Here is a 115,099-nt window from a genome sequence, read left to right as displayed (position 1 = left end):
GGTATCGCTCGAACTCGGCCCGTTTGATGGTGGCGTACCACTCCACCACGGTGTCGCCGAACGCAGCCCGGAAGGCGGCGTCGCCGGTCAGGGCGTCGACGGCCGCGCCGAGGTTCGACGGCAGCCGCTGCGCCCCGTCGGCGTAGGGCTGGGTCGTCGGCGCCGGCGGGACGAGCCCGCGGTCCACCCCGTCCATGCCGCTGACCAGCTGCGACGCGATGTACAGGTACGGGTTCGCGGCCGGCTCGCCGGACCGGTTCTCCAGCCGCGTGGCCGGGTCGCCGGGACCGCCGACGGCACGGATCATGGCGCCCTTGTTGTCGATCCCCCACGCGACGCGGTCCGGCGCGAGCGAGAACGGCTGGTAGCGCTTGTAGCCGTTGACGGTCGGCGTCGTGAACGCCGCGGCCGCGAGCGCGTGGTCGAGCAGGCCGGCGAGGTAGGCAGACCCGACGGCGGAGAGGGTGGCGCCGGGCGTGTCGGGGACGAACACGCCGGCGCCGGTCGCGAGGTCGCGCAGCGACTGGTGCAGGTGCCAGCCGGTCGACGCCCCTTCGGCGCCCTGCGGCCGGGACATGAACGTCGCGTGGTAGCCGAGCCCGGCCGCGATGCGGCGCACGGCGGTGCGGCACAGCACGATCGCGTCGGCCACCTCGGCGGCGTCGCCGGCCTCCATGGTGAGCTCGAACTGGCTCGGCCCGAACTCCAGCTCGATCGAGCGCAGCGGCAGGTCCAGCAGCGTCAGCCCGCGGTAGAGCGCGTCGACCAGCGGCTGCATGGCATCCAGGCCCTCGTCGTGCAGCAGTTGCGCGCCGCGTGTGGTAGGCAGGACGGGCGACGCGGCGCCCGGCCGCCCCGGGCCGCCCACCTGGTCCGGGCCGACGCCCACGCCGGCCTCGCGGAGCACGTGGAACTCCAGCTCGGCGCCGACGGTCATGGCGTAGCCGCGCGCGGCCAGCGTCGCCAGCTCGGTGCGCAGGATCGAGCGGGTGCAGAACGGCACCGGCGAGCCGTCGGGGAAGCGCACGTCGCACAGGACCATCGCGGTCCGGTCCGTCCACGGCAGCACGCGGAACGTCGTCGGGTCCGGGACGAGCACGATGTCGCCGGCGCCGCTGAAGCCGCCGACGCCCACGCCGGTGTCGGCGGAGAAGACCGGGAACACCGACTGCCCCGAGGTGTCCTTGAGCAGCAGCGAGCTGGGCGCCGTCACCCCGGAGCGCAGCGCGGCGGGCACGGCCGCCCGGGTCAGCGTCTTGCCGCGCAGCAGGCCGTGCTGGTCGACGAAGGAGAACCGCACCATCTCGATGCCGAGCTCGTCGACGACCCGCCGCAGCTGGCCGGCCGCCGCGTACTGCGCCTCGGACCACAGGTCGTGCCGGTCGACGAAGCCGCCGCGGTCCTCGGCCAGCATCGGCCGCGCCGAGACACCGCCGCCGGCCGCCGCGACCGGGCGCTCGTCGGCGTTGCGCTCACGCATCGGCGTGCGCCTCGGCGCGTGCGGTGCCGGCCGCCCACGGGGAGGCCTTCCGTCGCTCCTGCTCCCGCTCGATCCACCGCGTCTGCCACACGTCGTTGGCGGCGATGGTGTCGACGGCCAGCGGCCCGGTGAGCGCGGCCGCGTCGTCCTCGCCGACCGGGTGCGCCGGCGTCTGGCCGCCCGCCGCGAACGCGTCGATGGCGCGCAGCAGCAGCCGCCGGTTCGCCGTCACCGCGCGGTCGGAGACGCCCAGCCGCTCGACCGTGCGGTCCTGGATCGGGCCCATGCTCTCGACCGCCCACTGGTCGTGGACGTTGATGTCCAGGCCCATCCCGGTGTAGGTGAGCTCCTTCTGCTCCCGCGCGTCGAAGCCCCAGTTGTTGCTCCGGTTGCGCAGCGGCCGGTAGTCCGGCAGGCTCACGCCCTCCAGCCGCTGCTGGAGCAGGGTGTCCTTGTCGGTCCGCTCGGCGAAGTCGTACCAGATCATGTACCAGTAGTGGGTCTCGTCGTCGATCGGCACGTGCCACTGGGTGAAGACCTTCGAGTTGCCGAACGGCACCACGAACGCGTTGGGGAACAGCAGGTTCGTCACCCTGACGTGCTTGATGTCCTCGGTCAGCTGCCGCAGCGCGAAGACGCGCAGGCCATGGTCGGCGCTCTCCACCTCGATGTCGGGACGGTAGTTCTCGCCGACGAGCATCGAGAGCTTCTTGCCGGTGCCCTCGACCTCCTCGCTGAACTGCTGCCCGTAGACCTCGCGCGGGTCCTCCTGGATGAAGCGGTGCAGGAACGAGACGTGGCTGGGGTCGATGCCGCCCTCCAGGCCCTGCAGCCAGTTGCACTCCCACAGGCCCTTGAACGCGAACGTGTACTCCTCGGGCGCGACGAAGCAGTCGTAGTGCGGGAACGGCGGCGGATCGCCGGCGCCGAGGTAGGCGAAGATGATCCCGTTCCTCTCCACGCACGGGTAGTTGGCGATGCGGATCTTGCCGAGGAACTGGCTGTGCTCGGGCTCGGCGGGCTGCTCGACGCAGCGCCCCTCGCCGTCGTAGAGCCACCCGTGGTAGAGGCAGCGCACGCCGTCGTTCTCCAGCCGCCCGTAGGACAGGTCGACCCCGCGATGGGCGCAGAACCGGCTGATCAGCCCCCAGCCGTCGCTCTTCTTGAACAGGACGAGGTCCTCGCCGAGCAGCTTGATCGCCTTGACCGGGCGCTCGCTGGGCATCTCCGACACCAGCGCCGCGGGCTGCCAGTAGGACCTGAGCAACGAGCCCAGCGGCGTGCCGGGGCCGGAGCGGGTGATCTTCTCGTTGTCTTCCTGCTTCAGCATGACGCGCGGCTCCCTCGCCTCAACCTTAGGATCCGATCCTAGCCTGATTGTATCCAATAGTCACGCGTCGAGGACCAGGAGCGGACAGGCCGCCCTGGAGACGCAGACCATCATGCAGTCGTTGGCGGCCCGTTCCTGCGTGGTGAGCACGTAGTCGCGGTGCTCGACCTCGCCCTCCACCACGCGGGTCTCGCAGCTGCCGCAGATGCCCTCCTCGCAGTCGGTGAGCACGTCGACGCCGGCCTCGCGCAGGACCTCCAGGACCGAGCGGTCCGGCGGCACCTCCAGCTCGACGCCCGTCCGGGCCAGGCGGACGGCGAACGTGCCGCCGGGCTCGTACTCCACGGCCGGGGCCGTGAAGTACTCGCAGCGCAACCGCTCCTCCGGGACCAGCGACCGCAGCTGCGCCAGCATGCGTTCGGGCCCGCAGGCGTAGACGAGCGCGTCCGGCCGGTCGGCGACCTCGCGCGCGAGGTCCGCGCGCCGACCCGAGTCCCGCGCGACGACGGCGACGTCGCCGTCCAGCGCCGCGAGCTCGTCGAGGAACGGCATCCGCGACCGCGACGCGCCCAGGTACAGCAGCCGCCACCCGATCCCGTCGGCCGCGGCCCGGCGCACCATCGGCAGCAGCGGGGTGATGCCGATGCCGCCGGCGATGAACAGCACATCCCGCGCGGGCTGCAGGGCGAAGTGGTTGTGCGGGCCGCGCACCCTCAGCACGTCGCCCGGCCGCAGCGCCTCGTGCACGTGACGCGAACCGCCGCGGCTGGTGTCCTCGCGCAGCACGGCGATGCGGTACCGGCTGGCCGCCGGGTCGCCGCACAGGGAGTACTGCCGCACCGGCGCGCCCGGTGCGACGAGGTCGATGTGCGCGCCCGGCTCCCACGCCGGCAGCGCGCCGCCGAGCGCCTCCAGCTCGACCGAGAGCACGTCCTCGGCCTCGATCGTCATCGCCCGCACCCGGACGGGCAGCTCGGGAGCGTCGGCCCGAGTGGCCATGCGGGCCTCCTAGTGGTGGTCGTGGTGTGCGTGCCCGGCCTCGGAGTGACAGTGCGCCGACGGCTGGGACGGCGGCACGTCGAGCGCCGGGTTGCGGTCGAAGAACCCGTCCGGCTCCAGCCGCAGCCCGATGTGCTGCACGGGCATGATCGGCCAGTCCTCCGGGCGCACGTAGTGGTGCGAGGCGATGATCGGCCACAGGACCAGTTCGGCGCCGTCCAGCGGCCGGTCGGCCTGCCGCCACGCGGCGATGCCCTCCTCGCCCAACGGCGCCTGGTTCGGGTACTCCCCCGCGATGAACCGCTCGGCCGGGTCGTACGCCGTCGCCCACAGGTGCTTGGCGATGAACGGCGCCTTGCGCTCGACGACGCTGCCGGGCCGGGCGAACAGCCGGGTGGTGTTCGGCAGCCCGAGCCGGAACGCGGTCGGCTCGCCGTAGCGGTTGGTGCGCTCGGTGCTCTCGACACGCCAGTGCAGCGCCCGGGACGGGTCGTTCGTGCGGCCCGCCTCCAGCTCGGACGCGATGACGGTCGGCACCATGCGGCACGCGTTGCCGTACGGGTTGAGCTCCTCGTCCTCCTCGACCTCCGCGTGCACCTCGACCAGCCGGTTGAGCGGGCCGTCGATCGCGGTGTCCAGCCGGATCGCGAAGTAGTGCTGGTGCGTCGGCGCCTGGACGTTGGGGCCGACCATCCGGCCGTAGCGCGGCGACTCGCCGTCGTCGATGCCGGACACCGACAAGATGCCGGTCAGCTTGATCTCCAGCTCGATCGCGCCGTCCTGGTACAGCGACCAGTAGAAGCCGTAGTCGTAGTTCGCGACCGTCGCGAAGAACGAGATGACCAGCCGGCGCGACCGCCGCACGTCCGCCTCGCCGGTGCGGGTGTTCACGTGCTTCCAGAGGATCGAGTAGTCCTCCTCGTGCATGCAGACGCCGTTCGCGATCGTCTTGACCTCGCCGTGGCCGTCGAGCACGTGCGCGTCGAAGTAGCGGATCTCGCCCAGGCAGTCGCAGCCCAGCTCCAGCGACGCGGTGAGCGGCCCGGCTCCGTATTCGCCCCAGTCGAAGAAGTTCTTGCGGTAGGCGGTCGGGTCGGAGTCGAGGTACGGGACGTACATCTCGTTCACCGCCGCGCGGCGCAGCACCGGCCGCACCGTGTCGCCGTCGCGGTAGACGAGGTCGTGCAGCACCAGGCCCTCGCGGTGGGTGAAGCCGAGGCGGAACGTCCAGTTCTGCCAGCTCACCTCGTGGCCGTCGACAGCGAAGCCCGGACCCTGCGGCTGGGTGATCTCCAGCGGCGCGACCTCGCGGTCCGGGCCCCAGGTGCCGGAGCGGTACACGCCGGTCTCGCTCGCCATCGGGATGACGCCGTGGTCCTCGATGCGGACGATGTCGAGCGTCTCCAGGTCGACGATCGGGACCAGGCCCGCGACCGGGCGGGCGTAGCCGTTGTCGTCGGCGGACTCGCGGTGCCACACGGTCCCCCACGACAGCCGCCGGTCGGCGAGGTCCTCGGGCTCGAAGCCGGTGATCGACTCCGGGTCGACCCAGACCAGGGAGGTGTCGTCGATGCCGCGCTTGGCCAGCGCCTCCTTGAGCAGCGGGTGCTCGCGGGCGGCCTGGGCGACCAGCCGCGCCTCCTCCGACGAGACGCCGGGACGCTTGGCGTCGACGGGCTGCCAGGCCACGACGGACGCCGCCCGGTCCGACCCGGCCGTCCAGCCGGTGACCTCCCACGCCGCGTGCTCGTCGGGGTTCATGACGACGAGCCGCACCGGGCGACCCTGGCCCGGCGCGAGGCCGCGGGCGATCCCCTCCTCGACGGCGATGCCCCAGAAGCGCGGGCGCGTGCCGATGCGGTCGTCCTGCCGCACGAGGACGACGACGCCGGCGATCTCCTCGGGGCCCAGCGGGTCGCTCCACAGGCGTGCCGTGGTCATCTCTCCTCCTGGTGTCTCGATGCGACGACGCCCACGCCGTCGGCTCTGGGGTCGCTCGCGGCCTCCAGTGTGTTCCCGTGCCGACGGCACACCTGGACGTGTCCGGCCGTGTCGGCCGGGCCGGGGAACCGGGCGACGGGCAACCCGGCGGCGGCCGCGGCCGCCGTGACCTCGTCGGCGACGCCCGGCTCGGCGACGAGGGTGAGCTCGGCGTGGCCGAGGTCGACGTCGCCGATCACCCAGCGCGGCCAGGCGAGCACGTCGTCGAGCGGCCGCCGCGGGTCGGTGAGCGCGGGCAGCAGCTGGGCCAGGATCCACGGCTGGGCCCGGCCGCCCTGGCACCCCGCCACCACCGTCGTCCCCGCCGACTCGACGATGACGGGGCACAGGGTGTGCGGCGGCCGCGCGCCGGGCGCCAGCCGGGCCGGCGACGACGGGTCCAGGCTGAACGCCGCGCCGCGGTTGTGCAGCACGATGCCGGTCGCGAGGTCGAGCAGGCCGGCGCCGAAGCTCTGGAAGACGCTCTGCACGATGGTGACGCTCCAGCCGGCGTCGTCGCTCGCCGTCACCGCCACGGTGTCGCCGCCGGCGCGCGGCTCCGGCGCGACCGCGACGGGCTCGCCGTCCAGCCGCAGCAGCGCCTCCAGGCCGTCGTGGGCCGAGCGGGGGTCGCCGAGGTGCGCGGCCCGGGCCCTGACGCCGGCCAGGCAGGCGTCGAGCAGCCGAGTGGGATCCGGTGCGCCGCCGGCCACGGCCCGCGCGACGCCCAGCAGGACCGGTCCCACGGACGGGGGCGGCGCGACCGACCAGGTCACGCCGGCGATGTCACGGGTCACGGCGGGGACGGTCTCCGGCCGGTAGCCGGCGAAGTCGGCGACCGTGTGCGTGCCGCCGTGCGCCCGCAGCGCCGACACGAGGGCGTCGGCCGTCTCGCCCTCGTAGAGGTCCCGCGGATCCTCGGTCAGGCGCCTCAGGGTGGCGGCGAGGGCCGGCTGCCGCAGCGGCTCGCCGACCCGCAGCGGCTCGCCGCCGGGCGCGAACACCGACCGCAGGCCGGGATCGGCGAGCACGGCCTCGCGGCGGACGTCCAGCGCCCGCTCCAGGCCTGCGCTCACCGGCGTGCCGTCCGCCGCGATGTCGGCCGCGGCCAGGAACGACGAGGCCAGCGGCAGCCGGGCGCCGAGGCGGACCAGCTCGGTCCAGCCGGCGACGATGCCCGGCACCGTCACCGTGTGCGCACCCTGCCGCGGCATCGCGGTCCAACCGGCCGACACCCGCCCGATCTCCCGCGGCGCGACGCCGGCCGCGACGACCGCCGTCGTCACCCCTTCGGGCGAGCGCACCAGTGCGACGAGGTCGCCGCCGAGCGCGCACTGGTGCGGGTAGACGACGGTGAGCGCGACCGCGGCGGCCAGGGCGGCGTCGAGCGCGTTGCCGCCCGCGGCGACGGCGCGCTCACCGGCGGCGACGGCGTCGCGGTGCGGTGCGGCCAGGGCGACGGCCATGTCAGAGCCCCCGCCGCGCCGTCGAAACGAAGTCGAGGTCGTCGCGCGGCTTTCCGTCGCACAGATCGGCAACCGCGTCGCCGATGGCCGGCCCGAACTTGAAGCCGTGGCCGGAGCAGGCGGCCGCGACCACGACCTGCGGGGCCGCGGCGAGCGGGCCGATGACGAACCGCCGGTCCAGCGTCATCGTGTAGAGGCAGGCGGTCAGCTCGACCGGGGTGGTGTCCAGTCCCGGCACGTAGCCGGCCAGGAGCTCACGCAGTCCGGCGACCTCCTGCGGGCTCGGCGGGTCGGCCGGGCGTTCCGGGTCCCAGACGAGGCCGGCGTCGACGCCGAGCTTGACGCCGTTGCCGTCGGCGTCGGGGATGCCGAACACGAGGCCTTCGGGGCGGTCGACGGAGAACGTGCCGAGGTTCGGCGGCAGGCCGGCCGGCTGCCCGGTCCGCACCGTGATCGTGAGGATCCGCCAGACCTCCAGCAGCGGCGCCAGTGCCGGCACCAGCGCGCCGGACCAGCTCCCGGCCGCGACGACGAGCCGGCCCGCCGTCAGCTCGCCGTCGTCGGTCGTGACGCGCACGCCCGTCGCCGTCGGCTCCCAGCCGTGCACCCGGACGCCGTGCCGCAGCTGCGCGCCGTGCGACGCGGCGACCCGCTGCAGGGCCGCCAGCGCCCTCGCCGCCTCGACGACACCCGCGGCGGGATCGTGGACGGCACCGTACCCGGCGGGCACCGCGAGGCCGGGCATGCGGCGCGCCAGCTCGCCCGGATCGTCGACGACGACGCAGTCCGGTCCCTGCAGGCGCGGCTCGCCGCGGAACGCGTACAGCCCGCCGGTGCGGTGGACGAGCCGTTCGCCGGTCTCGGCCTCCAGCGCCGCCCAGGCGGTGAACGCGCGGTCGACGAACTCGTTCCAGACCGGGTTGGGATAGGCCCGGCGGATCATCCGGGTCCGGCCGTGCGACGAGCCCCGCTCGTGCCCCGGCGGAAAGCGGTCCAGTGCGATCACCCGCCGGCCGCGGCGGGCCAGGCTCGCGGCGGCCGCGCTGCCGTGCACGCCGAGCCCGGCGACGACGACGTCCGCGTCGGGGTGGCGCGTCATCCGCTCACCCGCCCGGCGACCACGGCCCGCACGCCCTCGACGAGCGCGTCGAGATCGTCGTCGTCGTTGTAGACGTGGACCGACGCGCGCACGACCGACGGCAGCGACCGCGCGCCGAGGTCCCACTGACCGTGCGTCGCGGGCACCGACACCACGCGCACGTTGCGCGCCGCCAGCCGCTCGACCACGGTGCGGCACTCGACGCCGTCGACGACGAACGTCACGATCGCCGACGAGGCCTCGCCCGGGTCGGCGATCGTCACGCCGGGCACGTCGGCGAGGGCGGACCGCAGCTGCCGGCCGCGCGCCCGCAGCCAGCGCTGGGTCGTCTGCGGCGAACGCTCCAGCGCCTCGCGCAGCCCGACGCCGAGGCCGAGCCGCGCGGCGACGGCACTCTCCCACGACTCGAACCGGCGCGCGGTGAGGTTGAGCTCCCAGCCCGACCGCGACACCCACTCCGCGCCGCGCACGTCCGGCGCCGTCGGCGTCAGCCGCTCCAGCAGCGACTGCCGGACGTAGCCGAAGCCGGTGCCGCGCGGGCCGCGCAGGAACTTGCGGCCGGTCGTGACGAGGGCGTCGCAGCCGATCGCGTCGACGTCGACGGTCAGGTGCCCCACGGACTGGGTGGCGTCGAGCACGTAGGTCGCGCCGTGGCGCCGGGCGATCTCGCCGATCCGCTCGGCGGGCTCGACCAGCCCCGACGACGTGGGGATGTGCGAGACGGTGACGATGGTCGGGCGTCCGTCGGCCAGCAGCGCGTCGAGCGCGGCCAGGTCCACCTGCCGCTGAGCGTCGACCGGCGCGACGACCAGCTCGGCCTCGTGCTCGCGGGCCACCGTCATGAGGTGCATCGCGTGGCTGACGTAGGTCGTGCTGGAGGCGACGATCCGCTCCCCCTTGCCCGGCCGGAGCGCGTCGACGATCACCCGCAGCCCCGTCGAGGCGCTGTCGAAGAGGGCGATCTCGTGGGCACGCGCGCCGATCAGCTCCGCGGCCGCCGCGTACACGTCCTCGGTGCGCTCGCGGGCCACCGCCGCCGCCTCGTAGCCGCCGTACCGCTCCTCCAGGCGCAGGTGGTCGACGACGGCGGTCATGACGCCGTGCGACGGCAGCGCCGAGCCGGCCGCGTTGAAGTGGTGGGACAGACCCGCGCCGACGGTACGCGCACGCTCGGCGGCGACGTCGATCTCCGTTCGCGCGCCGAGGGCGGTGGCAGGTGCCGCCTCGATCGAATCCATCTCGCATCGCCCTTCCGCTAGGGATCCAAAACTATCATACGTGGATCCAATCCGGCCATGCAGGTGTTCGCCTGCCGGCCAGGACTCCCGAGGTCGCAGGTCAGGGCTTGTAGACGACGTAGACCTTGCGCAGTCGCTCGTGGACCGTCCACTCGCCGCACCACCCGATCGGGAAGTACGCCGTCGCGCCGGCGGCCACCTCGACCGGCTCCTCGCCGTCGCGCTGGACCGTCATCCGGCCGGCGATGACGTGGATGATCTCGCCGCGAGTGAGGAACTCCCAGCGGGAGCGGCCCGGCTCGCTCTCCCAGACGCCGGAGATGACCGTCCGGTCGTCGGTGGCGAAGTCGACGCGGCTGCGCACCAGGATCTCGCCGTCGAGCGGCTCCGCACTCGGCGGGCCGAGCGGCTTCTCCTCCAGGTCTGCGGCGTCGAGGGGGCGATTGGTCACAGTCATGGCGGGCTCCCGTCCGGTCGGAGGTTCACCTCACCCTAGCTGCTAGCATCCAATCTATGAAGTTTGGGATCCAATCGGTGATGCTCAGCCGCGGAAGACGGTGGAGGAGCGCTTCTCGTACCACTCGGCCAGCTGCTCGCCGGCCTTGATGACGTGCTCGCGCATCTCCGCGGCCGCCGTCTCAGTGTCGCCCGCCGCCAGCGCCGCGACAATGCGCTCGTGCTCGCGGAAGTTCTCGTCCCGGTGACGGGTGTCGTTGACGATAAGCTGGGCCGAGACGTTGCGCGGGAACAGCTCGTTGATGTCGTTGACGACCTTGGCCAGCCGCGCGTTGCCGGAGATCTCGGCGATCAGCGTATGGAAGCGGTCGTTGCCCAGCCGGCTGACGGGCAGGCCGGCCGCGCCGTTCCTGCTTTCGGCCAGCGAGTTGTCGTACATCTCCTGGTTCGCCCGGCGCAGCTGCTCCAGCTGGTCGTCGGTGATGCGGTCGACCGCGCGCGCGGCGGCGAGCGCCTCGAGCTGGGCGCGCACCTCGTACGCCTCGCGCACCTCCCACGGCGCCGGCACGCGCACCACGGCGCCGCGGTTGGGCAGCACCTCGATGAGGCCGCCGCTCTGCAGCTGGCGCAGCGCCTCGCGCACCGGCGTCCGGCTGACGCCGAAGTCCGCGGCCAGCTCCGCCTGGCGCAGCTGCGCGCCGATCGGGATCTCGCCGGACATGACGCGGTTGCGGATGCGGCTGGCCAGGTCGTCGACCAACGCGTGGCCGGTCTTCTCCTCGGTGGTGTCGGACATCCGCGGTCTCGCTTCCTCGCGTCTCGGGCCTCTCGGAAGATCGTAGCGAATCCGAAACTCCACGTCTTGGATCCAGTTGCTGGGAAAGGTGTCGTGCCATGAGAACGATCCCCGCCCCGAGGATGCACCTGTGGCTCATGCTGGCGCTCACGTTCACGACCGGCATCAACGACGCGATCGGCTACCTCGGCCTCGACAAGGTCTTCACCGGCAACATGACCGGCAACGTCGTCATCCTCGGCATGGCCATCGCCGGCGCCGACGACCTCCCGGTGCTGGGCCCGGCGCTCGCCCTGGTGGGCTTCATGGCCGGCGCCGCCATCGCCGGCCGGGTCCTCCGGCGCGCCGGCCGCCCCTGGACCCCCGGCGTCACCTGGGTGTTCGCCGTCGTGGCCGCCCTCATGTTCGCTCTGGCCGCTGTCCTGATCCTGGCCGGCGACGAGCCCGGCCAGGCGACCATGGTCACGGTGACGACGCTCGCCGCGCTCGGCATGGGCCTGCAGGCGGCCGCCGCCCGTCACATCGCGGTGAAGGACGTCACCACCGTCGTCGTCACCAGCACGATCACCGGACTCGCCGCCGACTCCCCGTTCGGCGCGGGACGGGGCGGCAGCGCCACCCGCCGCACGCTCGCGATCGTCCTCATCCTCGCGGGAGCCGCTGCCGGGGCACTGCTGCTACGGATTCACGCGGCGTGGGGGTTGGCGCTGGCCGGCGTCGTCATCGCCGCCGTGACCGTCGTCGGCGCCCTTCACGAGCGGCGTGCGCCGACAAGTCAGCCGCAAGCGGCACGGAGCTGACCGCCGCCCGGTCTCGACGGCGGATGCCCGCGAAACCGGCAGACGCAGACCGACGCCGGCCCGGAACCGTCGGCGTGGCGCGCATCCGCCGGTTTCGCGGGCATCAGCCGGTTCCGCCCAAGGTCGCCCCGGCCACGAGACACCCGCGTCTCCGAGCGGCGCAGCAGCTGGCCGACGCCCTCCAGGGCCGGCGCCCGTCAGCGCCTGGTGGAGTGCTCGCGGCGGCGGGCGAGGGCGTCGATCGCGTAGGCGTACCCGTCGGGGCCCAGGCCGGCGACGACTCCGATGGCGACCGGCGCGAGGTGGGAGTGATCGCGGAACGGCTCGCGCGCGTGCACGTTCGAGAGGTGCACCTCGATCGCGGGCAACCCGGCCCCGCTGACCGCGTCGCGCAGGGCGATCGAGGTGTGCGTGTACGCGCCGAGATTGAGCACCGCACCGAGGGTGACGCCCGCCGCGGCGTCGCGCCCGGCCTCGTGCACCCAGTCGACCAGCTCGCCCTCGTGGTTGGACTGCCGGAAGTCCAAGTCCACCCCGGCAGCAGCCGCGGCCGGCTCGCAGCGGCGGCGGAGGTCGTCGAGCGTGCCGGAGCCGTAGACGCCCGGTTCGCGGGCGCCGAGCAGGTTGAGGTTCGGCCCGTTGAGGACGTGCACCTTCGTCGCCGTCATCGGCGGCTCAGCCGCTGGTCGCGCTGGTGCTGGGCGGCCAGCCGGACGGCGGCGTTGGGCGCGCCGTACCCGTCGTAGCCGCCGCGGCGCTGGGTCACCTCGAAGAACACGCTCCCGGCCGTCTCGGTGTAGAAGTGCAGGAAGTCGCCGTTCTCGTCGCGGTCGTAGAGCACGCCGAGCTCGCGCATCTCCTCGACCAGCGACGCCGGCAGGTCGAACCGCGCGGCGAGGTCGTCGTAGTAGTTGCCGGGGATCGGCAGCCAGCGCAGCCCCCGCGCCCGGGCGGCGCGGGCGGCCAGCATGACGTCGGAGCTGGCGAACGCGACGTGCTGCGGGAAGCCGCGCGGGTCGTCGTAGGCCGGCGGCGCGACGTTCAGGGCCAGCCGGACGGCGCCGTCCGCGCTGCGGATCACCTGGCTGCGCACCAGCCCCGTCGGCGCCGCGACGTCCTGCGATCCGGCCGAGCGCAGGCCGAGCACGCTGCCGTAGAAGAGGACGGCCTCGTCGAAGGCCTGCCACGGCTGCGCCAGGTTGACGTGGTCGATGCCGGTCAGGACCGGGTCCTCGGGAGGGACCTCGGCGCCGTCGCTCTCGAACTCCGCGACCCACTCCGGCTCACCGGCGAGGAACACCTCGGTGCCGTCCGGCGCCCGGAACGCCGGCAACGGCTGCTCGCCGGCGTAGGTGCGGCGGAAGACGGGCGGCGCCTTCAGCTCGCCGGCCCGCTGGGTGGCGGCCTTGGGGTCGGCCACCTCGAACCCGACGGCCGCCAGCGTCGGCGGCCACTCGCGGGCGAGGTTCTCGTTGCACACGACCCGGGCCGGCCCGTGCGCCCACAGCCGGACCGGCTTGCTGCGGTGCCGGCCGCGGAACGTGAAGCCCAGCTGCCGCAGCAGCGTGTCCACCTCGCCGGCGTCCTCGGCCTTCACCTCGACGAAGTCGAAGCCACGGGGAGGGTCGACGTCAGGCAGCCGCTCGGGCCCGCCGGGCAGTGACACCGCGCCGCCGGACCGGGCCACCTGATCCTCCAGCCACCGCAGCGACCGCTTGGCCTGCTGCGCCGTCCGTAGCACGTCGGTCTGCCGGAACGTGTCGTTGAACACCTCCAGCGACAGCGGGCCCCCGTAACCGGCGGCGAGAACGTGCCCGACGAACCGGGCGAGGTCGAAGGCGCCCTCGCCGGGGAAGAGCCGGTGGTGCCGGCTCCAGGAGAGGACGTCCATGGTCAGCGCGGGCGCGTCGGCCAGCTGCAGGAAGAAGATCTTCTCGCCGGGGATGGCCTCGATGGCCGACGGGTCGTGGCCGCGCGACAGGATGTGGAAGCTGTCCAGGCAGACGCCGACGCCGGGGTGGCCGGCCAGCTCCGCGATCCGCCACGCCCGCCGGTAGTCGTCGACGTAGCGGCCCCAGGCCAGCGCCTCGAACGCCAGGCGGACGCCGTACGGCGCGGCCTCCTCGCCGAGCCGGCGCAGCTGCGCCGCGGAGTGCTCGTCGTCGTCGACGGTGGCCGTGGCGACGTTGCTGCACACCAGCATGGTGTCGATGCCCAGGCGCGCCATCAGGCGGAACTTCGCCCGGGCCCGGCGCAGCACCGCGTCGAACGCCTCGACGCTCACGCCCTCGGCGTCGCGGAACGGCTGGTACAGGTCCAGCGACAGGCCGAGGCGGCCGGCCAGGGCGGCGATCTCCTCCGGGCTCTCCGGCGCCGCGACGAGGTCCGGCTCGAAGATCTCGACGCCGTCGAAGCCGGCCTCGGCGCAGGCGTGCAGCTTCTGCGTCAGGGTCCCGCTCAGGCAGACGGTGGCGATGGACGTGCGCATCAGCTCTCCTTCGCCGGAGCGAGCAGCCGCGCGGGGTTGGCGACGAGCAGCTGGTGGAGGTCGGCCTCGGTGGCGCCGCCGGCGACCAGCCGCGGCACGATGCGGCGCGGGATGTTCTCCATGTGCCAGTTCGGCGCGTGGACGGCGCGCCAGGACGGCGGGGTGACCTGGCTGAAGAAGGCCGCGTCGTGCGAGAGCACCATCCGGTCGGCGTACCCGAGACGGAGCAGGTCGAGCACTACGGCGACGCGCCGCTCGTCGGGCAGCACGTGCTCCATCCCGAACCGGTCCATCCCGATGGTGGCGCCGGTGTCCATCAGCGCGCGCAGGTAGTCCAGGTCCTCGCTGTCCCCGCTGTGGCCGACGATGACCCGCTCGGGCGCCACTCCCCTGCCGGTGAGGAACCGCAGCTGGTCCAGCCCGTTCCGCGACGCCGCGTGCGTGTGCGTCGTGATGGGGACGCCGGTGTGCAGGTGCGCCTCCGCGGCCGCCGTCAGCACGCGCTGGACGTCCGCCGTGAGGCCGGGCCGGTCGGTGACGACCTTCAGCATGCCGGCCCGGATCCCGGTGCCCGCGACCCCCTCGGTGAGGTCGCGGACGAAGAACTCGGTCAGCGGGTCCGGACCGTCGACCAGCAGCCCGGGGCCGTGGGTGTGGAAGTAGGCGGGCAGCACGTCGGCCGTGTAGTAGCCGGTCGACACGACGATCCGCACCGCGCTGCGCTCGGCCACGCGGGCGACCCGGGCGACGTCGCGGCCCAGGCCGAGCACGGTGAGGTCGACGACGGTGCGGACGCCGAGGTCCCAGAGACGCCGCAGCCCGTCGACGGCCCGCTCGACCGCCGCCGCCTCGTCCCATTCCGGGTGGGGGAAGTTCAGTTGCAGCTCGGGGTGCTGGACGAACAGGTGCTCGTGGATGAGCGTGGTGCCGAGCTCGCCGGCATCCACTGCGCCCCGGGTCGTCTGGACCTCCCCCGCCCCAGTCACTCCGCCGTGCTCCGGATGCTCTCGTAGATGGCCAGCTGCTCGTCGTTGAAGTTGTCGCGCAGGTAGCCGTCGGCGCGGGTGCGGAACGCCTCGACGTCGACGTCGTCGACGACCTCGATCGCGCCGGCCTGCTCCCACTCGGCGAGCGTGGACTGCTCGTCCTCCTCGACGCAGCCGGGCACCTGCTCGACCGCGGCGTCCACCGCGGCCTGCAGCGCCTCCTGCTGCTCGGCCGACAGCTCGTCCCACGCGCCGCCGATGATCACCAGGTTGGAGTTGGCCTGGTGCGAGGAGAGGCTGAGGTAGTCCTGGACCTCTTGGATGCTGTTCGCCGCGATGTTGACGATCGGGTTCTCCTGGCCGTCGGCGGTGCCCTGCTGCAGGGCGAGGAACAGCTCCTCGTAGGCGACCTCCACCGCCTGGGCGCCCAGCGCCTTGGCGTTCATGAGGAACTGCGGCGACGCCGGGAACCGCATGCGCAGACCGTCGAGGTCGTCCGGGGTGCGGATCGGCTCGTTGGCGGTGAAGTGGCGCATGCCGGCCGACCAGGCGCCGAGCGTGTGCACGCCGGTCTCCTCGGCGAAGCTCTCGATCAGCTCGTCGGAGGCCTCGCTCTCGAAGTAGCGGGCCAGGTGGTCGGCGTCGTCGAACGCGTAGGCGGCGTCGAGGACGCTCACCGGCTCGTAGATGGCGCCGAGCGCCGACGCGCCCTGGATGTCGATGTCGATGTCGCCGGAGACCACCGAGCTGATCCGGTCGGCGTCGCCGCCGAGCTGGCTGGCCGGGAAGATCTCGATCCGCAGGCCGACGCCGGCCGCCTCCACCTCGTCGGCGATCACCTGGGCGCCGCACCGGTGCTGCGGCTGCGTGTCGGTGTAGCTGTGCGCCAGCGTCAGCTCGACGTCGCCACCGTCACCGGACGACGTGGCCTCGGCGTCGCCGTCGTCACCGCAGGCGGCGAGGGCGAGCAGCGGGACGGCGGTGAGGAGCGCGAGCGCGGAGCGGGTGCGGGTGCTGGGAACGGACATCTCTAGGGCTTCCTCTCGTCACTGAGCTCCTGATGTAGGTGCGCGTTCTCGACCTCGGCGGCGATCAGGTCATCGAGGTCGCCGAACATCGCCTCTCGATGCGCCGGCTGTCCGGTGATCAGCTCGAACGCGTCCGCGGCCTGGTGAACGGCCATGCCCGCCCCGGTCAGGGTGCGGCAGCCGATCCGTTGCGCGTGCTGGAGCAGCGCGGTCATGACGGGGCGGTAGACGATGTCGGCCACCCACAGGCCCGGGTGCAGCAGTTCCGGCCGGACCGGGCTGCCCGGGTGGCCGGCCATGCCCACCGGCGAGGCGTTGACGACGCCGGTCGCGGTCGCCAGGACGTCCGGCAGCGCGTCGGCGGTCAGCGGCTCCAGGACGATGCCGGCGCCACCGAGGGAGGCGGTCAGGGCCCCCACGCGCGACGTGTCGGGGTCGGCGATCGCGAGGTTCCGGACGCCGAGACGCACGAGGGCGTGCGCCACCGCGGTGCCGGCGCCGCCGGCGCCGAGCAGGACGACGCGGCCCAGGTCGGCGTCGGGCAGCCCCTGGGCGAACGCGCTGGCGAACCCGGTGACGTCGGTGTTGTGGCCGACGGTCGCGCCGTCGGTGATGAGGATGGTGTTGAGCGCGCCGATCGCGGCCACATCCGGCGTCACGTCGTCGACCAGCGGGACCATCGCCTGCTTGACCGGGTGGGTGACGTTGAGCCCGTCGAAGCCCAGCGCGATGGCGTGCCGGAGCAGCTGCTCCAGGCGGTCAGGGGACAGCTGGGCGTCGGCGAGGTCGATGACCTTGTAGACGTAGCGCAGGCCGTGCCGCTGCGCCTCGCGCTCGTGCAGCTCCGGGGTCAGCGACGGCTTCACGCCCTGCCCGAACAGCCCGGCCAGCACCGACCGCCCGGTCACAGGCCCAGCTCCCGCGGCAGGTACAGGATCGCGTCGGGCCAGAAGATGATCGCCAGGCACAGCAGGACGAACGGGACGAGGAACGGCAACGAGCCCCAGAACACCTCCGACATCCGCGCCTTCGTGATGGCCTGGAGGACGAAGATGACGGTGCCGACCGGTGGTGTCAGAAGGCCGATCATCTGCGACAGGATCATGAGGACGCCCAGCGCGATCGGGTCGACGCCGTAGACCTCGCTGAGCGGCAGCAGGATCGGGACGGTCAGCGTCAGGACGGCGACGGCGTCCAGCGCGGTGCCCAGGACGAACGACAGCAGGAGCACCAGCAGCAGGAACACCGTCGGGTCGGTCGTCAGGCCCAGCACCCACTCGGAGATCTGCTGCGGCACCTGCTCGCGGGCGAAGATGTAGCCGAGCAGGTTCGCCGACGCCACGATGAGCATGACGGCGCCGGTCGTCAGCACCGCCTCGGTGAGCACCTTCGGCAGGTCGCGCAGCCGCAGCGTCCGGTACGCGAAGCCGAGCACGGCCATGTAGGCGGCGCCGACCGCCGCCGCCTCGGTCGGCGTGAAGATCCCGCCGAGGATGCCGCCGATGATGACCACCGGCGCGCCGAGCGGTGCGATGACCCGCACGCCGGTCTCGCGGACCCGCGCCCAGCTGAACTCCAGCCGCTGGATGTTGGGGTCGCGGCGCACCAGCAGGAAGACGACGACGCACAGGCCCAGCGCCATCAGCAGCGCGGGCACGACGGAGGCCGCGAACAGCGCGCCGGTCGACACCGCGGCCAGTCCCGCGTAGATGACGGCCGGGATGCTCGGCGGCATGACGGGGGCGATCAGCGACGCCGACCCGGTGACCCCGAGCGCGAACCGCTTGGAGTACCCGGCCCGGAGCATGGCCGGGATCTGCACCTTGCCCAGCGCCGCCGCGTCGGCGACGGCCGAGCCGCTCATCCAGGAGAACCCCACGGCTGTCCCGACGCTGACGTAGCCCAGGCTCCCCCGCACCCGGCCGAGCAGCGCCAGCGCGAAGTCGAACAGCCGCGTGGCGATGCCGGCGTGGTTGGCCAGACAGCCGAGCAGGATGAACAGCGGCACGGCGAGCAACGGGAAGCTCGCCGTGGACTGGGCCACCAGGCGCAGCGCGTGCCCCGTCGAGTGGTCCGACAGGACCATGTACAGCAGCGACGGGCCGATGAACGCGAACGCGACCGGCACCCGGATGATCAGCAGCAGCGTGATGAGCAGGCAGAGGACGAGGACGCTCATTCGGCCATCACGTCCAGGTCGTCGTACTGCGGTGCCGGTGCGCCGTTGAGCCCGTAGTCGACGGCCGCCACGAGGGCGCGCAGCGTGGTGCTGACGAAGCCGATCAGCGAGATGCCGTAGAGCCACGACATCGGCATCCCCATCGCCGGCGACTTCAGGATGCCCTGGTCCTCCACCAGCGCCAGCGCCTCGGCCGTCAGCCCGACGCCGACCGCGGCGACGATCAGGCACGAGACGACCCGCACGATCCGCCGCACGACCGGGCTGCCGACGCCGTCGATCATCTCGATCGAGATGTGCGAGTCCCTGGTCACCAGCACGCCGGCGACCACGAACGTCAGCCAGACCAGGCAGAACCGGGCCAGCTCGCCGGTCCACGGCCAGCCGTCCAGCGGCAGGTACCGCTGCAGCGTCTGGACCAGGAGCAGGACGAAGATGATCACCAGCGCGAGCGCGCCGATCCCCAGCTCGATGGCGGTGAGCACGCGGATCGGCCGCGCCGTCCAGGCCGGCAGAGCCCTGCGTTTCGGCGTCGAGGTCGTGGGCCCCGTGTCCCGTGTGGCGGCTGTCACAGCACGCAACCTAGGGATCGGCCGCAACAGACGACAAGGGGTTGCCATCAGGTTGCCACAAGGTTACGTTGCCTCATGCCCCGGCCCACGATCTACGACGTGGCCGCCGCCGCCGGCGTCGCCACCTCGACCGTGTCCCGCGCCTTCTCCAGCCCGAACCGGGTCAACGCCCGCACCCGCGAGCACATCTTCTCCATCGCCGCCGACCTGGGCTATCGGCCCAACCCGCACGCCCGTGCCCTGTTGTCGGGCCGGCACCACACCGTGGCGATGGTGGTCTCCGACATCACCAACCCGCACTACTTCGAGCTGATCCGCGGCGCCGAGCTGCGGGCCAGGGCGTCGGAGTACACGCTGGTCCTGGTCAACGCGGAGGAGTCGCCGCGGGTGGAGTACGACCAGATCCAGCGCCTGGTCCCGTCCGTCGACGGCTTCGTCCTGGGCGCCAGCCGGCTGCCGGACGAGAACCTGGTCCAGATCGCCGGGCAGCGTCCGGTCGTGCTGATGAGCCGCGAGCTGTCCCGCCTGCCCAGCGTCGTCCTCGAGCACACCCAGGGCTGCCACCAGATCGTCGAGCACCTGGCCTCGTTCGGCCACCAGCACCTGGTCTACCTGGCCGGACCCCGCAACTCCTGGATGGCCACCACCCGCTGGTCCGCGCTGAAGTCGGCCGGCGAGGAGCTCGGCCTGCGGGTCGACCGGATCGGGCCGTTCACACCCAAGGCGTCACACGGAGCCGCCGCGGCGGACGGCGCGATCCGCACCGGCGCGACCGCGATCGTGGCGCACAACGATCTGCTGGCCATCGGCGTGATGCGCCGCCTGGCGCAGCGCTCGGTCCGGGTCCCGCAGGACGTCAGCGTCGTCGGCTTCGACAACATCTTCGCCGCCGACCTCTGCACGCCGGGCCTGACGACGCTCGGCGGCGCGCACGCCGACGTCGGACGCGTGGCGGTCGACATCCTGCTCCAGGCCACCGGGCCGCTGCAGCCCAGCGGCGCGTCGCCCCAGGTCGCCCTACCCACCGAGCTCGTCGTCAGGGAGTCCACCGGCGCCCGTGCCTGACGAAGAGCTGGTGGGGCCTGCTGGTCGGCCGGTCAGCTGCAATCGTCGTCGACGCTGCCGTCGAGGTGGCCGGCGTCCGCAACGTCGGTCCCGCCGCGGGCACGACCACGAACGTCCTCGGCGTAGGGGAATCGGTCGAAGTGCCTGAGCTGGGCCCGCCTGCGCTGGTGCGTCGCCGGGTCGGGCTTCGACACGTCGAAGACGAGCGGCTTGAGATAGTCGGCCGGGTCGAGGGTCCACCTGATGTCCGGCCACTCAGTCTCGGGGACGCTCATGTTGCGAAGCTGTTCGAGGTAGATGGCGTAGTGCACCAGCGACTTCGTCTCCCCGACGTCCGAACCGCCGGTGGTCTGGTGATTGGGGACGAAGATGCGCGGCCGCAGTGCCTGCTGATAGTCGATGAGGTCGCGCAGGCCGTTGTTGGTGAAGTTCGCCGTCCCGACCGCTGAGGAGTAGAAGTCGACCGGAGCCATCACGGTCAGGATGTCGGTGAGCCGCTTCCCGTCGGCGGGGGTGCCGTCCGCCCATGCCGATCCTTTGCCCTCCCTGAGCGCACCGATGGTGTCCTGCCAAGCGAGCGAGAGGTTCGAGCCGTTGCGCAGCGTGATGGCGTAGAACATGGCGACCGCCCCGCCGGCGCTTCCGATCGTGCGCAGGTTCAGCTGCCCGGGACGCGGCGGATTGGAGGGCCGGAGCGGGACACCGGCCGGGAACAGTGCGGCATCCCGCGGGTCCACCGGCAGGACGCCGGTCTCGGGAATGAGGGAGTTACGGGGATAGGTCGGGTCATAGGGCGTCGCGATGGAGTGCAGGTGCCGGAACGCGACCACCTGGGCGAAGGGCTCGAGGAAGTTGAGCCGCAGGATCTGCGTCCCAGGCGTGGAACCCGTCGTGGTCACCGGCACCAGGTCGAGGGCGGCATCGCGCGGGAAGCGGGCAACCGGATCGTTCTGGATCACCGGGTCGTTGCTCATTCGCTCGAAGTCGCTGCGCATCACGCCGCAGGTCTCCTCGGACGCATAGAGCGTCGCACCGGTCTTGGCCGCGAGGTACGCGGCGTTCTCCGCGTGGTCGGAGTGCCCGTGACCGATCAGGATCGCGGACGGGGCCACGTCGACGAGGTCCTTGATGACGAATGGAGTTCGTCCCGGAGTGACCTCGAGACGCGTGATGAAGGTGTCGAGGAGGACCACTCGTCCGGCCACCGCGACAGCGAAGCTGGAATTGGTGATCCACGAAACGATGACGCGGTCGCGTGGAAGCAGGCCGGTTCCGGCATCGACATTCTCGACACCGAACATCAGTCTCCGGGCGGCGATGGTCTCGGGTCGTCGGGCGCTGGCGCTCTCGGCGGCGGTGAGGTCATCGCCGCCGAGAGCATTCGCCGGAGTGCTGGTGAGGCCGATGGTGGCGGCGGCGCCCGCGGCGGCACCCGAGGTGATGAATGTGCGACGTTTCATGTGACGACTCCTCTGCTCATCTGGGCTCGGCCGTTACTTGAGGATTCGTACGGTCGTCGTGGCGGTGAACGGGTTGACCATGCCGTCACGCTCCACCCGTCCGGTGGCAGATATGGTCACCGCATCGCCGGCGGGCAGCATCGACAGATCGCTCCTTCTGAACGTCGCCACGACCGACCGTCCGTCGGTCGACGACCTGACCGACACTGGTGCTACGCCCTGCAACCGAATGCTGCTGATGTTCCACGACGACAGATCGCCGATGTCGGCGGTGAGCACCACCCTCGCCTCCCCCGACGTCGCGCGGAGGTTCAGCACGCGGGGATCCACCCGCATCGCGACCAGCGGACTCGTCACCGCCTGCACGAGGCTGCCCTCGTAGTGGAGGTTGCCGGCGCCGTCCTTGCTCCACTTCGAGAACCATTCCTCCCACGCCGTCCAGTTGGTATCGACGCCGACGTTGTGGTTTCGCGCCGCCGTGATGCCATACATGTACAGCGGGATGCCCTGGTCGTTGTTCCAGCGCCACAACGTCGTTCTCTCCAACAGGCCCACGCCGGCCTGTTCGGAGTCGGGGTCGTCCACGTGTCCGACGTCGTTCCGGTCGAGCCAGTACGACACGAGGTCCCTGCGGCCCCCGGGATTCGTCAGGTAGGGGTTGCCGTTCTCGTTCTCGGCCATGTTCAGATACATGGGCACGACCGAGGTGGCGGAGGCAGGAACGGGATCGGAGCTCGCGCCGTTGCCCGCGATGGCGGTGAAGTACTCGGGCATCCGGTAGGCCATGCCGTGGTCGAACATCGAGCCGTTGGAGTGGCCGAAGGCGAACCGACGGCCTGGATCGGTGTCGTAGTCTGCGTCGATGACGGCGGTCAGTTGCCTGATGAACTCGAAATCGTCGGCCTTGGCATCCAAGTTGCCGTTCGTGTAGTTCCACCTCAGCTCGAGCGGCGTGTACGGAGGGCCGGAGTACTGCGAGCACGGCACGACGACGATGAAGCCGTACGCGTCGGCTATCTCCCACCAGCGCGTGATGTCGAAGAACAAGGTGCAGGGCTGGCTGCCACCCGGGAACACGTACACCACCGGAGCACCGTCAGGATTGACCGTCCTCGAGTTCTGCGGCTCGTAGACCAGGTACTCGCGGTTCCAGACCTGGCCGTCGGCCTCGGTGACGATCAGGCTCTTGACGTCGACGCCGAGTTCTTCGTAGTCGGGTCTCGTACCCAACGCGTTACCGAAGACGGTCGTGTTGTCGTACCGGGTGTAGAAGGCCAGGAACTGGTGGACCTGCCGGGTGAACTGCTTGTCGTCGTACGCGACGTGCCGTTCGAGCAGAGCCACTTTGGACACCGGCTCGCTGTAGGCCGTGGGCAACCGCGCGGAGTCCTCCCTCTGGTGATACACCTCTCCGTAGGCCTCGTGCGCTGCGGACGGCACGACGTCGTTGGCGTGTTTCCAGTAGGCGAGGAGATCGGCCACGTTCGAGCCGTCGTGGTTCACGAACCAGACCGGAACGGGCACCTCCCGGTACGGCACGGAGGTGAAACGTGGATCCATTCCGGTGTCCGTGAAGCTCGGCGTGAAGGTGAACTCCTGGGCGCCGATCTGTTCGAGATCGCCGAGATCGGTGGTGTCGATGAACACCGCGCTGGTCACGGACAGCGGATTGTTGGCGACATAGTCCTGCAGCGCCGTACCGCCCGATCCGTATCCGGCTATGTAGTGGACGCCATGCGTGGAATAGAACCTCCTCGCCTCCATGATCTCGAGGGCCTCGGTGATGTAGGCCGACTCGGCGGCGACATCGCCCCACTGTCCGGTGGACTGATCGGGCTCGAGGACGAAAAGACCCTCGGCGCGCCCGTCGGCGATGTCGATCCATCCGCTCTCGTCGAGGAAGTCCTCGGTGTTCCAGCCGTCCGGGACGCTCACGATGGTGAAGTAGCCACGGATCGGCATTCCCTCGGGGATGTACACCTTGGTCGTCCGGGCGGCACCGTTCACCGTGACCTGTTCGACGTAATAGCCGGTCACCGGAAGCTCATTTCCCAAGGTGGTGTCAATGGGAGGTGGAGTCGGCCCGGTATATGGCTGCGGAGCGAGCTGGGCGAAAGCCGTACCGGCTCCGGCGAGCGAAAGCGCGGCCACCCACGCCAAGACCGTGGACTTCCGGAAGATTCTCACAGAGCGCCTCCCAGCACTCGATCTTGCGGGGAATCCACTGCGGCGATTCCGCCGGTGATGTGTTCCTGACCGTAAGAGCGTCGACAGGCAGCAGACAACGGGTTGCCAGCATGTTGCCAAACCATTTCGGCTCGGACGCGGTCACGCAGTCCGGGCCTGGTCGCCGGGGGCTCGGCGGCTCGGCGGATGAACCGAGTCGAGGTGACGGCGGGCGGCAGTGATCGCGAGCCGGGCGTGCTCTTTCGCGCCCACCTGGGCGACGAGAGTGGCCCGCGGGATCTCCAGGGCGTAGGGGATCCCGCTCGGCAGGGCCGAGAGGATCCCCCGGGTGTCGATGCCGCCCTCCCCCGGAAACAGTCGCTCGAAGCGCGCGGTGTGAATGAGTCCCTCGGTCGTGGGCGGCACCTCGGCCGGCGCGTCGCACACGTGGGCGAAGTGGAACCACTCCGGTGGCAGCTGTCGCAGCTCGGTGACGTCGGAGTCGGAGCGGGCGAAGTGCAGCAGGTCGATGAGCATCCCCGCATTGGGCTGGCCGGCCGCTCGCAGGACGCGCGTGGCTTCGCCGAGGTCGGGTGTCTCGGTCCAGGACGGGAACTCGAGATCTATGGTCAGGCCGAGTGGCCGCGCCAGCTGGCACAGCTCGGCGAATCGATCGGTCTTGCGCGAGAAGTCCGCGTCCGGCAGCTGCGTGATGACGTGACGGGCTCCGAGCTCGGCGCCGGCTTCCAGGAAGCGCAGGTAGTCGCGCGGGTTGTCGCCGGACGTGATCCGCGCGAGCTCGACGTCCAGGACCTCGACCCCGGTGGCTGCGAGGTGGGTCTTGGTGGCCCGCATGAGCGCGGGGTCGTACGTCAGGGGGTAGTGCGGTTCCTCCATGGTGACCTTCGTCATCCGCAGACCCACGTACCGGTAGCCGGCCGCCGCGGCAGCATCCACCAGCTCCGGCGGCGACAAGCTCAGCGCGGTCAGGTGCGCGAGCGAGTAGTCATGGCGATGGTCGGTTCGGGAGTCGGCCGGTGCGCTGGCCAGCATCCGCAGCCGCTGGCGTCGGTGCGCGGCCATGCGCAGCGGAACGCTGTTCGTGGCACCGTACGCCGAGTATCCGTCGATGCGCTGCACGACCTCGAAGAACACGCGCGAGCCCAGCATCTCGGTGAAGAAGTGAAGATACTCGCCACGCCCGTCGCGGTCGTACAGGATCGAGTGCTCGCGCATCGTGGCCAGCAGGTCGGCCGGCAACGCCACGCGTGCGTCGAGATCGTCGTAGTAGTTGCTGGGGATCTCCAATACCGGCGCGTCGAGCTCGTGCATGAACCTCGCGCACGCGATCACATCGTCGGTGGCGAAGGCGACGTGCTGAGGGCTCGGCACCGCGGGCGCCCAGTCACCGCGGCGCAGCGGGGCCGTGCTGAAGGTGATCCGTACGCGGTCGCCAGGATCCGCGCCCGACCAACTCCGGATCAACCCGAACGGAGCCGTGATCTCGGCAGCTTCTCCCGGCAGCAGCCCCAGCACGGAACGGTAGAAGAGCGCGGCCTGGTCGAAGTCGTCGATCGACGCGGTGAGGGACACGTGGTCGATGTCGGTCAGTAGCTCGGGCGTGCGCGGCGACGTCCCGGTCGGAGCGAAGTCGTCGAGCCAACCGCCCTCCTCCCCGGTCTCGCAGAAGAACAACGCGGTACCGTCAGGGGCGGCCACGCAGGGCAGATCGGTCTCGTCCGGCCGGCGAGCCCGGGGCAGCTTCGGCGCCAGCAGCCGTTCCGCTCGCCGGCCTGACCCCATGGCATCAGAGCTCTCGACAGCCAGAGCACAGATCGAAGCGGTCGTGGGAGCGATCGACCGTTGTGGTGCGAGGTTCAGCAGGATCCGCGCGCGGCCCTGCTGCCACAGCTGGACCGGCTTGGAGCGATGCTGCCCGGTGTGGGTGAATCCGAGCGCGGTGAGCGTGCGCGCCACCAGCGGCGCGGAGACGTCGTCGACGGCGAACTCGGCGAACGCGAACCCGCCGAGAGGCGGCGCCGGCGGCAGACCTGCAGCGGTGAGGTATCCGGGGGTCGCGGCCCCGCCGGGGGTGCCCACAGCCTCCGTCAGCGCGAGCATCGAGCGCATCGCATCGGTCGCCGCGTGCCTGGGATCTTCCTGCTGGTAGACGTCGTTGAACACCTCCAGCGCCATCGGACCCGCATAGCCGGTGGCCAGGATCTGGCTGACGAAGCCTTCGAGATCGAGCGACCCTTGGCCCGGGAACATCCGGTAATGCAGGCTCCACTCGCGGATGTCCATGTTCGGTCGCGGCGCATCGGCGAGTTGGACGTGGAACAGCTTGGAGCCGGCCAGTTGGTCGAGTTGGGCGACGTCGATGCCCGCGGACAGCACGTGGAAACTGTCGAGGCACAGCCCGAGCGCGGGGTGGTCGGCTCGCTGGACGATGCGCCACGCGTGATCGTGCGTGCGTACGCGTCCCCACGGGACGGCTTCGTACGCGAGCCGCAGGCCACGCCGTTCGGCGCGGCCCGCCAGCGCGTGCAGTTGCTCCGCGGCGAGGTCGTCGTCATCGACCCCGGCCGGCGAGGTCGACGAGCAGACGACCATGACGTTCGCGCCGAGGTCCTCGAGCACGTCGAACTTCCGCTCGGCGTGACGCAGGCCGGCCTCGAACACATCGGGCGCGACGGCCTCGACGTGGAACGGCTGATACACCTCGACCGACAGGCCGAGGCCGGCGGCCTCGTCGCGCACACGGCGGGGAGACGACGGTGACATGACGAGGTCGTACTCGAGCAGCTCCACCCCGTGGAAGCCGGCCGCCGCAGCGGCGCGCAGCTTGTCCTCGAGGGTGCCGGACAGACACACGGTCGAGATGGCGAGGCGGGGCATGAGCACACTCCTCTTCGCGCGCGGACGACGGTCAGGACTGCGACGTCACCTCGTCCCCCAGATCGACATGCCACGGAGGAGGAGGGTCTTGGTCACCGTGTAGTCGTCGATCATCCAGCGAGGTGACTCGCGGCCGATCCCGGAGTCCTTGACGCCGCCGAACGGCACGTGATCGAGCCGGAAGTTGGACGTCCCGTTGACGACCAGCCCGCCGACCTCGAGGCGGCGCCACGCGTCGAAGACCCGCGCGATGTTCTGGGTGAACAGCCCTGCCTGCAGGCCGTAGCGACTCTGATTGCAGAGTTCGACGACCTCGTCGAAGCTGTCGTACCGCAGGACGACGACCACCGCTCCGAAGGCCTCCTCGACGACGACGGTCGACGCCGGGTCTGGTTCGGAGACGACGGTGGGCGCCAGGATGGCGCCGTCACGCGTCCCGCCGCAGGTCACCGTCGCCCCGCCTGCCTCGGCCTCCTTGACCCACCGCTCCAGGCGTGACGCGGCTTCGTCGTCGACCATGCTCCCGACATCCGTCGCGTCGTCGAGCGGATCACCCACCCGGAGCCCGCGGACCGCGCTGGTCAACGCGTCGGTGAACCGGTCGATGACCGACGTGTGGACGTAGACGCGCTGCACCGAGATACAACTCTGCCCGGAGTTGCTGAAGCCGGTCGCGGCGGCCATGGCGGCCGCGGCCTCGATGTCGGCGTCTTCGCACACAATGGTCGCCGCATTGCCCCCGAGCTCGAGAACGAGGCGCTTCGGCCCGGCGGCTCTGGCCACAGCGGCACCCGTCGCGGCGCCGCCGGTGAAGCTGACGGCGGACACGACAGAGGACTCGCACAACCGGCTCCCCACCTCGGCGCCGCCGTGGACGAGCTGCACGGCCTCCGGCGGCATGCCTGCGTCGAGCAGAACCTGGACGAGCCGGACGGAGACCGCCGGCGCCTGCGGCGGTGGCTTCACGATCGTCGTGTTGCCGGCGGCGAACGATGCCGCGAGCTTGTGGGCGAGCAGGTTGGCCGGAGCGTTGAACGGTGTGATCGCCACCACGACGCCGACCGGTGCCCGGTACGTCATGGCGGTCGTCCCCACGCCTCGCTGCCAGCCCGCCGTCGGCAGCACCTCTCCCCCGATGCGGCGCGCTTCGGCGGCGGAGACGCGGAAGGTATCGGTGACCCGGACCATCTCGCCGCGGCCATCCTTGACCGGCTTGCCGAGTTCCAGCGCGAGCAGGCGAGCGAACTCGTCACGCTGACGATCGACGAGGTCGGCGGCTCGTTCGAGCACGTCGGCGCGAGCAGCGGGAGACAGTCGTTCCACACTGGCCCGCGCCTGCGCCGCATAGACCAGAGCCTCGTCGACCATGGCCGAATCGGCGACGTGCGCGACGCTGACGAGGCGGCGAGCGTGGGGGCCGATGCGTTCGGCGCGATTCGTGCTCGTGCGCCATTGGCCAGCGATGAGACATCGAGCGTCGACGACTGCCGAGCCGCCTCCCGTGGATGGACCGGTTGCCGCCGTCATGCCGGGCATGTCACCATCTCCAGACCACCTAGTGGATTGCGTAGACCGCAGTACGGACCAAATGCTAGCGTAAGAACACCCTTCCACGGGAGTGGACGGACGTCGCGGAGCTCCCGCTGCATGCTCCGGCCGGCATGGCTCGACCGGGAGCCCGCTCAACGCTGGAGGAGACTGCTCGATGAGAGATGGCCCATTGACCGGGACGCGGGTCCTCGATCTGACCAATGTCCTGGCCGGACCGTACTGCAGCTACCAGCTCGCGCTGCTCGGCGCAGAAGTGATCAAGGTCGAGGCGCCAGGAAGCGGCGATCTGGCCCGCCAGCTCGGGGCGGACGCCGAGCTGAACGCCGTCGGTCTGGGGACGTCCTTCCTGGCCCAGAACGCGGGCAAGAAGTCCGTCGTCGTCGACCTCAAGAGCGACGACGGCAGGGCCGCCTTCACCACGTTGGTGGAGGGTGCGGACGTGCTCGTCGAGAACTTCCGGCCCGGTGTGCTCACCAAGCTGGGCTTCTCGTGGACCGAGCTCCGGGAGATCAATCCGGGCCTGGTCTACTGCGCCATCTCTGGTTTCGGGCAGACCGGCCCGATGAGTCAGCGACCGGCGTACGACCAGATCATCCAGGGTCTGTCGGGCATGATGAGCATCACCGGGACCCGCGACACGGCGCCGCTACGCGTCGGATTCCCGATCTGCGACACCATCGGCGGCCTGACCGCCGCGATGGCGATCAACGCGGCGCTCACCGGCCGCGCGCGGACCGGTGAGGGCAGCTTCATCGACGTGTCCATGCTGGAGGCCTCCCTGTCCGCGATGGGGTGGGCGGTGTCGAACTACCTCATCAGCGGGCTGCTGACCGAACCCATGGGCGATCAGAACGCCACGGCGGCGCCGTCGGGCACCTTCGGGGCCGCCGACGGACCTCTCAACATCGCCGCCAACAAGCAGGAGCAGTTCGTCACCCTCTGCCGGATCATCGATCGTCTCGACCTCATCGATGACGAGCGGTTCCGCGAGCGGGAGGCCCGCAAGGTCAACCGTGAGGCACTCAACCGAGAGATCAACGCTGCTCTGCGTGCTCGGCCGGCTCTGGAGTGGGAGGAGGAGCTGTCGTCCGCGGGCGTCCCTGCCGCTCGCGTCCTCACCGTGGAACAAGCACTCGACCTGGAACAACTTGCCGATCGCGGGTTCATCGCGGAGCTTCCGATGCCCGACGGGATGCATCGCACTCTTCGCGTGGTCGGCAACGGCGCCATGGTCGACGGCCAGCCGAGCGTCCCCGTGCTGCCCCCTCCATTGCTCGGGGAACACAACCAGCAACTCCTGCCAGACGGCGGTGACCGCACCGACCACGCCGATTCGGCGGCAGCCTCATGACCGGCCGTGACGGCGGCAGCGCCGATCACGACTCCGAAGTCGCCGAGTGGTGGGCGACTGCGATCACCAGGATGGAGCCGGGGGTCCTCGAGTTCCGCGGGGAACCGGTCGCAGACGTCATCGCCCACCGCGGGCTGACGGAAGTCATCTGGTTGCTGCTCCGGTCGGGCCGCCCCACACCCGCCCAGGCGCGGCTGCTCGAGGCGGCGATGGTCGCCTCGGTCGACCACGGACCCCAGGCGCCGTCCATCGCGGCGGCGCGGATGGCCGCAACCTGCGGTGTGGGGCTCAACAGCGCTGTCGCCACCGGCATCAACATGCTCGGAGACGTGCACGGTGGAGCCGGCGAGCAGTGCCTGCTCATGCTCACCGAGGTCGTCGAGCGTGAGAGCACAGGGCAGGAGTCTGCCGACGCAGCGCGCAGCACCGTCCAGGCCTGGCGGGAGCGGACCCGGTACCTGCCCGGTTTCGGACACCGCTTCCATCCCGTCGACCCGCGCCGGGAGCCCTTGATCACACTGGTCGCCGAGGCGCGTGACCGGGGCGAGGTGTCCGGGGAGTTCCTGCGAGCCGGGCTGGCCATCGAGGCTGAGCTGGCGAACACCGCCGGCAAGAACGTCCCGATGAACGTCGACGGCCTGACCGCGATCATCTATGGCGAACTCGGGTTCGCCGCCCCGCTCGCCCGCGGCTTGTTCGTGCTCAGCCGGGCCATCGGGATTCTGGCACACGCTTGGGAAGAGCAGCAGTCCGGCCGCCGGAACAAGGGACCGATCCCGCCCTCGATCCTGCCCCTCTATCGGCCCGACGGCGGATCTACGCCAGGCTCTTAGTCCGGCACCCAACCGCCGTCGACGTCGATGATCTCGCCGGTGAGATACGACGCGTCCGGGCTGACCAGAAAGCCCACGACGGCCGCGACCTCGTCGGCGGTGCCGGAGCGGCTCAGCGGCACCTGCCCGAGCAGACGCGTTTCGACCGTGGCGTCGGTGGTGCCGCCCATGCCGGACCCGATGTAGCCGGGCGCGACCCCGTTGCAGCGGACGCCGTGCTGGGCGAGCTCGCGCGCTGCGGACACCGTGAGGTTGGCGAGCGCCGCCTTCGACGCGCAGTAGTGCGCGCCCGACGGATGGGCGGGACCGTACGTCGCCCCGTCAGGCCCCGCGGCCCCGAGCTTGGCGACCGCCGAGACCACGTTGACGATGGACGCGTTCGCGTGCGGCCGCAGCCGCGGCATCGCCTCACGCATCGTCAGAAAGCATGCGGTGACGTTCACCGCGAACACCCGCTCCCACTCCTCCAACGCGATCTCGCCGAGCGGTCGTTTCCGTCCGTTCTTCTTGGGTGACACCCCCAGGCAGTTGACGAGGACGTCCAGGTGGCCGGCGCCGGCGGCGACCTGCACCGCTTCCCGGGCCCCCTGCTCACTCGTCACGTCGGCGGCCACGTACCGGTCCGCCAGGCCGGCGACTTCTGGCGCCGGCTCGGCGAGGTCGGCGATCGCGACCGTGTAGCCGCCGGCGGCCAGCCGAGCCGTGATCGCCGCACCGATGTGCCCGGAGCCGCCCGTGACGAGTGCGCGCATCCGCCCTCTCTCTACTGAGCCAGTTCGCGGATCTGCTGGTACAGAGCGAGCTTGTCGCCTTGCAGGTTCTCGGCGAAGTACGCCTCGGCCTTGGCGCTGAACGCCTCGCGGTCGACGTCGTCGACGACGGTGACCTCGCCGGTCTCGTTCCACCCGTCGAGAATCTCCTGCTCGGTGTCCTCCAGGCACTGCCGAGTGGTGTCCCGGGCGGCGTCGAAGGACGCTTGGAGGGCCTCCTGTTGCTCCGGCGAGAGGGACTGCCAGGCGTCTTCGCTCATGATCGCCACCACGAATCCCGTCTGGTGACCGGACAGGCTGACGTGCGACTGGACCTCGCTGAAGCTCATGTCAACGATGGTCGGAATCGGGTTCTCCTGACCGTCGATCACACCTTGCTGCAGGGCGAGGTACACCTCCTCGAACGCGACCGGCGTGGCGTTGGCGCCGACTGCCTCCGCGTTCTGAAGGAACTGCGGGCTGTCCGGATAGCGCATCCGCAGGCCTTCCAGGTCATCGGGTGTCCGGATCGGCTGGTTGGCAGTGAAATGACGCATGCCGAAGAACCAGACGCCCAGCGCCCGGATGCCGGTCTTCTCGAGCATGTCCGCGGCCATGTCGTCGAAGGCCGGGCTGTCGGCGAACTCGAACAGGTGGTCCGGTCCATCGAAGACGTACGCCGCGTCCAGGGCTCCGATCGGCTCGTACAGCGACGAGATCGCCGAGCTGCCCTGGATGTCGATGTCGATGTCCCCTGCCGCCACCGAGGAGACCCGTTCGGGACCGTCCGGTCCCAGCTGGCTGCTGGGGAAGATCTGCAGATCGATGCCGCTGTCATTCGACGCGAGCTCTTCCTTCATCAGGTCGGCGCCGCACGCGTTGTGCGCATGCTCCGGGGAGTAGCTGTCCGAGAACACGAGCTCGACCGGCTCGTTACCGGACGTCCCGTCCTCCCCCGCCGCCTCAGTGGCGTCGCCGCTGTCGTCACCGCCGCACCCCGCCAGGATGAGTGCGGCCACCGCTGGGACGGCGAGGAACCTCGCCGTGATGCTGAGCCGTGTTGCCGACATACCTACCTCCATTGGTGCGGTTAGTCGAAACCCCCTGCATAGATGTCCGTGATGTTCCAGTAGCCCGGGGTCGGCACGGGTTCGTTCACCATCGGAACGTCGATGACCGCCGGTCGGCGGTTGCCCACCGCAGCGCCCAGCTGCACCCGTAGGTCCTCAGGGGCGCCGACGGTGTATCCGTCCGCCCCGCACGCCCGGCCCAACGCGGCGAAGTCCGGGCTGACGAGCTCACCATCGCGGTCGCGGAACTCGCAGCCGTAGCTGCGGCCGTAGTTCGCTGCCTGGAGGTCGGCGATCGTTCCGTGGGCTCGGTTGTTCATCACCACGAAGATCACCGGAAGATCGCGTTCGGCGGCAGTGGGAATCGCCGAGAGCTGGGCGCTCATGCCGCCATCGCCCACGAGGGCGACGACGGTCCGGTCGGGCCACCCCAGCTGCACGCCGAGGGCTGCCGCCGGCCCGAAGCCCATGGTCGATGAGCCCCCCGGGGTGATGAACCGCCCGGCCGCGGGCAGGTTGTAGCACTGGGCGACTCCGTTCTTGTTCCACCCGACGTCGGTGACGAGCACGGCGTCCTCGGGCAGCACGGCCCGCAGGTCCGCGAGGATGCGCTCGGGCCGCAGCGGCAGTTGCACGTCGTCCGCGAAGGCAGCGATCCGGTCGAACGCCTCCGAACGGCTCTCGGCGATGCGGCTACGAAGTCCGGGCCGCTGCCGGCGGTCCGGGGCCAGCTTCCTGATCGCCTCCGCGATGCCGGACAAGGCCGCACCCGCGTCGGCCACGATGCCGATCTCGACGGGATAGTTGCGGCCGACCTCCGCTGCGTCGATGTCGATCTGGATCAGCCGCGTCGGCGGGATCCGCCACGTGTACCGCGGGTCCCAGCTGCTCGCGTCGGTCTCGGCGAACCGGGTCCCGATGGCGAGCACCACGTCGGCGCCGCGGGCGTACTCGTTGGTGAACTCCAGGCCCCAGAACCCGGGCATGCCGAGCACGAGCGGATGGTCGTCGGGGAGTGTGCCCTTGGCCATCAGCGAGTGAGCGACCGGGATGTCGTAATGCTCGACGAGGTCCGCCAGCGCTGCCCGGTGCCGTCCGTGAAGTCCGCCGCCGACATAGATCAGCGGACGTTCGGCATCGGCCAGCATGCGCGCGACCCGCTCCGCGACGCCGGGCTCGAGACTCGCACCGAGTCCCGGCGCCGGGAGCGGCGGGACCGCTGACCGGTCCACGCGCCGGGAGAAGACGTCCATCGGGACGTTGAGCAGCACAGCACCCGGACGGCCCGACGTCGCCGTCCAGAAGGCCCGCTCCGCGAACCGGGTGAGGTCCTGGACCCGGTTGACGGTCCACGCGCGCTTCACGAACGGCCGGTAGATCGACGCCTGGTCGGCGTCGGCGTGCAGGTTGACCTCCTGATGCGGGTGCCGCCCGCGGTAGTACGACGGCACGTCGCCGGCGATGACGATCAGCGGCACGGAATCCATGGCCGCACTGGCCACGCCCGTGACCGCGTTCATCATGCCGGGCCCGACGTGCACGCACACCACGCCCGGCTTGCCGGTCGCACGTGCATAGCCGTCAGCCGCGTGAGCGGCCGCGGCCTCGTGCCGGAACACGACGAACTCGATGTCGCTGCGGCCAAGCGCATCGAGGAACGCGATGTTCGTGTGGCCACAGAGGCCGAACACGTACTCGACGCCGTATGCCTCGAGCTGTTCGACCAACGCCTCGGCACCAGTCGTGGCCGCGCCGTTCAGGCCTGGCTGCTCCGCGGATGTGACCACTCTCTGACCTCGCCTTCGACCCACTAGACGGTCTTACAGGTCCGTTATACGGACCCAAAGCTAAGGTGGCGGGCGACATCTTGGCAAGAGGTTGTCCGTGGAATGTCCAAACCGTTACGGAGGTTCGGCCGCATCGGACCGTCCTCCGTAGGCTGGGCTGAATGGACGGCCGCCGGCTCCGCCCCTGGACGATCGCTCCGGAGTGTCCACCTCAGCAGGACTTGGCGACCGCCTGACGGTTAAGCTATGCCGCTCAGCGGACCAGAGGGTCCTCTGCACCGCAGGTGCTGAGACGAGGAGACTGAGAGGGTGCCCCACGTGCCCACCAATGAGCAGGGCGACAGCGACTCCGGCGGCGTACGCAGCATCCAGCGTGCCGTCGAGATCATGTCGCTGCTCACCGAGCAGCGTCCGACGGTGACGATCCGCGAGATCGTCGAGACCACCGGGCTCCCGAAGACGACCGTCCTCAGGATCGTTCAAACGCTGGAGCACAGTGGCCTGCTCTCGGCCACGCAGATCGGTTACGTCGCCGGACCCGGCTTGTGGCGATGGGCCCATCTGGCCAAGAGCAGCTGGGAGCCGCCGGAGGAGACCAGGGCACTCATGCGCGACCTGGTCTCGCGTCAGCGCGAGACCGTCAACATCTACGTGGTCCACAACGTTGCGCGTGTCTGCGTCGCTCAGGAGGAGAGTCCGCTGCCGCTCAGGCACGTCGTCCACGTCGGTGACGAGCTGCCGCTGTGGGCCGGGGCATCGTCGAAGGTGCTGCTCCGCGACGCTCCGCAAGGCCTGCTCGAGCGGATCGTCGAGTCTGCTCCCGACGGCGCCGACCGTCTGCCGCCGCTGCGGGACGAGATCGCCGGCGCCGCCCGAGATGGCTACGGGGTCAGTCACGGCGAGCGCGAAGTCGGTCTGTCGGCCGTCGCCGTACCGATCCTGGGGCAGAGCAGCGAGGTCGTCGCGTCGCTCTCCTACAGCGGCCCGACGAGCAGGTTCCCGCAGGATCGGATTCCGGAGCTGATCGCGGACCTGCAAGGGGCCGCGCGGCAGCTCACCGAGCGAGGATTCGACCACCCGCTGCGATCGCCGCTGACGCAGCGTCGAGTGCGCAGTTCCTGACCGCGACAACCCGGTGGCCGGGGCGGCGGTTGCCGCCCCGGCCACGTCCACCTACTTGACGATCTCCGGCGTCGCCGTCGACGTCAGCTGGGCCTGCACGCCGTTGTGCAGGAAGTTCGCCACCAGCGTCAACGGCACCGCGTCGCCCTCGGGCACGTTGTTGTCGATGTCGGCCTTGTCGAACTGCACGATCAACCTGTTGGCGTTCGACCTTGTACTCGCAGCCGGGACCGGCGTCTCCGACAGCGGTGTCCGCAGCACGGCGTCACCGTCGAACACATAGCCGGCCGGGATGTCGAGGATCGCCGTGACCACGCCGTTCACCCCGGTGAAGATCCCCGTCCCCGCCCCGAGATTCAGCCGCGAGGGCACGAACCGCAACGCGCCCGGAACATCCTGCGGCTCCAGGTAGACCTCGATCTTGCCCGCAGGACGCGGATCGGTGCAGTCGTTGAAGAAGTACTCGCCGGCACGGTCGAAGGTGAACTCGAAGCTCTCCCCGGGGTCGAGCCGCGCGTTGAACAACCCCTCGAAGTACTGCGTCGCGCAGTGCGGCAACTCATTGGGGAACGCCGCGAAGGTTTCTCGACCCGGGTTCAGGAACGTCACCGTCGTGCCCACCGGCACGCGCAGGTGCGTCGGCTGCATGGCACGCTGCAGCGTGCTGTCCTGCTGACCGTTCGAGTCGGCGGTACGACTGCCGCGGGCCAGGTAGACCGTGTTGTCCACGTCGTCACCGTCGACCGGGCCACCTTGGACCGGCCGCCGGATCGACAGCGGAGCGGTGTCCGGCCCCTCCTGACTGCCCGACTCCGTCGTGTAGGCGCCGTCGAGCTTGAACGCCCACAGCGAGTCACCCTGCGTGACCGAGCCGCCGTACGGGTTGGTGGCACCGGCGGCGAAGACGGCAACGTACTGCTCACCGTCGACCGTGTAGGTGATCGGTGCGCCGGCGATGCCCGATCCGGTCTGGAACTCCCAGAGCACGTCGCCGGTGACGGCGTCCATCGCAAGGAGGCGGCCGTCGATCTGCCCGACGAACAGCAGGTCGCTGGCCGTGGTCAACGGTCCCTGACCGTGCGACATGTCCGTGCCCAGGTGGTTGGTCCACCGCACCTCACCTGTCGACGCGTCGTAGGCGAGGATGCCGCCGGTCTGGTACTGACCGATCGCCCGCTGGCCGTTGGCGCTGGCGCCGTTCCAGTGCGCGACCGGGTTGGTGCCGTACGGGAAGTAGACGAGGTTCGTGTTGTGGCTGTAGGAGTGGTTCGACCAGTCGCCGCCGCCGTTCTGGCTGGTCGTCGACAGGATCGGCAGATCCCACTGCGGGTCGTACATGCAGCCCTGCCGATGGTCGGTGGGATACCCGTCGGGATAGGTCAGGTAGGGCTCGTCCGCCGCGACATAGCTGTCGGGGTTGAACACCAGGTTGCCGTCCGCGTCGGGTTGATAGCCGTTGTAGTTCGGCACGGCGCGCCACGGGTGGCCGGGGATGTTCTCCGGGTCCAGCTTCTCCCAGACGAGACACTCGGGCAGCATGCGGCGCGCCGGGAACGGCTGGGTCGGAGCGTGGTGCTGTCGCGAGTCCTGAATCATCGGCTGCTCGACGACCGGGAGCACGGGCCGGCCGTTGGTCCTGTCCAGCACGAAGTGATGCCCGGACTTGCTGCCGTAGAACACCACCCGGCGCGTCTCGCCGTCGACGACGATGTCGGCCAGCGTCGGCGGGTGGACGTTGTCCATGTCCCAGACGTCGTGGTGGATCGACTGGTAGTGCCACTTGTACTCGCCGGTCTTGGCGTCGACCGCCACCATCGTGCTGGAGAACAGGTTGTCGCCCGGACGGAGTGAGCCGTTCTGCGAACTGGTGCAGCTGTCCGAGTTGCCGAACGTCATGTAGTACATGCCGAGCTCGGGATCGACCGCGCCGTGCATCCACGGCGTCGACCGGCCTTCGAACGCACAATCGGTGCCGTCCGGCAGCAGCGGGCCCCACGTGGCACCGGCATCGACCGAGTTGCCGTTGACGTCCGTGAAGACGACGCCGCGGTCCGGGCCGCCGAAGAAGTGCCAGATGTAGCTGCCGTCGCTCGCGTTCAGCGCGAAGACCGCACCACGGCTGCCGTCGTTGGTGTGCACGTAGACCACGCCGTCGTGGTAGACGGTCGCGACCTTGTCGATGTTGCCGAGCCGCGCACCGTTCGGGGCCTCCGGTTGCACCACCCAGACTTCCTCGCCGGTGTCCTTGTCGAGTGCGACCACCCGGTCGCCGTCGGCGAGGGTGTAGATCTTCCCGTCACCGATGGAGACTCCTCGGCGGGTGCCGTTCGTGCCGAACTCCTGCGGTGCCCATTTCCACTTCGCCGAACCGGTCTTGCCGTCGACGGCGATCACCTGCCCGTTCGGCGTGTCGAGGTAGATGACCCCTTCGGCCACGATGGGCGTCGTCTGCTGACCCACGTCGTCGGTCGCGGGCTCCACAGCCGAGACGTGCGTGCGCCAGGCCGGGCCGAGCCGATCGAGGTTGTGCTGGGTGATCTGCGTCAGCCCGGAGTAGTGCTGGTTGCCCAGATTGCCACCGACGGTCGGCATGTCCGCCCCGGTCGGCGCGAGGCCCTCGGGCTCGATCTGAGCGAATCCCTCGACGTCGCTGCCGCCCCCGCCGACTTCGGCAAAGGCGGACACCGACGCCAGCGACACGGCGACCCCGAGCAGCATCGACAGGGGAGCTCTTGGTTTCATGGTTCGCCTCCCAGCGAAAGAACGGCGCGTCGACTCGTCCCCGTCAGCGGCGTTTGGCCGGCGTGCAGAACGGCTCGAGACCCATGGCGGACTTGATGCCGTGGACCAGGTGCTCCTGGAACTCGGCAGCCCCCGGGAAGGCCGTGTTCTCCTCGTACGCCTCGGCACCGTGCCCGAGGGTCGTGACCCACGAACGGCCTCCGTCGTAGTACTGGCACCAGGAAACGGGATGGAAATCGCCATGCCCGGGGTGATCGCCGGCGCGTCCCGGACCTTCCGGAAGGGTCCGCTCGTCCACGATCGCGAGGAAGTTCACGTTGGTCGGGAACGGGATGAGGTTGTACCACTCGTCGCGGAACCCCCAGCGTCGCGGCAGGCCCTTGGTCGACACGTCGCGGTCATTGACGACGACGACGTCGCCGTCCTGGTTCGCGCCGTGGCTGTAGTAGTTCGCGTGGCCGAGCAGCCCTTCGTACCAGGGCCAGCCGTACTCGGTGCCGAACGCGTTGTGGATGCCGACGAAACCACCGCCGCCTTGGATGTACTTCCGCAGCGCCTCACGCGCTCCGTCCAGGCGGGTGCCTCCGGCCGCACCGGCGGCGTGGTTCCACAGCGTGTCACGAGTCGTGCTGTTGAAGATCACCGCCTTGTAGCTGCTCGACAGGCCCGCGATCGCCTGCACGTCCTCGGTGACGTGCACCTCGATGCCCTCGGCGGCGAGCATCCTGATCAACCCGTTCTGCGACCGGTTCGAGCTGTCCAGCGGGAGCGGCCACACCGCTGGGTCGTTGTGGTCGTGCGTGATCACGTACGCGCGATCCAGGCCGAGGCTCGCGTTGCTCGGGTGATCCGGATCGATCCTCCGTCCCAGGTGTGCATGCCGCGGACCCGCCGTACGGGAGTACACCAGGACCTTGTCGTCCCGCTCGGTGCCCCAGTCGCTGTAGATCCGTGGATCCACACCGCGGTAGACCCCGTACGTCGGGTCGTAGTTCTTCTCGTACCCGGACCCACCCGATGATGGACCCGGCGCCGCGGCCGGAGCAGCCGAGGCCGCCTCCGCCGCAAGGACACCCGCGGTCGCCACGGACGCGCCCGCCAGGAACCTGCGCCGCCCGATCCTCGATCTGTTCTTCATCCCGGGAACTCCCCTCTGGACGTCGTCGCAGGCAGAGCGCCCCATCCGCCGCAGCAGCCCGGTGAGCGCTGGCAGCCGCCTAGACACGCTGGTCCATCTATCGGACTTATTGAACCGCTAGATAGACCTTAGCGATGGACAAACCACCCCACAAGACTCAGCTGCGAACCGATCCCGCAATCCGTCGTTCACACAGACGACGGCGTGATCGTCATCGGCGCCTGAACGGACGGCACGCATGGCAACCGCGCGGCAACGCATTGACCGTCGTTGCCGCCGGACCGCATGCTCACCGCGACCAGGCAGGTACGTGGGTAGGCAAGGAGGCCGATTCATGACCACCATCGACCGACGTCAGCTCCTTCGCGGCGCCGCAGTGTCCGCCGTCGCCGCCGCCGTGGCGCCGGCCGCGCTGGCCACCTCGGCCGCGGCAGCGGGACGCGGCGGAGCCCTCGGCCCGGCCGGGCCGTTGGACGGCCGGCCGTTCCCCGAGTACGACTACACGCGCGCCAACAAGCTGCCGCGCGAGATGACCGGCTACTGGGAGAAGACGTTCGACGTCGGCGGCGTGACGCGCACGGCGAAGGCCTACATCTCGCCGGAGACGCCGATCCGCTCCTACTACACGGTGATCGCGGTGCCCGACGGCGTCGACACCGGCGACTTCCTGCGCCGGTCCGGCTGGCGCGACGTCGCCGACGAGCGCGAGGAGGGCCTGTTCGTCCTCGAGCCAGGCGCCGGCGGCTGGGGCGACGCCGCCGCGGAGCTCGCCTACGTCGAGGCGGCGATGGGCTTCTACGAGTCCAACCGCTACTTCTCGATCTTCGGCGAGCACTACCTCGCCGGCTACGGCGCGGGCGCGCCGGCGCTGGAGGCGTGGGCCGTCGCGCACCCGCTGCGGGTCATCGGCCAGGTGTACCTGGACTCCCCCGGCCTGCCCGCGGACTACCTCGGCGCTCACGCCGGCATCGAGTTCGACGGCACCACGGCGCCGACCTACACCACCGTCGTCTTCCCCGACGGCTTCGACCTGATCCGCCACGACGAGGTCGTGCTGCCGACGTGGTACGTCAACCCGGGTGCGACGGCGGCGGCCAGCCTCGCCTACTGGAAGGTCGCCAACGACGTCGCCGGCCACGGCGAGCGCGACGGCACGCTCGGCACCGTGTTCCGGCAGCGGCACACGTCCGGACGCTGGATGACGTCACACGCCGGCCCGATCTCCCAGGTCGCGGTGCGGCCCCGGCCGCTGGAGCACGCCGAGCCGCACACCACGGACCGCGTCGTCGCCTTCCTTACCCGGTACACCCGCTACGAGAACTTCTTCGCCTACGGCAACCAGCTCTACGAACGCGCCGACTACAAGCGGCTGGGCGTCGAGGTCCGCACGATGACGGTCGAGGGCCAGCTCCGCGAGTACCTCGTCCACGTGCCCCGCAGCGCCCGCCGGATCTGGCGCGGCAAGGCGCCGGTCGTGTTCGTCTGGCCCGGCAACAGCCAGACCGACAAGGTGTTCATGGACGCCGCGCAGTGGTGGGACGTGGCCGAGCGCGAGGGCTGCGTCGTCGTCATCGTGTGCGAGCAGTACAGCAACACCTCGATCTCGGTGAGCCACCGCGACTCCAACGCCTTCTTCCGGCAGCTGCGCGACCTCATGATCCGCGAGTACCCGGTCGATCCGGCCCGGTTCTACTCCACCGGCCAGTCCGCCGGCAGCGGCGTGACGCAGAACTTCGCCATCGCCTTCCCGGCGTACTTCGCCGCCGTCGCGTCGACGTCGTTCACCGTCGCGCCCGACGCGGCCGGCACTGTGACGCTCGACGGCGTCGCCTACCCCGCCAGCCACCGGCCCATCCCGAACTACCAGATCTACGGCTACGGCGACCTCGGGTTCCTCGAGGGCGGCCTGTGGGACGACATCGACAACCGGCTCGACGGCTGGGCGCGGTACCACCTGGCGGCCAACGGCCTCACGCTGGCCGACGTCGACACCGTCGACGGCGTGCTCGACGGCTGGCACGACCGGTACCAGACGTGGACGTGGCACGCCGCCGGCACGACGGTGCCGGTGCTCAAGCTGACCAAGAACAACTACCGCTCGCACAACACCACCCCGGAGGAGACGCCGCTGCTGTGGGACTTCCTGCGCCACTACAGCCTCGAGCCCGGCGCCGGCGGCGGCGTCCGCTACTACAGCCCGTCAGGCTTCCGGCGGGTCGATGACCGGGTCCGCCTCGAGGGTTGACGCGGCGATCGCGAAGGCGTGGTTGGCGGCCGGCACACCGCAGTAGACGGCGCACTGCAGGATCACCTCGCCGATCTCGTCGGCCGTCAGCCCGTTGCGCCGCGCCGCCGCCACGTGCATCGCCAGCTCGTCCCAGTGGCCGTGCGCGATCAGCGCCGTCAGCGTGATCGCGCTGCGCATGCGCCGGTCCAGGCCCGGCCGGGTCCAGATCTCGCCCCACGCGTAGCGGGTGATCAGCGACTGGAAGTCCGCGGTGAAGGCGGTCGTGGCGGTGACGGCCCGGTCGACATGGGCGTCGCCGAGGACCTCGCGGCGGACCCGCATCCCGGCGGCGTGGCGGTCGTCGGTCATGGTGTCGCCTCCCTGGTGAGCAGCAGTCCGGCGAGCAGGCCAGCCATCGCGTCGGGGACCTCGGCCGGCGGGAGGTGGCCGCAGCCCGGCAGCACCCGGACCGCGGTCGCCGGGATCCGCTCGGCCGCGGCGGGCGGCACGACGGGGTCGTGCTCGCCGGCGACGACGTGCAGCGGGACGGCGCCGGCTCCGTCGCTCCCGCTGCGGTCGAACGCGGCGAGCGCCTCGCAGGCCCAGGCGTAGGACCATCGGTCGGCCTGTGCGAGCGACGTCAGCAGCGCACCGGCCGTCGACGGGTCCCGCTCGGTGAAGTCCGGCGCGAACCAGCGCCGAGCCGACGACTCGACCATGACCGGGGTCCCGGCCCGCCGCACCAGCGCGGCCCGTTCGTGCCAGCTCGCGGGCTCGCCGATCCGCGGCGCCGACGCGACGGCCACCAGCAGGCCGAACGGCTCCGGCCGGGTCGCGAGCTCGAACGCCACCGCGCCGCCGAGCGACACCCCGGCGTAGGCGACGGGGCGGCCGGCGGCCCGCTCGACCGCTGCCGCGCGCACCGCGTCGGCCAGCTCGGCGACCGTGAACGGCCCGGCCGCGGGCCGGCTCGACCCGTGTCCGGGCAGGTCCCACCCGATGACGTCGAACCGGTCCGCGAGCAGGCGGGCGCAGCGGTCCCAGAGCGCCGCCACCGACGTCCCCAGCGATGGGCCGACGACGAGCAGCGGGCGGCCGTTCTCCGCGCCGCCGAGCCGCGTCAGGGCCAGCTCAGGCGTCATCGTCGCGGCCCTCCTCGTAGCGGCGGAGCACCTCGTCGACGAGGCTCCCGCTCACGCCGGTCGATTCCGCCGGGTCGCCGGCGGTCTCCGCGCGCCGCCGCATCGCGTCGTCGTTCACGCGCAGGCCGCCCGCCAGCTCGGCGGCCTGCGCCGCGGCGACGACGGTGAGCTCCAGGAGCCGACGCAGCGCCGGCCATTCGGCGTGCCAGGCGCCGTCGGGCCGCTGGTCGACGGCACGGGTGGCGGCCAGGTGCAGCTGGGCCGCGAGCGGCGGCGCCTGCAGCGCGGCGGCGTTCACCAGCACCCCGAGCACCGGGTTGCGCTTGTGCGGCATGGCCGAGGAGCGGCCGCGCCCGGTGACGGCGCCCTCGGCGACCTCACCGATCTCGGGCCGGCCGAGCGTGAGCACGTCGGCGGCGAACACGCCGAGCGCGTCGCAGGTCTCCGTCAGCGCGTCGCCCAGCCGGGTCACCGGCGCGCGGCGGGTGTGCCACGGCAGCCCCGGCCAGCGCAGGCCGAGCTGCCGGGCGAACGCGGCGGCCGTCGCGACCGGGTCGGCGACGACGGCGCCCGCCCGGGCCAGCGTCCCGGCGGCGCCGCCGCACTGGACCGGCTGCTCGCGGCGGACGGCGTCGAGGCGGCCGGCAGCGTCGAGGATCGCGGCCAGCCACTGCGCCGCCGTCAGCCCGAAGGTGACGGGGACGGCGTGCTGGGTGAGCGTGCGCCCGGCCATCGGCGTCGAGCGGTGCTCCCGGGCCAGCCGGGCCAGCGCCGCGGCCGTCCGCCCGAGGTCGGCACGGATCCGGCCGAGCGCCGCGCGGGCCAGCAACTGCAACGCCGTGTCGAGCACGTCCTGGCTGGTCAGACCCGTGTGCACGACGGTGGCGGCGCCAGGGTCAGCGACCCGGTCACGCAGCGCCGTCACCAGCGGCAGCACCGGGTTGCCGGCGTCCTCCACGTCGGCCGGGTCGAGCACCGGCGTCCACCCGGCGACGGCGCCGGCCACCGCCTCGGCCTGCGCGGCCGTCGCGCCGCCGGTCTCGTGCAGCGCCCGCGTCCACGCCACCTCGACGCTCAGCATCGCCCGCACCAGCGCCGCGTCGTCGAGCAGGCCGTCGGCCCGCAGGGCGCCGGGGACCAGGAGGCCGCCCACGTCAGCCCCCATGGCCGGGGAAGGTGAGGAAGACGGTCTCGGCGTCGCCCTGCAGGTGGATGTCGAAGCGCAGGCCGCCGTCGTCGTCCCGCCGCGCGATCAGGCCGGCCCGCTCGGCCGGGTCCAGCCGGTCCAGCAGCGGGTCGCCGGCCGCGTGCTCGGGCAGGTAGACGCGGGTGAACAGGCGGTTCAGCAGCCCACGCGCGAAGACGGTGACGGCGAAGAACGCCGGTCCGCCCGGGCGGACCGGCGCCGGCTCGACGGTGCTGAACCAGTAGTGGCCGGTGCGGTCGGTGCTGCTGCGGCCCCAGCCGGTGAACGCGGCGCCGGGCCGGTGCAACGAGCCCTCCACCCTGGGGACGACGCCGGCCGGGTCGGCCTGCCGGATCTCCACCAGGGCGTCCGGCGCGCCCAGGCCGGCGCCGTCGTACACGTACCCATGTAGCCGGATCGAGCCCATGCTGCCCGGGGGGACGAGCTCGCGGTCCTGGGCGTAGGGCAGCGCCTCGTGGAAGAACGGGCCGATCGTCTGCCCCGGCGTGGCCGGCTCAGTCATCGTGGTCCTCCGGCTCCAGGTAGGTGGCGTGGCCGCCGGTGAGCACGATGTCCCAGCGGTAGCCCAGCAGCCACTCGGGCTCGGACAGGTCGTGGTCGTAGCCGGCCACCAGCCGCTCGCGCGCCGCGGGGTCGGTGATCGACTGGTAGATCGGGTCCAGCGGGAACAGCGGGTCGCCGGGGAAGTACATCTGCGTGATCAGCCGCTGGGTGAAGTCGGTCCCGAACAGCGAGAAGTGGATGTGCGCCGGCCGCCAGGCGTTGCGGTGGTTGCGCCACGGGTAGGCGCCGGGCTTGATCGTGGTGAACGCGTAGCCGCCGTCGTCGTCGGTGAGGCAGCGGCCGAGACCGGTGAAGTGCGGGTCGACCGGCGCGGGATGACGGTCGCGCTGGTGGACGTACCGGCCGGCCGCGTTGGCCTGCCAGATCTCGACCAGCTGCCGGCGGACCGGCCGCCCATCGCCGTCGAGCACGCGGCCGCGCACCAGGATCCGCTCGCCGATCGGCTCGCCGCCGCTCTGGATGGTGAGGTCGGCCTCCAGCGGGTCGACGTCGGAGTGCCCGAACACCGGCGCGACCAGCTCGGCCCCCTCGGGGTCGACGGGCCGCGGGCGCTTGGTGGGATGGCGCAGCAGCGAGCTGCGGTAGGGCGGGAAGTCCAGCCGCGGCTGCGGCTCCCCCACCTGCGCGGCGTCGTGGATCGCCACGATCTCCGCGCTGATCTCGCGCTGCTCCGTCACGCCAGCGACGCTAAGGAGCGCCGGCTCCGGGGGTCAATCGCCGGCTTCCACTGAGTGGAGGTCTCACGGGGTGAGATCGACCCGACTCCGACCTCGACCTCCTGGTCGAACTCGAGCCGTCCACGACGGTGGCCGACATCATCGACCGGGACGAGGACCTGTCCGACCTCCTCGGCTGCCCGTCATCCGCCTCGCCTCCGATCTCGAGCGCCTCAGTGAGTCCTGACGCACGCGCAGGAACTGCGACAGGCACTCGCCGGCGAGATCGGCGCCGCACGAGCAGCACCCGACGCGGAGCGGGAGCGGTGACCGTCGCCCCAACCCACCACCCGGCTTGACCGATCGCGATTGAAACGATTCGATATGACGTCATGACGGTCGAGTCGGTGCGGTTCGAGCACCATCGGGAGCCCTTCGGAATCGGTGAGTCGCAGCCGCGGCTGTCCTGGCTGGTCGGCACCGACGTGCCCGGCTGGCGGCAGACGGCGTACGAGGTCGAGATGACCGGCGACGACGACGCGGACGGCGCGTGGTCGTCCGGCCGGGTCGAGGGCGACGAGTCGGTGCTGGTCGCGTGGCCGGCCGCGCCGCTGCGGTCGCGGGAGCGGCGCCGGGTCCGGGTCCGGGTGTGGGGCGGCGACGACGCGGAGCCGTCGGCCTGGAGCGAGTGGCACGCCGTCGAGGCGGGGCTGCTCGACGCCGGGGACTGGACGGCGGAGCTGATCGGGCCGGACTGGGACGAGGAGCCGGGCCGGTCGCATCCGCCGGTGCTGTTCCGGCGCGAGTTCGATCTGCCGGCACCCGTCGCGCACGCCCGGCTCTACACCACCGCCCACGGCCTCTACGAGCTCGAGCTCAACGGCGGCGTCGTCGGCGACCACGTGCTCGCGCCCGGCTGGACCAGCTACCACCACCGGCTGCGCTACCACACCTACGACGTCACCGAGCTGCTGCGCGAGGGGCTGAACGCGCTCGGCGCCACCGTCGCCGAGGGCTGGTACCGCGGCCGGCTGACGTGGAACTCCAAGCGCGACGTCTACGGCGACCGCGCCGGGCTGCTGGCCCAGCTCGAGGTCCGGCTGACCGACGGCAGCACCGTCGTCGTCGGCACCGACGAGACCTGGCGGTGCGCCACCGGGCCGATCCTCGAGGCGAGCCTGTACGACGGGGAGAGCTACGACGCGCGGCGGGAGCGGCCCGGCTGGTCCGCGCCCGGGTACGACGACGCCGGCTGGAGCGGCAGCCGCCGCGCGCCGATCGATCGGACCCGCCTGGTCGCGCCGACCGGGCCGCCGGTGCGCCGCACCCAGGAGCTGCGCCCGGCCGCCGTCCTGACCTCGCCGTCGGGACGCACCATCGTCGACTTCGGACAGAACCTGGTGGGCTGGGTCCGGCTGCGGGTCACCGGAGCCGCCGGGCAGACGATCACGCTGCGCCATGCCGAGGTGCTGGAGAACGACGAGCTGGGCGTGCGCCCGCTGCGCACGGCCCGGGCCACCGACAGCTACACGCTGGCCGGGCGGCCGGAGGGCGAGGAGTGGGAGCCGCGGTTCACGTTCCACGGGTTCCGCTACGCCGAGGTCGAGGGCTGGCCGGGCCGGCTGACGGCGGACGACGTGACCGCGATCGTCGTGCACACCGACGTCGAGCGCACCGGCTGGTTCGAGGCGTCCGAGCCGCTGCTGGAGAAACTGCACGAGAACGTGGCCTGGAGCCTGCGCGGCAACCTGGTCGACGTCCCCACGGACTGTCCGCAGCGCGACGAGCGCCTGGGCTGGACCGGCGACATCCAGGTCTTCGCGCCGGCCGCGAGCTTCCTGTTCGACTGCGCCGGTCCGCTCACGTCCTGGCTGCGCGACCTCGCGGCCGAACAGCTCGCCTCGCCCGACGGGCTGCCGCCGGTGGTCGTCCCGAACGTGCTCGACGGCAAGCAGAACGCCGCGGCCTGGGGCGACGCCACCGTCATCGTGCCGTGGGTGCTGCACCAGCGCTTCGGCGACTGGCAGCTGCTGCGCGACCAGTTCCCGAGCATGACGGCCTGGGTCGATGGCATCGCCGAGCGAAGGAGCGAGAACGGCATCTGGGACGTCGACTGGCAGTACGGCGACTGGCTCGACCCCAGCGCGCCGCCGGACGACCCGGCCGCCGCGCGCACCGACCCGGCGCTGGTGGCGACGGCCTACCTGGCCCGGTCGGCGACGCTCCTCGCCGAGATCGCCGCCCTGATCGGCGAGAACGCGGCGGCGGACCGGTACGCCGCGCTGGCCGCGCGGGTGCGCCGGGCGTTCGCCGCCGAGTTCGTCACGCCCAGCGGCCGGCTGGCCGGCGACACCCAGACCGGGTTCGCGCTGGCGCTGCAGTTCGCGCTGCTGGAGACGCCCGAGCAGCGCGAGCGCGCCGGGCGCCGGCTGGCCGAGCTGGTGCACGACGGCCGCTACCGCATCGCCACCGGCTTCGTCGGCACGCCGCTCATCGCCGACGCCCTGTGCACGGCCGGCGCGACGCAGCTGGCGTACCGGCTGCTGCTGGAGACGTCGTGCCCGTCCTTCCTCTACCCCGTGACCATGGGCGCGACGACCATCTGGGAGCGCTGGGACAGCATGCTGCCCGACGGCAGTGTCAACCCCGGCGAGATGACGTCGTTCAACCACTACGCGCTCGGCGCCGTCGCCGACTGGCTGCACCGCACCGTCGCAGGGCTCGCCCCCGGCGCGCCGGGCTACCGTCACCTCGTCGTCGCGCCGCGGCCGGGCGGCGACCTGACCAGCGCCGGCGCCACGCACCGGACGCCGTACGGCCGCGCCTCGGTGCGGTGGCGCCAGGACGACGGCGCCTTCGCGCTCGACGTCGACGTGCCGCCGAACTGCACCGCCACCGTGTCACTGCCCGACGGCGCCGTGCACGAGGTGGGCGCCGGCCGGCACCGGTACGAGGTGCGCCACCAGCCGGCGCCGTATCCGCCGGTGGTGCCACGCCCGGAGCACGTCCAGCTCTGAGCGCCCTCAGCGCCGGGTGAGCTCGGACGGGTTGCGGCCGTCGATCTTCTTGAACAGCCGGCTGAAGTAGTAGATGTCGGCGAACCCGACCCGGGTCGCGGCCTGCGTGACGTTGCACTCGCCGCTGAGCATGAACTCCTTCGCCTTGGCGATCTTGATGCGGTGCTGGTACTCCTTCGCCGTCAGGCCGGTGAACTGCTTGAACAGCGCGCGGAAGTGCGACGGGCTGAGCCCGGCGCGGTGCGCGAGGTCGGTGACGGCGTAGGTCTGCCGGTAGTTGGCCCGCATCAGCTCGATGACGGTGATCAGCTCGCGGGCGTGCGGGCTGTCCAGGTGCGGCAGCGTCTGCTGCCGGATCAGCTCGTGCAGGATCGTCATCGTGATCGCCCGGCAGCGGATGAGGTAGCCGGGCTTGCGCTGCGTCCAGGCGAGGTGCAGCTCGGCGAAGTGGGCCGACAGCCGGCTGGCGAACGAGCCGCGGTTCAGGTGGTCGACGACGGCCAGCTGCTCGTCGAGGTTCCCGGCGCCCGCGACGGCGTCGAACGCGACCGACAGGAAGGACCACGGGCGGTCCTCGTCGGCGTGCCCGGAGTGCGCCATGCCCTTCGGGAAGAACAGCACGTCGCCCTCGCGGACCAGCAGGTCCTCGCGGCCGGCGAACCGGTAGTGCGCCAGCCCGGACGTCGCGTAGGCGAGGATGTACGAGCTGCTGTTCACCATCGACGTCACGCCCCAGTCGGGGTCCGGCTCGCGCTGGATGACGTAGTCGATGTCGGTGACGACGAAGTCGAAGTAGTCCGCGTAGGTGTCAGTGGCCATGGACTGCCTCCTCTCGGCAGATCACGTCGACGGCTCAGCGTTTCGTGCAAACGCCTGGCCCGCAGTGTATGGCGCGAGCCCACCACGTATCCGGCACACGAGCCTGTTCACACCGCTGCGCCTGGTGGACTGATGGCCGAGTCGCCCTGAGTGCCGGCGCCGCGGCGCCGGTACTCCGACGGTGACAGCCCGGCCAGCGCGCGGAACCGCCGGGCGAAGTAGGTGGGGTCGTCCCAGCCGACGCTGGCGCCGACCCGGCCGGCCGGCAGGTCGGTGTGGGCGAGCAGGACGGCGGCGCGCTCGGCCCGGATCCTGGCCAGGTAGCCCAGCGGCGTCACGCCCATGTGCTTGCGGAACAGCCGGCCGAGGTAGGCCGGGTCCACGCTCGCCGCCGCGGCGAGGTCCTCCAGCCGCCAGGCCTGCTCCGGCGCGGCCTCCAGCCTCGACACGGTGGCAGCGACCGCCGCGTGCACGGCCGGCGCGCGCGCCTCGTCCGCGCGATCGTCCGCCCGCCGGCCGTCGGCGAGGATGCCGAGCACCGTGGCGACGTGCCCGAACACCCGTCCCTCGACGGGCCGGCCGCTGGCGAGGTCGCGCTCCAGCGCCTCGATGACGGCGAGCGCGTCGCCGGCCTCGGCGCGGCCCACGGACGTCACCACGAGGCCGTGCGCTCCCGCGGCGACCGGCTCGGTCCACAGCAGCCGGTGGAACATCGGGACGTCGAGCAGCGCGGCCAACTCGTGCCGCAGCGCCTGCGCCGAGATGCAGCAGTTGCCGACGACGAGGTCGCGGCAGCGCCGGAAGCCGTGCCACGCGCCGGGCCGCAGCACGATCACGTCGCCGTACCGCACCGGCCGCTCCCCCTGGCTGGTCACGTGCCGCCCACGCCCGGGGCCGACGACGGCGATCTCGACGAAGTCGTGCACGTGCGGCTCGACGTCCGCGGAGAGCCGGTGGATGCCGCCGAGCACGGCACTGCCGGCGAACAGCGAGTGCTCGTGGAGGGTCGCCAGCATGTCGGTATCGTACTAGCGCTGGTCGTGATCGGGCTAGCCGCTCGAGTGCGTGCCGGGCCACTCTGGATGGGCGAGGTTCACCGCATCCACGGAGGTCAGATATGAGCAGCACCACCATCGACGAACCCAGCTCCGACGTCGACGCCGACGGCCGAGTGCCGGAGCAGCTCGTCGCCGAGTACCGCGAGAACGGGTTCGTCCGAATCCGCGGGGTGCTGGACGCCGCCGAGGTGGCCCGGTTCCGGGCGGCCGCGGAGACGTACCTCGAGGCGCACCGCGCCGAGAGCCTGGAACAGCAGGGCGCGTTCAGCCAGCTGGTCAACGTCTGGCAGCACGACGAGACGCTGCGCGACCTGAGCTTCCACCGGCGGCTGGGCCGGGTCGCCGAACAGCTGGCGGGCTTCCCGCTGCGGCTGTGGCACGACCAGATGCTGGTCAAGGAGCCGCACAACGGCGTCGCCACGGAGTTCCACCAGGACCGCCCGTTCTGGCCGCACGCCAACGACCGGCTCTCGCTGTCGGCCTGGGTCGCGCTGGTCGACGTGCCGCCGGAGCGTGGCTGCATGACGTTCCTGCCGAAGACACAGCACCTCGCCGACCTGCGCCGGCAGGACCTGCACGAGGAGGACGACCTGTTCGAGGCCGACCCGTCGCTGCGGTGGCTGCCCCGGGTCACGATCCCGCTGCGCGCCGGCGACTGCACGTTCCACAGCAGCCGGACCGGGCACATGGCGCTGCCCAACAGCACCGACCAGGCGCGGCTGGCACACGTCAACATCTACATGGACGAGGCCACCACGTACTCCGGCACCGCGCACCCCGTCACCGATCCGCTCGGCCTGACCGAGGGCGACCGCCTCGACGACGACCGGTTCCCTCGTCCCTGGGGCTGAACCGGCCCGGCGATTCGTCCAAACCCGTGGCGCTCGGTGCATGGCCCCGGCGCCCACGCGATCGGCAGATTGAACGACGTGACCGAACCTGAATGGAAGGCCGAGCTGGCCGCGTGGGCGTCGGGGTACTGCGACCGCTTCGCCCGTGAGGACGACGCCCAGGGCGTGATGATGGGCGGCAGCATCGCCCGCGGGCAGCAGTGGGCCCACTCCGATCTGGAGCTGGGCTACTGCTGCCCGCCGGCGGCACGCCGGTGGACTACTTCGCCACCGACACCGGGCGCGGCGTCGAGCGGATCCCGCTCGATCGGGCGGAGCTGGAACGCGACCTCGCCTCGATCGACGGCGGCGACCGCACGCCGATCGCGTCCTGGCCCATCCAGCTCTACCGCGGCCGCGTGCTGCACGACCCGACCGGCCTGCTCGGCCGGTTCGTCGCCCTGTTCGACGAGCACCTGTTCTCGCCGGAGATCGTCGCACTCAAGATCGCCCGCGGGCTGGAGTCCTACCGTGAGCACGCCGCCCGGGTGACGGCGGAGGCGGCGGCCGGGCGGCCGGGCGGCACTGGCGTGGCTGCGCTCGGCGATGAACGACCTCGTCCTCGTCCAGTACTGGACCCGCCGTGAGCTGCCGCGCAGCCAGAACCGGACCGACTCGCGGCTGCGTGACCTCAGCGAACGCCACGGCCTGGGCGACTTCTATCAGCTCTATCGCAACGTCTTCGGACTGGACTCGGCGGCCGCCGCGATCGCGCAGGACTGGCCGCTCGTCCGCGACGAGGTGCTGGCCATCGCGGCCACCTGGCAGGGCGGCGCCGGCGAGTTCTTCGAGCAGGCCGTGGACAGCACGTTCTCGTGGGGCGAGGACGGCGGGATCATCGCCGTGTACCGCATGTACATCCCGATCATCGGCGGCTCCGACGGCCTGCTCGCCCGCCTCGACGACGACGCGTGGGCCGACGCGAACGAGCCCCTGCTGCGCTTCCTCGCCCTCGCCGAGGCGCCGGTCGACGCGCTGTTCGCCCGCGTGGAGCCCGCGGCGGCGGACCTTCGTCTGCCATGAAGTCGATCATGGAGAAGTCGGGCTTCCCAGCCTCGAGATGCCCGACTTCTCCATGATCAACGGCGAGGTCGGCCAACCCCCGGTCAGGACGCCGGGAGCAGGCGCACGGGCTTGAACTCGGCCGGATCCTTCGTGGTGCCGATGCCGCTGCCCCACTCGATGTACCCCGTCCGGCCGGCGCCGTCGTTCTCGTTGAGCAGCAGTGACAGGCTCATCAGCCCGTCACTGGGCCGCACGGTCGGGATCTCCGTCCACGGCAGCGCCAGCTCGTACACCGTCGTCCGGGTGGCCTCGTCCCGGCGGCCCGCCACCTGCGCCGCCGGCACCAGGCCGACCGGCACGCCCGTCCCGCGGCGCCGGTACAGCTGCCCCGACGTGCCGGTGAGCGCAAGGTCGTACTCCTCCCAGGTGCCCGACTCCCCCGGCAGGCCGGGCGCCAGGCTGAACTGGAAGCCGTCGCCCTGCCAGGTGTTCGCCCCGGTGAACGGCTGCACGTGCGTGTCATCGGTGATCCGGGCCGACAGATAGAGGTTCTCGTCGTCCCAGGTCATGGTGACGTCGCCGCTGAGGTCGTCCGGGCCCTCCCAGGTGCCGACGTTCACCCGCGCGTCCTCGACGAGGTCGATGGACGGGAGGCCGGTGAGGTCGTCGGGGACGCCGTCGACGGTGATGGAGTGCTCGGCGAAGTCGGTGACGGAGGCCTGGTCGAGCACGGCGATGCGGCCGTGCAGGACGCGTTCCGTGCCCCCGCGGTACCGGATCCGCAGCTCGTAGTCGTGGTCGCCGGCGCCGAGACCCCGCAGCGGGATCTCGAACTCCCGCGTCTCCCCCGCCGGGATCGTCCCCTCCAGGTCGACGGCGCCGCGCTTCGGCCCGGCCGTCCAGCGGACCAGCACCGGGTGCAGGTCCGCGTCAGTGGGGTTCTGGATCGCCAGGCGCAACGCCTCGCCCCCGTCGGTGGTGAACGCGTGCCGGGCGGTCACCTCGTCCTGGTCGGTGGTGATCAAGGTCGTCGACCGTGACGTCGATTCGCCGCCGAACGAGCCCTGGAACGTCATGGGCGATCGCTTGTTCAGGACGACGTCGGCCGTGGCGCTGATCTGGAACTGCAGCGTCACCTTGCCCTGGGCCGGGATCGTGACGGTGCGGACGGGGTCGGCGACGGCCCAGCCGTCCTGCGGCGTGCCTGTGATCGTCCCCGTGACCTCCGCGTCGTTGAAGTTGTAGACGTCCAGCGACATGGTGGTCGGCGCGTCGATCGGCAGCCCGTAGCCGTTCTCGCGGGCGTTCGCGCTGACGGCGGCCGGGTAGTGCTGGGTCAGCACGACCCGGTCCGCGGTGCCGAACGTGACCTCGTCCGGGACCGGCACCGGCGCCGGCGCCTCGCTGGTGTCCACGGGCACGTCGCCGGTCACCCGCAGGTAGACGGGGTCCGGGCCGACGTCGACGGTGAAGCCGGCGGCCGACGCCGTGACGGCATGGGACTCCCCGACGACGTTCGTCAGCTTCCCGCCGGACTGGTCCAGGTCGAGCGTCAGCGTATGGGCCGAGTCCGCCCACAGCACCAGCACCGAGTCCGCGCCGTCGCCGAAGACGTGGCCGGTCACGCCGGCCGGCAGGCCCGGCACCCGGCCGACATAGCGACCCTCGCCGAGCGCCGCCGTCATGGCCGCCTCCGCTGTGTAGCCGGCGTACGGGGTGAACGTCGTGGGCTCGAACAGGCCCCACTGGCCGGTGCCCTCGTCGTAGGGCGCGCCGAGGAACACGAAGTGCTTGTCGGTGCCCTGCGCGATGGACGTCACCGTCCACGCCACCTGGTAGCGGGCCAGCCCGCGCTGCTCCTCCGCCGTCATCGGCCGGCCGCTGGTGCCGGGGAACTTCAGGCCCGCCTCGGTCAGCCAGCCCGCCGTGTCGCCCGGGTCGTACGGCGCCATGACGTCGAGATAGGGCCGCACCCCGACGGGTAACGGCGTCGGCTGCGTGTCCGCGTCGTACAGCTGGTGCAGGTGGTAGTTGTAGATGTCTGCGTAATCGAGCACGTCGTTGCGCAGCATCAGGTCGACCCACGGGTTGGGCAGCCGCCCGGCCATCCCGGCCACGGACACCAGCGGGTTCGCGCCGGAGTCCTGGTAGCCGATCGCGGCCGCCTTGAGCACGGCGGCGTACTGGTCGGCCGTCTCCGTCGTCGCGGTCCAGCCGCCGGCGTTGACCTCGTTGAGGACCTCCCACGCCTGTATCCGGCCCTCGAAGTGGTCGCCGGAAACCCTGGCGAACTCGTACGCGGCGTCGAGCTGGTTCGGCAGCTGCTTGCCCGGCTGGCGTGTCCATTCCGGCGCCGTGCTGACGTCGCCGAGCACCTTGATGTCGGTGCCGGCCAGCGCCGTCACCCACCCGTCGGTGTTCGTCTTGGTGAAGTCGAAAGCGCCCGGCGCGGTGTTGACGGCGAACCAGCCGAGCCGGTCGCGGATCCAGCTGACGCCGGACAGGTCCAGGGCGCGCGCGTAGGCGCCCCACTTCTCCTTCGGCACGCGCCAGGCCCCGGCGACGTCCATCGCGAACGGCGAGTCGGCCGGCTTGACGCGCTCACCGTCCGGCAGGACGACCGACGCGTTGGTGGTGACGGGCGCGGCGCCGGTCAGTTGCGCGGTGACGGAGTAGTGGCCGATGTCCAGCACGCCCGCGTCGAACGCCACGGACTCCGCGCCCGCCGGCACCGGCACGGTGCCCTGCGCGACGGTGGCCGACCAGTAGTCCTGGACGGTGTAGCTCAGCTCGGTCGCCTCGGGCGCGGCCGCGTTGAGCGCGACGGTGAAGGCGGCCGTGGCGCCCTCCTCGAACACGTTCAGCGGGGCGTGGTCGGCGGTGATCGAGGCGACCTGCAGGTCGATGGGGGTCAGCGCCAGCGAGTCGAGGTACATGACGTACCGGCCGCCGCTGGGCCGGGCCTGGTTCACCCGGAACGTGATCGTGTTGGCGCCGGCCTCGAGGTGGACGGTGCGCACGTGGAACCGCCACACCTCGGTCGTGATCTGGCCGTACTGGACCGCGCCGGCGGCCGGCTCGAACGCACCGTCGTTGATCTTGACGTCGTACGGGGACGCCCAGTTCACACCTGAAGGCGGCGTGCTGGCGACGTCGAGCTGGTACAGCCCGCTCTCCGGCACGGTGACGTCATACCGGGCGGTGTGGTCGGTGGGCGGGGTGGTGACGGCCGCCCACAGGTTGAGCGATTTCCCACCACTCAACGCCGCATTGGCGGTGACACCGGGCGTGAACGTCGTCGCCGCGGCGGCCTCGCCCTCGACGGCGACGACGCCGTCAGCGGCCGTGGCGGGGCCGGGCAGGACGACGAGCGCGAGCAGCATCGCCACCGCGATGGCGAGATGCCGACGAATCATGATCATTCTCCTCACAGGTAGCCGATCGCCGGGGACCAGTTGACGGTGTCGCCGCCGTTCGCGCCGGAGGTGCCGGAGTCGACGACGAACCTGATCACGTCGCCCGCGGCGACCTGCAGGCTGGACACCGCCGTCGGCTTCCCGGCCAGGTCCCCGGCGCCGACGGTGATGGGCCCCAGAACCACGGTGTTGGCGCCATTGCCGGTCGTCCTCAGCACGTGGACCCGGACGCCGTCGCCGACGCTCGAACTCATGGCGACCTGCCCGGTGATCGCGACGGTCCCGGTCGCCGGGGCGGTCCAGGACCGCGCGACCCGGGCCGACGTGCCGCCGGCGGGCGCCAGGTTCCACTGGTTGATCATCGGCAGCCCGTCGGCGGCACGTCGCCACCCCTGCGCCGCCGAGATGTAGGTCAACGGCGACCAGGTGACGCTGGCATCGGTCGAGTACTCGTATCGCCAGCCCTGATAGCCCTGGGCGTTCGTGTAGTCGCGGGCCGCGTACCAGACGCGGTCGCTGGTGACCGGGCCCGGGTTCGCGCCCTGCCCGCCGATGACGAAGCCGGCGAACGTCGTGCCGTCGGCCCGCGTCAGGCTCGTGCCCTGCCACAGGTTGCGGTCGATGGTTCCGGTCGACGTCGACAGCGTGCCGTACTTGTAGATCGAGTCCCCGGTGCCGTTGAGCGCCATCGCGTTCGCGTCGACCACCACGCCGGCGTGGTCGCCGGCCGGCGACTGGTGGATGTTGAGCACCTCGACGCTCCACCGCGGGTGACCGCCGAGGTAGTTCCCCCGGACGGCGACGTTGGACGCGCCGGCCTGGAACACGATGCCGGACTGGTCGGGCGACGCCGTCTGGGCGGTGTTGACGATGATGTTGTTCAGCAGTGTCGAGTCGGCGACGTGGCCTACGTAGACACCGGTCGTGCCCGCCGGTGCGTGGCACCCGCCCGCGTAGCTGATCAGCGAGTTGGTGACGATCAGGTCGGTCGCGCTCTGCAACGCCAGCGAGTCGCGGCAGTCGCGCTCCGGCGCCGGCGCACCGTCGTCGTGGTGCAGGTTCACCTTGCTGATCAGGGCGCCGCGGATGAATGACGCCGGCGTCGTGCCGCTGCCCAGTGCGATGGACGTCTCGTTGTGCGTGCCCTCGACGCCGGTGATCACGACGTCGTCGATCCCCGCCGACGCCGCACCGGTGACCGCGATGCCGAGCCGGTTGTGGTGGACGTACAGATTGCTCAGGGTCAGGCCGAAGCGCCTCTCGGCGGGATACACCACCTGGACGCCCGCGTCGAGCTTGTTCGCCCCGGCGCCGTCGATCTCCAGGTCCTTGATCACCCAGTGCGACCCGTCGGTGACCCGGATGCCGTAGCCGCTGTTGGCGGTGTCGTTGTTGGTGATCTTCGGCTTGGCGCCGGCGCCGAAGGCGCCGAGGGTGATCGGCTCGGCCGCGGTGCCCGACCCCTCCAGGTCGAGCCACTGGTCCCAGATCACGCCACGGGCCAGCAGGATCGAGTCGCCCGGGCCGAAGGCGCCGTGGCTGTTGACGGGGGTGAAGGTGCACCAGGGCGTCGTGGCGTTGCCCGGCCCGGAGTCGCTGCAGGCGGGGTTCGTCCTGTCGACGTAGTACGTGGTGCCGGCGGCGGTGGCCGGCGGCGCGGCGAGCACGGCGCCGGCGACCAGAACCGCGGCCGCCAGCAGACCTCGGGTGATCTTCATCGATCGTCCTCCCCTTCGTGCAGGGCATCGGCACGCAGACATTTCGCCGATGGGTCTGGGGAGTATCGCAAAGGTGACAAAGCTGTGGACATGTCCAAGCTGCCGAGCTTTTGCACGAATCGCTGAGCATCCGGCCGGGCTCTGGAACCTCCCGCGGCGGCCCGCCTACGGTGGGCGGCCATGCCGATCCCCGACCTGTCGCCCACGTTCGAGCGCCTCGACGCACCGGGCGCCGGGCGCGCCGCCTGGCAGCTCACCACCGGCGACGCGTTCTGCTATCCGCTCTACTACTTCGTGCCGTCGACCTTCGACCGCTACCTTGTCCACCACCGGGCCGACGCCACCGGGGTCCAGCTCTGGCGGCTCGACCTCGGCACCGGCGAGTCCGTCCAGCTGACCCACGCGACCGGCGACGACACGCACTGGCGGCCGTGGTGCGTCCCGGCCGGTCCGAGCGTGCTGGACCACCGCAGCGCGATCGACCCGGTGCGCGGCGAGGTGATCTACTTCGACGGGGCGCAGGCCCGCGCCGTGGACATCCGCGCCCGTTCCACCACGTCCATCCGCTCGGCGCCGGCCGCCTCGTGTTCTCCAGCCTGGCGACGGAGCGCAGCATCCTCGTCACCGATCTGCGGGGCGGCGGCTACCGCCATCTGCGCACCCAGGACGATGCGGGCATGACGTGTCACTACTGCGCGACCGACGCCGGCATCGCCTACGAGGTGCGCGGCGACGGCCGCGACCACGGCGGTCTGCTCGACCCGGACACCGGCGCCCGCGTCGAGTTCGCGCTGCCGGCCGACGGCGACACGCACGTCGGGTTCGACCCGGCCGGCGCGCTGTGGCTGTACGAGAGCCTGGGCGCCGATCGCGCGCACCGCCGGTTGCGGGCGCTGCTGCGCTACCGCGGCCCGGCCGACACCGACTGGCTGGACCTGACCGGCGACTGGCCGGTATACGGCGCCGGCCAGAAGGCGCACCACCACGCCCGGGTGCTGCCCGGCCGCCGGCACCTGCTCGTCACCGCCGGCGACCCGCGCACGCGCACGAACCACGTCTTCGCGATCGACGTCGCCGACCTGGCCGAGCACCGCAGCGTCACACGCGCCGACGCCGGGAGCCGGCCGTGACCGCCGACCTCTTCGCCGGCTACGACCGGCGCTTCCGCCGAGCTCTCGACACGGCGCCGGAGCGGCGCCCATGGGTCGACGACGAGCGGATGAGCATCCTCGCGGCGGCCCGGCGCTGCCTGGGCCTCGACCCGCAGCTGGTGCCGTCGCTCGAGGTGCGGACGGGCCAGGTCGGCGAGACGGCCGGCGAGGCCTGGACGACCGAGCACCTCCAGGCGACGTCCTGGCCCGGCGTGTGGTGCGCCGCTGATCTCTACCTCCCCCAAGTGAACGGGCCGGCGCCGGCGGTGATCCTGGCCTGCGGCCATGCCGACGGCGCCAAGCGCGCCCCGGCCTACCGCGCGCTCGCCGGGCTCCTGGCCAGGCAGGGCGTCGCCGTCCTGGTCAGCGACAACCTCGGGCAGGGCGAGCGAGCGGCGATGGGACACCAGGAGGTCCCGGGTGTCTTTGCGTGCGACCTCTCGTTGCAGGGGCTGATCGTCATGGAGACCATGGCATGGCTGCGGTGGCTGCGGGCCGACCCGCGGATCGACCGGGCCCGGATCGGACTCGTCGGCAACTCCGGCGGCGGCCTGCTGTCGCTGCTGGCCGGGGCGCTGTGCCGCGACGATCTGGCGGTCGTGTCGTCGTCGGGCTTCCCGAGCAGGTTCACGTTCGTCGCCCGGAAGGAGAAGCAGCTCTGCCACTGCACGCTGCTGCCCGGCATCGTCGGTGAGCTCGAGATGTGGCAGCTCTACGGCAGCATCGCGCCCACGCCCCTGCTGCTCTTCCAGGGGCGCGACGACCACTTCTTCCCTGAAGACCTGTTCTGGGAGACCGCGCGCCGGACCTTCACCGCCTTCGACCGGGCGGGCGCGGCCGGCCGATTCGCAGCGGAGGTGCTGCCCGGCGGGCACGGATGGGACGCCCGCCGGCGACGCTTGCTGGCCCGCTTCGTCTGCGCACACCTCGGCGTGTTGTGGCAGGAGACGGTGACCGACCCGCCGCAGCCGCCGCTGCCCGCATGCCTCCCGGCCTGGCCGCGAGCCGCCCTCACCACGGAGCAGCTGGCCAGGCGCCTGTCCGGGTGCGACCGCGAGGCCGCGGACCTGGCCGACGTGTTCCCCAGCGACGTGCCGTCGGAGCCCGTGCCGCTGCTGAGGGGCGACCCGCGGCTGATCGCCGCCCAGTACGAGGCGTTCCTGCGGGACGGCTTGGCCGTCAGCCTGCGCTGATCCAGCACAATGACGCATTCGCACCGCCTCGCTCGTGAACCGGCCGCGCGTCCTCCGCACCGCTGGCGACCTGGTAGTTCACCCGTTTACGGAGACGTCGCACACGGCGTGCCGCTGCGGCGCGGCTCGGCGATTCGTGCAAATACTCGGTGCCACGTCCATGGTCGCGCCGCCCGGGCGGCGCACATACTGACGGTCGCGAACCGACACCTGGAGGACATCTGATGGACACCCCCGCGACTCACGGGAGCAGCTGTTGACCACGCCTCTCATCCCCGACGACGAGCTGCTCCAGCGGTACGTGCAGCTGTTCACCGGCGCGGTCAACGACGTGCTCCGCGGCCGCGGGCTGGTCGACCAGACACTGCCGCACGACATCCGCCCGCTGCGCGACGAGATGAAGCTGGCCGGGTTCGCGTTCACCGTCGCGGGCGAGAAGGACCGCGGCGGGGTCAACGACATGCCCGAGCGCGCCGCGATGCTCGAGTCGATCCGGCCCGGCGCGGTCTGCGTCTGGGACACCGGCCGCGACGACGAGTCGGCGCAGTGGGGTGAGGTGATGACCATGGCCGCGCGCCGCCAGGGCTGCCGGGGCGCCGTCATCGACGGCGGCGTCCGCGACACCGACCGCGTGCTCTCCCAGGACTTCCCCGTCTTCAGCCGGTATCGCAGCTCCAGCGGCATGCTCGGCCGATTCCGGATCACCGGCTGGCAGCACTCGATCAGCATCGGCGGCGTCGTGATCGAGCCGGGCGACCTGCTCTTCGGCGACATCGACGGCGTCATCGTCGTGCCGGCCGAGCTGGCGGTGCCGGTGCTGCTCGAGGCCGAGCGGATCAAGCACGACGAGGTCGGCATCAAGCAGCTGATCGAGGACGGTTCCACTCCACGCGACGTCGTCGACCGCGGCGGCTACTTCTGAAGGGCACGGGCATGGCTGACCTCACCGATCGGGTCGTCGTCGTCACCGGCGCAGCCGGCGGCATCGGCTCCGCGCTGGCGCGCCGGCTGCACGTCGCCGGTGCGCGCCTGGTGCTCACCTCCCGCGACGCCGGCCGGCTGGCCGCGCTCACGGACGAGCTGGCCGGCGACGGCGACGGCGACCGCGTCACCGCGGTCCCGGCCGACCTCGCCGACGCGGCGCAGGTGGCCCGGCTCTACGAGGAGGTCGGCCGCCGCACGGGACACGTCGACGCGCTGGTCAACCTCGCCGGGCGGTCGATCCCCGGCGAGGTCGCCGACACCGACGTCGAGGACTACCTCGCCGTCTGGCACTCCAACGTCACCTCGGCGTTCCTCAGCAGCAAGCACGTGCTCCCACTGATGAAGCCGCAGTCGGGCGCGCAGGTGGTCAACGTCAGCTCGCTGGCCGGCCGCCGGCCCAACGCGACCGCGCCGCTGTACTGCACCGCGAAGGCGGCCCTGGACATGTTCACCCGCGCGTTCGGGCTGCAGGTCCGCGAGCGCGGCATCCGGGTCACGACGCTCGCGCCGGGCGGCGTCGACACGCCGTTCTGGGGCGACCGCCCGGTCGACCGGTCCGCGCTCATGACGGCCGACGACGTCGTCGACGCGGTCGAGTTCGTGCTCCGCACGCCGGCCCGGGTGCAGATCAGCAGCATCGAGCTCGAGGCTTTCGGCCGATGACCACCATGCGACCGCTGACCGCCGCCGTCGGCCTCTACGACCACTACGAGAGCATCGCCGAGGTCAAGCACTACTACGGGCTGCTGGCGATCTACGGCCTGGCGCGCGCCGCCGCGGCGGGGGGCGACGAGGAGCTGTGGGCGCGGACGGAGAAGATCCTGCGCCGCTTCCCCGACGAGGTCGAGCACCCGCACTACAACTTCCCCAGCTACCGCATCGGGGGGATCCCGCAGGCGTACCTGCTGGCCCAGGGCCGGATGTCCGACCGCGCCGACCTGGTCCGCGAGTACGCCGAGGAGATGATGACCGCGCCGCGCGACCGCGCCGGCCTGGTCGTCATGCCGGCCGAGCCCGCGGCGGAGCTGATCTGGATCGACGCCGCCATGGCCACCGCGCCGTACCTGCTCCACTCCGGGCTGGCGCTGGAGGACGAGCGCTACCTCGACGAGGCGGTCCGCCAGGCCGTCGGCCTGCACGACGCGCTCATCGACCACAGCTGCGGGCTGCTGCACCAGTGCCGGAACTTCGTCGCGCCGGACCGGTTCTCGCAGGACCACTGGAGCCGCGGCAACGGCTGGGGCTACCTCGCGCTGGCCGAGCTGGTCGACGGCCTGCCGGCCAGCTCGCAGCACCGCGAGGAGGTGGTCCGGCGCTTCGTCGCGCTCTCCTACGCGCTACTGCCGCACCAGTCGCATCGCGGGCTGTGGCGCCAGGAGATCCCGCACCCGCTGGCCTACGAGGAGACCTCGGGCTCGGCGCTCATCCTCTACGGCATCGGCGTCGGGCTGCGCGCCGGTGTCCTCGACGCCGGCGACTTCGGCTCGGCGTTCCGCCGCGGCATCGGCGCGCTGACCTCGATCTGCGTCAACCCGGACTTCTCGACCGAGTTCAGCTGCCCGGGCTGTCTGTGCCCGGGGACGGGCCCCCGGAAGGGCACCGTGCAGTCGTACATGACGCTGCTCCCCCACCGCGACGAGCCGCACAGCTTCGGGCCGCTGCTGCTCGCGCTCACCGAGGCGCACCGGCACGGCGTCACCGCCGTCGAACTGCGTCCCGGCCGCTACGGCTGAGCCGTCCCGGCCCCGGCACCGCCAGCTTCGCTTCATTCGTCATCTCAGGAGGCTCAACGATGAACCGCCCCACCACCTCGCGCCGGCCACCGGTCATCGGCCGCCGCATGTTCCTGGCCGGCGCCGGCGCCGTGGCCGGCTCCGTCGTCCTCGCCGCCTGTTCCGGCGGCGGTTCGGGCAGCGGCTCGGACGACACACCGGCCAGCGCCGCCAAGGGCAAGGAGGCGCCGCAACTCGCCGACCTCGTCGAGCAGGGTCAGCTGCCGCCCGTCGAGGAACGGCTGCCGGCCGAGCCGCTGGTCGTCGAGCCGAACGACCGCATCGGGCAGTACGGCGGCATCTGGCAGTCCGCGTTCAACGGCCCCGGCGACCAGACCGGCATCGCGCTCTCGACGATGTACGAGGGACTGGTCCGCTGGGTGCCGGACTGGACCGGCGCGCCGGGCGACGAGGAGATCATCGCCAACGTCGCCTCGTCCTACGAGGTCGACGCGGACGGGACGGAGTACACGTTCCACCTGCGCGAGGGCATGAAGTGGTCCGACGGGGAGCCGTTCACCGCCGACGACATCGCCTTCGGCTACCAGGACATCGTCCTGAACGCGGAACTGCCGGCGAAGATGGCCATCGACAAGAACGCCTACAGCAGCGGCGGCGTGCCCGCCACGCTGCGCGTCGACGACCCGCTCACGGTCACGTTCGTCTTCGAGCAGCCGAACGGACTGTTCCTGCCGGCCCTGGCCGAGGCGGTCACGCTGATCGTCCCCAAGCACTACCTGCAGCAGTTCCACGCCGCGCACAACCCGGACGTCGCCGCGCTGGTCGCGGCCGAGGGCCAGGACAGCTGGGTCAGCCTGTTCGCACTGAAGGTCGACCCCACGATGAACGCCGACATTCCGGTCATCTTCCCGTGGAAGACCAAGACTCCGGTCGGCGCGGGCACCCGGGTCGAGCTGGAGCGCAACCCGTACTACTGGAAGGTCGACCCCGGCGGCAGCCAGCTGCCCTACCTCGACGGCGTGAGCTTCCAGGTCATCGAGGACAACGAGGTCATGCTCGCCGGCGCGCTGCAGGGCGACTTCGACATGCACTGGCGCAACTTCAACACGCCGACGAACAAGCCGCTGCTGGCCGACGCGCGCGAGGACGCCGGCTTCGACTTCTTCGAGCTCACGCCGTCGCAGGCGAACCGGATGTCGATCATGCTCAACCTCACCCACCAGAACCCGGTGCTGCGGGAGGTGTTCGCCAACAAGGACTTCCGCATCGGCCTCTCGCACGCGATCGACCGGCAGCAGCTGATCGACACCGTCTTCCAGCGCCAGGGCACGCCGTCGCAGGTGGCGCCGCGCGAGGAGTCGCCGTTCTACGACGAGGAGATGACGACGCAGTACACCGAGTACGACGTCGACCTCGCCAACCAGCACCTCGACGCCGCCGGCTTCAGCCAGCGCGACGACGCCGGCCTGCGGCTCGGCCCGGACGGCCAGCCGATCCGGTTCCTCGTCTCGCACGCCGGCGTCACCAACGAGGCCGACGTCCTCGACCTGATCTCCGGGTACTGGGCCGAGGTCGGCATCGACATGCGGCCGGAGGGCATCGAGCGGACGCTGCTGGAGGAGCGCCGCAAGGCCAACCAGCACGACGCGATCGCCTGGCCGGCCGGCGGCGGTGTCGACGTGATCGTCAACCCGCACTGGTACCTGCCGGCCAGCAACCGCTCCGACTACGCGCAGCTGTGGGCGCAGTGGTTCACCTCCGGCGGCGCGGAGGGCGAGGCGCCCCCGGCCGAGGTGCAGCAGCAGTACGAGCTCTACCGTGAGCTGCAGCAGACCCCGGCTGCGGACCAGCAGGAACAGCTCATGAAGGAGATCCTGCGGCTGGCCGCGGAGCAGTTCTTCCACATCGGCACCGTGGCCGCCGGCCCCGGCTACGGCATCGTGAAGAACTCCTTCCACAACGTGCCCGCCGCCGTGACGGACAGCTTCCGGGCGAAGTCGCCCGCGCTGACCAACCCCGAGCAGTACTTCACGCAGGCCTGATCGGGCCGGGACCCAGGGAGGAGGTGAGCGCTCGCCATGCTGGGGTTCGTCGCGCGGCGGCTCGGGCTCATGGTGCCGACGCTGTTCGCGATCTCGCTGGTGTCGTTCGCGATCATCCAGCTGCCGCCGGGCGACTACGCCACCACCCTGGTGTCCCAGCTCGAGGACAACGGCCAGACGGTCGACACCGCACAGCTGGAGGCGATCAGGGAGCGGTACGGGCTGGATCAGCCGATCGTCGTGCAGTACTGGACGTGGATCTCCAACATCGTGCTGCACGGCGACTTCGGCCAGTCGTTCCAGTGGAACCAGCCGGTCGCCGAGCTGCTGTCCAGCCGGCTGCCGCTGACCATCGTGCTGACACTGTCGACCGTCCTGTTCACCTGGATCGTCGCGTTCCCGATCGGGCTGTACTCGGCGGTCCGGCAGTACTCGTGGGGCGACTACGTGGCGACGACAGTGGGCTTCCTCGGCCTGGCCATCCCGAACTTCCTGCTGGCGCTCGGCCTCATGTACATCGCGCTGACGGTGTTCGACGCCGATGTCGGCGGACTGTTCTCGGCGGAGTACGAGGAGGCGCCCTGGAGCCTGGCCCGGTTCGCCGACCTGCTCGGGCACCTGTGGATCCCGGTCATCGTGCTCGGCACCGCGGGGACGGCCGGGCTGATCCGCATCCTGCGGGCGAACCTGCTCGACGAGCTGCACAAGCCGTACGTCGTCGCGGCCCGGTCCCGCGGGCTGAGCGAGACCCGGATCCTGTTCAAGTACCCGCTGCGGGTCGCGGTGAGCCCGTTCCTGTCGACGATCGGCTGGGTGCTGCCGCTGCTGGTGTCCGGCGAGATCGTCGTGTCGCAGGTGCTGTCGCTGCCCACCACCGGGCCGCTGCTGCTGCGGGCGCTGCGCAGCCAGGACATGTATCTGGCCGGGGCGATCATCCTGCTGGTCAGCGTCCTGACCGTCGTCGGGACGCTGCTGTCGGACATCCTGCTCGCGCGCATGGACCCGCGGGTCCGGCTCGGGATGCGGTAGAGGGGAGGACCACGTGACGACGACGTTGCTGCCCGAGGACGCGGCACCCGCGCCGGAACCGGGTCCGGCGCCGGCCGATCGCGACCGCGCGTCGCAGTGGCGGCTGGTGTGGTGGCGCTTCCGCGGCCACAAGCTGGCCATGGCCGGCCTGGTCGTGCTGAGCGGGTTCTACCTCGTGGCGCTGCTGGCCTCGTTCCTCGCGCCGCACTCGACCAGCTGGTTCGACGAGGACTACATCTACGCGCCGCCGCAGCTGCCGAAGCTGGTCGACACGTCCGGCGACGACTGGAACTGGGGTCTCTTCGTCAACGGCTACACGATGGAGCAGGACCCGGAGACGCTGGAGCTCACCCACACCACCGACCCCGACACCCGGATCGAGCTGGGCTTCTTCGTCCGCGGCGAGTCGTACTCGCTGCTCGGGCTGGTCGACACGAACGTCCACCTGTTCGGGCCGAAGGACCCGGACCAGCCGGTGTACCTGCTCGGCGCGGACCACCGCGGCCGCGACCTGCTGTCGCTGATCATCCACGGCACCCGGGTCTCGATGACCATCGGCCTGGTCGGCGTGCTGCTGGCGTTCGTGCTCGGCGTCGTGCTGGGCGGCATCTCCGGGTACGTCGGCGGCAAGACCGACGGCCTGATCCAGCGGGTGGTCGAGTTCTTCATGTCGCTGCCCACGCTGCCGCTGTGGCTGGGGCTGGCCGCCGCGCTCCCCCGCGACTGGGGACCGTTGCAGCGCTACTTCGCCATCACCGTCATCCTCGCCATCATCGCCTGGACCGACCTGGCGCGGGTGGTCCGCGGCCGGTTCCTGTCGCTGCGCACCGAGCAGTTCGTCACCGCGGCCCGGCTGGACGGCTCCACCCGGCGGCGGGTGATCTTCCGGCACATGCTGCCCAGCTTCACCAGCCACCTGGTCGCGTCGCTCACGCTGTCGATCCCGGCGATGATCCTGGCCGAGACCTCCCTGTCCTTCCTCGGCCTGGGCCTGCAGTCGCCGGTCATCAGCTGGGGCGTCCTGCTCGAACAGGCGCAGAACTTCCGGGCGATGGCCGACGCCCCGTGGCTGCTGCTGCCCGGCGCCGCCGTCGTGCTGGCGGTCCTGTCCTTCAACTTCGTCGGTGACGGCCTGCGCGACGCCGCCGACCCGTACCGGTGAGGCGCACGTGACCGACATGGAGTTCACCGGGTCGACGCTCACCGCCGCCGGCCCCGCGGCGCCGCCGCTGCTGGAGCTGTCCGGGCTGCGCACGGAGTTCGCCACCCGCGACGGCCTCGTGCGCGCCGTCGACGGCGTCGACCTGCGCATCCCGCCGGGCTCGACGGTCTGCCTCGTCGGCGAGTCCGGCTGCGGCAAGAGCGTGACCGCGCGCTCGATCCTCGGGCTGGTCGACCCGCCCGGCCGGGTCAGCGGCGGGCACATCTGGTGGCGGCCGCCGGGCGACGGCGAGCGCGTCGACCTCGCCGGCTACGGCCGCACCGACCCGCGGTTCCGGCAGATCCGCGGCCAGCAGATCTCGATGATCTTCCAGGAGCCGCTGGCCGCCCTCTCCCCCATGTACACCGTCGGCGACCAGCTCGGCGAGACGCTCCGCCTGCACCGCGGGCTGAGCAAGGCCGAGGCCCGCGACGAGGCGATCGCGCTGCTCCGGCGGGTGCACATCCCGCGGCCGGAACAGCGCGTCGACGAGTACTCCTTCCAGCTCTCCGGCGGCATGTGCCAGCGGGTCATGATCGCCGTGGCTCTGTCGTGCGAGCCGGCGCTGCTCATCGCCGACGAGCCGACGACGGCGCTCGACGTCACCATCCAGGCCCGCATCCTGGACCTCATCGCCGAGCTGCAGGCCGACACCGGCATGTCGGTGCTGTTCATCACCCACGACCTCGGCGTCGTCGCGGAGATCGCCGACGAGGTCGCCGTCATGTACCTCGGCCGCGTCGTCGAGCACGGCAGCACGGAGCAGATCCTCACCGACCCGCGGCACCCGTACACGCACCGGCTGCTGCGGTCGGTGCCGCGGCTGGGCTCGGGCCGGCAGCGGGTCCTCCCCACCGTCCGCGGGCAGGTGCCGCACGGCGCGCGCCGTCCGGCCGGCTGCTCGTTCCATCCCCGCTGCGACCACGCGATCGCCGGCGTCTGCGGCACCGTCGACCCGGCGGCGCTGGACGGCGGCGACGGGCACGAGGTGGCGTGTCTGCTGTACGACGACGCCCACCGCCCGGCCGGCCGGACGCTCCCGCTGACCGTCGTCGAGCCGGCGCCGACCCCCGAGCCCGCGGCGACCGCCGTCACCGCCGACCGTCCGCCGCTGCTGGACGTGCGCGACCTGCGGATGCTTTTCCCCGTCCGGCACGGCATGTTCGGCCGCACCACCGGCCAGGTGCACGCCGTCGACGGCGTCTCCCTCACCGTCCGGCCGGGCGAGACCCTCGGCCTGGTCGGCGAGTCCGGCTGCGGCAAGACCACGCTCGGCCGGTGCATCGTCCGGGCCGAGACGCCGACCAGCGGCCAGATCCAGTACCGGGACGGCGACGGTGATCCCGTCGACGTGACCCGGCTGTCCGGCGGAGCGCTGCGCCGCTACCAGCGTGACGTGCGCACCGTCTTCCAGGACCCGTTCTCCTCCCTCAACCCACGCATGACGCTGCGCCAGATCATCGGCGACCCGCTCGTCACCCACGGCATCGCCCGCGGGTCCGAGCTCACCGACCGGGTCGCCGACATGCTGCGCAGGGTCGGCCTGTCACCGGACTACCTGGACCGCTACCCGCACGCGTTCTCCGGCGGGCAGCGGCAGCGGGTGAACATCGCCCGCGCGCTCATCCTGGGGCCCAAGCTCGTCGTCGCCGACGAGGCGGTCTCCGCGCTCGACGTCTCGGTCCGCGCGCAGATCCTCAACCTGCTGCGCGAACTGCAGGACGAGTTCCAGCTCACCTACGTGTTCATCTCCCACGACCTGTCGGTGGTCGAGGCGCTGTGCGACCGGGTCGCCGTCATGTACCTCGGCAAGATCGTCGAGCTGGCCGACACCGCGACGCTCTTCACCGCGCCGAAGCACCCCTACACCGAGGCGCTGCTCTCCGCCGTACCCGTCCCCGAGCCCGGCCGGCGGACGCGCCGCACCCGGCTCTCCGACGACCTGCCCGACCCGGTCAACCCACCCGACGGCTGCTGGTTCCACACCCGGTGCCCGCACGCCGTCGCCGGGCGGTGCGACCAGCCCGCCAGCCCGCCCGCACTGGAGACCGTCGCCGCCGGCCACGACGTGGCCTGCCTGCGGCACGCGGAGCTCCATCTCGACGGGGTCCGCGCCGACCGGCCCTGACGTTCTGTGTTGCTCGATCACGACGAAGTGTGAGGAGTCAGCATGAGACACCACCGTGCGTTCGCGCGCGTTCTCGCCGCCCTGACCCTGGCCGCCGCCGCCCTCGCCGGCCCGGCCGCCGTCCTGCCCGCGCAAGCGGACACCCAGGACTTTCCCATCGCGCCCGGCGCCACCGCCGCCACCATCCAGCAGGTCCTCACCAACGCCAAGACCTACACCGCCGCCGATCCGGCCCGGACCGCCACCGTCACGTTCCCCAGCGGGGAGTTCCGGATCGACGCACCACTCAAGCTGTACGACGCGGACCGGATCACCATCCGCGGCGCCGGGCAGAATGACGGCGGCACCCTTCTGCTGACCCTCGGTGACCGGCTGAACGCGTTCGACATCCGCGACTGCGAGGACGTCACCCTGCAGGACCTGCGACTGGACCGGCCGAACGCGTATCTGCCGTGGACCCAGCTCACCGTCGTCGACCAGTCCAACGCCGCGTTGGGATACATCGACGTCGAGGTGGAGGGGCATGACAACCCGGTGGTGGAGGACCGGTACCCGGACCTGGCGTCGACCATGTTCAACCCCTATGTGAACGACGACGGCGCCACCGTCAGCCCGGGTCTGATCGGCTTCCCGCTGGACGACGACGGCCAGCTCACGGTGCGGTTCTTCTACCCGAACACGGGCCGTGCCGCCGGCTGGCGCGAACGGATCTCGGGACCGGGCCGCTACCGGCTGTACTACACGGACATCGCCAGCTCGACGTTCTTCAACGGCCAGCGCATCGCGCTCGCCACCGCTGTCGGTGAGGGCATGACCCTCAGCCTGCGCCGCAACAAGGACATCGTCATCGAGCGGGTGACGAACCTGGCCTCGAACTACATGGGGCTCTGGTCGTCGGGCATGGAGAACCTGACGCTGCGCGACTACGAGACCTATCCGGGGCCGGGCCGGCTGCTCAGCTCGACGCGCGACGCCGTGCACCTGACCACCTACAACCGCGGCAAGCTGATCGTCGACGAGTCCGTGTTCGAGGGCAGCGGCGACGACGCGATCAACTTCACCATGATCTCCCGCGGCGGCGTCGGCGTGATCCCCGGCACCCAGAAGCAGGTCACCGTGATCGCCACCGCCGTCGAGATCGAGGGCCACGACTCCGTCTTCCGCGAGGACGATCCGGTCGAGATCTACGACCTCGAGACGCGGAGGCTCCTCGGCTCGACCACCGTCGACAAGGTGTCCGCGACATCGGACACGTGTCACCTCGACGCTCCCCTCGTCTGCGGCACCGTCACCTTCACCAGCAACATCGCCGGCATGTCCGACGGCGCCCTGATCCTCAACCCGAACGCCACGTTCGCCGATGTGGACATCACGAACAACCGGTTCGGCAACCTGCGCGGCCACGGCATCCGTCCGCACGGCCGCGACGTGCTGGTCAGCGGCAACGACTTCATCGACACTCCCGCGGGGCTGCTGGTGCACACCGTCGCGACGAACGGCGGCGAGGGCCCGATCAACGCCAACCTCACCATCGACAACAACGACTTCATCCGGCAGGACTACCGGGGCGCCATCGTCATCGGCGGCGACGCCATCGCCGGCGCCAGTGACTCGTCGGCGACCGGGTTCACCATCACCAACAACCGGTTCACCGGCATCACCGTCCCGGCGGTCCGCGCCGAGCACGGCCGCGGCATCACCATGACCGGCAACGACGTCACGCCGGCGGCGGGAAGCAGCATCCACCCGATCCAGCTCGGCACGCTCACGAACCAGCCGCACACTGTCACCGTCCGTGATCTCGACGTGGTCGATCCCACCATGGCGGCGGTGCGTGCCGGCGTCATCGTCAACGGCGGCGCCACCGGGGTCACGATCAGCGATGTGACCGGCGACTTCCGCACCCCGGCCTTCATCAACAACTCCGGCCTGCCGATCACGTATGGGACCGTCAGGGCGCCGCGTGCTCTCGGGTTCCCCGGGCTGACGCCGACCGGCTGGGGCTTCGCGGCCGGACCGCAGGGCTGGACGGCCGGCAACTGCGTCACGCTCGCCGCCACCGGCGGGCGGCTGCAGTACACCCCCAGCTGCGCGGACTCCTACATGCACAGTCCCGCCGGCCTGAACGTCGCGGCGTCGACGGTAGCCGCCGTCAAGATCACGCTGCGCAACCCAGGCACCGCGACGCAGGGCCGGCTCTACTTCACCACCGCCGCGGACCCGACCTGGAACGCCACCCAGCGCATCCCCTTCACCGTCCCGGCGGCGATGACCTCGCCGCAGGAGATCGTCATCCCGGTGACGGGCACGGCCGCCTGGGCCGGCACCATCACCCGGCTGCGGCTGGACCTCCCCGACGAGACCGCGGCGGCGGGCATCATCGACGTCGACTCGATCACGCTCAGCCAGTCCGCCCTCCCGACGGTGACCGAGCCGAGCTGGGACTTCGAGGAGGACACCGACGGCGTCACGATCGGCAACGTGTCGTCGTGGAACCGGACGAACGGCGACCTCGTCCTCAAGCGGGAGGCCGACAACGATTCGCCGGCGCCATACGTGCTGACGCAGAACCAGCTCGACATCGACGCCAGCGACCAGCGCTACCTGAAGCTGACCTTCGCCAACGGCTCGCCGACGATGCGGATGAACGTCTTCTTCACCACGATGGCCGAGCCCGCACCCGACCCGAACAAGAAGCTGACGTTCAACCTCGCGCCCAGCAGCGGACCTGCCACGTACTACCTCGAGCTGAGCCATCCGGCGCTGACCGGTGCAGCGAGGCTCAACAATCTGCGGCTGGACTTCCCGTACGTCGAGGAGCTGGCCATGACCTCGTCACTTGAAGAGTTCGCGCTCGTGACCGACCTGTCCGTCGACGCCGTCAACAGCTGAAAGGATTCGCCGGTGGTGAGAACGCTGTCCGTGCCCGGCCGGTGGCTCGTGCACGCCTACTACACCGTCGTGCCGTACGCACCGGACGGCAGCGGCCGCGTTCTCACCGCCGGCGGCGACCCGGCCCGGGGCACGGGCGAGGTGCTCGTCCTGTCCCCCGACGGCGAGGTGGTCGACCGGTTCGGCGACGGGCCGGTCGAGGCGTCGTTCTGGCACACCGGCCGGTGGCAGACCTGGTCGCCGGACGCCCGGTACGTGTACTACACCCGCGGCACCCTGCAGCGGCCGCAGGTGGTGCGGCGCGAGCCGGCCACCGGCGCCGAGGCCGTTCTGGACGGCGACCTCGAGGGCGCGCCGCCCGGCGACGCGCCGCTGCTGTCGGGGCTGCTCGGCATGCTGCACGCGGCCGGGGCGGGCGACGGCGTCTACCGCGCCGACGCGTCGCCCGTCCCGTTCGGGAAGCGCGACCAGCACGGGCTGTTCGCGCACGACTTCGACGCCGGGCGCAGCGAGCTGGTGCTGACCGTCCAGCAGGTCCTCGACGAGCACCCGGAGCGCGACCGGCTGCTGCTCGCCGACCGCGACCAGGATGGCGGGCTCTCATTGATGACGTACTGCGTGCGGTGGAGCCCGGACTGCTCGCGGCTGCTGTTCTACTTCGGCAACCACCTCGCGACGTACAGCCGGGGCGAGCCGAAGGTCGGCTACGTCATGACCGCACGCGCCGACCTGAGCGACGTCCGGCTGGCCGTCGACCTCAGCTTCGGCGCGCCCGGCGTGCACTGGTCGTGGCAGCCGGACGACGAGCGGCTGATCGGCTACGGTCCCGACCCGGACCGGCCGGACCGGATGTGCCTGGCCGAGGTCCGTCACGACGGCACCGGGTACCGCAAGCTGAGCGACCACGACAGCGGCGGCCACCCGTCGGCGAGTCCTGCGGATCCCGATCTGCTGGTCACCGACGAGGCGACGCCCACCGGCGGCGCCGTCGTGTTCGTCTCCCGAGCAACCGGCGCGGAGGTGGCGCGGACCGAGCTGCCCAAGTTCCGCGGCGCGACGCATCCGGGCGGGCGCACGCCGCTGAGCACCGACCACCACCCGGTCTTCCACCCGTCCGGCGACCGGGTGCTGGCCAACGCGCTGCCCGGCGCCGACGCCGTGCTCGTCGAGGTGGCGACGCCGCGATGAGCGTGTGGTCGTGGCTGGACCGGGGCGCGAGCCAGCCGTCTCGTGCCACGGCGGCGAGCCGGCTGGTGGCCCGCGCCGGGCTGGCCAGGGCGCGCCGCCATGACGGCGTCACCGCGCCCGCATCGTGCCTGCTGCACCCGGAGGCGCGGATCCATCCCCGCGACGGCCGGATCGTCTTCGGCGAACGCTGCCTGGTCGCGCCCGGCGCCGTCGTCCAGGGCGACGTGGCCTTCGGCGACGACTGCTCGGCGCAGGCGTACTCCGTCATCGTCGGCTATCCGGGCGGTCGGGTCACGTTCGGCGACGGGGTGCGGGTGGCGCCGCACGCGATGCTGATCGGCGCCAACCACGTCTTCGCCGACCCGGACCGCCCGATCCACGAGCAGGGACTCGAGGCCGCGCCGATCACCATCGGCGACGACGTCTGGATCGCCGGCCGCGTCACGGTCGTCGCCGGCGTGACCGTCGGCGCCGGCAGCGTGCTCGCCGCCGGCGCCGTCGTCACCCGCGACGTGCCGCCGTTCAGCGTGGTGGCGGGCGTGCCGGCCCGCGTCATCAAGGTCAGGAGGTCCTGACCTCGTAGCGCAGGATCGCCAGGCCGTTGTCGAACGCGGTGGCCTCGAGCACCGTCAGGTCGTGCGAGCCGGTGAAGACGCGCGTTCCCCGGCCGCGCGTCACCGGGCAGACCAGCAGCCGGACCTCGTCGACGACGCCGGCGTCGAGCAGGGTGTGCATGAGCGACAGGCTCCCCCACAGCCAGATGTCCTTGCCGTCCTGCTCCTTGAGCTCCCGGAGCGTGGCGACCGGGTCGCGCGTCACGGCCGCGGCGGGAAAGTCGCCCCAGGGCGCCTCGTCCAGCGTCGAGGAGGCGACGACCTTGGTGAGGGCGTTGAGCTTCTCGCCGTACTCGCCCTGCTCGCGGGCGTGCGGCCAGTAGTCCTTGGACATGGCGTAGGTGGCGGCGCCGAGCACCATCGTGTCGACGGAGTCGATGAACCCCATCAGGTTCGCCTTGAACGCGGGGTCGCTGGCGTCGGAGAAGGGTTCCCCCGACACGAAGCTCAGCCCGCCGTCCTCCTCCGCGGCGATGTTGTCGACGGTCACCCACTGCTGCACGACGAGTCGTCGCATCATGTTCTCCCTGGTGCGGTACGGCCCGGGTGGCCGTGTTCGCCCCTGGGACGGAGCCGGTGGCGGGTTCTCGACATGCCTGCTCACCTCTTGACCGTCGCGGCCGGGTGTGCAAGTGTTCACGCACTGAGCAAACGTTCGACGACCGGCAACGCGGCCGTGACTCGAGGACTCCTGCCGTCACCCCGTTCCGGTCGCCACGGGACCCGGTCGCGCCCACTCGGCCGATCAAGGGGAGGAGCAGACGAGATGACTCGACCGCGCGTTGCCGGGGCCGTCCGGCGCGATGACACGATCCAGCGCCTCGGCGGACAGGGCGACAACTGGTACTCGACGTGGGCCGGTGACGGCTCGCTCTACGTCGCGCTGTGCGACGGGTCCGGATTCCCGGGCCTGGTCCGCAAGAACTACAACTCGAGGCTCTACCGCGTCGACGGGCACCCCGGCACGTCGTCGGTGAGCTTCCACGACGTGCCCGGATACCCGGACCTGTCGACGCCGCTGGACGAGCCGTTCGAGGTCGCCACTCCCCCGACCCGGTACTACGGGTTCGGCACGCTCGCCGTCGACGACACGATCTACCAGTACCTCAGCACCTGGAACCTCCCGACGACGGAAGAGCACATGGAGTCCGGCGAGCTGCGGTTCATCGGCGCGAAGCTGATCTACTCCGCCGACGGCGGCACGACGTGGCGGAACCAGGACGGGTCGACGCCGGTGCACTGGGAGGACTGGGACGAGCGCTCGAGCCGGAACATGGTCTTCCTCAATGAGCCGGGCGAGACGTTCTCGCTGTTCAGCATCCTGCAGATGGGCCAGGGCTACCGGCTCAACACCGACGGCTACGTCTACGTCTACGCGCCGAACGGCAACACCGAGGGCACCATGAACCAGCTGGTGATGTTCCGGGTGCCGGTGGACTCCATCCTCGACCGCGGCCGCTACGAGTACTTCGTCGAGGCCAAGCCGGACGGGTCGGCCGCGTGGTCGCCGAACATCGAGGACCGCGGCATCGTGCACACCTTCCCGGCGGGCTGGGTCAACACGAAGGCGCACGCCTACGCCTGGCAGCCGAGCATCACCTACGACCCCGGGCTCGACCTGTACCTCATGGCGAACTGGGCGACGGGGCCGGCGCCGGACGGCGACTGGTTCGGCAAGCCGAGCTACCTGGGCCTCTACCAGTCGGAGACGCCGTGGGGGCCGTGGGAGCAGTTCCACGAGGAGACCTCCTGGACGCCGGGCGGCGACGAGGAGGCCCGCTGCTACCAGCCGCAGATCGTGCCGAACTGGATCGCCGACGACGGCCGCTCGTTCTGGCTGGTCTGGACCGACTTCCAGAGCCCGTACACGCTGGCCGAGAGCATGGCGCGGATGCGGGAGATCCGGGCGTCGGACGCGTCGCCGGACGACAAGGCGGCCGAGAGCGCCGCGCTGCGCCCGTACTACGCCTTCAACGTCCAGCTGGTCGAGCTCGACGTCACCGGCTGACGGCCCGCGACGGAGAGAGGAGTTCGAGGTGAGACGAACCTGGCGCCCCATGATCGCCCTGCTGGCACCGCTCGCGATCTGCGCGGCCTGCTCGTCGTCGGCGCCGTCCAGCGCCGAGGACGGCAGCTCCGAGATCACGATCCCGTCGTGCTTCTTCGGGACCACCTGGGACCCGATGGAGGGCGCGCAGCTGTTCACGACGACCAGCCAGGCCGTCTACGACCCGCTGATCATGGTCACAGCCGAGGGCGTGGACCCGCAGCCGTGGCTCGCGGAGTCGTTCGAGATCTCCGAGGACGGCTACACGATCAGCTTCAAGCTCCGCGAGGACGTCGACTTCGTCGACGGCACCCACTTCGACGCTGCCGGACTGGAGAAGTACCTCGACGCGCTGTTCGCCAGCGAGACGTTCGTCTGGAAGCCGCGCGTGGTCGACCAGTTCGGCGCCGAGGCCACCGCGACCGGTGAGTACACGCTGGACATCGTCATGTCGAAGCAGCCGGTGTCGTACCAGTGGCTGTGGCAGTTCGGCCTGACGCCGATCGCGTCGCCGGCCATCGTCGACGACCCGAGCCTGGTCCACGACGAGCCGGTCGGCTCCGGCCCGTACCTGATCGAGGAGTTCGTCCCGGACGTCTCCGTCACCTACGAGCGCAATCCCGACTACTGGAACGCGGAGAAGTTCCCGTACGACCGGGTCACCATCCAGGCCTGCGCCGACCCCGTCGCCATGCTCAACGCGGTCAAGTCCGGCCAGCTCGACGTCGCCGAGGTGACGATCCCGCTGGCCCAGGAGGCCCAGGGCAGCGGCCTGAAGGTCACCGAGGGTCCCGGCAACGTGGGCACGATGTACATCAGCGACCACAACGGCACGCAGGTCCCGGCGCTCGGCGACCCGCGGGTGCGCGAGGCGATGGCGCTGGCCTTCGACCGCGAGGCGATCCTGCAGGCCACCAACCTCGGGTTCGGCTCGGCCAGCAGCCAGCAGTTCGCCGAGGGCCAGGCCAGCTACATCGAGGGCGCCGACGACCGCTACGCCTACGACCTGGACCGGGCCAAGGAGCTGATGGCCGAGGCCGGGTACGCCGACGGGTTCTCCGTCACCATCCCGACGATGGCCACCGCGGGGACGTTCCTCGACACGACGAACCTGGAGCCGATCGTGCAGACGTCGCTCGCCGAGATCGGCATCGACGTGACCTACGAGCCGTACAGCGGCGAGTCGATCAACTACCTCCAGGAGGTCACGAAGACCAACAGGTACCCGATCTACCTGGTGAACATGCCGCAGACGAACTGGATCGTCATGTTCGACGAGAACTGGGGCCCGTACGAGAACGCCGAGCTCCAGGAGCTGATCCGGCGCTCCCGCGAGGGAGACCCGGACGAGCAGGCCGTCGCGTACCAGGAGATCGGCCAGTTCCTGCTGGACGAGAACTGGTACATCGCGTTCTCGCGGCCGTCGTCGACGCTGGTGTCGGTGCCCGAGGTCGACATCCAGATCGATGGCGCCTACACCAATCCCAAGCTGTTCCAGTACACGCCGGCCGGCTGACCCGGCCGGACCTCCGGAGGCCCCAGGAAGGGGTGAGCGATGCTGACCTACGTCGCCCGGCGGCTGGGCATCGGCGTCCTGGTGTTCGTCGCCGTCACCGGCATCAGCTACGTCCTGTATCACGTGCGAGGCGCTGACTCCATCGCCTACCGCCTGCTCGGCGCGGACGCGAGACCCGAGGAGGTGGAGATCAAGGTGCACGCCCTGGGGCTGGACCGGTCGCTGCCGGAGCAGTACGCCGGCTGGTTCGGCGGCCTGTTCCGGGGCGACCTGGGCGAGTCGTTCGTGTCCAACCAGGACGTCACCGCCATCATGTCGACCCGGGTCCCGGTCACGCTCAGCCTGATCGCGGCCACGCTCGTCCTGACGCTGGTGTTCAGCGTGGTGCTCGGGGTGTGGGCGGCGACCCGCGGCGGCGTCGTCGACCGCGTGATCCAGGTGGTGTCGGTCATCGTCAGTGCCGTACCCGGCTACTGGCTGGCCCTGGTGCTGGTGATCGTGTTCGCCCTCAACCTGGGGCTGTTCCCGGCGACCGGCTTCATCCCGATCACCGAGACGTTCGGCGGCTGGCTGTCGACGATCTTCCTGCCGTCGATCGCGATCGCCCTCGGCGCGATCTTCAGTCTCGCCGTCTGGGTGCGCAGCTCGATCATCGACATGCGCCGGCAGGACTTCGTGCGCACGCTGCGCTCCCGCGGGCTGAGTCCACGGTCGATCATGTACCGGCACGTGCTGCGCAACGCGGCGCCGTCGATCGTGCAGATGCTCGGCCTGCAGATCATCGCGCTGCTCGGCGGGGCGATCATCGTCGAACGCATCTTCGCGCTGCCGGGCATCGGGCAGATGTCGCTGGACGCCGGGCTGGCCGGCGACATCCCCGTCGTGCTCGGCGGCGTCGCGTTCTTCGTCGTCGTGATCGTGATCATCAACATCGCCGTCGATCTGATCAACGGCTTCCTCAACCCGAAGGTGAGGATCTCGTGAGCGCCGACGCCGACATCACCGGACGGGCGATCGCCGCCGAGCCGATCGTCCGGCGCGGGGTGTTCCGCGCCCTGCTGCGCAACCCGCTCACGGCGGCGTCGCTGGTGGTGCTGGCGCTGTTCGCCGTCATCGCGATCATCCAGCCGTGGATCCTGCCGTACCCGCCGAACGAGGTGAACCTGCGGCTGACGAACGCGGCGCCGTTCGGCTCGGACTACCTGCTCGGCGGGGACAACTACGGGCGCGACATCCTCAGCCGGCTGATCGCCTCGACCCGGGGCGCGTTCCAGGCCGCCGCCGTGCTCTCCGTCGTCGCCGTCGTCATCGGCACGACGGCCGGGCTGATCGCCGGCTACTACGGCCGGGTCTTCGACAGCGTCGCCAGCTGGCTGTTCTCGGCGATCATGGCGGTGCCGGCCGTGATCATCCTGATCTCGCTGTACACGCTGCTCGGCGTGTCGACGACGGTGGCCATGGCGGTGTTCGGGTTCCTCGTCTCCCCCAGCATGTTCTGGATGGTGCGGACGCTGACCCGCAACGTGCGCAACGAGCTCTACGTCGACGCCGCCCGGGTCGCGGGTCTCCCCGACCGGCGGATCGTCGGGCGGCACGTGCTGATCGCCATCCGGGCGCCGGTCATCCTGATGATCGCCGGGCTGGCCGGCGCCGGCATCGCCGTCCAGGCCGGGCTGGAGTTCCTCGGCCTCGGCCAGGCCGGCGTGCCGAGCTGGGGCGCCATGCTCACCGACGCGTTCGGCAACATCTACGTCGCGCCGGAGCAGCTCATCTGGCCGGCCGTCGCGCTCGGCCTGGTCACCAGCGCGTTCACGCTGATCTCCATCGGCGTCCGCGACACCCTGGAGGGCACCTACGTCAAACCGAGCACCCGCGCGCGGCGCCGCGAGATCGAGGCGCTGCTCGGCTCGGCCGCCGCGGAGCGCACGCTCGGCGGCACGGCCGACGCGGCGACCGCGACGACTGCGACGACGTCGACGTCCACCTCGCAGCCGCTGCTGGCGATCGACGGGCTGCGCGTCGCCTACGAGTCGGGCGGCTCGCTCACGACGGTGGTCGACGACGTCTCGTTCCGGGTCGAGAAGGGCGAGGTCGTGGGCGTCGTCGGCGAATCAGGCTCGGGCAAGACACAGACGGTGTTCGCCACGCTCGGGCTGCTGCCGGAGGAGGCCATCGTCGCCCGCGGCTCCATCCGCCTCGACGGACGGGAGCTGCTCGGCCTGCCGGAGCGGGACCTGCTGGAGATCCGCGGGCACCGGATGGCCTACGTCCCGCAGGAGCCGCTGTCCAACCTGGACCCGTCCTTCACGGTGGGGTCGCAGCTGGTGCACGGCATCCGGGCGCAGTCGCGGGCGACGAAGAAGGAGGCCCGCGACCTGGCGCTGGCCATGCTCGACCGCGTCGGCATCGCCGATCCGCTGCGGGTCTACCGCCGCTATCCGCACCAGATCTCCGGTGGCATGGCGCAGCGGGTCCTGATCGCCGGCGCGGTCGCCTGCACGCCGTCGCTGCTGCTGGCGGACGAGCCGACCACCGCGCTGGACGTGACGATCCAGGCCGAGGTCCTGGACCTGCTGCGTGACCTGCAGACCGAGACCGGCATGGGCGTGCTGATCGTGACCCACAACTTCGGCGTGGTCGCCGACCTGTGCGACCGCGTCGTCGTCATGCGGTCCGGGCGGATCGTCGAGGAGGGCCGGGTCGGCGACGTGTTCACCCGGCCGCAGCACGAGTACACCCGGATGCTGCTCGGCTCGGTGCTCGACAACGCGGCGCCACGCGAGGCGTCCGCCCGGCGAAAGGCCGCCCATGCCTGACCTGCTCACCGCGCACGACCTGCGCGTCACGTACGGCCGCGGCCGCAACGCCAACGAGGTGCTCAAGGGCGTATCCGTCGAGATCGGGCAGGGCGAGACGCTCGGCCTGGTCGGCGAGTCCGGATCGGGCAAGACGACGCTCGGCCGGGCCGTCCTGGGACTGGTGCCGGTCGCGGGCGGCACGCTCACGTTCGCCGGCGAGGACGTCACCCGGCTCGGCGCACGCGGCCGGCGGCGGCTGGCCCGCGACATCCAGGTGGTGTTCCAGGACCCGTACACGTCGCTCAACCCGTCGATGACGATCCGCGACATCCTCACCGAGCCGCTGGTCGCGCAGGGCGCCAAGAAGAAGGACGCCGCGAGCACGGTACGGGCGCTGCTGGACCAGGTGGCCATGCCCGCCGACGCGCTGGACCGGTACTCCCGCGAGTTCAGCGGCGGGCAGCGCCAGCGCATCGCCATCGCCCGGGCCCTCGCACTGGACCCGAAGCTGATCGTCTGCGACGAACCGGTGTCCGCGCTGGACCTGTCCACCCAGCTCAAGGTGCTCGACCTGTTCATCGAGCTGCAGCAGCGGACCGGGGTCGCCTACCTGTTCATCTCCCACGACCTGTCCGTCGTCCGGCACGTGAGTCACCGGGTCGCCGTCATGTACCGCGGGCACATCGTCGAGACCGGGCCCGCCCTGCAGGTCACCGACGACCCGCAGCACCCCTACACCCAGCGGCTCTGGGCCGCGAACCTGGTCGCCGACCCGGCCGAACAGGCCAATCGGCGCGCCGTCCGGCAGTCGCTGCCGCCGCTGGACGACGACGCCCTGGCCGCCGCCGGTGCCACCTGATGCGGTGTGCACTGGGTCATCGCGCGAGCATATGATCGTGCCAGCGCGTAGGGATCGCCGGCCGACCGCCGGCGGGAGCGGAGACGCATACACATGGCTGCACCCGGCACGACCGCACTCACCTCGACGACCGAGCTGCTCACGCGGGTGTCCTCGATGTACTACCTGGAGGACATGACGCAGGAGGAGATCGCGACCCACCTGAAGCTGTCGCGGCCGAAGGTGGGCCGGCTGCTGCGCCAGGCCCGGCGCGAGGGCATCGTCGAGATCAAGGTCAACATGCACCCGTCGCTGGCCATGCCGGTCGAGACGGAGCTGGTGCAGCGGTTCGGGCTGACTCAGGCCATCGTCGTCGGCGACCAGAGCGACGAGGACGAGCAGCGAGCGCGGGTGGGCGCCGCCGCGGTGGAGCTGCTGGACCGGCTCGTGCGCGACGACACCACGATCACGGTCGGCATGGGCCGCAACGTCCGCGCCGTCAGCCAGCAGGCGTCCGGGCTGCGGCCGCGCGCCTGCACGGTGGTCAGCGGCATCGGCGGCTCGCCGCTCACCGGCGAGGGCCTGAACTCCAACGACATCGCCGGACAGCTGGCCGACGCGCTCGGCGGGAAGTCCGTCGGCATGTTCGCGCCGGCCTACGCCAAGAGCGGCGAGCAGCGCGACACGTTCGCCGGCCACCTCGACGTCGGGCGCACCATCGAGCAAGCCCGCGCCGCCGACATCGCCGTCGTCGGCATCGGCGACGCCAACACCGACTCCCTCGTCGTCCGGCTGGGCTGCATCACGGCGAAGGAGATGAGCCGGCTCCTCGACGCCGGCGCCGTCGGCGACATCCTCGGCAGCTTCTTCACCGTCGACGGCGACCCCAGCGCCAAGTGGATCGAGGAGCGCGTCGTCGGCCTGACCTTGGACGACCTGCGCTCGATCACCCAGGTCATCGCGGTCGCGTCGGAGAACTCGAAGGCGCCGGCGATCCTCGGCGCGCTCCGCTCCGGGCTGGTGCACACGCTCGTCACGTCGGTGAACACCGCCCGGGCCGTCATGGAGCTGGCCGACAAGAACGGCTGAGGTCACACCACGAAGTCGCGGCGCCAGATCTCCCGCAGCCGGAGCGCGGCCGGCTTCGGGGTGTTCTCGACGTCGATGATGCTGCAGTTGGCCGGCGTCGGGTAGCTGTCGTGGCCGCACCAGAGCAGCACGCCGCCGGTGCGCGGGAAGCGGTCCTTGCACGCCGCCACCGCGAGCGCCAGTGACTCCGCCTGCCGGGCCTGGCTCCAGGCGACGTACTCGGGGAGGTCGCGGGGGTCGCGGCCGTGCTCGGCGACGAACGCGTCGATCTCGACCCACCACGGCGACGGCCGGCGCCAGACGGGGCTGTCGGGGCTGACGGGGAGCGGGTCGTGGCCGCCGGCGTAGCGCTCGATCACCTCGGCGTCCGACGCGGCGGGCGCGGCCAGCTCGGCGCGGAACAGCGCGTCCTGCCGCTCCCAGTACTCGGCCGGCTCGGGGCGGTATGGGCCGTGGACGTTCTCGTGCAGCCCCTTCCCCGCGTCCGCGTCGTGGTACGACATCCGCGGCCCGGTGGGGCTGGCCGGGATGAACCGCCGCCCGGGGTCCAGCTCGCCGGCGATGCGGGCCAGCCGCGCCATCATCGGGTGCTCCGTCCCGATCGGCACCGCCGCCCCGGACTCCACCCGGAACTGCTCGTTGCCGCCGGACCACAGGAACAGTGATGCGTGGTGCCCGCGACGGGCGATGAACGACGCGAAGATGTCGCCGAGCGCCTCGATCGACGCCGGGTCGTCCGGCGGGACGTTCTCCAGCAGCGACGACGTGAGCGGCAGGTCCTGCCAGACCAGCAGGCCGAGCTCGTCGCACAGCTCGTAGAAGTCGCGCCTCTCCAGGAACCCGCAGGCGTTGATGCGCAGCGTGTTCACGCCGAGTTCGCGGTAGAGCTCCAGCCGGGCGCGGTACTCGTCGCGGGTCACGTCGGCGTAGAGGCCCGACATCGGCGGGAAGTTCACGCCCTGCAGGAACACCGGCCGGCCGTTGACGAGGCACAGCCAGGTGTCCGAGCCCGCCGCCGCGCCCTCACACTGCCGCCACGCGACGTCGCGGAAGCCGACGCGGAGGGAGCGGCGGTCGTGCTCGACGCCGCCGGCCTCGACAGTCACCTCGACGTCGTACAAGGGCTGGCCGCCCTGCCCGTTCGGCCACCACAGCTCCACGTCGAGGCCGGTCCAGTCGACGCCGGCGGCGAACCGGGACGGCGCGATCCGCTCACTGCGCACGACCCGCTCGCCGGACCGCAGCGTGACGGTGACCGCGTCGGCCTCGCCGGTCACCTCGCCGGAGACGCGCAACCGGCCGGCCTCGGACACGTCCACGCCGGCCCGGCACCGCACCGGGCCGAGCTCGGCGCCGTCGACCACGTCCAGCCGGATGCCGTCCCAGATCCCCAGCTGCACGAGCCGCGGCTGCCAGTCCCAGGTGTAGTTGAAGCGGGTCTTCCACTCGGTGAAGCGCGACGTGTGGCCGAACTGGCCGAGCCAGCGCGGCGGCAGGTCGAACGCGATGACCAGCGTGTTCCCGCTCTCCTTCAGATGGGCGGTCAGGTCGAGGACGTGCGGGACGTGGGTGCCGCGGAACTCGCCCACCTCGACGCCGTTGACCAGCACCCAGCCGCTGTGGTCCAGCCCGAGGCAGCGCAGCCGGACGACGCCGCCGCCGGCCAGCCAGTCGTCCGGGATGGTCGTCTCGTACAGCCAGTGCCGGTTCTCCACCCACTCGCACTCCTGCGCCCGACCGGCCTGGTTCCAGTCCGGCAGCAGGCCCGCGTCGCGCAGCGCGCGCTGCACCGATCCCGGCACCGGCGCGGCACCGACGACGTGGTCGGGGCTGACGGGGAGGCCCAGCTCCATGGTCGTCGCGGCGCGCCACAGGTACGGCGCCCAGCCGGTCAGCGTCCACTCCAGCGCGCCCAGATCGCGACATGTCCGCACGGCAACTCCTCTTGACGAGCAGATGCTCACTACTCGACCATTTGTTAGGCGAAGACCCTACCCCAGCGGAGGACGAGATGGACCAGATCGACCTGAACGGATCCTGGGGCCTCGGCTGGAGCGACGGCACCCGCAAGATCGCGGCCCGGCCGCTCCTCGACGCCACCGACGGGCCCTTCCTCGCGACGGCGACCGTCCCCGGCGAGGTGCACCTGGACCTGATCGCGGCCGGCCTCCTGGACGAGCCGAACCTCGGCCTCACGACCGCGCGGTCGCGCTGGGTCGACGACACCGTGTGGTGGTACCACCGCGACGTCGTCGTCCCGCCGGAGCTGGCCGGCCGGCGGGTCTGGCTCCACTTCGGCCAGCTCGATCTCGTCGCCCGCGTGTTCGTCAACGGGCGGCCGGCCGGCGAGCACGCCAACGCGTTCCGGCCGTTCCGGACCGAGGTCACGGAGCTGATCCACGAGGGTGAGAACCACCTCGCCGTCGAGCTGCAGGCGCGGCACGGCGGCATCGACAAGGCGGCGATCCTCACCGGCAAGGACGACGACTGGAACCGGCACAAGCGCCCGTGGCACCGCAAGCCGTCCTACCAGTGGGGCTGGGACTGGTCCTCGCGGTACCTCAACGTGGGCATCGGCGGCGACGCCCGGCTCGTCGTCGCCCACTCGGACCTCCTGGTGGGCCGCGCCGTCCCGCTGGCCGACGTCGACGCCGACCTCGCCACCGGCATCGTCCGGGCCCGGGTCGAGCTGGAGAACGTCGGCACCGATCCGATCGGCGCGACGATCCGGGCGGGCGTCGCCGGCGTGACCGGCCGGGCCGACGTCGAGGTGGCGCCCGGCGAGGGCGTGTACGAGGTCGTCCTCACCGTCGAGCACCCCGAGTTGTGGTGGCCCAACGGCCAGGGACCGCAGACCCTGCACGACCTGGACGTGGAGGTCGAGTGGGACGGCCGCGTCGAGCGGCGCTGCAGCGTGATCGGGTTCCGCCGGATCGAGATCGACCAGAGCCCGCACCCCGGCGGCGGCCGCTACTTCACCGTCGTCGTGAACAACCGGCCGGTGTTCTGCAAGGGCGCCAACATCGCGCCGCTGGACAGCATCCCGCACCGGATCGACCGGGCCCGCTACGAGCGCCTGATCGAGCTGGCCGTGGAGTCGAACTTCACCTTCTTCCGCGTCAACGGCGTGGGACTCTACGAGTCCGACGACTTCTACGAGCTGTGCGACCGGGCCGGCATCCTCGTCTGGCAGGACTTCACGTTCGCCTGCTCCTGGTACCCGGCCGAGGACCGCGCGTTCCTCGAGGACGTCCGGGCGGAGGCCACGTGGCAGGTCCGCCGGCTCGCGTCGCACCCGAGCCTGGCGATCTGGTGCGGCCAGAACGAGAGCGAGTGGATGCAGCGCACCCCGGACGCCGGCGCCGACCCGCTGCCCGACTACCACGTCTTCCACCTGCTGCTGCCGAGCGTGCTGGAGGCCGAGGACCCGTCGCGGTACTACGCGCCCTGCTCGCCGCACTCCCCCGGCACCACGGCGTACCCGAACGACGACCACGTCGGCACCCAGCACCCGTGGCACATCGGCATGGGCAACTGGGACATCCGCGACTACCGGCAGAGCCCGGCCCGGTTCGCGGCCGAGGGCGGCGTCCTCGGCCCGACCTCGCTGCCGACGCTGCGGGAGATCGTCGAGGACCACGACCACCCGCAGGCCTCGATCGGCTGGCACACGCACGACAACTGGATCGCCCAGCCGGGCGACACGCGCCCGGCGATCCCGGACGAGATGCTGCTGCAGGTCATGGGCGTCTCGTCCGCGGACCTCGACGTCGAGCAGTACGCCTACTGGGGCGGGCTGCTGCAGTCCGAGGGCCTGCGCGAGTACGTCGAGAACTACCGGCGGCGCCGGCCGGACAGCGGCGCGGCGGTCTTCTGGGCCTTCAACGACTCGTGGCCGACGACCCGCAGCTGGACGACCGTCGACTACTACCAGCGCCGCACCCCCGGCTTCTGGGCGGTGCGCCGGGCGATGGCGCCGGTCAGCGTCGTGGTGGCGCGGACCGGCGACGTGGTCGAGGTGTTCGGCGTCAACGACACCCCGGCCGACGTCACGGGCGAGCTGGAGTACGGGTTCTTCCGCACCGACGGGCCGGGCAGCGCCCGGACGGCGACCGTCACGCTGCCGGCGAACAGCTCTGCCGTCGTGGCCACGCTCGGCCCGTGGGAGGGCGACCCGGTCAGCAGCGTCGCGTTCGCGGCGCTGCGCCGCGACGGCGAGCTCGACGCCCGCAGCCGGCTGATCCTGCCGCTGCACCGGGAGTTGGATTGGGCGCCGGCCGGCGAGCCCAAGGTGGTCCTCGGCGACGGCGTGGCCACGTTCCAGAGCGACGTGTTCGTGCTCGGCGTCTGCCTCGACCTGGACGGCGACCGGGCCCTCGCCGACAACATGTTCGACCTCTGGCCGGGCATGCCGTACTCGATCCCGTGGCCGTTCGCGGACGCACCGCGGATCCTGCACACGGGCAACCCGCGGTCTTGACGGCCGATCCACTCGCCGACAGAATGAGCATATGCTCGCGGCGTGGACAATTGATCGAAGGTGGGGCGATGACGGACGGCGCTGAGGCGGTGGGCCCGCTGGTCGTGTGCGCGGGCCAGGTCGTCGCGGACCTGTTCGTGCCCCCGCTGGCCGCGCTCCCGGAGGCCGGCGAGCTGGTCACCACCGGCGACATGCTCAGCGGGGTCGGCGGCTGCTCGGCCAACACCGCCGTGGCGCTGGCCTCGTTCGGCGTGCGGACCCTGCTGTCCGTCGTCGTCGGGGCCGACGCCGCCGGCGACTGGGTCCGCGCGCATCTCGCCGCGAAGGGCCTGGACGTCTCCGGCGTGGTGACGTCGGACCGGCTGGCGACGTCGCAGACGGTGATCCTCCCCGTCACCGGGCAGGACCGCCGCTACCTGCACGCCGTCGGCGCCAACGCCGAGTACAGCGCCGCGCACGCGGCCGCCGTCGCCGCCGGGGCACGCGTGCTGGTGATCGGCGGGTTCCTCAGCCTGCCCGGTCTGACGACGCCGGACGTCGCCGCGCTGCTCGCACAGGCCCGCGCCGCCGGCACCCGGACCGTGCTCGACGTCGTCATCCCGCACGGCACCCGCGACGCCGCCGAGCGGCTGGCGCCGGTGCTGCCGCACGTCGACTGCTTCACCCCGAACGACGACGAGGCCCGGCTGCTCACCGGCGAGACCGACCCGCACCGCCAGGCCGCGACGCTGCTGGACTGGGGCGCCGCGTCGGTGGTGATCACCCGCGGTCCGGACGGCGCCGTCTACGCCGACCGCGAGCAGGTCGTCGCGGTGCGGCCGCTGCCGGTCGCGGTGGTGGACGGCTCCGGCGCCGGCGACGCGTTCACCGCCGGCCTCGTGTTCGGGCTGGTGCACGACTGGCCGGTCGAGCGGCGGCTGCGCTTCGCCGCGGCGGCCGGCGCGTCGGTCACCCGCGCCCTGGGCACGACGACCTCCCTGTTCAGTCGCGACGAGGCGATCGCCGCCCTCGACGACGTGCCACTTCTCGAGATGAAGGACACCTGATGCCCCTGATGCCAGCGCCCCTGCTCCTGAGCGAGGCACGTCGCGGCGGCTACGCCGTCGGCTACTTCGAGAGCTGGGACAGCTACTCCTTCGAGGCCGCGCTCGAGGCCGCGGAGGCGGAGAGCGCGCCGATCATCGTCGGCTTCGGCGCGACCATGCTCGACGACGCCTGGCTGGACCACCGCGGCATCGACCACCTCGGCGCGATGGGCCGCACGCTGATCGACGGCTGCCGGGTGCCGGTGGCGTTCCTGCTCAACGAGACGCACACGCTGGAGCAGGCGCTGGCCGGCGTCGGCGCGGGCTTCAACTTCGTGATGATCGACTCGCAGCGGTGGCCGAAGGACGACGCGATGCGGGCGTCGCGCAAGCTGGTCGAGGCCGCGCATCCGGCCGGCGTCGCGGTCGAGGCCGAGTTCGGCTCGCTGCCCGACTTCGTCGACGGGCGCATCGTCGACGACGGCGCCGCGATGACCGACCCCGCCGAGGCCGCCGAGTTCGTGGCGGAGACCGGTGTCGACGCGCTCGCCGTCTCGGTGGGCAACGTCCACCTGCTGACGGCGTTCACGTCCGAGATCGACCTGGACCGGCTGACGGCGATCCGCGCCGCCGTCGACGTGCCGCTGGTGCTGCACGGCGGCACCGGCTTCCCCGACGACGCCGTCCGCGCGGCGATCGCCGCCGGCGTGGCCAAGTTCAACGTCGGCACCCGGCTGAAGCGGAACTACCTCGACGCCGTCGTGCGGCGGATCGGCGAGTGGACCGGCCGCGAGTCGGTGCACGATCTCGTCGGTTCGCACAAGCCGGCGGACTTCCTCGAAGCCGGCAAGGCGGCGTTCACCGACACCGTCCGCGGCTTCCTCCGGCTCTACGGGTCGGCCGGCCGGGCCGACGACGTCCTGAAGGTGGTCGCGCCGTGATCGAACCCATCGACGTCACCGGCCTCGGCCGCGACGAGGCCCTGGTGCTGTACCGCGAGATGCTGCGCATCCGCCGCTTCGAGGACCGCGTCTACCAGCTGTTCCTCAAGGGCGAGCTGCCCGGCACGCTGCACCAGTACCAGGGCCAGGAGGCCGTCGCCGTCGGCGCGTGCCAGGCGCTGGGCCCGGACGACTGGATCACCTCCACGCACCGCCCGCACGGGCACGCGCTGGCCAAGGGCGTCACCGTCCGCTCGGCGATGGCCGAGCTGTACGGCAAGGCGACCGGCTGCTGCGGCGGCAAGGGCGGCTCGATGCACCTGGGCGACCCGTCGGTCGGGATGCTGCCGGCGATCGCGATCGTGGCCGGCGGGATCAGCGTCGTCAGCGGGCTCGGGCTGGCCTACAAGCTGCAGGCCACCGACCAGGTGGCGCTGTGCTTCTTCGGCGAGGGCGCCAGCAACGAGGGCGCCTTCCACGAGGGCCTGAACTTCGCCGCCGTCCAGCGGCTGCCCATCGTCTACGTCTGCGAGAACAACATCTACGGCGCCTCCACGCCGTTCCACCGCACGTCGCTGGTGCCCGACGTCGCCAACCGGGTGGCCGGCTACGGCATGCCGGCCGTGATCGTCGACGGCATGGACGTCGTCGCCGTCCGGGCCGCCGTCGCCGAGGCGCGGGACCGGGCGCAGCGCGGCGAGGGGCCGACGCTGATCGAGGCCAAGACCTACCGGTTCGCCGGGCACAGCCGCGGCGACGCCCGCGGCTACCGCAGCCGCGACGAGGAGGCGGCCTGGAAGGAGAAGGACGCCATCGAGCGCCTCGGCCTGGCCATCACGTCGGCCGGGCTGGGCAGCGAGGCCGACCTGGCCGACGTCCTCGCCGACGTCAACGCCGAGCTCGAGGACGCCGTCGAGTTCGCCCGGTCCTCCCCCGACCCCGACCCGGCCGACGCGCTGACCGACGCCTACGCCACCGCGATCGCGATCGGAGCCGCCCTGTGAGCACCACCGCGCAAGAGCCCGCGACCGTCGGCACCGAACGGCGGCTGACGATCACCGAGGCCATCCGGGAGGGCATCGCGGAGGAGATGGAGCGCGACCCCCGGGTGTTCCTGATCGGCGAGGACGTCGGCATCCCCGGCGGGTTCGGCGGCGCCTTCGGCGTCTACCTCGGGCTGCCGGAGAGGTTCGGGCACGAGCGCATCATCGACACCCCGATCAGCGAGAAGGCGATCGCCGGCGCCGCCGTCGGCGCCGCGCTGATGGGCCTGCGCCCGATCCCGGACATGCAGTACTCCGACTTCCTGTTCGAGTGCATGGACGAGCTGGTGAACCAGGCCGCCAAGATGCGCTACATGTCCGGCGGCAAGCTCTCGGTGCCGCTGGTCATGCGCGCACCCGTGGGGACGGCGAACCGCGGCGCCCAGCACGGCCAGTGCCCGGAGAGCTACTTCATCCACGTGCCGGGGATCAAGGTCGTCGCCCCGTCGGACGCCTACGTCGCCAAGGGCATCATCAAGGCGGCCATCCGCGACGACGACCCCGTCATCGTCTTCGAGCACAAGCTGCTCTACGGCAGCAAGGGCCGCGAGCAGGCCGGCGGCATGGACCTCACCGCGCACGTGCCCGAGGAGGACTACGTCTGGCCGATCGGCCGGGCCATGGTCAAGCGTGTGGGCACCGACGCGACCGTCGTCGCCACCCATCTCACCCTCTACCGCGCGCTGGCCGCGGCCGAGGAGCTGGCCGCCGAGGGCGTGAGCGTCGAGGTGATCGACCCGATCTCGCTGCAGCCGTTCGACCTGGACACCGTGTTCGCGTCGGTGGAGCGGACCGGGCGGCTGCTCATCGCCCACGAGGACACCCTGACCGGCGGCTGGGGCGCGGAGCTCGCGGCCCGGGTCGCGCAGGAGCGGCTGTACTCGCTCGAGGCGCCGATCCGCCGGGTCGCCGCGCACGACGTGCCGCTGCCGGTCGCGCCGGTGCTGGAGCAGGCCGTCGTACCCACCCAGCAGCGCATCGCCGACGAGCTGCGGCTGCTGCTCGCCTGAGCCGCCCCGCCTGAGAGGAACGAACCGCACCCATGGTCGCTGAGATCCGGCTCCCCCCGCTCGGGCAGACGTCCGACGAGATGACCATCGTCGAGTGGTACAAGAAGGAGGGCGACGCCGTCGAGATCGCCGAGCCGCTGCTGTGCGTCGAGACCGACAAGTCCAACGTCGACGTCGAGTCGGCCGAGGAGGGCGTGCTGCTGAAGATCGTGGCGCGGGAGGGTGACGTCCTGGCCTCCGGCTCGCTGCTCGCGTACGTCGGCTCGGCCGGCGACGTGATCGAGGCGCCGCCCGCGCCGGCCCCTGTTGCCGCGCCGGCGCCTGTGGCCGCGCCGGCCACCCCTGGCGCCGGTCCGGTGCTGGCGTCGCCGCTGGTGCGCAAGCTCGCCAAGGACCTCGGCGTCGACCTCGCGTCGGTGACCGGCACCGGGCCGGGCGGGCGGATCGAGCGGGCGGACGTGCAGGGCGCGGCGGCGGCCGCCGAGCCGGTCGTCGCGGCCGTCGGGGCTCCCGCCGCCGTGGACGGCGCCGCGGTGAGCCCGCTGCGGCGGACGATCGCCCGCCGGCTCACCGCGTCGGTCCGCGACATCCCGGCGTTCAGCCTGCAGGCCGACCTCGACGCGACGGCCGCGAAGGAGGCCCTGGCCGGTTACGGCAAGGGCCTGACGTACACGCACCTGCTGCTGCGCGCCGTCGCCCGATCGCTGCGCGAGCACCCGGTGATGCGCCGGTTGTGGGTCGACGACGGGCCGCGCTACCGGTCGCTCGCCGAGCCCGACGTCGGGCTGGCCGTCGCCGGCGACGACTCGCTCTACGTCGTGACGATCCCGGCGCCGGACGCGCTGACGCTGCCCGCGCTGGTCGAGACCGTCGCCGCGGCGGCCGGCCGGGGCCGTTCCGGCGCGCTGAACGCCGCGGACCAGCGGCCGGCCACCATCACCGTCAGCAACCTCGGCGGGTACGGCGTCCGCTCCTTCCAGGCTGTCATCGACCCGGACCAGAACGCGATCGTCGCCGCCGGCGCCGTCACCGACCAGGTCGTCGCCCACGACGGCATGATCGCCGTCCGGCCGCGGCTGGCCATCACGCTGAGCTGCGACCATCGCGCCGTCGACGGCGCGCAGGCGGCGGCGTTCCTGCGGACGCTGGCGGCCCACTTCGAGACCGACCCGGCCGGCCCGGGCGCCTGAGAGGACACGATGGCACTCAACCGCTGGGACCCGGCCGCGCCCGCGCCCGCCGACGACCTGGACGCCCGCGTGCTCACGTCCCGGCTGCTCGGGCAGGACCCGTCGCTGGTCCTGCACGGCGGCGGCAACACGTCGGTGAAGGTGACGCGGACGAGCATCGTCGGCGCCGAGGAGCGGCTGCTGCTGGTCAAGGGCAGCGGCTGGGACCTCGCGAGCATCGAGGCGGCCGGGTTCACGCCGCTGCGGATCGAGCCGCTGGTCGCGCTGGCCACGCTCGACCGGCTGTCCGACGTCGAGATGGCGCGGCAGCTGGCCAGCTACCGCACCGACCCGGCCGCGCCCTCGCCGTCGGTCGAGGCGATCCTGCACGGCCTGCTGCCGTTCACGTTCGTCGACCATACGCACGCCGACGCCGTCGTCACGCTCACGAACACCGCCGGTGGGGCCGGCCTGGTGCGCGAGGTCTATGGCGCGTCGGTGCTGGTGCTGCCGTACGTCATGCCCGGCTTCGACCTCGCCCGGCTGGTCGCGCGGAGCCTGCCGTCGATCGGGCCGGACACCCGCGGGATCGTGCTGATGAACCACGGCATCGTCACGTTCGGCGACACCGCCCGGGAGTCCTACGACCGGATGATCGACCTGGTCAGCGTCGCCGAGGCGGCGATCGCGCCGCGCGAGCCGCTGCCCGCGCCGGCTCCGCCGCTCCCCCGCGGCCCGAGCCGGCGGGCGGCGATCGCCGGCCTGCGCGCGGACGTCAGCCGGGCCGCCGGCGCGCCGATGATCGTCAGCGTGCACGACGACGACGCCGTGCTGGCGTTCGCGCAGCACCCGAAGGTGGCCGACCTGTCCGGCGGCGGCCCGGCGACCCCCGACCACGTGATCCGCACCAAGCCGGCGCCCATGCTGGGCCGCGACGTGGCCGCGTTCGCCGCCGGCTACACGGCCTACTTCGACCGCTGCGCGGCGGGTGGGCGGGCCGAGGTCACCATGCTGGACCCGGCGCCGCGGGTGATCCTCGACCCCGAGCTCGGCCTGGTCACCGCCGGCCGGTCCGCGGCCGACGCCGCGGCCGCCGAGGACATCTACCGGCACACCATCGAGATCGTGTTGAACGCCGAGGCCCTCGGCGGCTACCGCGCGCTGTCGGAACAGGAGATCTTCGACGTCGAGTACTGGGACCTGGAGCAGGCCAAGCTGCGCCGGGCCGGCCGGCCCGCGCCGCTGGCCGGGCAGGTCGCGCTGGTCACCGGCGCGGCGGGCGGCATCGGGCGGGCGATCGCGGGCCGCTTCCTCGCCGCCGGCGGCGCCGTCGCGGGGCTGGACCTCGATCCCGCCGTGGCCGGCGCCTTCGACGGCGCGTCCTGGCTCGGCCTCGGGTGCGACGTCACCGACGCCGGCCAGGTCGGCGCCGCGCTGGACGCCGTCACCGACACGTTCGGCGGCCTGGACATCCTCGTGCTCAACGCCGGCATCTTCCCCGCCGCCGCGCCCGTCGCGGAGCTGGACTCCGAGCTGTGGCGGCGGGTCATGCGCGTCAACCTCGACGCCGCCGCCGACCTGCTGCGCGAGGCGCATCCCCTGCTGCGGCAGGCGCCCGGCGGCGGCCGCGTCGTCGTGATCGGCTCGAAGAACGTCGCCGCCCCCGGCCCCGGCGCCGCGGCCTACTCCGCGTCGAAGGCGGCGCTGACCCAGCTGGCCCGGGTCACGGCGCTGGAGTGGGCCGCCGACGGCATCCGCGTCAACGTCGTCCACCCCGACGCGGTGTTCGACACCGGCATCTGGGCCGGCGGCGTGCTGGAGGCGCGGGCGGCGCACTACGGCCTCAGCGTCGAGGACTACACCACCCGCAACCTGCTCCACACGCAGATCACCAGCGCCGACGTCGCCGAGCTCGCGCTGGCGCTGACCGGTCCCGCGTTCGCCAAGACCACCGGCGCGCAGATCCCGATCGACGGCGGCAACGACCGGGTGATCTGATCCTCACCCGACCACGGTCAGCCGGGCGATGTCGGGGTCGGTGAAGACGTCGGTCTCGTCGGTGCTGCGGGTGGAGAACTCGCTGACGATCGCGCCCTCGGGCCCGGCCTGGAACCAGTGCAGCGTGTCCGGCGGCACCGTGTGCTGCTCGCCGGCCCTCAGCACGATCTCGTGCCAGGCCGTGTAGTGCTCCCGGCGAGCAGGGCTCGCCAAAGGCGTGGCCGCGGGCGTGCCCTCGGTGTACACGTACACCGTCCCGCGTCGCACCCGGAAGGTCTCCTCCTTGCCCGGCTCGCCGCCGGTCCCGACGTGGCGGTGCTCGGGGCAGGTCTGGCCCGGCTTCAGCACGATCTCCTTCGCGCACACCCGGTCGGTGTTGACGTAGACGATCAGCTGCAGCCCCGTGCGGTCGAGGTCGGACAGGCCGAAGTCGGACACCTCGATCGCGGCACGCTCCGGCTCGGTGATGACGATCCCGGCCTCGGCGAACCGCTGCGCGGCGTACTCCCTGGCCTCCTCGACCTGCGCGGACGACAACATGGCTGGGGTCTCCTCTCGGTCTCGTCATCCCAGTATCGGGACCGAATGAGCACATGTCCACCATCCGATCATCTGTTACATCAGCATTGACACCCGCCGCGCGTGAGCATACGTTCGCCCTGCGACCAAATGACCACGAGGCGGGGGCGAACGGTGGCCGACGTTGCGGAATCCACGCGGAGACCGGCCGCTGTGGGCGTCGTCTGGGTCATCGCCGGCGCTGCCTTCGTGGTGCTGCTGAGCCAGACGATGACGATGGTGGCGCTGCCGTCGATCATGGCCGACCTCGAGATCGGCGCCGCCACCGCCCAGTGGCTGACCAGCGGCTTCATGCTCGGGCTGGCCGTCATGACGCCGATCGCCGGGTTCCTGCTGCGGCGGCTGCGCACCACGGTGGTGTTCGCGGCCGCGATGGCGACGTTCGTGCTCGGCACCGTGCTGGCCGGTCTCGCGCCGGGGTTCGAGCTGCTGCTCGTGGCCCGCGTCGTCCAGGCCTCCGGCGGCGCCGTCCTCTGGCCGATGCTGATGACGGTGATGATCATCGTGGTCCCGGTGATCCAGCGCGGACGGATGCTGGGCACCGTGTCCGCCGTGCTGGCGATCGCGCCCGTCCTCGGCCCGACGGTCGCGGGGCTGATGCTGGACCGACTGACCTGGCGCTGGACGTTCTGGGCGATCCTCCCGATCGCGCTGGTCATCGTCGTCGTCGGGCTGCGCGGCGGCCGGGACGTGCTGCAGCCCCGTCCGGTCCGGCTCGACGCGCTGTCGGTGCTGCTGTCGACGGCGGGCTTCGGCGGGCTGGTCTACGGCCTCACCAGCGCCGGGCCCGACGACGGCGCCGGATCCGGGTCCGGGTACGCCGCGTGGGTCTGCCTCGGGATCGGCGTCGCCGCGCTGGGCGGCTTCGTGGTCCGGCAGCTGCGGCTGCACGGGCGCGACCGTGCGCTGCTGGACCTTCGGACGTTCCGGTACGGCGCCTTCACCGTGTCGATGGCGCTGCTCGTCGTCGGCTCGGCGCTGCTGTTCGGCGTCATCATGATGCTGCAGCTCTATCTCCAGCTGGCGCTGGAGCTCGATCCCGGCGACGCGGGCCTGCTGCAGGTGCCCGGCGCGGTCGCCGGCGGCCTCACCGCGCCGGTCGTCGGCCGGCTGTACGACCGGTTCGGCCCGCGCGTCGTCGCGGTGCCCGGCAGCGTCCTGGTCAGCCTGTCGCTGTGGGGCATGACGCTGCTCACCGAGGCATCGCATCCGGCCGCCGCCGTCGCCGTCCATGTCGTCCTGTACGTCGGCCTGACCACGCTGTTCATGCCGATCATCACGACGGCGCTGCACGCGGTGCACCCGGCGCTGCAGCCGGATGCCAGCGTCGCCGTCAACACGTTCGACAAGGTCGCGGCCGCCGCCGGGACCGCTGTCTTCGTGGCCGTCTACGCGGCGTGGTCCGGGCCCGGGCTCGGCGGCGGCGCCGTCAGCCCCGCCGCCGCGGCGGACGGCGTGCACGCGGCCGCGATGCTGGCCGCAGTCGTGTCCCTGCTGATCGTCGCCGGCTCGTTCTTCGTCCAGCGTCCCGACTAGCGCTTGGGCACGAACCCCGGCGCGGCCTGGTCGGGTGCGAAGCTGCCGCGCTGCGCCGCCACGTACTCCGACGGCGTGACGCCGGTGTGCCGTCTGAAGTCGCGGATGAGGTGGCTCTGGTCGAACCAGCCCAGGTCGGCGGCCAGCTCGGCCCAGTCGACCGCGCCGTACACGTCGAGCCGGGCCAGCAGGACGCGCAGCCGCAGGATGCGGGCCAGCGCCCGCGGGCTGAGGCCGACGACGTCGAGGAACTCCTTGTCCAGGTGGCCGTGCGAGATCCCGAGCTCGGCGGCCAGCGCCCCGATGCCGCGCGCCGGGTCGGCCTCCAGCGCCGCGACCGCCCGCTCGCACCGGTCGACGGCGGCCGTGGCGCGCGGCTCCTGAGCGGCGAGCGTCGCGGTGACGAGGTCCAGCAGCTCGTCGGGCGACGCGTTGCGGGCCAGCAACGACCGCCGCAGCCCGGCCGCGGCCGGCCACACGTCGAGCAGCTCGACCACCCGGCCGCGCAGCGCCGGCGGCGACAGCCCGAACAGCGGGCCGCAGCCGACCGGCGTCGTCACGACCCCGACGCAGTGCGTCTCGCCCAGCGGCTCGTTGACGACCGGGCGGTCGTGCGGGCCGATGAGGAACCCGGTGCTCGTGGTCAGCGGGTCGCCGGCGCCGTCGGCGGGCCACTCGCGGATCGGGTCGCCGAGCACGACGACGGCGACCGTGGAGCCGGTGGGCGCGATCCGCTCGGACGTGTAGTCGATGCGGCCGCGGGCATACCAGACCGACTCGACGAACCGCTCCAGCGCGGCCGGCCGGCGGGAGACGAACTGGAACTCCACGCGACCAGTGTGCCCCGCCCCCGCCGCCCGCCGCCTGCCGACGTCAGCCGGCGCCGTCGTAGGCCGCCCGCAGCCAGCCCGCCACCAGGTCGTCCACGTCGCCGACGTCGGTCAGGTCGGTCGCGTGGGTGCACATGCCGGTCATCGCGCGCAGCCGGTCCGTCGGCGCCACCCCGCGCAGGTTGAACCCGAGCTGGAGCCGCTTCGCCGACGGGGCCTCGACCAGCGCGAACTGCTTCTTCCGGCGCAGGCTCACGCCGGTCTTCTTCACCGCCACCGTCACGTCGTCGCCGAGCCCCGTCGCGACGAGCACGACCTCGTCGTAGATCGGCCGCAGCGCCGCCTTGGCGCCTCGGTACTGGGCGTCGAGCAGCTCCGCGTCCGACGGCGGCCCGTCGCCGCTGCTCTCGCGGATCCGGTGCGCCAGCGTGTTCGCGTTGCCGTGGGTGAGACCGTGCTCGGTCTTCAGGAACGACACGATCTGCCCGTGCTTCTCCAGGCCGGCGGCCGCGACCACCTCGGCCCACTGGCCGACGGTCCGGCCCGTGGACCGCTCGATGGTGCGGACCTGGCTCGCCAGCGCCGCGGCGGGATCGCTCACGTTGCCCTCCTCGCGTGTCGGGCTGCTCCGGACACGCTGCGACCCGAGCCCGCCCGCCGTCTTGGACGGATTTCATCCCGGTGTCAGCGGAACAGGGTGTGCCGGATGGTGCCGGCCAGCCAGGCGGCGATCTCGTCGGCGGTCCAGCCGCGGTCGCTCAGCAGCCAGCGCGGCTCGTTGGAGTTCACCGCCCAGAGGATGTCCGCGGCCCTCTCGACGTCGAGGTCCGCGCGCAGCCAGCCCGCGGCGTGCCAGTGGCCGACCCAGAAGGCGCTGCCCGCCCGTCGCTCCCCGTCGATGGTGCGGGCGAACGCCGCCAGCGCGGCGTCGGTGTCGCGTGAGCCCAGCAGCACCCGCACCAGCGGGTCGACGCGCTCGGAGATCAGCTGGGCCAGCCGGGCGTAGGCGGCGGCCGCCTCGGCCGGTCCGGCGGCGTCGAGGACGGCGAGCGCCTCCGGCCGCCGCGCCAGCGGCACGTCCTCGTCGTCGCCGGCCAGCGACGTGTCGTAGACCGCCTTCAGCAACCCGGCCTTGCCGCCGAAGGACTTGTAGATCGTCTCCTGCGACACCTCGGCCTGCTGCGCGACGTGGCGGATGGTGGTGCCGGCGAACCCCCGCTCGACGAACGACGTGCGCGCCGCGGCGAGCACGCGGGCCCGCGTCGCCCTGGCCGCGGCGGTGCGGAGGCTGTTGTCGTAGGGCACGGGTCTCCGGGGGTTGCGCGAACTTTCGATACAGCCTACTGTACCAATTGATTCCAGCTCACTGTATCGAAAGGCCGATCATGTCCACGACCCTTGCGCGCACCGACCTCGCCGGCATCGCCGAACGGTCCATCCGGGCCGTCCTCGCCGGCTCGGTGGCCGACCTCGCGGCGCTCGTCCACCCCGACGCCGTCAACCGGGAGGCAGCCACCGAGCCGCCGGCCACCCGCGGCGCCGGCCCCGAGGCCTTCCACGCGACCGGCCAGTGGCTGCGCGCGGCGTTCGACGACCTCGTCTGGGTCACCGAGCGCGACGTCGTCGAGGGCGACCTCGTCGTCACCTACGGCACCCTCTCGGGCCGGCACACCGGCGACTTCGTCGTCTGGACCCCCGGCGGCGCCGTCGAGCGGGCGTTCGCCCCGACCGGCCGGACCTTCACCGTCCGGCAGGCGCACTTCCAGCGGATCGAGGACGGGCTCGTCGTCGAGCACTGGGCGGTCCGCGACGACCAGGGCATGGCCATCCAGCTCGGCTGGATCCCGCCCACCCCGGCGTACCTGCTGCGCTGCGTCCGCGCCACGAGGCGGGCCCGCCGAGCCGCGTGAGAGACTGCGCTGCACCGCCCGGCGGACCGGATCGAGGAGAGCGCATGAGCACGTCCGTGACGGACCAGCAGGTCCAGGAGCTGGCGGCGTCGGCGAAGCCGTACAGCCTGGCACTGCTGCGGTGGGGCCCGCAGCGGCACATGGACGGCGCGGAGGAGATCGAGCGCGAGCACCAGCGGCGGATGGTGTCGTTGCGCGCCGACGGGACCATCGCGGTCCTGTGCCCGGTCCCCGCCGGGCCGATGGCCGGCGCGGCCGTCATGACCGTGCCGGTCGAGGAGGCCGAGGAGATCATGGCCGCCGACCCGTGCGTCCGGGCCGGGATGATCCTGTGCGAGGTCCACCCGTGCCTCGGCTTCCCGGGCGACGCGCTCCCCGGCTGAGCGCCGGGGCGCAGGCGTCGTCCGTTCGTCACTCCCGCGCCATCATCGCGGTCGCCTCCTTCTCCAGGTCGACGAACGGCTCGCCGGAGACGTCGACGATCGCGGCCCTGATGGTGCCGCCGGTGAACGCGAACGGGCTGGTTCCCGGATAGTCCTCGGTCACCGGCGAGGCCGGGTCGCTGCCGACGTTGAGGCCCTCGCCGACCAGCGAGAAGTTGCCCGGCTGGGTGGTGACGACACCCTCGCCGACCTGGCGGTCGTCGATGTAGAGGCTGACGGTGCCGGTGGTCGGCATGGTGTCGCCGTCCTTGACGAAGGCCGCGGACAGCACGACGTCGCCCGTCGGCACCGGCGCGTCGCCGACGACCGTCTGCACGTTGCTGCCGACGTAGTTGTAGACGTAGTGCAGCCGGCCGTCCTTGACGTACAGCGCGTGCCCGCCGAACCGGGCGCCGTGCGAGAACAGCACGCCCTGCGCGTCCACGCTGTCGACGTGCACCTCGACGGCGATGGAGTAGTTCCGGTTGCGGATGTTCACCGCCGCCGACTCCGGCACCTCGGCCGTGCCCGGGTAGTAGACGTACTTCCCGCGCGGCGGCGCCACCTGCGGCCGGGTCGGGTCGGCCAGCACCTCGACCGCCATCGCGTCGACCAGCGGCAGGCCGTGGTACATCCCGGCCAGGTGGAACCAGTGGCCGATCATCTCCTGCAGCTTGACGGGGTGCTCGGCGGCGAGGTCGCGGGTCTCCGTCGGGTCGACGTCGGTGTGGTAGAGCTCCCAGCGGTCCTCGTCGAAGTGGCCCCAGCCGGCGATCGTCGGGTGGACGGTGACCGCCTTCCAGCCCTTGTGCCAGACCGCGCGGGACCCGAGCATCGAGAAGAACGCCGACTCCTTCGGCGTCGGGACGTCGTCGCTCTGGAACGTCGAGCGGAAGCTCACGCCCTCCAGGGGGACCTGCGGGTAGCCCTTCACCGTCCCGGGCAGGTCGACGCCGAGGATGTCGTAGATCGTCGGGACGATGTCGGTGGCGTGCAGGAACTGGTGCCGCAGCTCTCCCTGCGCCGCGATCCCGGCCGGCCACGACACCAGCAGCGGGTCGGCCACGCCGCCCTCGAAGTTGTACCGCTTCCACATCTTGAACGGCGTGTTGAACGCCCAGGCCCAGCCCACCGGGTAGTGGTTGTACGTCGACGGCGACCCGAGCTGGTCGAGGTAGCGCAGGTTCTCCTCGATGTCGTCGGGGATGTCGTTGAAGAACTTGTTCTCGTTCACCGACCCGTTCGGCCCGCCCTCGCCGCTGGCGCCGTTGTCGGAGACCAGCACGATGACGGTGTTGTCGAACTCGCCGGTCTCGTCGAGGTGGTCCAGCAGCCGTCCGATCTCGTGGTCGGTGTGCGACAGGAAGCCGGCGTACACCTCGGCCATCCGGCAGAACAGCCGCTTCTCCTCGTCCGGGAGCTCGGCCCAGGGCCGCACGATGTCGAGGGCCGGCCACGGCTTCCCGTCCGGCGAGCGCTCGCCCACGTACGGGTTCAGCGACGACAGCTCCGCGTCCGCGGGGAAGATGCCCAGCTCCTTCTGCCGGGCGAACACCCGCTCCCGGTACGCCTCGTAGCCCTCGTCGAACCGGCCGCGGTACCGGTCGATCCACTCCCGCGGCGCATGGTGCGGCGCGTGCGTCGCGCCCGGGCAGAAGTACATGAAGAACGGCTTGTCCGGCGTGATCATCTTCGCGTCGCGGATGAACTCGATCGCCCGGTCGGTCAGGTCCGTCGTCAGGTGGTAGCCGTCCTCGGGCAGCGCCGGCTGTTCCACCGGGTGGTTGTCGTAGACGAGGTCCGGGTACCACTGGTTGGTCTCGCCGCCGAGGAAGCCGTAGTAGCGCTCGAAGCCGCGGCCGACCGGCCAGTTCCGCTTCGTCGAGGCGAGGTTCATCTCGTCCGACGGGCACAGGTGCCACTTGCCGAGCATGTAGGTGTTCCAGCCGCGCTCCCCCAGCACCTCGGCGATCGTCGCGCACTCGAACGGGATGTGGCCGTTGCCGTTCGGGAAGCCGACGGTCGCCTCGGCGATGCAGGCCATCCCGTTGGTCGTGTGGTTCCGCCCGGTCAGCAGCGAGGACCGGGTCGGCGAGCACAGCGCCGTCGTGTGCCAGTTCGTGTACGTCAGGCCGCGCTCGGCCAGCCGCCGGATGTTCGGCGTCTCGATCAGCCCGCCCCACGGTTCCATCGCCGAGAACCCGACGTCGTCGAGCACGATGTACAGGACGTTGGGCGCGCCGTCCGGCGCCACCGGCTGCAGGTACGGCGCCCAGTCCGGGGTCGAGTCCCGCGCGTCGACGTCGATCGTCCCGTTGAATCTCCTGGTCATGGCCGGCTCTCCTTCGTCAGGGGGCTCCGGCCTCATCCTCCGGGAGATCGGCCGGCCGCGGCCTCACCCGAGCCGGGTGACGCCGCACCAGGACCATGAGCACGGCGGCGCCGGCGACGACGGCGGCAGCGGCGGCCAGCCACCGCGGCCCGAGGTCGGTGACCAGGCCGGCCAGGAAGCCCTGGATCTCCAGCGCGGCGTCGATGACGGGGTCGGCGGGGTCGCCGCCGGCTCGGACGCGCAGCTCGTAGCCGCCGTAGTAGGCGACGTAGCCGCCGGCGAGGATCAGCAGCGCCCCGCTCACGCGCGACACGTACGGCAGCAGCCGGCGGGCCCGCCGCACGACGGTGTCGCTGCCCAGCGCGACCGCGACCGCGAGCAGACCGGCCACCAGCCCCATCCCGACGCCGTACGCGACGAAGGCGGCCAGGCCGGCGGCGATGCCCGACGACCGGAACGTGGCGGTGGCCATCGCGAGGAACGGCGCGACGGTGCACGACAGGCTCGCCACCGCGTAGGCGACGCCGTACCCGGCCATCGACCACGCCGACGACGCCGGCGCCGCGCCGGACAGCCGCGGCGTCCGGACGACCAGCTCCCGGCCCGTGACCAGCCAGCCGCCGAGCCCGATCAGCGCCACGCCGATCACGATGGTCGCCCAGGGCAGGAACCGCTCCACCGACACCGCCGCCGGCACGACGACCAGCCCGAACGCGCCGAACACGGCCACGAATCCGGCCGTCATCGCCGCGGTCGTGACGCCGGCCCGGCGCAGGGCCGGGCCGGTGCCCGGCGGCCCGCCCTGGGCCACGAGCAGGGTGAGGTAGGTCGGCAGCAGGGCGAAGCCACAGGGGTTCAGCGCCGCGACCGACCCGAGCAGCAGGGCGAACTCGATCGGAACGTCACCCATGGTCAGCCCGCGGCCAGCCGCTCGACCGCGGCCACGATCTCGTCCTCCTCCAGCGGACCGCGGACCACCTCGACGGTCCCGTCGGCCGAGACGAGGCCGAAGTCGTACTGCTGTGTCACCTCGAACCGGCTGTAGACGGCGCCGTCGCGGTCGTCGATGTGCGGGATGGCCTCGACGCCCCCGTCGGCGATGAAGCCCTCCATGGCGGCGAGGTCGCCGGACAGCCCGGCCACGCCGACGAACGCGACCTCGCCCTCGTACTGCGCCGCGAGCTCCGCGATGAGCGGCGCCTCGCGCTGGCACACCGGACACCAGGGCGCCCAGAACCACAGGACGGCGGGCCGGCCGGCCAGGCTCGCGCCCTCGAACGTCCCGCCGCCGACGGTCGCGGCGGTGAAGTCCAGCTCCTCCGGCACGACGGCCGGCGGGGTCGGCGTCGGTGTCGGCGTCACGGCCGGCGCGGACGGGGACGGCGTCGGCGACGGTGTGGCCGACGCCGGCGACGACGGCGCCGCTTCCGGCTCGTCGTCCTCCGCCGCACCGCACCCGGCCAGCAGGACGATGACGGCGAGCAGGCCGGCGCGGACGCCCATCACCGCACCGCCAGGTCGGCGACCGCGGCGAACAGCAGAGCACGCACGCGGTCCACGTTGGAACGGAACACCTCGAAGACCTCCTCCTGGCTGACCGGCGCCACGTCCGGGTCGCCGTCCACTCCGGTGTCGTAGTCGGTGACCAGCGCGATGCCACCGAAGTCCAGCCCGGCCTCGCGGGCCAGCGCCGCCTCCGGGTACTGCGTCATGTTGACGACGTGCCAGCCGGCCTGACGATGCCAGGCCGACTCCGCGCGGGTCGAGAACCGCGGCCCGTTGATCACCACGACGGTGCCGCCGTCGTGCACCGTCGCCCCGGTTCGCCGGCCGGCGTCCAGCAGCGCGCGCCGGACCCGCGGCGTGTACGGGTCGGCGAGCGACACGTGCCGCGGGCCGTCGTCGAAGCGGTCGTGGAACGTGTCCGCGCGGCCCCAGGTGCGGTCGACGAGCTGGTCGACGACCACGAGGTCGCCGGGGCGGATCTCCGGGCGCAGCGAGCCGGCCGCGAACGGCGCCACCAGCGTGTGCACACCCAGCCGGCGCATCGCCTCGACGTTGGCGCGGTAGTTGACCCGGTGCGGCGGCAGCTCGTGGCCGAGACCGTGCCGGGGCAGGAACGCCACGCCGACGCCGCCGACCTCGGCCACCGTCACCGGCGCCGACGGCGGACCCCACTCGGTCTCCAGCGTCACCGGCTCGGCGTCGTCCAGGAACGTGTAGAACCCGGAGCCACCGAAGATCCCGATCTCTGGTGTCATGTCTCCTCCGCCCGGATCAGCCGGCGCGTCTCCGCGAGCCGCTGCCGCATGTCCAGCATCGCGCGGACGGTCCCGCCGACAGTGCCGGTGACCTTGCTCTTCCCGGTGCGCGGATGGTACGGCACCGCCCGCTCGGTGACCCGCCAGCCGTCCTGCGCGGCCCGCAGCACCATCTCCAGCGGCCAGCCCGAGCGCCGGTCGGCCAGCCCCAGCCCGAGCAGCGCGGTGCGCCGGGCCGCGCGCATCGGCCCGATGTCGCTCACGCGGACGCCGGTGTAGGCGGCGACCCGCCGGGCCAGGTACCGGTTGGCCAGCCGGGCGTGCGGCGCCATCGCGGCGCCGGGCCGGGCGCCGAGCACGAGGTCGGCCTCGCCGCCGACGACCGGGCCGGCCACCAGCGGCAGGTCGGCCGGGTCGAGGCTGGCGTCGCAGTCCATGAAGCAGACGACGTCCGCGGTCGCCGCCGTCAGCCCGGCGAAGCAGGCCGCGCCGAACCCGCGCCGCGGCTCGGCCACGACGGTGGCGCCACCCGCCGCGGCCACGGCCGCCGAGCCGTCGCCGGACCCGTTGTCGACGACGATCGGCCGGTAGCCGGACGGCATCCGGGCGAGCACCCACGGGATCGCCGCCGCCTCATCCAGCACCGGGAGAACGACGTCGATCATGCGCTCACCCGGCCCAGCCGGACGAACCAGCGGCCCGCGGCGACGTGCCAGCCGGACGGCCGCAGCCCGGCCGCGGCGGCGACGCGGGCGAGGTCGTCGGCGGCCAGCCGGGCCCACGGGAACCAGCCGCTGACCTCGCCGTCGCGCTCGAGCCGGGCCTCGCCGGCCCACGACCCCGCGCCGGGCGGAGCGGTCTCGACGACGGCCCGCCCGTCGCCGGACAGCAGCCGCGCGACCCGGCGCAGCAGCTGCACCGGCGCGCCGCCGATGCCGACGTTGCCGTCCAGCAGCAGCACGCTGCGCCAGCGGCCCTCGCCCGGCAGCGGGTCGAACACGGAGTGCCGCAGCGCGGTCGCGCCGCGCGCCCGGGCCTGGTCGACGGCCTGGCCGGACGCGTCGACGCCGAGCGCCGGCACTCCCCGCTCGGCGAGCGCGACGACCAGCCGGCCCGGCCCGCAGCCCAGGTCCAGCACCGGCCCGCGCAGCGACGCCAGCAGCGTCCGCTCCACCGGCGTCGCTGCCGCCGTCCACTCGGCGACCGCGAGCGGCTGCGTCCACCCGTCCCGGGCCCGCATCAGCACCGTCACCTTCATCCTCTCCGCACCCGTACGACGATCGCCACGCCGACGACGAGCCAGGTCAGCGCCAGGATGACGACGAGGTTGCGGCCGTAGTCCAGCGGCAGCGCGCTGGGCACCGACGGCGAGCGTCCCCAGCCGCGCACGACCGGCCAGAACAGCACCGTCAGCAACGCGCTCAGGGCGAGCCCGAGCCGCACCGGCAGCCGCGCGGCGCCGGGCAGCCACCGGGTCGCCAGCGCGACGGCGACGACGGCCGGCGCCAGCAGCGCGTCGTGCAGTGCCCCGGCGCCGGCCAGCCACGCGGCGAGGTCCGCGGGCCGCGTGTCGGCGCGATCGGCCCACGCTCCGGCCAGGCCATAGCCGACGATGCCGGCGCCGGCGACCAGGCAGGTCCAGAAGAACGGTCCCGACGGCGTCCGCTCCGTCATGCGCGCATCACCACCAGCTCGCGGACCCACTTCGTCTGCAGCACACCGGCCCGGTTCGGCCCGATGAGCCGGCAGGGGTAGCCGTGGTCCAGGTTCAGCGGCTCGCCGTTCACGGCGACCGCGAGCATGGTGTCGGCGTCGCGGACCTGCAGGCGGTTCAGCTCCGACGCGCGGTAGCGGCCGCCGGCCTGCAGCGACTCGACCCGCACGGCGACGTCGTCGTCCGGTCCGACGCCGGCGTCGGCCAGCAGGTCGGCCACCGGCACGCCGCGCCAGCGCGCCGTCGCGCTCCAGCCCTCGACGCAGGCGATCGGCAGCTCCGCCTCGCGGCGAGCCCGCCGGTCCAGGTCGGCCACGGTGAGCTCGACCGGGCGGGCCACGGCGCCGGTGATCCGCAGCCGGTAGCCCGGGTCTGACGCGGCGTCGACGACACCGGCCTGCACGGCGCTGCGGTTCACCGGCAGGCCCTGGGCGCCGATGTCGGGCCGGCGCTGCGCGAACAGCGTCAGCGGCCGCAACGGCGTCAGCGTCTGCCCCGCGGTGGTCACGGTGACGACGCCCATCGCGACGGCCACCGCGCCCAGGAAGCCGCGCCGGCCGAGCGTGCCCGGCGCGGCCGCCGCGACCGGGTGCCCGGGCCGCCGCAGCGCCGCCCGCACGACCGCGCCCTTCGCTCCGATATGGGCGACCAGCGCGCCGACGGTGATCCACGCGACCCAGTAGTGCGCGGCCGGGAAGTAGAACCCCCACGGATACCAGCGCGACACGTTCGCCACCCCGGAGAACAGCTGGAACACCGCGCCGCACACGAGCGGGACCAGCAGCAGCCGCTCGGCGGCGTGCGCGACGCCGCTCACCGGCGGCCAGCGGAACAGCCGCGGGTAGACCGACCACAGCTTGGCCAGCAGCAGCGGCACGGTGGCGTACCCGGTCGCGACGTGCAGGCCCTGCGTGACCCGGTACAGCGACGCCGGCCGCGGCGGGATCGGCAGACACGCGACCGGATGCTGCTGCAGGTGCGAGTAGAGCCCGGTCAGGAAGCAGGTCAGGACGCACACGCCGAGCGCGATGCCCAGGATCGCAGCGGTCCGGGCGTCGTGCACGGGCCGCCGCAACGCGTCGTCGCGGGCCGCCTCCAGTGCGGGCGGCGGTCTCACCGGGCCACCGTCAGCAGCGGCCGCAGGACGGCGGCGGTCCGGGTGGACGGCGCCGCGGCGGCCACGGCGGCCGCGTCGTCGGCGGTGTCGATGTCGCGCAGCACCGGCAGCGGCGTCACCGTCAGGCCCAGCGCCGTCAGCCGGTCGCGCTGCCGCGCCGCCGTCTGCGCCGTGCTCATCGGCACGCCGTCGAACACGCCGCGCCGCCACCGGCGCAGGCCCAGCGCCCACCAACCGCCGTCCGCGGCCGGGCCGAGCGCCGCGGTTCGCGCGTCGCCGCCCGTCACCAGGCTGAGCGCGTGGTCGAGCAGCGTCGGCGTCAGCTGCGGGGTATCCATGCCGATCTGCACACACGGCCCGTCGACGTGGCTCCACGCGGCGGCGAGCCGGTCCCCCAGCGACCCGTGCGCCTGCGGGACCACATCGAAGCCGGCCGGGAGCCACGGACCGGGCCGGCCGTCGAGGGCGAGGATGCGCCGGCCGGCGCCGCAGCGGGCGACCGCGTCGAGCGTGTCGGCGAGGGCCGCCGCGGCGACCCGCGCGGCCTCGGCCGGGGTCAGCGGCGGGCAGAGCCGGGTCTTGACACGGCCGGGGACCGGCTCCTTCGCGACCACGAGCACCTGGGTCCTCATCACCCTGCTGACCGTAGGTTCCATCGGCCGTCATGATTCTTACGAAGCGCGAAACTCTGCCGCCGTACCAGTCCGACCTGGGGCGAAGCGGTCGGCAACGGTGGCATGGTGGTGCCATGGATCCCGGACCGGCCCAGCGCGTGCTGGTGGTCGACGACGACCCGGCGCTGTCCGAGGTGGTCGGGCGGTACCTGCGCCGCGACGGCTTCGTCGTCGACTACGCGGCCGACGGCACCGCCGGGCTGGCGAAGGCGCTGGACACCCTGCCCGACCTCATCGTGCTGGACCTCATGCTCCCCGGCCTCGACGGCCTGGAGGTCTGCCGGCGGCTGCGCCGGGTCGCGCCGATCCCCGTCGTCATGCTGACGGCGCTCGGCGAGGAGAACGACCGCATCGCGGGACTGGAGATCGGCGCCGACGACTACGTCACCAAGCCGTTCTCGCCCCGCGAGCTGTCCGCCCGGGTCAAGGCCGTGCTGCGGCGGGCCGCGGCCGGCTCGGTCACCCCGTCCACGACCGCCCGCCGGCTCACCGGCGCCGGCTGCGAGGTCGACCTGGTCGCGCACCAGGTGCGCCGCGACGGCCGGCTGGTGGCGCTCACGACGAAGGAGTTCGATCTGCTCGTGCACTTCATGACGAACCCCGGACGGGCCTACCGTCGCGAGGAACTGCTGGAGGCCGTGTGGGGCTGGCGCTTCGGCGACACCTCCACGGTGACGGTGCACCTGCGGCGGCTGCGGGAGAAGATCGAGCCCGACCCGTCGGCGCCGCGGCACCTGGTCACCGTCCGCGGCGTCGGCTATCGGTTCGAGCCATGACCCGGCAGCTCGCCACCGCCGGCGTGCTGGCGACCGGCCTCGTCGCGGCCGGTGTCATCGCCGTCTCCGCCGGCATCCCGGCCCGCGACACCGCGATCCTGGTCGCGGTGACGGCGCTGGCCTCCGGCGTGGCCTTCGTCGCCGGCGCCACGGTGCTGCGCCGCTTCCGCGGCCGGCCGGTGCGCGCCCAGGTGCTGGTCGTCGCGGTGTCGTCGCTGCTGACGACGGTGGCCGGCGTGGTCGCGGCGGCGCTGGCGATGTTCATCTCGACGCACGACCTGGTGGCGCTGTTCATCGTCGTCGCGATCGCCACGGCGATGGCCGTCGGCGCGGCGCTGCAGCTCGGCGACGACATCGGCGCCGGGACGCGGCAGGTCGGGCACCTGGCCCGCACGATGGTCGACGGCGGCGACGGCCCGGCGGCGGTCACCGGACCCGGTGAGCTCGCGGCGCTCGCGGCCGAGCTGGCCGACGTCTCCGCCCGGCTGGACGAGTCCCGCCGCCGCGAGCGGGCGCTGGAGGCGTCGCGGCGCGAGCTGATCGCGTGGGTCTCGCACGACCTGCGCAGCCCGCTGGCGACCATCCGCGCGATGGCCGAGGCGCTCGACGACGAGGTGGCCGACGACGCCGCCACCGTCCAGCGCTACCACCGGCAGATCCGCGGCGACGCCGAACGGCTCACCGTGCTGGTGGACGACCTGTTCGAGCTGTCGCGGATCAACAGCGGCTCGGTGCGGCTCGGGCCGGAGCTGGTGTCGATCGGCGACGCCGTCGCGGAGTCGCTGGCCGGCGCCGCCTCGCAGGCCTCGGTCAAGGGCGTGGTCCTCGTGGAGGAGCTCGACGACCTGCCCGCGACAGAGGTGTCGGCGCGCGAGTTCTCCCGCGCGCTGAACAACCTGCTCGACAACGCCATCCGGCACACGCCGGCCGGCGGCCGGGTGGTCGTCCGGTCCGGCCGCGACTCCGATGGCGCGGTGCTGCAGGTCATCGACGAGTGCGGCGGCATACCGGAACCGGACCTGGACCGCGTGTTCGACGTCGCCTTCCGCGGCGACACCGCACGCGGCCGCGACGCCGCCGGCGGCGGGCTGGGCCTGGCCATCGCCCGCGGCCTGGTCGAGGCGCACGCCGGCTCGGTCGAGGTGGCCAACCACGAGCGCGGGTGCCGGTTCACCGTCCGGCTGCCCGGGTGAGGATCCCGGCCGTCCCGGTCGCGCTCGGCGGCTGGTCGCTGCTGCTCGTCGCCGCGTGGGTCTGGGGGCGGACGCTCCCGGCCGGCGACCTGCACCTGGGCGCGATGCCGCTGTACGGACGGTGGGACCTCGTCCCGGTCTGGCGGGTGGGTGGGGCGGTGGCCGTCGGCGCGGCGGCCGCGCTGGCCCTGCCGGTGCTCGCGGCGCGGTGGCCGTGGCGGCGGGTGCTCGGGCTGGTGGCGGTGACGGCCGTGGCGTGGAGCCTGGCGCTGGCCGTCGCCGACGGGTCACACGGGTTCGCCGACATCGGGCAGGCCTACGGTCGCCACATCGGGCTGGTCGACGAACGCGGCGGGCCGGCGGCGTTCCTGCGCACGTACGTCGAGCACCAGGACGCCGTCCCCGTCCATCTGCAGGCGCACCCGCCGGGGCTCGTGCTGACGCTGTGGGCGTCGTCGCGGATCGGGCTGTCCGGGCCGGGCTGGGAGACGGCGCTGGCGATGGCCGGTGTCGCGGCGGCCGCCGTGGCGGTCCTGGCGATCGCCCGCGACGTCGTGTCCGAGCGGTTCGCGCGCGCCGCGGCGCCGTTCGTCGTGCTGGCGCCCGCCGCGGTCTGGCACACGAACGCCGACGTGATCTTCGGCGGGCTGGCGCTCACCGGCGTCGCGCTCGTCGTCCTGGCCGCGGATCGGCGCTGGGCGATGGCCGCCGCGGGCGGTGCCGTGTTCGGGATGTCGCTGCTGTTCAGCTACGGTCTCGCCCTGCTGGCGGTGCCTCTCGCCGCCGTCGCGGTGTGGCGGCGGCGGTGGGCCACGCTCGCCGTCGCGGCCGGTGCCGGCGCCGTCGTCGTCGCGCTGCCGCTGCTTTTGGGCTTCTGGTGGCTCGACGGCCTGGCGGCGACCCGGGTCCAGTACTACGCGGGCGTCGGCGCCGAGCGGCCGTACGCGTACTTCCTGCTGGCCAACCTGGCGGTGTTCGCGCTGGCCACGGGGCCCGCGACCGCCGCCGGCCTGGCCCGCCTGCGCGACCGGCGGGCCTGGCTGGTCGTCGGCGCCGGGCTGGCCGCCGTGATCGTCGCGGACCTGTCCGGGCTGTCGAAGGCGGAGACCGAACGGATCTGGCAGCCGTTCCTGCCGCTCGTCCTGCTGGCCGGCGCCGCGCTGGCGCCGTCGCGGCGGTGGCTCGCGGTGCAGGCCGGCGTCGCCGTCGTCCTGCAGGCCCTGTTGCGCTCGCCCTGGTGAGGAGGCTCTCGTGAAGGTGCTGGTGACCGGCGGCGCCGGGTTCATCGGCGGGCACGTCGCCGAGCAGCTCGTGGCGGCCGGCGCGGACGTCGTCGTGCTGGACTCGCTGGTCGCGCACGACTCGCCACCGCCACTACCGTCCGGTGTCGACCTGCGGGTCGCCGACCTGCGCGACGCCGACGCCGTCGCGCACGCCGTGAGCGACGTCGACGCAGTCTGTCACCAGGCGGCCCGGGTCGGCCTGGGCGTCGACCTCGGCGACGTCGCGGACTACGTGTCCGACAACGACCTCGGCACCGCCGTGCTGCTGCGCGCGCTCTGGCGGCGCCGGTTCGCCGGGCGCCTCGTGGTCGCGTCGTCGATGGTGGTCTACGGCGAGGGCCGGTACCGGTGTGACGTGCACGGCCCGGTCGCGCCCGGTCCGCGCGCCGTCGCCGACCTCGACGCGGGCCGGTTCGAGCCGCCCTGCCCGCGCTGCGGCGCGGCGCTGGCCTGGGACCGCGTCGACGAGGATACGCCGCCGGATCCGCGCAACGTCTACGCCGCGACGAAGCTGCACACCGAGCAGCTGGCGTTCGTCTACGGCCGCGAGACCGGCGCCGCCGTGTGCGCGCTGCGCTACCACAACGTGTACGGGCCGCGGATGCCGCGCGACACTCCGTACGCCGGCGTGGCCAGCATCTTCCGCAGCGCCGTGGCCCGCGGCGACGCGCCCCGCGTCTTCGAGGACGGCGGCCAGCTCCGCGACTTCGTCCACGTCGCCGACGTCGCCGCCGCGAACGTCCTGGCCTTGGGGTCGGCCTGGAGCGGTGCGCTGAACGTCGCCAGCGGCGAGCCGCACACCGTCCTCGACCTGGCCACCGCCCTGTGCGCGGCGTTCGGCCCCGGCGCGCCCCGTCCCGTCGTCACCGGCGACTACCGCCTCGGCGACGTCCGCCACGTCGTCGCCTCGCCCGCCCGCGCCGCCGAGGTCCTCGGCTTCCGCGCCCGGGTTCCCTTCTCAGCCGGCGTCGCCGAGTTCGCTCACGCGCCACTGCGCGGCTGACCGCTCGCCGTCAGCACGACGCAGCAGCGGCCCTCGGCGGGGTCGAGCTGGGCGTGGAGGGTGCCGGGGGCGAGCGCCTCGGACAGCGCGCCGAGCAGCGCGTGGTTCATGCCGCAGACCAGCGCGGTGTGGGTGCGGGCCAGCCGGTGGAACGGGCAGTTGGCCAGCACGACGGTGTGGTCCTGGCGGCGCGGCTCGTACCCGTGCCGCGCCAGTGTCTCGGCCGCGGCGTCCAGCGCGCTGTCCGGGCCGGCCGGGTCGGCCGCGGGCGCCGGCACGGACGCGGCCAGCCGGCGGCCGTGCTCGCGGGCGGCCTGCGCCAGCTCGGCGTCGACGGGGGCGCCGGTGGACGTCGAGCGGCTGATCGCCTGCGCCATCAGCTCGGCGGCCAGCTCGTAGCGCCGGTCCGGCAGCGACACCGCGAGCTGCGTCTCCGCGCGCCGGTAGAGCTTGGCCGGCCGCCCGGCGCCGGGGCCGGTGCGCCCGGTCAGCCGGGCGTACTCGGCCCGCAGCAGCCCCGCCTCCTCGAGCCGGTCCAGGTGGAACTTGACCTGGTGGTGCGGCAGATCGAGCGCGGCCGCGGCCTGGTCGCGGCCGACGGGGCCGGGCTGGGCGCAGACGTACCGGTAGAGCTCGCGCCGGGTCTCGTCGACGAGCGCGCCGATGCCGGCGAGGCTGTCCTCGAACTCGGTCACGGACGATCCTTCGGTCGTATCGGACGGACATCTTGACGATAGACCCTCGGGCTTCTAACGTGAAGAAATCCATCCGTTAGAAGGAGAGCCGACGATGTCTCAGACCAGCGGTACCGCACCCGCCCGGACGTGGAGCACGCCCGCGGGCCGCGCCTTCCTCCTGCTGCGCACGGTCTTCACCGTCGCACCGATCCTGTTCGGCCTGGACAAGTTCACGAACTGGCTGGTCGACTGGCCGATCTACCTCGCGCCCTGGATCAACGACATCGTCCCGGGCAGCGCGGACGACGCAATGATGATCGTCGGGGTGATCGAGATCGCCGCGGGCCTGCTCGTCGCGCTGGCGCCGCGCATCGGCGCGTATGTCGTCGCTCTGTGGCTGGCCGGCATCATCGTGAACCTGCTGACCATCCCGGACTACTACGACATCGCGCTGCGCGACTTCGGCCTGCTCGTCGGCGCGCTCGCGCTGGCCCAGCTGGCCGGGGCGCGGGGCCGCCGGGACGTCAGTTGACGACGGACCCGCTCGCGTTCGAGCTGACGACGTTCCACAACGACGCCGGCTACGACGAGCTTGTCCTGGTCCACCACATCACGTTCCGCTCGCCGATGTTCAGCGGCGTCGCCCACGTCGGCTACCTGCCCGGCGAGCGGATCGTCGGCCTGTCGAAGTTCGCCCGGGTCGTCGAGCACTACGCCGGCCCGGCCCGGCTGCAGGAGCGGCTCACCCGACAGATCGCGGACCTGCTGGAGCTGCGGTTGCTGCCGCGCGGCGTCGGCGTGGTGGTCGACGCCGCGCACCCGGGCCCGGGCGGGCGGCCCGGCATCAGGACGCGGACGACGGCGATGACCGGCTCTCTGCGCACCGACCCGGCCGTCCGCGCCGAGTTCTTCGCCGCCGTCGACGGACGCTACGCCAGCTCGTCGCGGCGGCGGGCCAGATAGGCGGTCTCGGCCGTGTTGCCGGCCAGCTCGATGGCCCGGTCGTAGGCCGCCCGTGCCTCCGACCGGCGATCCAGCCGGCGCAGCAGGTCGGCGCGCGCGGCGTGGTAGGCGTGGTAACCGGCCAGCGCCTCGCCGAGCCGGTCGACGGCGGCCAGGCCGACGTCCGCGCCGTCCAGCTCGGCCAGCGCGATCGCCCGGTTGAGCGCGACGATGGGCGACGGGTCGAGGCGGGCCAGCTGGTCGTAGAGCGCGACGATCTGCGACCAGTCGGTGTCGCGGAACTCGCGGGCCGACGTGTGCACGGCGTTGATCGCGGCCAGCACCTGGTACCGTCCCGGCGCCTCCCCGCTGGCCAGCCGCTCGCGCACCAGCCGGTGCCCCTCGGCGACCAGCTCCGCGTCCCAGCCGGCGCGGTCCTGCTCGTCCAGCCGGACCAGCTCGCCGTTCGCCGCGACGCGGGCCGGCCGGCGGGCCTCGGTCAGCAGCATCAGCGCCAGCAGCCCGGCCACCTCGCCGTCGGCGGGCAGCAGCGTCCGGACCAGCCGGGTGAGCCGGATCGCCTCGCCCGTCAGGCCGGGACGGACCGGGTCGGCGTCCGGGCCGGTGGCCAGGTAGCCCTCGTTGAAGACGAGGTACAGCACGGCCAGCACGCCGGACACCCGCTCCGGCAGGTCCGCGGCCGACGGCACCCGGTACGGGATGCGCGCCGCGGCGATCTTGGCCTTCGCCCGGGAGATCCGCTGACCCACCGCCGTGTCCTTCTCCAGGAACGCGCGGGCGATCTCCGGCACCGTCAGGCCGCCGACCAGGCGCAGCGTCAGCGCCACGCGGGCCGGCATCGCCAGCGCCGGATGGCAGCAGGTGAAGACCAGCCGCAGCCGGTCGTCGTCGATGACGCCGAGCGGCTCGGCCGGCCCGTCGTCGTGCACCAGCAGCGCCTCCTGGTGCTTGTCCTCGCGCTTGCTCTCGCGCCGGATCCGGTCGATCGCCCGGCGGGTCGCGGTCGTGGTCAGCCAGCCGCCGGGATTCGCCGGCACCCCGTCGGCCGGCCAGCGCTCGACGGCGATCGCGAACGCCTCGGCCGCCGCCTCCTCGGCCACGTCCAGATCGCCGAACCGCCGGGCCAGCGCCGCCACCACCCGGGCCCACTCCTCGCGGTACGCGCGGCTGACCGCGTCGCCGTCGTCGCTCATGTCAGGGCAGCCCCGCGAGCCAGCCGGTCAGCAGCGCGTTGACCTCGTCGGCGCGTTCCTGCTGGATCCAGTGACCGGCTCCCTCGAGCAGGTGCGAGCCGCGCAGCCCGGGCAACGTGTTGGGGAACGCGTCGATCGCGGCGGCCAGCCCCGCCACGCTGGGATCGAGCGCGCCGCCGATGAACAGGGACGGCTGGGCGATCGGCGTTGCGGCGTGAGCGGCGAGATCGGCCCAGTCGACGTCGATGTTGCGGTAGCGGTTCAGCGCGCCGGTCAGCCCGGTCCGCTCGAACTCCGCGGCGTAGACGTCGAGGTCGGCCTCGCTGAGCCAGCCGGGCAGGCCGCCGGCGAACCGCTCGCGCATCGCGTGGCCGGCCGGCACAATCAACGGCGAGGGCCGGTCCGGGCCGCCCATCGTGTCGGCGGACAGCGATGCGTAGAAGCCGAGCAGCCAGCCGCGGACGTCCGGCTCGATCTCGGCCTCGGCCCGGCCCGGCTGCTGGAAGTAGGTGACGTAGAACTCGTGGCCGGGTGGGGTCATCCGCGCGTACATGTCGGTGGGCCGCGGGCCTGCGCCGGTCGGCGCGTACGGGATGCTGAGCAGTGCGACCGCGCGGAACACGTCCGGCCGCACCAGCGCGGAGTTGGCCGCGATCACCGCGCCCCAGTCGTGCCCGGCGATCACCGCCGGCGCCCCGCCGAGCGCCTCGACCACCGCGACGCTGTCCTCGACGAGCTCGCCGATCCGGTACGCGGCCACCTCCGCCGGCCGCGACGAGCGCCCATACCCCAGCACGTCGATCGCCACCGCCCGGTAGCCCGCGGCGGCCAGCACGGGCAACTGGTGTCGCCACGAGGCCGGCGTCGTCGTCATGGCACCCAACGCTACGTCGTCCAGGCCCGGCCCATGATCATCAAACAAACGGGGTGTCCTGGAGCCTGTTGCGTTTTGGCTCGGTGTGGCGTCTGGCCTGGTTGATCGTGGTTTGAGAGGGTGGCGGTCGTGGCGAAGGAGTACCGGTCGGTGGATCGTGACCAGGCGTTTTTGTTGCCGCCGTCGATGACGGACTGGCTCCCGGGTGATCATCTGGTGTGGTTCGTGATCGCCGCGGTTCAGCGGTTGGACACGGCCGCGTTCCACGCGAGGGCCAGGCTCGGGTCGGTGGGTCGTCGCGGTTTCGACCCGGACATGCTGCTCACGTTGTTCGTGTATGCGATGGCGCACGGGGTGTCCTCGTCGCGGCAGATCGAACGGCTGTGTGGCACGGATGTGGCGTTCCGGATCGTCTGCGCCGGCGATACGCCTGATCACACGGTGCTGGCCCGGTTCCGCCGTGACCACGAGGCCGCGTTGGAAGAGCTGTTGACCGCGTCGTTGCTGCTGGCCGCGGAACTGGGGATGGTCCGGCTCGGCGCGGTGGCCTTCGACGGCACCAAGATCGCCGCGAACGCCAGCAAGGACGCGAACCGGTCCGAGAAGCATCTGCGCAAGCTTGCCCAGCAGTACCTGGGCACGGCGGCGGCGACCGACGACGCCGAGGACGCCCTGTTCGGTGAGGACTCCCGCGGGGACGAGTTGCCCGAGGATCTGACCGACCGGACCCGCCGCGCCCAGCGGATCACCGAAGCGTTGGAGGAGATCGAACGGCGCAAGAACGCCGAACGCGAGCAGAACGAGGCCGAGCGGTCCGCGGCAGCGGAGTATGTCACCCAGGCCGGTGACCCGGCCGGGAAGGCCCGGGCGGGCAAGGCGCCCAGGGCCGCTGACCCGTTGGCGGTGGCGCGGGCCCGGTGGGAGCGTGAACACGCCCGCGCCGCCGCCCGCTTCGAGGCCTACCAGGTCAAGGTCGCTGCCGCGGCCGGGCGGGGGCACCGGCTGCCCGGCACCCCGGCCGCGGCACCGCACGAGCACCCCCGGGTCGCCCAACTGCGTCAGGCCTACCAGGATGCTCTGGCCACCGCCGAGCATCCTCCCACCT

Annotated in this window: 98 protein-coding genes (1 of these 98 cut by a window edge); 46 read left to right on the top strand and 52 right to left on the bottom strand. The window is 72.2% G+C overall.

The annotated features are described in order from the left end of the window. From C1I92_RS04565 to C1I92_RS04525, 9 genes are all read right to left on the bottom strand, one after another. Window positions 1-1,414: the 5' portion of a glutamine synthetase family protein gene (locus tag C1I92_RS04565; protein WP_369124074.1), read on the bottom strand. It extends 50 nt beyond the left edge of the window; only the first 1,414 of its 1,464 coding nucleotides appear in the window; the start codon lies at window positions 1,412-1,414; the stop codon falls past the left edge of the window. 58 nt (window positions 1,415-1,472) lie between these two features. Beyond that, complete coding sequence (locus tag C1I92_RS04560) at window positions 1,473-2,810, bottom strand: Rieske 2Fe-2S domain-containing protein (protein ID WP_111253483.1); 1,338 nt, start codon at window positions 2,808-2,810, stop codon at window positions 1,473-1,475. A gap of 60 nt (window positions 2,811-2,870) precedes the next feature. After that, window positions 2,871-3,809: a PDR/VanB family oxidoreductase gene (locus tag C1I92_RS04555; RefSeq protein ID WP_111253482.1), complete on the bottom strand. Its 939-nt coding sequence runs from the start codon at window positions 3,807-3,809 to the stop codon at window positions 2,871-2,873. A 9-nt stretch (window positions 3,810-3,818) separates the two neighbouring features. Then, window positions 3,819-5,750, bottom strand: coding sequence for a primary-amine oxidase (locus C1I92_RS04550; protein ID WP_111253481.1), 1,932 nt, complete (start codon window positions 5,748-5,750; stop codon window positions 3,819-3,821). After that, window positions 5,747-7,255: a gamma-glutamyltransferase gene (locus C1I92_RS04545; RefSeq protein ID WP_111253480.1), complete on the bottom strand. Its 1,509-nt coding sequence runs from the start codon at window positions 7,253-7,255 to the stop codon at window positions 5,747-5,749. Before C1I92_RS04545 ends, C1I92_RS04550 begins: the two co-directional genes overlap by 4 nt. Before the next feature lies 1 nt (window position 7,256). After that, complete coding sequence (locus C1I92_RS04540) at window positions 7,257-8,354, bottom strand: FAD-dependent oxidoreductase (RefSeq protein WP_111253479.1); 1,098 nt, start codon at window positions 8,352-8,354, stop codon at window positions 7,257-7,259. Beyond that, window positions 8,351-9,592, bottom strand: a complete 1,242-nt coding sequence (locus tag C1I92_RS04535) for an aminotransferase class V-fold PLP-dependent enzyme (protein ID WP_111253478.1) — start codon at window positions 9,590-9,592, stop codon at window positions 8,351-8,353. Before C1I92_RS04535 ends, C1I92_RS04540 begins: the two co-directional genes overlap by 4 nt. Window positions 9,593-9,692: 100 nt before the next feature. Next, window positions 9,693-10,049, bottom strand: coding sequence for a cupin domain-containing protein (locus C1I92_RS04530; protein WP_111253477.1), 357 nt, complete (start codon window positions 10,047-10,049; stop codon window positions 9,693-9,695). 84 nt (window positions 10,050-10,133) lie between these two features. Beyond that, the gene (locus C1I92_RS04525; protein WP_111253476.1) at window positions 10,134-10,844 is read right to left on the bottom strand and encodes a GntR family transcriptional regulator; all 711 of its coding nucleotides are present in this window, start codon (window positions 10,842-10,844) and stop codon (window positions 10,134-10,136) included. Window positions 10,845-10,942: 98 nt separating this feature from the next. On the opposite strand from C1I92_RS04525, the gene C1I92_RS04520 reads away from it, so the two are divergent. Beyond that, complete coding sequence (locus C1I92_RS04520) at window positions 10,943-11,644, top strand: YoaK family protein (protein WP_111253475.1); 702 nt, start codon at window positions 10,943-10,945, stop codon at window positions 11,642-11,644. Window positions 11,645-11,841: 197 nt separating this feature from the next. Here C1I92_RS04520 and aroQ read toward each other — a convergent pair whose 3' ends face one another. The 7 genes from aroQ to C1I92_RS04485 are packed head-to-tail and all read right to left on the bottom strand — an operon-like array spanning window position 11,842 to window position 18,897. Beyond that, complete coding sequence (gene aroQ, locus C1I92_RS04515) at window positions 11,842-12,312, bottom strand: type II 3-dehydroquinate dehydratase (protein ID WP_111253474.1); 471 nt, start codon at window positions 12,310-12,312, stop codon at window positions 11,842-11,844. After that, window positions 12,309-14,132 (bottom strand): bifunctional sugar phosphate isomerase/epimerase/4-hydroxyphenylpyruvate dioxygenase family protein, encoded by a 1,824-nt coding sequence (locus C1I92_RS04510; protein WP_111253473.1) that lies wholly within the window; start codon window positions 14,130-14,132, stop codon window positions 12,309-12,311. The genes aroQ and C1I92_RS04510 overlap by 4 nt, the downstream gene beginning before the upstream one ends. Beyond that, window positions 14,132-15,118 carry a phosphotriesterase family protein gene (locus tag C1I92_RS04505; RefSeq protein WP_111253472.1) on the bottom strand — a complete coding sequence of 329 codons (987 nt, stop codon included), beginning with the start codon at window positions 15,116-15,118 and terminating at the stop codon, window positions 14,132-14,134. The genes C1I92_RS04510 and C1I92_RS04505 overlap by 1 nt, the downstream gene beginning before the upstream one ends. Further along, on the bottom strand, window positions 15,115-16,146 hold the full coding sequence (locus tag C1I92_RS04500) for a DctP family TRAP transporter solute-binding subunit (protein WP_111253471.1): 1,032 nt from the start codon (window positions 16,144-16,146) through the stop codon (window positions 15,115-15,117). The genes C1I92_RS04505 and C1I92_RS04500 overlap by 4 nt, the downstream gene beginning before the upstream one ends. A 2-nt stretch (window positions 16,147-16,148) precedes the next feature. Further along, window positions 16,149-17,054: a shikimate dehydrogenase gene (locus tag C1I92_RS04495; protein WP_111253470.1), complete on the bottom strand. Its 906-nt coding sequence runs from the start codon at window positions 17,052-17,054 to the stop codon at window positions 16,149-16,151. After that, window positions 17,051-18,325, bottom strand: a complete 1,275-nt coding sequence (locus C1I92_RS04490) for a TRAP transporter large permease (RefSeq protein ID WP_111253469.1) — start codon at window positions 18,323-18,325, stop codon at window positions 17,051-17,053. Before C1I92_RS04490 ends, C1I92_RS04495 begins: the two co-directional genes overlap by 4 nt. After that, window positions 18,322-18,897, bottom strand: a complete 576-nt coding sequence (locus tag C1I92_RS04485; protein ID WP_158563988.1) for a TRAP transporter small permease — start codon at window positions 18,895-18,897, stop codon at window positions 18,322-18,324. The genes C1I92_RS04490 and C1I92_RS04485 overlap by 4 nt, the downstream gene beginning before the upstream one ends. A 75-nt stretch (window positions 18,898-18,972) precedes the next feature. Between C1I92_RS04485 and C1I92_RS04480 the strand changes: the two genes are divergently transcribed. Continuing rightward, window positions 18,973-19,962 (top strand): LacI family DNA-binding transcriptional regulator, encoded by a 990-nt coding sequence (locus tag C1I92_RS04480; RefSeq protein WP_111253467.1) that lies wholly within the window; start codon window positions 18,973-18,975, stop codon window positions 19,960-19,962. 32 nt (window positions 19,963-19,994) lie between these two features. Here the strand turns inward: C1I92_RS04480 and C1I92_RS04475 are convergent, their stop codons facing one another. The 4 genes from C1I92_RS04475 to C1I92_RS04460 all read right to left on the bottom strand — a co-directional run bounded on the left by C1I92_RS04475 (window position 19,995) and on the right by C1I92_RS04460 (window position 28,022). Beyond that, complete coding sequence (locus tag C1I92_RS04475) at window positions 19,995-21,422, bottom strand: MBL fold metallo-hydrolase (protein ID WP_111253466.1); 1,428 nt, start codon at window positions 21,420-21,422, stop codon at window positions 19,995-19,997. A 33-nt stretch (window positions 21,423-21,455) separates the two neighbouring features. Then, window positions 21,456-23,459: an alpha/beta hydrolase family protein gene (locus C1I92_RS04470; RefSeq protein WP_111253465.1), complete on the bottom strand. Its 2,004-nt coding sequence runs from the start codon at window positions 23,457-23,459 to the stop codon at window positions 21,456-21,458. Between the two features lie 291 nt (window positions 23,460-23,750). Beyond that, the gene (locus tag C1I92_RS04465) at window positions 23,751-26,486 is read right to left on the bottom strand and encodes a TIM barrel protein (RefSeq protein ID WP_158563986.1); all 2,736 of its coding nucleotides are present in this window, start codon (window positions 26,484-26,486) and stop codon (window positions 23,751-23,753) included. 45 nt (window positions 26,487-26,531) lie between these two features. Beyond that, on the bottom strand, window positions 26,532-28,022 hold the full coding sequence (locus C1I92_RS04460; RefSeq protein ID WP_111253464.1) for an aldehyde dehydrogenase family protein: 1,491 nt from the start codon (window positions 28,020-28,022) through the stop codon (window positions 26,532-26,534). A gap of 169 nt (window positions 28,023-28,191) precedes the next feature. On the opposite strand from C1I92_RS04460, the gene C1I92_RS04455 reads away from it, so the two are divergent. Both C1I92_RS04455 and C1I92_RS04450 read left to right on the top strand, forming a co-directional pair. Beyond that, window positions 28,192-29,388, top strand: coding sequence for a CaiB/BaiF CoA transferase family protein (locus C1I92_RS04455; protein ID WP_111253463.1), 1,197 nt, complete (start codon window positions 28,192-28,194; stop codon window positions 29,386-29,388). Continuing rightward, window positions 29,385-30,221 carry a citryl-CoA lyase gene (locus C1I92_RS04450; protein ID WP_111253462.1) on the top strand — a complete coding sequence of 279 codons (837 nt, stop codon included), beginning with the start codon at window positions 29,385-29,387 and terminating at the stop codon, window positions 30,219-30,221. The genes C1I92_RS04455 and C1I92_RS04450 overlap by 4 nt, the downstream gene beginning before the upstream one ends. On the opposite strand, the gene C1I92_RS04445 is transcribed toward C1I92_RS04450, so the two are convergent. From C1I92_RS04445 to C1I92_RS04435, 3 genes are all read right to left on the bottom strand, one after another. Next, complete coding sequence (locus C1I92_RS04445; RefSeq protein ID WP_111253461.1) at window positions 30,218-30,973, bottom strand: SDR family NAD(P)-dependent oxidoreductase; 756 nt, start codon at window positions 30,971-30,973, stop codon at window positions 30,218-30,220. The two genes, C1I92_RS04450 and C1I92_RS04445, sit on opposite strands and share 4 nt — an antisense overlap. 11 nt (window positions 30,974-30,984) lie before the next feature. After that, a complete protein-coding gene (locus C1I92_RS04440) occupies window positions 30,985-31,989 on the bottom strand; it encodes a DctP family TRAP transporter solute-binding subunit (RefSeq protein WP_199520950.1) in 1,005 nt (334 codons plus the stop codon). 71 nt (window positions 31,990-32,060) lie between these two features. Then, the gene (locus C1I92_RS04435; RefSeq protein ID WP_199520949.1) at window positions 32,061-33,827 is read right to left on the bottom strand and encodes a thiamine pyrophosphate-binding protein; all 1,767 of its coding nucleotides are present in this window, start codon (window positions 33,825-33,827) and stop codon (window positions 32,061-32,063) included. Between the two features lie 309 nt (window positions 33,828-34,136). Between C1I92_RS04435 and C1I92_RS04430 the strand changes: the two genes are divergently transcribed. Further along, entirely contained in the window at window positions 34,137-34,949 is an 813-nt protein-coding gene (locus C1I92_RS04430) for an IclR family transcriptional regulator (protein ID WP_199520948.1), read from the top strand. Between the two features lie 51 nt (window positions 34,950-35,000). Here the strand turns inward: C1I92_RS04430 and C1I92_RS04425 are convergent, their stop codons facing one another. Continuing rightward, entirely contained in the window at window positions 35,001-37,667 is a 2,667-nt protein-coding gene (locus C1I92_RS04425; RefSeq protein ID WP_158563984.1) for an outer membrane protein assembly factor BamB family protein, read from the bottom strand. A gap of 67 nt (window positions 37,668-37,734) precedes the next feature. Then, entirely contained in the window at window positions 37,735-38,829 is a 1,095-nt protein-coding gene (locus C1I92_RS04420; protein ID WP_111253458.1) for a ThuA domain-containing protein, read from the bottom strand. Between the two features lie 334 nt (window positions 38,830-39,163). Between C1I92_RS04420 and C1I92_RS04415 the strand changes: the two genes are divergently transcribed. Next, window positions 39,164-41,074, top strand: a complete 1,911-nt coding sequence (locus tag C1I92_RS04415) for an alpha/beta hydrolase family protein (RefSeq protein ID WP_111253457.1) — start codon at window positions 39,164-39,166, stop codon at window positions 41,072-41,074. On the opposite strand, the gene pcaC is transcribed toward C1I92_RS04415, so the two are convergent. From pcaC to pcaH, 5 genes are read right to left on the bottom strand one after another with little or no spacing between them, the layout of a single operon-like run. After that, complete coding sequence (gene pcaC / locus C1I92_RS04410; RefSeq protein WP_111253456.1) at window positions 41,030-41,425, bottom strand: 4-carboxymuconolactone decarboxylase; 396 nt, start codon at window positions 41,423-41,425, stop codon at window positions 41,030-41,032. The two genes, C1I92_RS04415 and pcaC, sit on opposite strands and share 45 nt — an antisense overlap. After that, window positions 41,422-42,198 (bottom strand): alpha/beta fold hydrolase, encoded by a 777-nt coding sequence (locus C1I92_RS04405; protein WP_111253455.1) that lies wholly within the window; start codon window positions 42,196-42,198, stop codon window positions 41,422-41,424. Before C1I92_RS04405 ends, pcaC begins: the two co-directional genes overlap by 4 nt. Beyond that, window positions 42,188-43,363, bottom strand: a complete 1,176-nt coding sequence (locus C1I92_RS04400) for a lyase family protein (protein ID WP_199520947.1) — start codon at window positions 43,361-43,363, stop codon at window positions 42,188-42,190. Before C1I92_RS04400 ends, C1I92_RS04405 begins: the two co-directional genes overlap by 11 nt. Then, a complete protein-coding gene (gene pcaG / locus C1I92_RS04395) occupies window positions 43,353-43,907 on the bottom strand; it encodes a protocatechuate 3,4-dioxygenase subunit alpha (RefSeq protein ID WP_111253453.1) in 555 nt (184 codons plus the stop codon). Before pcaG ends, C1I92_RS04400 begins: the two co-directional genes overlap by 11 nt. Beyond that, complete coding sequence (gene pcaH / locus C1I92_RS04390) at window positions 43,900-44,646, bottom strand: protocatechuate 3,4-dioxygenase subunit beta (protein WP_111253452.1); 747 nt, start codon at window positions 44,644-44,646, stop codon at window positions 43,900-43,902. The genes pcaG and pcaH overlap by 8 nt, the downstream gene beginning before the upstream one ends. Before the next feature lie 371 nt (window positions 44,647-45,017). On the opposite strand from pcaH, the gene C1I92_RS04385 reads away from it, so the two are divergent. Further along, a complete protein-coding gene (locus C1I92_RS04385) occupies window positions 45,018-47,642 on the top strand; it encodes a glycoside hydrolase family 78 protein (protein ID WP_111253451.1) in 2,625 nt (874 codons plus the stop codon). A gap of 6 nt (window positions 47,643-47,648) precedes the next feature. Here C1I92_RS04385 and C1I92_RS04380 read toward each other — a convergent pair whose 3' ends face one another. Further along, on the bottom strand, window positions 47,649-48,461 hold the full coding sequence (locus C1I92_RS04380; protein ID WP_111253450.1) for a helix-turn-helix transcriptional regulator: 813 nt from the start codon (window positions 48,459-48,461) through the stop codon (window positions 47,649-47,651). 107 nt (window positions 48,462-48,568) lie between these two features. Next, window positions 48,569-49,477 (bottom strand): AraC family transcriptional regulator, encoded by a 909-nt coding sequence (locus C1I92_RS04375; RefSeq protein WP_111253449.1) that lies wholly within the window; start codon window positions 49,475-49,477, stop codon window positions 48,569-48,571. 101 nt (window positions 49,478-49,578) lie between these two features. On the opposite strand from C1I92_RS04375, the gene C1I92_RS04370 reads away from it, so the two are divergent. The 3 genes from C1I92_RS04370 (at window position 49,579) to C1I92_RS04360 (ending at window position 51,432) form a co-directional block, all read left to right on the top strand. Beyond that, window positions 49,579-50,370, top strand: coding sequence for a phytanoyl-CoA dioxygenase family protein (locus tag C1I92_RS04370; protein WP_111253448.1), 792 nt, complete (start codon window positions 49,579-49,581; stop codon window positions 50,368-50,370). 254 nt (window positions 50,371-50,624) lie between these two features. Next, a complete protein-coding gene (locus C1I92_RS04365) occupies window positions 50,625-50,996 on the top strand; it encodes a hypothetical protein (protein WP_111253447.1) in 372 nt (123 codons plus the stop codon). Then, the gene (locus tag C1I92_RS04360) at window positions 50,956-51,432 is read left to right on the top strand and encodes a hypothetical protein (protein WP_111253446.1); all 477 of its coding nucleotides are present in this window, start codon (window positions 50,956-50,958) and stop codon (window positions 51,430-51,432) included. Before C1I92_RS04365 ends, C1I92_RS04360 begins: the two co-directional genes overlap by 41 nt. Window positions 51,433-51,515: 83 nt before the next feature. Here C1I92_RS04360 and C1I92_RS04355 read toward each other — a convergent pair whose 3' ends face one another. Beyond that, on the bottom strand, window positions 51,516-54,830 hold the full coding sequence (locus C1I92_RS04355) for a sugar-binding protein (RefSeq protein WP_146605016.1): 3,315 nt from the start codon (window positions 54,828-54,830) through the stop codon (window positions 51,516-51,518). Window positions 54,831-54,841: 11 nt separating this feature from the next. Beyond that, on the bottom strand, window positions 54,842-56,548 hold the full coding sequence (locus tag C1I92_RS04350; RefSeq protein WP_111253444.1) for a right-handed parallel beta-helix repeat-containing protein: 1,707 nt from the start codon (window positions 56,546-56,548) through the stop codon (window positions 54,842-54,844). A 180-nt stretch (window positions 56,549-56,728) separates the two neighbouring features. On the opposite strand from C1I92_RS04350, the gene C1I92_RS04345 reads away from it, so the two are divergent. The 13 genes from C1I92_RS04345 (at window position 56,729) to C1I92_RS34760 (ending at window position 72,664) form a co-directional block, all read left to right on the top strand. Beyond that, complete coding sequence (locus C1I92_RS04345) at window positions 56,729-57,229, top strand: hypothetical protein (protein WP_111253443.1); 501 nt, start codon at window positions 56,729-56,731, stop codon at window positions 57,227-57,229. Continuing rightward, window positions 57,226-57,678, top strand: coding sequence for a hypothetical protein (locus C1I92_RS04340; RefSeq protein WP_111253442.1), 453 nt, complete (start codon window positions 57,226-57,228; stop codon window positions 57,676-57,678). Before C1I92_RS04345 ends, C1I92_RS04340 begins: the two co-directional genes overlap by 4 nt. After that, window positions 57,675-58,892, top strand: a complete 1,218-nt coding sequence (locus C1I92_RS04335; RefSeq protein ID WP_111253441.1) for an alpha/beta hydrolase family protein — start codon at window positions 57,675-57,677, stop codon at window positions 58,890-58,892. Before C1I92_RS04340 ends, C1I92_RS04335 begins: the two co-directional genes overlap by 4 nt. 256 nt (window positions 58,893-59,148) lie before the next feature. Next, on the top strand, window positions 59,149-59,814 hold the full coding sequence (locus C1I92_RS04330; RefSeq protein ID WP_199520946.1) for an RraA family protein: 666 nt from the start codon (window positions 59,149-59,151) through the stop codon (window positions 59,812-59,814). 11 nt (window positions 59,815-59,825) lie between these two features. Continuing rightward, window positions 59,826-60,539: an SDR family oxidoreductase gene (locus tag C1I92_RS04325; RefSeq protein WP_111253439.1), complete on the top strand. Its 714-nt coding sequence runs from the start codon at window positions 59,826-59,828 to the stop codon at window positions 60,537-60,539. Further along, window positions 60,536-61,609, top strand: coding sequence for a glycoside hydrolase family 88 protein (locus C1I92_RS04320; RefSeq protein ID WP_111253438.1), 1,074 nt, complete (start codon window positions 60,536-60,538; stop codon window positions 61,607-61,609). The genes C1I92_RS04325 and C1I92_RS04320 overlap by 4 nt, the downstream gene beginning before the upstream one ends. A gap of 59 nt (window positions 61,610-61,668) precedes the next feature. Further along, window positions 61,669-63,651, top strand: a complete 1,983-nt coding sequence (locus tag C1I92_RS04315; RefSeq protein WP_111253437.1) for an ABC transporter substrate-binding protein — start codon at window positions 61,669-61,671, stop codon at window positions 63,649-63,651. 36 nt (window positions 63,652-63,687) lie between these two features. Next, window positions 63,688-64,680 carry an ABC transporter permease gene (locus tag C1I92_RS04310; protein ID WP_111253436.1) on the top strand — a complete coding sequence of 331 codons (993 nt, stop codon included), beginning with the start codon at window positions 63,688-63,690 and terminating at the stop codon, window positions 64,678-64,680. 13 nt (window positions 64,681-64,693) lie between these two features. Next, on the top strand, window positions 64,694-65,842 hold the full coding sequence (locus C1I92_RS04305) for an ABC transporter permease (RefSeq protein WP_111253435.1): 1,149 nt from the start codon (window positions 64,694-64,696) through the stop codon (window positions 65,840-65,842). A gap of 16 nt (window positions 65,843-65,858) precedes the next feature. Next, a complete protein-coding gene (locus C1I92_RS04300; RefSeq protein ID WP_111253496.1) occupies window positions 65,859-68,009 on the top strand; it encodes an ABC transporter ATP-binding protein in 2,151 nt (716 codons plus the stop codon). Window positions 68,010-68,051: 42 nt separating this feature from the next. Continuing rightward, window positions 68,052-70,901 carry a right-handed parallel beta-helix repeat-containing protein gene (locus C1I92_RS04295; protein ID WP_111253434.1) on the top strand — a complete coding sequence of 950 codons (2,850 nt, stop codon included), beginning with the start codon at window positions 68,052-68,054 and terminating at the stop codon, window positions 70,899-70,901. Between the two features lie 15 nt (window positions 70,902-70,916). Next, the gene (locus C1I92_RS04290; RefSeq protein ID WP_199520944.1) at window positions 70,917-72,089 is read left to right on the top strand and encodes a hypothetical protein; all 1,173 of its coding nucleotides are present in this window, start codon (window positions 70,917-70,919) and stop codon (window positions 72,087-72,089) included. Then, window positions 72,086-72,664, top strand: coding sequence for an acyltransferase (locus C1I92_RS34760; RefSeq protein WP_111253432.1), 579 nt, complete (start codon window positions 72,086-72,088; stop codon window positions 72,662-72,664). The genes C1I92_RS04290 and C1I92_RS34760 overlap by 4 nt, the downstream gene beginning before the upstream one ends. Here the strand turns inward: C1I92_RS34760 and C1I92_RS04280 are convergent. After that, a complete protein-coding gene (locus tag C1I92_RS04280) occupies window positions 72,651-73,220 on the bottom strand; it encodes a dihydrofolate reductase family protein (RefSeq protein WP_111253495.1) in 570 nt (189 codons plus the stop codon). The two genes, C1I92_RS34760 and C1I92_RS04280, sit on opposite strands and share 14 nt — an antisense overlap. Before the next feature lie 249 nt (window positions 73,221-73,469). On the opposite strand from C1I92_RS04280, the gene C1I92_RS04275 reads away from it, so the two are divergent. The 6 genes from C1I92_RS04275 to C1I92_RS04250 all read left to right on the top strand — a co-directional run bounded on the left by C1I92_RS04275 (window position 73,470) and on the right by C1I92_RS04250 (window position 80,991). Then, window positions 73,470-74,711 (top strand): glycoside hydrolase family 183 protein, encoded by a 1,242-nt coding sequence (locus C1I92_RS04275; RefSeq protein ID WP_158563982.1) that lies wholly within the window; start codon window positions 73,470-73,472, stop codon window positions 74,709-74,711. A 28-nt stretch (window positions 74,712-74,739) separates the two neighbouring features. Next, window positions 74,740-76,266, top strand: a complete 1,527-nt coding sequence (locus tag C1I92_RS04270; RefSeq protein WP_146605015.1) for an ABC transporter substrate-binding protein — start codon at window positions 74,740-74,742, stop codon at window positions 76,264-76,266. A 39-nt stretch (window positions 76,267-76,305) separates the two neighbouring features. Next, complete coding sequence (locus C1I92_RS04265; protein ID WP_111253429.1) at window positions 76,306-77,250, top strand: ABC transporter permease; 945 nt, start codon at window positions 76,306-76,308, stop codon at window positions 77,248-77,250. Continuing rightward, window positions 77,247-79,082: a dipeptide/oligopeptide/nickel ABC transporter permease/ATP-binding protein gene (locus tag C1I92_RS04260; protein ID WP_199520943.1), complete on the top strand. Its 1,836-nt coding sequence runs from the start codon at window positions 77,247-77,249 to the stop codon at window positions 79,080-79,082. Before C1I92_RS04265 ends, C1I92_RS04260 begins: the two co-directional genes overlap by 4 nt. Continuing rightward, window positions 79,075-79,923 carry an ATP-binding cassette domain-containing protein gene (locus C1I92_RS04255; RefSeq protein WP_111253428.1) on the top strand — a complete coding sequence of 283 codons (849 nt, stop codon included), beginning with the start codon at window positions 79,075-79,077 and terminating at the stop codon, window positions 79,921-79,923. The genes C1I92_RS04260 and C1I92_RS04255 overlap by 8 nt, the downstream gene beginning before the upstream one ends. A 93-nt stretch (window positions 79,924-80,016) precedes the next feature. Further along, entirely contained in the window at window positions 80,017-80,991 is a 975-nt protein-coding gene (locus C1I92_RS04250; protein ID WP_111253427.1) for a sugar-binding transcriptional regulator, read from the top strand. 2 nt (window positions 80,992-80,993) lie between these two features. On the opposite strand, the gene C1I92_RS04245 is transcribed toward C1I92_RS04250, so the two are convergent. Then, a complete protein-coding gene (locus tag C1I92_RS04245) occupies window positions 80,994-82,925 on the bottom strand; it encodes a glycoside hydrolase family 2 protein (RefSeq protein WP_111253426.1) in 1,932 nt (643 codons plus the stop codon). Between the two features lie 77 nt (window positions 82,926-83,002). Here C1I92_RS04245 and C1I92_RS04240 point away from each other — a divergent pair, with 77 nt between their 5' ends. The 7 genes from C1I92_RS04240 (at window position 83,003) to C1I92_RS04210 (ending at window position 92,657) form a co-directional block, all read left to right on the top strand. Beyond that, entirely contained in the window at window positions 83,003-85,471 is a 2,469-nt protein-coding gene (locus C1I92_RS04240; RefSeq protein ID WP_158563980.1) for a beta-mannosidase, read from the top strand. Window positions 85,472-85,539: 68 nt separating this feature from the next. Next, the gene (locus C1I92_RS04235; RefSeq protein WP_158563978.1) at window positions 85,540-86,517 is read left to right on the top strand and encodes a carbohydrate kinase family protein; all 978 of its coding nucleotides are present in this window, start codon (window positions 85,540-85,542) and stop codon (window positions 86,515-86,517) included. Next, complete coding sequence (locus C1I92_RS04230; RefSeq protein ID WP_111253423.1) at window positions 86,517-87,437, top strand: class II fructose-bisphosphate aldolase; 921 nt, start codon at window positions 86,517-86,519, stop codon at window positions 87,435-87,437. The genes C1I92_RS04235 and C1I92_RS04230 overlap by 1 nt, the downstream gene beginning before the upstream one ends. Further along, window positions 87,434-88,441 carry a thiamine pyrophosphate-dependent dehydrogenase E1 component subunit alpha gene (locus C1I92_RS04225; protein WP_233506846.1) on the top strand — a complete coding sequence of 336 codons (1,008 nt, stop codon included), beginning with the start codon at window positions 87,434-87,436 and terminating at the stop codon, window positions 88,439-88,441. Before C1I92_RS04230 ends, C1I92_RS04225 begins: the two co-directional genes overlap by 4 nt. A gap of 86 nt (window positions 88,442-88,527) precedes the next feature. Then, window positions 88,528-89,490, top strand: coding sequence for an alpha-ketoacid dehydrogenase subunit beta (locus C1I92_RS04220; protein WP_111253492.1), 963 nt, complete (start codon window positions 88,528-88,530; stop codon window positions 89,488-89,490). 32 nt (window positions 89,491-89,522) lie between these two features. Then, window positions 89,523-90,680 carry a dihydrolipoamide acetyltransferase family protein gene (locus C1I92_RS04215; RefSeq protein ID WP_111253422.1) on the top strand — a complete coding sequence of 386 codons (1,158 nt, stop codon included), beginning with the start codon at window positions 89,523-89,525 and terminating at the stop codon, window positions 90,678-90,680. Window positions 90,681-90,689: 9 nt separating this feature from the next. Beyond that, complete coding sequence (locus C1I92_RS04210; RefSeq protein WP_111253421.1) at window positions 90,690-92,657, top strand: bifunctional aldolase/short-chain dehydrogenase; 1,968 nt, start codon at window positions 90,690-90,692, stop codon at window positions 92,655-92,657. Between the two features lie 3 nt (window positions 92,658-92,660). On the opposite strand, the gene C1I92_RS04205 is transcribed toward C1I92_RS04210, so the two are convergent. Further along, window positions 92,661-93,197, bottom strand: a complete 537-nt coding sequence (locus C1I92_RS04205; protein WP_111253420.1) for a D-lyxose/D-mannose family sugar isomerase — start codon at window positions 93,195-93,197, stop codon at window positions 92,661-92,663. Between the two features lie 192 nt (window positions 93,198-93,389). Here C1I92_RS04205 and C1I92_RS04200 point away from each other — a divergent pair, with 192 nt between their 5' ends. After that, complete coding sequence (locus C1I92_RS04200; RefSeq protein WP_158563976.1) at window positions 93,390-94,772, top strand: MFS transporter; 1,383 nt, start codon at window positions 93,390-93,392, stop codon at window positions 94,770-94,772. Here C1I92_RS04200 and C1I92_RS04195 read toward each other — a convergent pair. From C1I92_RS04195 to C1I92_RS04185, 3 genes are all read right to left on the bottom strand, one after another. Continuing rightward, window positions 94,769-95,602, bottom strand: coding sequence for a helix-turn-helix domain-containing protein (locus C1I92_RS04195; protein ID WP_111253418.1), 834 nt, complete (start codon window positions 95,600-95,602; stop codon window positions 94,769-94,771). The two genes, C1I92_RS04200 and C1I92_RS04195, sit on opposite strands and share 4 nt — an antisense overlap. A gap of 43 nt (window positions 95,603-95,645) precedes the next feature. After that, window positions 95,646-96,203: a DUF4287 domain-containing protein gene (locus C1I92_RS04190; protein WP_199520942.1), complete on the bottom strand. Its 558-nt coding sequence runs from the start codon at window positions 96,201-96,203 to the stop codon at window positions 95,646-95,648. Window positions 96,204-96,286: 83 nt separating this feature from the next. Next, window positions 96,287-96,907 (bottom strand): TetR/AcrR family transcriptional regulator, encoded by a 621-nt coding sequence (locus tag C1I92_RS04185; RefSeq protein ID WP_199520941.1) that lies wholly within the window; start codon window positions 96,905-96,907, stop codon window positions 96,287-96,289. Between the two features lie 80 nt (window positions 96,908-96,987). On the opposite strand from C1I92_RS04185, the gene C1I92_RS04180 reads away from it, so the two are divergent. Next, window positions 96,988-97,512, top strand: a complete 525-nt coding sequence (locus C1I92_RS04180; RefSeq protein WP_111253416.1) for an ester cyclase — start codon at window positions 96,988-96,990, stop codon at window positions 97,510-97,512. Window positions 97,513-97,556: 44 nt separating this feature from the next. Further along, window positions 97,557-97,895 (top strand): YciI family protein, encoded by a 339-nt coding sequence (locus tag C1I92_RS04175; RefSeq protein ID WP_111253415.1) that lies wholly within the window; start codon window positions 97,557-97,559, stop codon window positions 97,893-97,895. 28 nt (window positions 97,896-97,923) lie between these two features. Here C1I92_RS04175 and C1I92_RS04170 read toward each other — a convergent pair whose 3' ends face one another. The 9 genes from C1I92_RS04170 to C1I92_RS04130 are packed head-to-tail and all read right to left on the bottom strand — an operon-like array spanning window position 97,924 to window position 105,990. Continuing rightward, window positions 97,924-100,266, bottom strand: a complete 2,343-nt coding sequence (locus C1I92_RS04170) for a sulfatase-like hydrolase/transferase (protein ID WP_111253414.1) — start codon at window positions 100,264-100,266, stop codon at window positions 97,924-97,926. A gap of 16 nt (window positions 100,267-100,282) precedes the next feature. After that, window positions 100,283-101,176 carry a cytochrome c biogenesis CcdA family protein gene (locus C1I92_RS04165; protein ID WP_111253413.1) on the bottom strand — a complete coding sequence of 298 codons (894 nt, stop codon included), beginning with the start codon at window positions 101,174-101,176 and terminating at the stop codon, window positions 100,283-100,285. Between the two features lie 2 nt (window positions 101,177-101,178). Continuing rightward, window positions 101,179-101,769 carry a redoxin domain-containing protein gene (locus C1I92_RS04160; RefSeq protein ID WP_111253412.1) on the bottom strand — a complete coding sequence of 197 codons (591 nt, stop codon included), beginning with the start codon at window positions 101,767-101,769 and terminating at the stop codon, window positions 101,179-101,181. Beyond that, window positions 101,769-102,527 (bottom strand): S-methyl-5'-thioadenosine phosphorylase, encoded by a 759-nt coding sequence (locus C1I92_RS04155; protein ID WP_111253411.1) that lies wholly within the window; start codon window positions 102,525-102,527, stop codon window positions 101,769-101,771. The genes C1I92_RS04160 and C1I92_RS04155 overlap by 1 nt, the downstream gene beginning before the upstream one ends. Next, window positions 102,524-103,192 (bottom strand): glycosyltransferase family 2 protein, encoded by a 669-nt coding sequence (locus C1I92_RS04150; protein WP_111253410.1) that lies wholly within the window; start codon window positions 103,190-103,192, stop codon window positions 102,524-102,526. The genes C1I92_RS04155 and C1I92_RS04150 overlap by 4 nt, the downstream gene beginning before the upstream one ends. Continuing rightward, entirely contained in the window at window positions 103,189-103,779 is a 591-nt protein-coding gene (locus tag C1I92_RS04145; RefSeq protein WP_199520940.1) for a methyltransferase domain-containing protein, read from the bottom strand. The genes C1I92_RS04150 and C1I92_RS04145 overlap by 4 nt, the downstream gene beginning before the upstream one ends. Before the next feature lie 2 nt (window positions 103,780-103,781). After that, window positions 103,782-104,201, bottom strand: a complete 420-nt coding sequence (locus tag C1I92_RS04140) for a hypothetical protein (protein ID WP_111253408.1) — start codon at window positions 104,199-104,201, stop codon at window positions 103,782-103,784. Beyond that, window positions 104,198-105,358 carry a molybdopterin-dependent oxidoreductase gene (locus C1I92_RS04135; RefSeq protein WP_199520939.1) on the bottom strand — a complete coding sequence of 387 codons (1,161 nt, stop codon included), beginning with the start codon at window positions 105,356-105,358 and terminating at the stop codon, window positions 104,198-104,200. The genes C1I92_RS04140 and C1I92_RS04135 overlap by 4 nt, the downstream gene beginning before the upstream one ends. Further along, window positions 105,355-105,990 carry a TIGR04282 family arsenosugar biosynthesis glycosyltransferase gene (locus C1I92_RS04130; protein ID WP_111253407.1) on the bottom strand — a complete coding sequence of 212 codons (636 nt, stop codon included), beginning with the start codon at window positions 105,988-105,990 and terminating at the stop codon, window positions 105,355-105,357. Before C1I92_RS04130 ends, C1I92_RS04135 begins: the two co-directional genes overlap by 4 nt. Window positions 105,991-106,106: 116 nt before the next feature. Between C1I92_RS04130 and C1I92_RS04125 the strand changes: the two genes are divergently transcribed. Genes C1I92_RS04125 through C1I92_RS04110 form a run of 4 tightly spaced genes read left to right on the top strand, consistent with a single transcriptional unit; the run spans window position 106,107 to window position 110,287 of the window. Continuing rightward, window positions 106,107-106,808 (top strand): response regulator, encoded by a 702-nt coding sequence (locus C1I92_RS04125; RefSeq protein ID WP_111253406.1) that lies wholly within the window; start codon window positions 106,107-106,109, stop codon window positions 106,806-106,808. After that, window positions 106,805-108,001, top strand: a complete 1,197-nt coding sequence (locus tag C1I92_RS04120; RefSeq protein WP_111253405.1) for a sensor histidine kinase — start codon at window positions 106,805-106,807, stop codon at window positions 107,999-108,001. Before C1I92_RS04125 ends, C1I92_RS04120 begins: the two co-directional genes overlap by 4 nt. Beyond that, the gene (locus C1I92_RS04115; protein ID WP_111253404.1) at window positions 107,998-109,242 is read left to right on the top strand and encodes a hypothetical protein; all 1,245 of its coding nucleotides are present in this window, start codon (window positions 107,998-108,000) and stop codon (window positions 109,240-109,242) included. The genes C1I92_RS04120 and C1I92_RS04115 overlap by 4 nt, the downstream gene beginning before the upstream one ends. A 10-nt stretch (window positions 109,243-109,252) precedes the next feature. After that, complete coding sequence (locus C1I92_RS04110) at window positions 109,253-110,287, top strand: NAD-dependent epimerase/dehydratase family protein (protein ID WP_111253403.1); 1,035 nt, start codon at window positions 109,253-109,255, stop codon at window positions 110,285-110,287. Here the strand turns inward: C1I92_RS04110 and C1I92_RS04105 are convergent. Further along, the gene (locus tag C1I92_RS04105; RefSeq protein WP_111253402.1) at window positions 110,266-110,982 is read right to left on the bottom strand and encodes a helix-turn-helix transcriptional regulator; all 717 of its coding nucleotides are present in this window, start codon (window positions 110,980-110,982) and stop codon (window positions 110,266-110,268) included. The genes C1I92_RS04110 and C1I92_RS04105 overlap by 22 nt on opposite strands. 94 nt (window positions 110,983-111,076) lie before the next feature. On the opposite strand from C1I92_RS04105, the gene C1I92_RS04100 reads away from it, so the two are divergent. After that, window positions 111,077-111,496, top strand: coding sequence for a hypothetical protein (locus C1I92_RS04100; protein WP_111253401.1), 420 nt, complete (start codon window positions 111,077-111,079; stop codon window positions 111,494-111,496). Beyond that, a complete protein-coding gene (locus tag C1I92_RS04095) occupies window positions 111,493-111,927 on the top strand; it encodes a GTP cyclohydrolase I (protein ID WP_199520937.1) in 435 nt (144 codons plus the stop codon). Before C1I92_RS04100 ends, C1I92_RS04095 begins: the two co-directional genes overlap by 4 nt. Here C1I92_RS04095 and C1I92_RS04090 read toward each other — a convergent pair. Together C1I92_RS04090 and C1I92_RS04085 are read right to left on the bottom strand one after the other, a co-directional pair. Then, window positions 111,894-113,120 (bottom strand): RNA polymerase sigma factor, encoded by a 1,227-nt coding sequence (locus C1I92_RS04090; protein ID WP_111253399.1) that lies wholly within the window; start codon window positions 113,118-113,120, stop codon window positions 111,894-111,896. The two genes, C1I92_RS04095 and C1I92_RS04090, sit on opposite strands and share 34 nt — an antisense overlap. Before the next feature lies 1 nt (window position 113,121). After that, complete coding sequence (locus C1I92_RS04085; protein WP_111253398.1) at window positions 113,122-113,994, bottom strand: alpha/beta fold hydrolase; 873 nt, start codon at window positions 113,992-113,994, stop codon at window positions 113,122-113,124. Window positions 113,995-114,123: 129 nt separating this feature from the next. Here C1I92_RS04085 and C1I92_RS04080 point away from each other — a divergent pair. Next, a partial coding sequence (locus C1I92_RS04080; RefSeq protein ID WP_199520936.1) for a transposase occupies window positions 114,124-115,099 on the top strand: 976 nt, incomplete at its 3' end.

Origin of the sequence: Jiangella anatolica, assembly GCF_003236295.1 — a bacterium.
Classification (GTDB): domain Bacteria; phylum Actinomycetota; class Actinomycetes; order Jiangellales; family Jiangellaceae; genus Jiangella; species Jiangella anatolica.
This window is presented reverse-complemented; position numbering and strand designations above follow the sequence as displayed.

Coding starts and splice junctions, on each gene's coding strand:
- C1I92_RS04500 (WP_111253471.1), bottom strand. CDS start 16,146: ATGTCCGTTCCCAGCACCCGCACCCGCTCCGCGCTCGCGCTCCTCACC.
- C1I92_RS04090 (WP_111253399.1), bottom strand. CDS start 113,120: ATGAGCGACGACGGCGACGCGGTCAGCCGCGCGTACCGCGAGGAGTGG.
- C1I92_RS04530 (WP_111253477.1), bottom strand. CDS start 10,049: ATGACTGTGACCAATCGCCCCCTCGACGCCGCAGACCTGGAGGAGAAG.
- C1I92_RS04210 (WP_111253421.1), top strand. CDS start 90,690: ATGGCACTCAACCGCTGGGACCCGGCCGCGCCCGCGCCCGCCGACGAC.
- C1I92_RS04355 (WP_146605016.1), bottom strand. CDS start 54,830: ATGATTCGTCGGCATCTCGCCATCGCGGTGGCGATGCTGCTCGCGCTC.
- C1I92_RS04250 (WP_111253427.1), top strand. CDS start 80,017: ATGGCTGCACCCGGCACGACCGCACTCACCTCGACGACCGAGCTGCTC.
- C1I92_RS04550 (WP_111253481.1), bottom strand. CDS start 5,750: ATGACCACGGCACGCCTGTGGAGCGACCCGCTGGGCCCCGAGGAGATC.
- C1I92_RS04405 (WP_111253455.1), bottom strand. CDS start 42,198: ATGACGCCTGAGCTGGCCCTGACGCGGCTCGGCGGCGCGGAGAACGGC.
- C1I92_RS04400 (WP_199520947.1), bottom strand. CDS start 43,363: ATGGGGGCTGACGTGGGCGGCCTCCTGGTCCCCGGCGCCCTGCGGGCC.
- C1I92_RS04205 (WP_111253420.1), bottom strand. CDS start 93,197: ATGTTGTCGTCCGCGCAGGTCGAGGAGGCCAGGGAGTACGCCGCGCAG.
- C1I92_RS04125 (WP_111253406.1), top strand. CDS start 106,107: ATGGATCCCGGACCGGCCCAGCGCGTGCTGGTGGTCGACGACGACCCG.
- C1I92_RS04385 (WP_111253451.1), top strand. CDS start 45,018: ATGACGGTCGAGTCGGTGCGGTTCGAGCACCATCGGGAGCCCTTCGGA.
- C1I92_RS04180 (WP_111253416.1), top strand. CDS start 96,988: ATGTCCACGACCCTTGCGCGCACCGACCTCGCCGGCATCGCCGAACGG.
- C1I92_RS04220 (WP_111253492.1), top strand. CDS start 88,528: ATGGAGCGCGACCCCCGGGTGTTCCTGATCGGCGAGGACGTCGGCATC.
- C1I92_RS04555 (WP_111253482.1), bottom strand. CDS start 3,809: ATGGCCACTCGGGCCGACGCTCCCGAGCTGCCCGTCCGGGTGCGGGCG.
- C1I92_RS04510 (WP_111253473.1), bottom strand. CDS start 14,132: ATGCGCACGTCCATCGCCACCGTCTGCCTGAGCGGGACCCTGACGCAG.
- C1I92_RS04490 (WP_111253469.1), bottom strand. CDS start 18,325: ATGAGCGTCCTCGTCCTCTGCCTGCTCATCACGCTGCTGCTGATCATC.
- C1I92_RS34760 (WP_111253432.1), top strand. CDS start 72,086: ATGAGCGTGTGGTCGTGGCTGGACCGGGGCGCGAGCCAGCCGTCTCGT.
- C1I92_RS04265 (WP_111253429.1), top strand. CDS start 76,306: ATGCTGACCTACGTCGCCCGGCGGCTGGGCATCGGCGTCCTGGTGTTC.
- C1I92_RS04215 (WP_111253422.1), top strand. CDS start 89,523: ATGGTCGCTGAGATCCGGCTCCCCCCGCTCGGGCAGACGTCCGACGAG.
- C1I92_RS04450 (WP_111253462.1), top strand. CDS start 29,385: ATGACCGGCCGTGACGGCGGCAGCGCCGATCACGACTCCGAAGTCGCC.
- C1I92_RS04175 (WP_111253415.1), top strand. CDS start 97,557: ATGAGCACGTCCGTGACGGACCAGCAGGTCCAGGAGCTGGCGGCGTCG.
- C1I92_RS04230 (WP_111253423.1), top strand. CDS start 86,517: ATGCCCCTGATGCCAGCGCCCCTGCTCCTGAGCGAGGCACGTCGCGGC.
- pcaC (WP_111253456.1), bottom strand. CDS start 41,425: ATGACCGACGACCGCCACGCCGCCGGGATGCGGGTCCGCCGCGAGGTC.
- C1I92_RS04100 (WP_111253401.1), top strand. CDS start 111,077: ATGTCTCAGACCAGCGGTACCGCACCCGCCCGGACGTGGAGCACGCCC.
- C1I92_RS04140 (WP_111253408.1), bottom strand. CDS start 104,201: ATGACGGAGCGGACGCCGTCGGGACCGTTCTTCTGGACCTGCCTGGTC.
- C1I92_RS04445 (WP_111253461.1), bottom strand. CDS start 30,973: ATGCGCGCACTCGTCACGGGCGGCTCCGGGCACATCGGTGCGGCGATC.
- pcaG (WP_111253453.1), bottom strand. CDS start 43,907: ATGACTGAGCCGGCCACGCCGGGGCAGACGATCGGCCCGTTCTTCCAC.
- C1I92_RS04320 (WP_111253438.1), top strand. CDS start 60,536: ATGACCACCATGCGACCGCTGACCGCCGCCGTCGGCCTCTACGACCAC.
- C1I92_RS04465 (WP_158563986.1), bottom strand. CDS start 26,486: ATGCCCCGCCTCGCCATCTCGACCGTGTGTCTGTCCGGCACCCTCGAG.
- C1I92_RS04295 (WP_111253434.1), top strand. CDS start 68,052: ATGAGACACCACCGTGCGTTCGCGCGCGTTCTCGCCGCCCTGACCCTG.
- C1I92_RS04545 (WP_111253480.1), bottom strand. CDS start 7,255: ATGGCCGTCGCCCTGGCCGCACCGCACCGCGACGCCGTCGCCGCCGGT.
- C1I92_RS04535 (WP_111253478.1), bottom strand. CDS start 9,592: ATGGATTCGATCGAGGCGGCACCTGCCACCGCCCTCGGCGCGCGAACG.
- C1I92_RS04275 (WP_158563982.1), top strand. CDS start 73,470: ATGACTCGACCGCGCGTTGCCGGGGCCGTCCGGCGCGATGACACGATC.
- C1I92_RS04300 (WP_111253496.1), top strand. CDS start 65,859: ATGGAGTTCACCGGGTCGACGCTCACCGCCGCCGGCCCCGCGGCGCCG.
- C1I92_RS04475 (WP_111253466.1), bottom strand. CDS start 21,422: ATGAAACGTCGCACATTCATCACCTCGGGTGCCGCCGCGGGCGCCGCC.
- C1I92_RS04360 (WP_111253446.1), top strand. CDS start 50,956: ATGAACGACCTCGTCCTCGTCCAGTACTGGACCCGCCGTGAGCTGCCG.
- C1I92_RS04455 (WP_111253463.1), top strand. CDS start 28,192: ATGAGAGATGGCCCATTGACCGGGACGCGGGTCCTCGATCTGACCAAT.
- C1I92_RS04370 (WP_111253448.1), top strand. CDS start 49,579: ATGAGCAGCACCACCATCGACGAACCCAGCTCCGACGTCGACGCCGAC.
- C1I92_RS04130 (WP_111253407.1), bottom strand. CDS start 105,990: ATGAGGACCCAGGTGCTCGTGGTCGCGAAGGAGCCGGTCCCCGGCCGT.
- C1I92_RS04120 (WP_111253405.1), top strand. CDS start 106,805: ATGACCCGGCAGCTCGCCACCGCCGGCGTGCTGGCGACCGGCCTCGTC.
- C1I92_RS04315 (WP_111253437.1), top strand. CDS start 61,669: ATGAACCGCCCCACCACCTCGCGCCGGCCACCGGTCATCGGCCGCCGC.
- C1I92_RS04380 (WP_111253450.1), bottom strand. CDS start 48,461: ATGGCCACTGACACCTACGCGGACTACTTCGACTTCGTCGTCACCGAC.
- C1I92_RS04170 (WP_111253414.1), bottom strand. CDS start 100,266: ATGACCAGGAGATTCAACGGGACGATCGACGTCGACGCGCGGGACTCG.
- C1I92_RS04420 (WP_111253458.1), bottom strand. CDS start 38,829: ATGAAGAACAGATCGAGGATCGGGCGGCGCAGGTTCCTGGCGGGCGCG.
- C1I92_RS04525 (WP_111253476.1), bottom strand. CDS start 10,844: ATGTCCGACACCACCGAGGAGAAGACCGGCCACGCGTTGGTCGACGAC.
- C1I92_RS04155 (WP_111253411.1), bottom strand. CDS start 102,527: ATGACACCAGAGATCGGGATCTTCGGTGGCTCCGGGTTCTACACGTTC.
- C1I92_RS04345 (WP_111253443.1), top strand. CDS start 56,729: ATGCCGATCCCCGACCTGTCGCCCACGTTCGAGCGCCTCGACGCACCG.
- C1I92_RS04255 (WP_111253428.1), top strand. CDS start 79,075: ATGCCTGACCTGCTCACCGCGCACGACCTGCGCGTCACGTACGGCCGC.
- C1I92_RS04325 (WP_111253439.1), top strand. CDS start 59,826: ATGGCTGACCTCACCGATCGGGTCGTCGTCGTCACCGGCGCAGCCGGC.
- C1I92_RS04085 (WP_111253398.1), bottom strand. CDS start 113,994: ATGACGACGACGCCGGCCTCGTGGCGACACCAGTTGCCCGTGCTGGCC.
- C1I92_RS04310 (WP_111253436.1), top strand. CDS start 63,688: ATGCTGGGGTTCGTCGCGCGGCGGCTCGGGCTCATGGTGCCGACGCTG.
- C1I92_RS04235 (WP_158563978.1), top strand. CDS start 85,540: ATGACGGACGGCGCTGAGGCGGTGGGCCCGCTGGTCGTGTGCGCGGGC.
- C1I92_RS04480 (WP_111253467.1), top strand. CDS start 18,973: ATGCCCCGGCCCACGATCTACGACGTGGCCGCCGCCGCCGGCGTCGCC.
- C1I92_RS04150 (WP_111253410.1), bottom strand. CDS start 103,192: ATGATCGACGTCGTTCTCCCGGTGCTGGATGAGGCGGCGGCGATCCCG.
- C1I92_RS04520 (WP_111253475.1), top strand. CDS start 10,943: ATGAGAACGATCCCCGCCCCGAGGATGCACCTGTGGCTCATGCTGGCG.
- C1I92_RS04160 (WP_111253412.1), bottom strand. CDS start 101,769: ATGGGCGTCCGCGCCGGCCTGCTCGCCGTCATCGTCCTGCTGGCCGGG.
- C1I92_RS04540 (WP_111253479.1), bottom strand. CDS start 8,354: ATGACGCGCCACCCCGACGCGGACGTCGTCGTCGCCGGGCTCGGCGTG.
- C1I92_RS04340 (WP_111253442.1), top strand. CDS start 57,226: ATGACGTGTCACTACTGCGCGACCGACGCCGGCATCGCCTACGAGGTG.
- C1I92_RS04280 (WP_111253495.1), bottom strand. CDS start 73,220: ATGCGACGACTCGTCGTGCAGCAGTGGGTGACCGTCGACAACATCGCC.
- aroQ (WP_111253474.1), bottom strand. CDS start 12,312: ATGACGGCGACGAAGGTGCACGTCCTCAACGGGCCGAACCTCAACCTG.
- C1I92_RS04460 (WP_111253464.1), bottom strand. CDS start 28,022: ATGCCCGGCATGACGGCGGCAACCGGTCCATCCACGGGAGGCGGCTCG.
- C1I92_RS04165 (WP_111253413.1), bottom strand. CDS start 101,176: ATGGGTGACGTTCCGATCGAGTTCGCCCTGCTGCTCGGGTCGGTCGCG.
- C1I92_RS04560 (WP_111253483.1), bottom strand. CDS start 2,810: ATGCTGAAGCAGGAAGACAACGAGAAGATCACCCGCTCCGGCCCCGGC.
- C1I92_RS04375 (WP_111253449.1), bottom strand. CDS start 49,477: ATGCTGGCGACCCTCCACGAGCACTCGCTGTTCGCCGGCAGTGCCGTG.
- C1I92_RS04415 (WP_111253457.1), top strand. CDS start 39,164: ATGACCACCATCGACCGACGTCAGCTCCTTCGCGGCGCCGCAGTGTCC.
- C1I92_RS04350 (WP_111253444.1), bottom strand. CDS start 56,548: ATGAAGATCACCCGAGGTCTGCTGGCGGCCGCGGTTCTGGTCGCCGGC.
- C1I92_RS04425 (WP_158563984.1), bottom strand. CDS start 37,667: ATGCTGCTCGGGGTCGCCGTGTCGCTGGCGTCGGTGTCCGCCTTTGCC.
- C1I92_RS04240 (WP_158563980.1), top strand. CDS start 83,003: ATGGACCAGATCGACCTGAACGGATCCTGGGGCCTCGGCTGGAGCGAC.